A 110,391-nucleotide genomic window follows, 5' to 3' on the forward strand; every position below is an offset into this window, starting at 1 on the left:
ACCAAACCTCAAAAAACAAAACACGCAAAACGCCCGACGAGACAAACACTCGACAGGCCACGCTGCCGTCGCGACACAGCTCCAGTCGCACGGTCGGTCCGACGCGCCTCGCGCTTCAGGCCGACGAGGCGCAGCTCGCACCGTCACGAAGCCGTCATCCCTTGGTCTAATCCGAGGAACCGAAGATCTCCATCGGCGGTTTAGAGATCAACCGAAACGCCGGGCGCGACGTTTCGAAGTATCGGTGAGCAAGTCCTGCATCGCTCGCCTCGCCCGGCCAAGTCGCATGGGAGACGTGACATGCACCCCCTTTCCGGAACCCCTTTCGCTTTCTGGATCACCTCGATGGCCTATTGGGGCATGATGCTGGAGACGGCGTCTCCGCGCCGCACGCGGCGGCGCTGATCGGCTAGGACAAACCGAACTGAAGGCCCGCGCCACGAGCGGGCCTTTTTCATGTCGGGCCCGAGCCCGAGCCCAACGGCCCTACGGTCTCCACAGCCATGCGGCCCCTCGGACCCCCGACGAGTCGCCGTGCGCGGCCTTCAGGACCGGGGTGTCGAAACCGTCGGAAAAGACATGCGGCGCCATCAGCTGCTGCAGGTCTACATAGATCTCGTCGACGTTCGACATGCCGCCGCCCAGCACGATGACGTCCGGATCGAGCAGATTGACCACGGCGGCCAACGCGCGCGCCAGACGATCGCGATAGCGATCGAGAGACCTGCGCGCCGTCTCCTCGCCCTGACGGGCCGCCGCAACGATCTCAGGCGCGGAAAGCCGCCTCGCCTCGGCTTCGGCATGGCGCGCGGAAAAGCCCGAGCCGGAGAGATAGGTCTCGACGCAGCCATCCTTGCCGCACCAGCAGCGCGGGCCGGGCATCTCGTCGGGGCCATGCGGCCAGGGCAGGGCGTTGTGGCCGAACTCGCCGGCGACGCCGTTGCGGCCGGCGAAAGCGCGGCCGTCGATCGCGATCCCCGCGCCGCATCCGGTGCCGAGGATCACGGCGAACGCCACCTGCGCCCCGGCGGCGGCTCCGTCGGTCGCCTCGGAGACGGCGAGGCAGTTGGCGTCGTTCTCGATGCGGACGGGCCTCCGGAGAACGAACTCGAGATCGCCCTGAAGCCGCCGTCCGTTGAACCAGGTGGAGTTGGCGTTTCGCACGAGACCGGTTCTGGGTGACAGCGAGCCTGGCGTCCCTATCCCGACGCCGGCGGCCTGCCCAAACCTCGCCTCCATATCCGCCACGATATCCCGGATGACGCCCAAAGCGCCGTCGTAATCGCCTCTCGGGGTCGAGACGCGCTTCCGCCCCAGCGTCGCGCCGTCGTCGTCGAGCGCCGCGGCTTCGATTTTCGTGCCGCCGATGTCGACGCCGATCAGCATGCCGAAGGTCTCCGCGCGCGGAACGAAGCGGGCCTCCGCGGGTTCGGCCGGTAGGCGCGTCGTTCCGATCGCGGCGGCGCGCAGTTCGCATGAAAGGCTGCCGTCATGTCGACCGTCCGCATCCTGCTCACATCGGCTCTCCTGTCCGCCTCGCTCGCTGTCGCCGGCGCCCCCGCGCTGGCGCAGAGCGGAGGCTCCTCCTCGGGAGGTTTGGGAAGCTCAAGCGGCGCATCGAGCGCCGGCGGCTCGTCGGGGGCCTCCGGCGGCTCACTGTCCTCGCCGTCTTACTCCGCCACGACCCCGCAGGGAACGCAGGCCTCGGGCGGCGCGGCCGGCGCGGCGGGCGGCCGCGCGGCTGGAAGCGCGATCAGCGCCGAGCGCAAATACCCGGAGGACGGCGGCCGCACCATCCGCTGCCCGGACGGATCGATCGGCAAGACCGACGCCGGCGGATGCCTCGGTGGTCCGCAGGTTCGCTAGTCTTCGTTCGCGATCGGCGTCGATGCGCTGACGCAAAGCCGCTCCGCAGTCGGAACAGGGCTTCGTTGCGGCGCACAAAAAGAGCAGAGAGATCAGGTCGATAGCGGCGCGCGCCAGAGGACGGCCGGGCAGGGCTCCGCCGTCGCCGGCGTCTTGGAACTCCAACGGCTTGACCTTCAGGGCGCAGGGGGCGATGGACGTGCGCCATATATTTTGCGTCCGCGAGGGAGCCCCCAATGTCATTCACGCTCGCCAAGACCGAACGCCTCGCCGCGATCCTGTCCCAGACCCCGGTGATCCCGGTCCTCACCTTCTCCGACGCCAAGTCGGGGCTTGAGACCGCCAAGGCCCTGCGCGACGGCGGCCTCACCGTTCTTGAGGTCACCATGCGCACGCCGAAGGCGCTCGAGGCGCTGAAGGCCATCGTCGACGAGGTGGAGGGCGTCACGGTCGGCGCCGGCACGATCCTCGAGCCCGAGCACGTGCAGCAGGCGATCGAGTCCGGCGCGTCCTTCCTCGTCAGCCCGGGTTCGAGCTCTCGGCTTCTCGGCGCGGCCAGCGAAGCGCCGGTGCCGTGGCTGCCCGGCGTGTCGACGGTGTCGGAGGCGATGCAGCTCTCCGAGCGCGGGGCCACCTTCGCGAAGTTCTTCCCGGCCGGCCCCGCGGGCGGTCCGGCGTTCCTGAAGTCGCTCGTCGCCCCGCTGCCGGAGCTTCACTTCGTGCCGACCGGCGGCATCGACATGTCGAACGTCCAGGACTACCTGAAGCTGCGCAACGTCGCCTGCTGCGGCGGCTCCTGGGTCGCGCCGCAGGACGCGATCGACGCCGGCGACTGGGGGAAGATCCAGTCGCTCGCCAAGGAGGCGGCCGCGCTCAAGGCGCGCTGAGGGCGCGCCGCACGTTCGAGCCGGCGGCGCTCTTGTCCCGCAGGGTTGGGAAGCTTACGTCCGTCGCGACCTGATCTGCGACTTCAACGGAGGCTCCCGCCCATGCTCGACGCCAAGAAGCTCCTCGACCAATTCCTCGGTTCGGGGGCAGGCTCCGCATCGGGAAAGCCCGGCGGCGGTCTTAGCGAGGCGATCGGCGGCGCGCTGTCGCGCATGGGCGGGCCGGGTTCGACGCCCGCTCCTGTCGATCAGCAGGGGCGGCCTCCGGCCCCGCAACAAAGCTCCGGCGGCGGAGACCTGCGCAGCCAGATCGAAGGTTTCGCGAAGGGGCCGCTCGGCGGCGTCGCGGGCGGCGCGATCGCGGGGACGCTGGCCTCCGTTCTGCTCGGCGGCGGCAAGAAGAAGATCCCGATGAGCGGGTCGGCCGTGAAGCTCGGCGGTCTCGCGATCCTCGGGGGCCTCGCCTACAAGGCCTGGCAGAACTACCAGGACAAGAACCAGCAGCCGCCGGCGCAGGCGCCGTCCGCGCCGCCGCCCGCTGCTCCGGTCCAGATCGCGCCTCCGCCGCAAGAGACGGCTTTCGTTCCGAACGGCTCGGACGAGGAGCAGAAGCTCGGCCTGCTGCTGGTGCGGGCGATGATCGCCGCGGCGCGCTCCGACGGGCGCATCGACGGCGACGAGATCGCCAAGATCCGCGACGCCCTCAAGGCCGCGGGCGCCGACGGCGACGAGCAGACCTTCCTGATCGATCATCTCGGTCGGCCTGACGATCTCGACGAGATCGCCGCCGAAGCTCGTGGTCCGGAACTCGCCTCCGAGGTGTGGCTCGCCGCCCGCCTCACGATCGATCCCGACACCGACGGCGAGAAGCGTTTCCTCGAGACCCTCGCCCAGAAGCTCGGCCTCGGCGCGCCGCTCGTCGCCCATCTCGAGCAGATGGCCGCGCAGGCCAAGGCCTCCGGCGTCGAGGCCGGCTGACGCCCTTTCGGCTCATGCACCTAAAGCGAATGGCGCGCTCCGCGCCGCTCGCGGACCTTCGCCGGACGTCGTTTCTGTCCGGCGAAGGTCGCTATGTCCCGCATCGCCACCATCCTCGTAGCCTGCGCAGCCGTGACGGCCGCGCCGACGACGCTTCGCGCCTTCGAGTTCGACGGCCGCAAGAACGTCACGCTGGAGACGAGCGACGGCGACACCGTCGCCGTCGGTTCGATCACGTTCTCGAAGGCGGCCGAGGGCGCGACCTTTGCGGTCGCGATGGACCAAGGCCGCTTCAAGGACTTCTTCCTCTCCATGCGCGAGTTCAAATGCCTGGAGGGCAAGGAGATCCTGTGTCACGTGCCCTATCCTTACGCGAACCCGCGCACCGTCGCGGCCGACAAGCTCGGCTGGCTCGAGGCGAGCCTCATCTTCATGTTCAAGACGCCGGCGCAGTTCGGCGCGACGCTCGCCAACGGCCTCGTTTATGAGCTGAAGGACGAGAGCGAGGCGCTCGTCGGGACGCCGCGGCTGGTCGACCTCAACGAAATCGCCGCGCCGCCGGACGATGCGTCGCGGCCGCCCTTTCCGCCCGACGACCGGCTCGACGTCGAGCCCGGCTCGCGCTGGGGCGCGCGGCTCGTGATCCGCTAGGCCGTCCTCGGCGGAAACAGCGGATCCGGAACGGTTCCGGGTCGCCGCGGGTTTTCATTACGAAACCCCACGTTCCAAGCGAGTTCCCATGTCCGAGACCCCCGTCACCCCCGCTCTCAAGGCCCGCGCGAAGAAGCTCTGGGAAGACGCCGGATCCCCGGAGGGCCGGATGGACGATTACATCGAGAAGGCCCGCGAGCTCGCGGCTTTCGAGTCCAATCCGAAGGCCGGGCTCGAGCCGGTCGAAGACGCCGTCGCGGAAGAGGCCGAAAAGCGGTTCGGCCGCTCGGTCGAAGAAGCGAAGCTTCAGGAGAATCTCGGCGAGTTTCCGGGCCTCCAGCGCGACCAGGGCGACCGCGAGACAAAGCCCGAACGTTGACGTTCTGAATTCGTTACTTGCGTTTGCGGGACGGCGGGCGGGCGCACCCGCCGGTTGATCCTCCCTTGGCTGGAAGCATTTTAGATCGCGCGTGGCTCGTCGCCGCGATCTCGAATGACGCGCACAGCGAGGGAGTTTCCCGCCCATGTCCCCAACGCCCGATCCCAAGAAGCCGGCGTCGCTCCTCGGCCCGGTGGTCCTCATCGGGGCGATCGTCGCCGGCGCGGGCGGCGCCTTCGCCTATACGGCCGGCTGGCTCTCGCCCGATCGGCTGACGCCTGACAGGTTCCTAACGGCGCTCGCGCCGCCGTCCGGTCCCGCGGCGGGCCATCGCCGCAACCACGCCAAGGGCGTGTGCTTCACGGGCGAGTTCGTCTCCAACGGCGCTGGAGCCCGGCTGTCGAAGGCGCAAGCGCTCGCCGCAGGACGCTACCCAGTGGTCGGGCGTCTCAACCTCGCGACGCCCAATCCGATGGCGATGGACGCAAGCGCGAGGGTGCGGGGGCTCAGCCTCCAGATCTCGACGCCGGACGGGCAGCAATGGCGGATGGCCAACATCACCGCTCCGGTGTTCGCGGCCTCGACGCCGGCGTCGTTCTACGAGCTGCTGAAGGCGTCGGGGTCCAAGGATCCGGAGGCGCTGAAGGCCTATGCGGGCGCCCATCCGGAGTTTGCGGGCTTCGGGGCCTGGGCCGGAAGCGCGCCCTGGACCGAGAGCTACGCGCAGGATCGCTACAACGGGCTGAACGCCTTCCTGTTCTCGGACGCGTCCGGCGCCTCGCGCGCGGTGCGCTGGTCGTTCCTGCCGACCGTCGAGCCGGTCGCCTCCAAGCCGGACGAACTCGGCAAGCGCGGTCCGAACTTTCTCGAAAGCGAGCTCACGGACCGGGTGAAGGCCGGTCCCGTGCGCTGGAAGATGGTGGTGACGCTGGCGGGCCCTGGAGACCCGACGGCCGACCCGACCAAGGCCTGGCCCGAGGACCGCGAGAAAGTCGAGGTTGGCGAGGTCGTGGCCTCCGCCGTCCAGAACGAGCCTGACGGCCCCTGCCGCGACCTCAATTTCGACCCGACGGTTCTGCCGTCCGGGATCTCGACCTCGGACGATCCGTTCCCGGCTGCGCGCTCGGCGGTCTATCAGGCCTCCTTCGACAAGCGCACGGCGGAGGCGAAGGCCTATCCCGCGACGAATCCGGAGATGTCGAAATGAGCGGCGCTGTGGCGAAGTTCTCCCCGTTGCAGCGCGCGCTGCACTGGTCGATGGCGCTCGCGATCCTCGCCATGCTGTTCGTCGGCGTCGGCATGACGGCGACCGTCGATCAGGTCCGCGAGACGCTGATCGCGGTTCACCGGCCGCTCGGGATCGCGATCCTGATCCTGGCGCTGCTGCGGATCGCCGTGCGCCTCGTCCAGGGCGCGCCCGAGCTTCCCGCCGGCATGCCCGAGCCGATGAAGCTCGCGGCGAAGCTCTCGCATCTCGCATTCTACGGGCTGATGATCGCGATGCCGATCATCGGCTGGGCTATGATGTCGGCGGCCGACTATCCGATCGTGCTGTTCGGGGCCGTCCATCTGCCGCCCATCGTATCGCCGAGCCGCGAGCTGCACGCCGCGCTCTGGACCGCCCATGCGGGGCTCGCGCTCTGCTTCTTCGCGCTGATCCTGCTCCACCTCGCCGCGGCGCTGTTCCACGCGCTGGTGCGCCGCGACGGGGTGTTCCAGCAGATGGCGGGCGGCCGCGCGCCGGCGGAGTAGCCGCCGCTCTTGTCCCGGACTTGGTCTGGGATCCAGAATCGATGCCGGTCCCGAACTCATCGCAACCGGCGGCGCCTTCATCGGAAGCGCCGCCGTCTCTGGGTCCCGGGTCACGTCCGGGACAAGGGGCGGTTCACGCCGCCGCACGCTTCTCCAGAAACGTCTTCATGCGCTCGAGCGCCTTCGAGATGTTCTCGGCCGAATTGGCGTAGCTGAGGCGGATGTAGCCTTCGCCCAGCACGCCGAAATCCGGCCCGCCGATCACCGCCACGCCGGCGTCGTCGAGCAGCGCGGAGGCGAGCGGCTTCGCCTTCCAGCCGGTCTCCTTGACGTTGGGATAGGCGTAGAACGCGCCCTTGGGCGCGATCGCGGAGACGCCTGGCAGCGCGTTGAGGCCTTCGGTCACGAGCTTGCGGCGCTTGTCGAACTCGGCGCGCATGTGGGCGACCGCGTCCTGCGGGCCTTCGAGCGCCGCGATCCCGGCCCACTGGGTGGGGCCGTTGACGCAGGACCAGGCGTTGACCCCGAGCTTGCGGACGTCGTCATAGAGCTTCTTCGGCCAGACCGACCAGCCGAGCCGCCAGCCGGTCATGGCGTAGGTCTTGGACCAGCCGTTCAGCACGATCAGCCGGTCGCGGATCTCCGGATAGGCCAGGAGCGTCTGGTGCTCGAGCCCGTCGAAGGTCAGCTGGTCGTAGATCTCGTCCGACATGATCGCGACGTCCGGAAAGGCCTCGAGACCCTTCACCAGCTTGTCGATCTCGTCCTTCGGGGTCACGCCGCCGGTGGGATTGGCGGGCGAGTTGATGATCAGCAGCCGAGTCTTCGGGGTGATGAGCGCGAGCGTCTCCTCGGCCGAGAAGGCGAAGCCGTTCTCCTCGCGGATCGGCACCGGGATCGGATTGGCGCCCGTGAACTCGATCATCGAGCGATAGATCGGGAAACCGGGGTCCGGATAGAGGATGTCGACGCCCGGCTCTCCGAAGAGGAGGATGGCGGCGTACATCGTGACCTTGCCGCCCGGCACGATCATCACGAGGTCCGGATCGACCTCGACGCCGAAGCGGCGGTTCAGGTCTTTGGACACCGCCTCGCGCAGCGGAAGGATGCCGGTCGCGGGCGTGTAGCCGTGATGGCCGTCCTTCAGCGCCTTGACCGCGGCCTCGACGATGTGGGGCGGGGTCGGAAAGTCGGGCTGGCCGATGCCGAGATTGACGATGTCCTTGCCTTCCGAGGCGAGCTTGGTCGCGCGGGCGAGCACCGCGAAGGCGTTTTCCTCGCCGATCCGGTCGAAGGCGGCGACGGTCTTCAGCATTTTCGGCCTCCCGGCTGACAGTCGTGGCGCGGTCGGACCGCGCGGGACGCTTCACCTATCATTTGCGCGGCGAATGTCATGCGCGTCCGATTCATGGCCGTCCTGCAAGCCGGCGGGCCAGACGCGCGCGCCAAAATTCCGGCGCGGGCTCACGCCCGCCGCTTTTTGGTGATCTGACGCAAGCCATGATCCTTCTCCGCGCCGCCGCGATCCTCGCCGTTTTCGCCGCCGTCGCGCCCGTGGCGGCCGCGCCCCTGAAGCAGACGATCGTCGCCTCGAAGGTCGGGCGTTCGAACGTCCAGATCCGCATCGTGGTGCATCCGCAGGCGGACTTCTGCACCAAGGCGCTGGCCGAAAAGATCAAGGCGCGCGCCCGCGAGCTCGGCGAGGCGCATGTGCGCGAGAACCTCAAGGCCCTGATCAAGAAGGCCGGCACAGACGCCAGCGGCCCGACGCAGTTCTTCGGGGTCGCGTTTCTCGCCGGCTGCCCGAAGGACGGCTCCGCCTGGGTGGCGTTCCCGGCGGAGGGCAAGGACAAGCTGGTCTCCCGCTTTGCGCCGGAGCTCGGCTGGTCGCCGATGATGAAACTCTGATGGCTTGCCTCACGAAAAGGCGTTGGACGAGCCGCGCCGGACGCGGCAGGACCGACGCGGCTCCAGTTTCAGGCTTTTGATGATGACGACGTCTCCCACCGATCCCGATCTCGTTCCGCCGCGCGGCCTCAAGGTCGAGGGCCCGGCGCCGACGCGGCCGACGCCGGTGAGGCTGGAAGGCCGGCACGTCGTTCTGGGCCCGCTCGATCCGGAGAAGGACGCGGCCGATCTCTACGCGCCGACCCATGGCGAGGGTCGCGAGGCGCGCTTCGCCTATCTGTTCGACGGGCCGTTCGAAAGCGAGGCCGCGATGGCGGCGGCGCTCAAGACCGCCGCCGCGGCGACCGACGTCGCCACGCTCGCGATCCGCGACAAGGCGAGCGGCAAGACGCTCGGGCGCGCGGGCTTCATGCGGGTCGATCTCGGGCACCGCACGGTCGAGGTCGGCTCGATCCTGTTCTCGCCGGCGCTGTCGCGCACGCCGGCCGCGACCGAGGCCATGTATCTGATGGCGGCTCACGCCTTCTCGCTCGGCTTCCGCCGTTACGAGTGGAAGTGCGACGCGCTCAACGCGCCCTCGCGGGCCGCTGCGCTGCGCTACGGCTTCCGTTTCGAAGGGATCTTCCGCAAGCATATGGTGATCAAGGGCCGCAGCCGCGACACCTCGTGGTTCGCGATGACCGAGGACGACTGGCCGGCCGTCAGGGCCGCGTTCGAGGCGTGGCTGAAGCCCGAGAACTTCGACGCCGACGGAAGGCAGCTCCGCAAGCTGGCGGAGCTGAGGGGCGATGGCTGACGAGCGCTCGGGCGAAGGCGCCTCGGCCAAGGCCGATCCACGCAGGCCCGCGACGACCCCCGACGTCTGCCCGGTGCTGACGCCCGAGCAGGCTCGCTGGAGCCAGGAGCTCAGGCGGATCGAGCGCGACATGCTCGACGCCGTCGAGTCGGCGATGCGACGGGCGGCGGAGGACGCGAAGGCCCGTCTCGGCGGGGCGGGACCCGACCTTCGGCCTCCGCCGCCTGACTACTTCGTCGCCGTCGTTCAGCAGGCCGCCTTCACCCGCATGTGCGGCGCCGATCCGCAGACCTTCGCGGGCGGCGACGTGCGGATCGCCGGCGCCGTGATCCGAAACAACCAGAACATCGCGATGCATTACTGGGGCGCGGATCCGGCCGACCTCGCGCCGCCTGAGCGCGACAGTTGAGCCGGCTGTTGCGCGCGTAAGGCCGCGTCAGTCCTCGTCGTCCGGCTCGTCCTCGCCGGGCGCCGCGCCGAGCTGGGCTCCGAGATTGGAGCCGACCTTGCGCAGAAGCTTGCGGATCCTCTTGCGGTCCTTGCCGTCGACGCCGTCACAGGCTTCCTTTTCGAGCGCGCCCCAGACGCCCTCGACGGCCTCTGCGCGGCGACGGCCCTCTTCGGTCAGTTCGACCCGCACGACCCGCCCGTCGCCGTCCACGGCGCGGCGCTCTACGAGGCCTTGCGCCGCGAGACGCGCCACCGTCTTGGAGGCGGTCGGCGGACGCACCCGAAGCTCGGCCGCGAGATCGCCCATGGTCCGGCCGCTCTCCTGCGCGGCGAGCAGGGTCAACACTTGCTCCTGGCCCGGAAACAATCCGAGCTCCTGAAGGAGTTGAGCGCTGCGGGCGCGGTGCAGCCGCGCGGCGTGGAGCAGCTCGTAGCCCACGGTCTTGGCGTAGGGGCTCTTCATGGTCGGCCCTTCTCGAAGGCTTGGCCCGGCTCGGCGGCGTAACAATATGGCCGACGAAGCATATGCTGGTCTCGTGACAGGAAGTCGAGCGCGTCAAAGATCTGCGGCGGCGCATGCTTTCTGAGGCGTCCCTCGAATGTCCGCAAGGGCGGAGCGCGTCGTGAATCGTCTTCTGCTGACAGCCTTCGGCCGTTTCGACGGCGGACCGAACTGCTCGGAGGCGCTGCTCCGGCTTCTCGCGAGCGATCGGGCGAGGTTGGAAGCCGCCTTCGGAGGGCCCGTCGCCTTCAGGCTTCTCGAGGTCGACACGGAGGCGGCGGAGCGCCAGCTCGCCGCGGCGATCGCCGAGACGCGCCCGAGCCATGTGCTCCTCACCGGCCAGGCGGCCGGACGCGAGGCGTTGTCCTTCGAGCGGGTCGCCCGCAACCGGCGCGACCTTCGGGTCGCCGACGCGCGCGGACAGTTTGGCGCGCTCGGCCCGGTGCGCGACGGCGGACGGGAGACGCGCGCCGCCTCGTGGCCGGATCTCGAAGGCGCGGCGGCGGCGCTTCGAGCTCTCGGCTTCCCGGCGGAGGTCTCGGACGACGCCGGCGCGCATCTCTGCAACCAGACCCTCTACCTCGCGCTCGAGGCCGCCGAGCGCGCTTCGCCGGCTTTCGTCGCGACCTTTCTCCATCTGCCTCTGACGCCCGAACAGGTGGCGGCGGGCGTTCCCGCGGCGGCGCGGCTCGCTAGCTGCTTCGCGCTTCCCCTCGACGACATGGCGCGTGCGGTCGCGGCGTTTCTGGTCCATACCCGGCGCGACCGAAACCGACCGCCGGACGCCTGACGATGAGCCTGCCCCGCCGCCGCTGGACGGAGATGACGACCAGCGACTTTTGCGATCCTTCGGTCGGCGAGTGGATCGCGGTGCTCCCCGTCGCGGCGGTGGAGCAGCACGGGCCGCATCTTCCGCTCGGTGTCGACTCCATGATCGGCGAGGGCTATCTCGAGCGCGCGCTGGAGCTCGTCCCGGACGACCTGCCGATCACGGTGCTGCCGATGCAGCGCGTCGGAACCTCGGCCGAGCACGCCGCCTTTCCCGGCACGCTGTCGATCGCTCCTGAGACCATCATCCGCGCCTGGACCGACATCGGCGAGTCGGTGGCGCGCGCGGGCGTCCGCAAGCTGATCCTCATGAACAGCCACGGCGGCAACACCGCGGTGCTCGACGTCGTGGCGCGGAGCTTGCGCGTGCGGCGGGGGATGCTGGCGGTGCACTGCCACTGGCAGCGCTTCGGCTATCCGGCCGGGCTGTTCGAGCCCGAGGAGATCCGCCACGGCATCCATGCGGGCGGCATCGAGACGGCGCTGATGCTCAAGCTCAGGTCCGACCTTGTCCGCATGGACGAGGCGCGCGACTTCCGCCCCTATACGATCGACATGGAGCGCGAGTTCGCGCATCTGCGGGCGACCTCGCCCGCGGGCTTCGGCTGGATGGCGCAGGACATCAACGCCGCCGGCGCGATCGGGAACGCGGCTTCCGGCACGGCGGAGGCCGGCGCCGACGCGATCGAGCACGGCGCGCGCGCCTTCGTGGAGCTGCTCAAGGACGTGGCGCGCTTTCCGATGGAGCGCCTCGACGTCGGGCCCATCGCCTGACGGGTCGACAAATCGCGGGCCGGCGTCTCAAATGCGCCGGCGACAACGATAACAAGGGGACAGCGCGCATGGGGGACGTTCGGCAAGACGAGCGGCTGATCGAAGGGCTCAAGGTCATCGAGACCACCGAGACCGACAACGTGCTGCGCTGGGACGGCTCCGTCCTCTATGTCGAGCACGACGTCTACCACAACGGCCAGCTCGTCCACCGCAAGTACCGGCGCAAGGTGACGGCCGAAGTGGCCAAGGTCCTGCTGAGCGTGATCGCCGGGAAGGCGTGATCCTAGCCTCTTAGGAACGCCATGACCTTGGCGTAGGCCGGCTCGGCGTTCGGGTCGGGCAGCGAGGTGAAGACATGGGCGGAGCCGGGCCAGACCTGGAGCTCCGCCTGATTGCCCGCCGCGACCCAGCGCGCCGCCATGAACAGCGTGTCGTCGAGCAGCGGGTCGCGAACGCCGACGGTGAAGATCGCGGGCGGCAGGCCCGCAAGGTCTGCGTAGAGCGGCGAGACGTCGGGATCGCGCAGGTCTTCGCCGTTCTGCAGGAAATTCGCGGCGAACATGCGGATGTCGCGCGTGCCGAGCACGAGCTTCTGGTTGCCGAAGGCCCGCGCGCTCGGCGTCAGCGACATGTCGAAGCTGCCGGCCGTCAGGTTGGCGCGGGCGAACGGCGTCAGACCGTGGCGATCGCGCAGACGCACGAGCGTCACGGCCGTGAGATGCGCCCCGGCGGACTCGCCGCCGATCAGCAGCGTCTCGACGCCGAATTTTTGTTTCGCCTCGCGCGCGACCCAGAGCGCGGCCGCCTCGCAATCGTCGGGACCCGCGGGGTAGGGGTGTTCGGGCGCGAGCCGGTAGTCGACCGAAAGGCACGCGAAGCCGAGTTCGGTCGCGAGGCGCTCGAGCCGCGGATCGTCCTGGTCGCAGGTTCCGAGCGTCCAGCCGCCGCTGTGGAAGTGCAGGTAGAGAGCGGTCGGGTCTTCGGGCGCGATCACGCGCACCGGAACCTCGCCGGCGGGACCGGGAACGAGGATCGTCTCGGCCCGCGCGCTCTTCGGCTCCACGATGAACGGCGTCAGCCCCTTGGCGCGGCGGGCGCGCACCTCGGCGGGGCCGAGCGCCCAGGTGTCGGGCGCAAGGCTCGCCTGCGCGATCAGCTTCCTGGCCAGCGCCTCCGTTCCTTCGGGCGCGGCGCCTTCGGCGAAGACGGCGGGGTCGATCGTGAGCGGCTTCATCGTCCGGGCTCCGGCTTGGTTTCGGGCGGGCGCGGCGAGAAAACACGCGAGCGGGGGCTCGCCGCAAGGCCTTCGCGCCCGAGATGGGCCCGCATGGCCAACCCTCTGTTGCGCGACGCCGACCTCAGCCTCGTCTCCGCGGGTCCAGCGGACCACCAGGCGATCGCGCGCTTTTCCGTCGGCACGCGGGGGCCGGGCCTCGTCGACGTCACCGGAGCGGTCGCGCAGGCGCTGCGCGAGGGCAAGGCCGGAGACGGCCTCGCGACGCTCTTCGTGCGGCACACCTCCGCCTCGTTGACCATTCAGGAGAACGCCAGCCCCGAAGTGCTCGACGACCTCGTGGACGCGCTCGACCGCCTGGCGCCGCGCGACGCCGGGTGGCGCCATGGCATCGAGGGGCCGGACGACATGCCCGCCCATGTGAAGACGATGCTGACCGGCGTCTCGCTCTCGATTCCGGTGATCGGCGGCCGGCTTGCGCTCGGCACCTGGCAGGCGGTCTATCTCCTGGAGCACCGCGACCGCCCGCACGCCCGCGAGATCGTGGTGCATTTCTCCGGGCGGAAGGCTGTTTAAGGCTTCGGAACGGCCCGAACCGCGCCAATTCCGCAACGCCCTCAGAACTATTCTGAACGAGGCGTCATATCGCAGTGATTTCGCAACCGCGAATCGCTAAGAGACGCTCATGAGCACCTCGTCGACTTCGGCCTATCGCGTTCTCATTGCGGATGACCATCCGCTGTTTCGCGCCGCCTTGCGTGAAGCGATGGCCGGCGAGGCCGCCGACATCTCGGAGGCCGGCTCCTTCGACGCCGCCTCCAAGGCGCTCGAGGCCGACAGCGGCTTCGACCTCGTCCTGCTCGACCTCAACATGCCGGGCGTCAGCGGTTTCTCGGGCCTGATGTATCTTCGGGCGCAGTATCCTGCGCTGCCGGTCGTCGTGGTCTCGGCCAACGAAGACCCGACCACGATCCGCCGCTGCATGGACTTCGGCGCCTCGGGCTTCATCCCGAAGACGCTCGGCGTCGACGAGATGCGCGACGCGGTGCGTGAAGTTCTGGCCGGCGGCGCCTGGTCGCCCCCCGACGTCGACCTGACCGGCCCGGACGACGGCTCGGCCAAGCTCGCCGCCCGCCTCGGCACGCTGACGCCGCAGCAGGTCCGCGTGCTGATGATGCTGAGCCAGGGCCTGCTCAACAAGCAAATCGCCTACGAGCTCGGCGTCTCGGAAGCCACGGTGAAGGCCCACGTCTCGGCGATCCTCGCCAAGCTCGGCGTCGAGAGCCGCACCCAGGCGGTCATCGCCGCCTCGAAGATCGAGGCCGGCCAGTGGCCGGAGCGCGCCGCCGGCGCGTGAGCGCCGCGGCTGACCTGTCCGGTTAGCTCCCCGGCCGTCACTCCGCAGCGTCCCTGCGCACCAGCATCTGGGAGAGCAGGGCCCGCAGCGCCGCCGGCTTCAGCGGCTTCGGCAGCATCGTCACCTGCTTCTCTTCGGTTTCGGCGCGCAGCTCCGGCGAACGGTCGGCGGTGATGAGCACGGCCGGCACCGGCTTTCCGAATTTCCAGCGCAGCGCCACGATCGCCTCCATGCCGTCGGCGTCGTCGAGATGGTAGTCGGCGAGCAGCACGTCGGGGATGGTCTTGGCCGCCCGCACCACGGCCTCGGCCTCCTTCAGGCTCGACGCCGTCATGATCGTGCAGCCCCAGCCGGTGAGCAGCGTCGTCATGCCCTCGAGGATCGCGGGTTCGTTGTCGATGGCGAGCACGTTGAGCCCGGCGAGCGCCTGGCTCGTCCGGGCGCCGGCGCCCGAGGCGACCTTCAGGGCCGGCATCGGCGCGGTGACGGGCACGTCGAGCGCGAAGATCGAGCCCTTGCCGGGGTCGGAGCGCAGGGTGATCGGGTGGTCGAGGATGCGCGCGATGCGCTCGACGATCGAAAGTCCGAGGCCAAGGCCCGACGCCACCCGCATGCCCTGGTCGAGCCGCTTGAATTCGCGGAACACGACCTTCTGCTGCTGCGGCTCGATGCCGAGGCCGGTGTCCCACACCTCGACGCGAACCCGCCCCTTGGCGCGCCGGCAGCCGACCAGCACGCGTCCCTCGGGCGTATACTTGATGGCGTTCGAGACGAGATTCTGGAGCACGCGGCGAAGCAGCCGGCGGTCGGAGCGCACTGTGAGGTTCGTCGGCATCACGACGAGCTTCAGGCCCTTCTCCTCGGCGACCGGCGCGAATTCGCGCGCGAGCTGGCCCGTGATGTCGTCGAGCCGGAAGCTCGAGAGCTCGGGGCGCATCGCGCCGGTGTCGAGCCGCGAGATGTCGAGCAACGTGGAGAGGATCTCCTCGACCGCGTCGAGCGATGAATCGACGTTGCGCGCCAGCCGGCCGAGATCGGCGCCTTCCTCTGCGCGCTCCACGATGCTGGTGGCGAAAAGGCGCGCGGCGTTGAGCGGCTGAAGGATGTCGTGGCTCGCCGCCGCCAGAAACCGCGTCTTCGAGATGTTGGCCTCGTCGGCCTCGGTCTTGGCGCGGGCGAGCTCCTGGTTGAGGCGGGTGAGCTCGCGGGTGCGCTCGCGCACGCGCCGCTCCAGCGTTTCGTTCGCGCGCTCGAGCGCCTCCTGCGCCGCCACCGTGTCGGAGATGTCCGTGTAGGTCGTGACGACGCCGCCTTCCGGGATGCGGGCCGAGCGGATCTCGATGACGCGGCCGGACGGGTGGAGGCGCGTGCGCAGCGTCTCGAGCTTCACGACGAAGCGCTCGATGCGGTCGGCGATGAAGGGTTCCGGGTCGATCGGCCCGTAGGCGCCGCGGGCCGCGTTGAAGCGAAAGATGTCGTCGAGCCCGACGCCGAAGTGGATCATCTCTTCCGGCAGGTCGAACAGTTCGCGGAACTGCCGGTTCCAGCACACGAGCTTCATGTCGGCGTCGATCGCGGTGACGCCCTGGCGGGCGTGGTCGAGCGCGTTCTGGAGCACGTCGCGGCTCGTCAGCATCGCGGCGGAGGCGTCGTCGAGCAGCTTCAGCGCGTCCGTCGTCGTGACGTTGCGCTTGGTCAGCAGCATCGAGAGCACGAGGCGGGAGGAGGCGGCGCCGATCGCCGAGGCGAGCAGGTGCTCGGCGAAGCGCAGCGTCTGGAGGTCGACTTCGGCCTTCGGCTCGAGCGCCGCGCCGCGCGCAATGCCGAAGCCGCGAAACGCGGTTTCGGTGCGTTCGGCCCCGAGATAGCGCGCGACGGTCTGGACGAGCTCGCCCGCAGTCGCGCGCGAGCGCCAGGGCCGGAAGTTCGCCGCCGTCGGCTGCGGTCCCGCGCCGGCGGGTTCGCGCCCGCAGAAGGCGAGCGCCTGCTGCCGCTCGATCGGCGTCAAGCCGCGGGTGCCCGACACAACGACATAGGCGAGCGCATTGAGCAGCAGGCTCGTGACGACGCCATGGGTGAGGGGGTCGGAAAAATCGGCGCCGAACATCGCCTGCGGACGCAGCCACGCGACGCCCCATGGGCCGTTCGCCACCAGCCCCGCGAGCCAGCCCTCGCTGCCCGAAAGCGCAGGCAGCACCAGCGTCCAGCCCCAGAGCGCCAGCCCGACCAAGAGCCCGGCGATCGCGCCCCGGGCGTTGCCGCCCGTCCAGGCGAGGCCGCCGAAGAAGACCGGCGCGAGCTGGGCGATCGCCGCCATCGCGATCAGGCCGAGGCTGGAGAGATCGGTCGCGCCCGCGATCCGGCTCACCCCGTAGGCGGCCCCCATGACGAGCACGATCGAGATGCGGCGGATGAGGAGCAGCCGCTCGGCCATGTGCCCGCGGCGCGCCGAGCGGCGGCGCAGCATCACGGGCATCGCGAGATCGTTCGACATCATCACGGCGAGCGCCACGCATTCGACGATGACCATGGCGCTGGCCGCTGAGAGGCCGCCGAGAAAGGCCGCGACCGCGATCCACCGCGCGCCGGCCTCGAGCGGCAAAGCGAGCACGTAAGAGTCGGGCGAGATCCCCTGTTCGCCCCCGAAGGTCACGAGGCCGGCGAGCGCGACGGCCGGCACGAACAGGTTGAAGGCGACGAGATAGGCGGGAAACAGATAGGCGGCGCGTCCGACGTCGGCCTCGTCGCGATTCTCGACAACGGCGACGTGGAACTGGCGCGGAAGCAGCAGGAAGGCCGCGAAGGACAGCGCCGTCAGCGCGACCCAGTGCGCAGGAGACGGCGCGGTGGCGAAAGGCGAGACGACCGCGGTCGCCGCGGCCCGGCCGATCAGCCCGGAATAGCCGTCGAACAGCCAGAAGGTGACGAAGCCGCCGACGATCAGGAAGGCCGCGAGCTTGACCACGGACTCGACCGCGACCGCCAGCATCAGCCCTTCCTGCCGTTCGGTGGCGGCGACCTGACGCGCGCCGAACAGCATGGCGAACAGCGCGAGCCCGGCGGCCGCGACCAGCGCGGGATCGATCGCGAACTCGCTGCTGGGGCCCGCCATGATGGCGACCGACGTCGCGATCGCCTTGAGCTGCAGCGCCACGTAAGGGGTCGCGCCCACGATCGCGACGACGGCGACCAGTCCCGCCACACGCTCGCTCTTGCCGTAACGCGCGCCGATGAAGTCGGCGATCGAGGTGATGTTGCGCTCTTTCGCGAGGCGGACGATCCGCTTCAGCGCCGGGGTGAAGAGCGCAAGCGCAAGCGCCGGGCCGATCGAAAGCGCGAGGAAGCTCCAGCCGGCCGAGGCCGCGAAGCCGACCGCGCCGAAGAACGACCAGGCGGTGCAGTAGACCGAAAGCCCGAGCGCATAGAGGTGCGGCCGGAGTCGCCCTTCCGTCCAGCGCGGGCGCGAATGGTCGACCCAGGCGGCGAGCGCGAACAGCGCCGCCAGATAGACCGCCGCGACGGTCAACACGATCCAACCCTGCAACTTGAGCCGTCTCCTCGCACAGCCTGACGCGCGGGCGATTGACTGAGACGAATCCTGTCGCGCGCCAAGTCATTGCGCGCCGTCGTCTTGCCAATCGCTCGCCGGGCTCGATAACCTCTAACGGCATAGCCGGCGTTTTGTCATCTGCCGGCCGTTACAGGGGGTTCCGCCATGTCGATGGTGCAAGAGTTCAAAGAATTCGCAATGAAGGGCAACGTCGTCGACCTCGCGGTCGGCGTCATCATCGGCGCGGCCTTCGGCAAGATCGTCGAAAGCCTCGTGGCCGACATCTTCATGCCGATCGTCGGCGCGGTCATCGGCGGCCTGGATTTCTCGAACTACTTCGTCGGCCTGTCGTCCGCCGTGACGTCGCCCGCGCTCGTCGACGCCAAGAAGCAGGGCGCGGTGCTCGCCTATGGCAGCTTCCTGACCATCACCATCAACTTCATCATCATCGCCTTCATCCTATTCATGGTGATCAAGGCGATGAACCGGATGAAGAAAAGGGAAGAGGCCAAGCCCGCGCCGGCCGCGGAAGTGCCGGCCGACGTCAAGCTGCTGGCCGAGATCCGCGATCTCCTCGCCTCCGGGGCGTCCGCGCCCAAGGTCTGAGGCCAAAGGACGCCTGCGGAACACGCGTCGGACGCGCCGCCGTTCTGGGCCGTGTTCCCGGATCCCGGCTCTTCGGCAGGGATGACGCCCCGGTTCCGGCGGTCGCCCGACCGCTGGCCGTCTTTGGCGAGGAGAGCCCAATGGCCGCCGCCCGGTTCGTGCTGCACCATCATCCGCAGTCGCGCGCCCAGCGCATCAAGTGGCTGCTGGAGGAGACGGGCGCGCCCTACGAGCTCGTCTCCCACGACCTCGAAGCCCGGACGCACAAGTCGCCCGAGTTCCTGGCGCTCAACCCGCACGGCAAGATCCCGACGCTCGTCGACCGCGGTCCGGAGGGGACCGCGGAGGTCGTGGTCACGGAATCCGCCGCGATCGTCATCCACGTGGCGGACGCGGTTCCCGAGGCCGGCCTTGCGCCGGCGCCGGGCTCGCTCGAGCGCGGGCCCTATCTCGGCTGGATCGTCTATTCGGCGAGCGTGCTCGAACCGGCGCTGATGGACGCGTTCTTTCCGCGCAAGGACGCGCCGTCGCCGGTGATGACGGGCTGGCCGAGCTTTGACGAGGCGCTGGAGCGCGTCGAGGCCGCGCTGAAGCCCGGCCCCTGGCTCCAGGGCGAGAGCTTCACCGCCGCGGATCTCACGATCGGCTCGTTCCTCGGCTGGCTCGCCGGCTGGGGCAAGCTGCCGGGACCCGAGCGCTTCGCCGGCTATCTCAGCCGCATCGCCGAGCGGCCCGCGCACAGGCGGGCGTTCGGGAGAGGCTAGCTCCCCCCGCTCGTCTTCCGGTCGTAGGCCGCCTGCGCTTGGAGGATCTCGTCCATGTTGCGCTCCGCCCAGTGGGCGAGCGCTGAGGCCGTCTCGTTCAGAGTGCGGCCGAGCGGCGTCAGCGAATATTCGACCGTGACCGGAACGGTGGCGAAGGCTTCGCGAAAGACGAGCCCATCCCGCTCCAAGCGCTTCAGCGTCTGCGACAGCACCTTCTGCGACAGGCCCTCGATGTCCCGTCTTAGGCGGTTGAAGCGCATCGGCTCCTCTGCGAGGCGGTCGAGCAGCAGCAGCGCCCATTTGTCCGCGATCCGGTCCAGCACCATCCGCGTCGGACAGCGCATGGCGTAGACGTCGTATTGCTGGCGCATCGCCTGTTCTCCAAGACGCTGAAAGGTTTCCGACCGGAAACCAGCGCACTCCCGCGTGCCTTCTTACGGCCCGCGCGAGAGGCGTCTATGTATCGCTTCGTAACATGGTTTCCATTAGATACCAAGAGACGAAGATGGCGAGCAAGGTTCTGGTTCTCGGCGCGAGCGGCACTGTCGGACGTCCTCTCGTGCGGGCGCTCGTGGCGAAGGGCGTGTCCGTGAAGGCGGCGTCGCGCTCGGGAGCGCCGATCGAGGGCGCGGAGGGCGTGCGGTTCGATTTCGGCGACCCGGCGACCTACGGGCCCGCCTTGGAAGTGGTCGACGGCGCGTATCTGCTGGCGCCCACCGGCACGACCGACGTGCCCGGCCGGCTTCTGCCCGTCGTCGAGGCGGCGGCGGCGCGCGGCGTCAAGATCGTGCTGCAGACCGTGATGGGCGCGGACGCCGACGAGGCCAATCCCTATCGGCGCGTCGAGCGCGCCGTCGAGGCGAGCGGGCGGCCTTTCGTGATCCTTCGGCCCAACTGGTTCGCGGACAATTTCCACACGTTCTGGAAGCCGGGCGTCGCGGTCGGTGAGATCGCGCTTCCGGCAGGCGACGGCGCGAGCAGCTTCGTCGACGCCCGCGACATCGCCGACAGCGCAGTCGGCGCGCTGACGAGCGATCGCTTCGATGGCCACGCCTTCACGCTCACCGGCCCGCAGGCGCTCGGCTACGCCGCGGCGGCCGAAGTCCTCTCAAGCGCGCTCGGCCGTCCTGTCGCCTACCGCGCGATCGACGACGAGACCTTCGTGGCCGCGCTGGTCTCGGGCGGCGTCCCGGAGGACTATGCGCGCTTTCTGGCGACGATCTTCGAGCCGGTCCGCGCGGGCCACACCGCGCCGACCACCGGCGACGTCGAGACGCTGTCGGGCCATGCGCCCCGCACGCTCGCCGACTACGCGCGCGACAACGCCGCCGCTCTCTCGTCCTGAGCGCGTCCCGCGGGGGCCGCGTCTGCGCCGCCCCCGCGGATCTTTCGTTCGTCAGGGTTACTTGGTCGCGCCGTCCACGATGCCGGCGAGGCCTTTCACATAGATCCCGTCGATCACGGTCTTGGCCTCGGCCTCGCTCGCGCCCTTGGCCTGGAAGTCGCCCGTCCAGGTGATGGTCGAGCCTCCGGACGCGCCGGCGGACTTCACCTGGATGGTCGAGATGTAGTTTGAGACCGGGAGCGGGCTTTCGAGGATCGCGTAGGTGTAGGTCATCGCCGCCTCGTCGCGCCCGACGAGCTCCTCGACGATCTCGCCGCCGCCCTTCAGCTGCAGGCGGCGGACCGGCTTCGCCCCGCCCTCGACCAGCGTGCAGCCCTCCACCGCCGGATGCCATTGGGCGATGCCGCAGAAGTCGCCGATCGTCGCCCACACCTTGTCGGGCGGGGCGGTGACGGGGGTCGTTTCCGTGACGGTCACCGCGAAGGCGGGCGTCGCGGCGAGCGCCGCCACGGCGGCCACAGCCGAAATGCGCTTGATCATTGTTCCGCTCCCTCTGGATTCTTGCGTCTTGGGCTTTCCGCCCCTTGGCTCAGAGGGTCTAGCGCCGGATTTCGTGAAGGGTAGCGGGCTTCCACTTTCGGGCGAGGCCGAGGCGCGCCTATTGACCTTTGTTCCGGTATCGCGCGGCCGCGCGATGGCCGATCGTCCGCGCGTCGTCGAACCAGGAACGCGAGGGAGCGCCGCGCTGAAGGGCAGGGCCGTCATCGAAGGCTTCGCGAACCGTCTCGTCGCCGTCGCGCTCATCTGCGCGGCCGCGATCGGCGGCGCGCCCGCCCGCGAGGCGGAGGACGCGCGGCCCGCCACCGCGCTGGTTCTCTCGATCGACGTCTCCGGCTCGGTGGACGAAGCCCGCTACAACCTCCAGCTCGAAGGGATCGCGGAGGCGCTGGAGGATCCGGTGACGCTGTCGGCGATTTCGGCGACCGGCGGCGCGGGCGTCTGGCTCTCGGTCGTCACCTGGGCCGACGGCGCGCGCGTCTCGGTCGGCTGGCGCCGTGTCGCCTCTCTTTCAGACGCGAGGGCGTTCGCCGACGAAGTCCGGCGCATCCCGCGCGAGCCCGGTCAGTTCACCTGCATCGGCGGCATGCTGCGCGTCGTCTCGCAGACGCTCATTCCGGCGCTGCCAAACCCGGTCGAGACGCTCGTGGTCGACGTCTCGGGCGACGGCATCGACAATTGCGGCGACGTCCGCGAGATCCACGAGGAGCGCGACGCGGTGCTGGCGCTTGGAGCCACCATCAACGGCCTCCCGATCCTGGTGCCGGGAGAAAACGACGTGGTCGGGGTGGGGGCCTTCAGGAAGCCGGGCTTCGGCCTGCGCGAGCTTCCCTCGCGGCCCGACCAGGAGGCGACGACGCTCGACCGATGGTACCGCGACCACGTGATCGGCGGTCCCGGCGCGTTCCTGCTGGTCGCGCAGGGCTATGAGGACTTTTCGCGCGCCCTGCGCCGCAAGCTCGTGACCGAGATCAGCCTTCTGGCGCGCCGGAGCCGCGAGCCGTCGGGTCCGGCGGTCGGCGCCGCGTCCGGCGTCGTCGCGTCGGGGACGGACTGAAGGAAGGCCGGCCCGTGGCCCGACAGGTCCACCTTGGCGGTCAGCGGCAGGTGGTCCGAGGCCTTGCGCGCGAGCGGCGTGTCGTGGACGGCGTGGTCGTGCACCAGCCCGCGCGGCCAGCCGAAGATGCGGTCGAGCGGGAACATCGGCCGCCGCGAGGGAAAACTCGCCAGCGGCTTCGGCTCGCCGAACAGGGGCTCGAACACGTTGAGCGAGGAGCCACGGCGCGCGCGCCATTCGTTGAGGTCGCCGAGCAGGACCGTCGGCATCGGCGGCAGGCGGCCGAAGGCGGAGACGATCGCGCCCGCCTGGCTCACCCGCGAGCGGCGCAGCAGGCCGAAATGCGCTGCGATGATGCGGAACGGACCGTCGCCGAGGTCGAGATCGACCAGGATCGCGCCGCGCGGCTCGACGCCTGGAAGCCGGATGCGGGTGCGCCGGTAGGACACCGGCTCGCGCGCGACGAGGAGCGCGTTCCCGTGCCAGCCATGGCCGTCAGGCGCGTCCGACTGGGCGAGGAGCCGCAGGCCCGTCTCCTGCCGCAGCGCCTCGAGGTCGAGCAGGCCGATGCGCTGGCCGAAGCGCCGGTCCGCCTCCTGCAGCGCCACCACCTCGGCGCCGATCTCCTTCAGCACCGCGATGATGCGGTCCGGCCGCGAGCGGCCGTCCGTCCCGACGCATTTGTGGATGTTGTAGGTCGCGACCTTCACGGGGCGGATGTTGCCTTGGTCGGTTACAGGTAGGGCGACGCGAGCCGGACGGTCGCGTCGCGCAGCTTGATCGCGAGCGGCTTGGCGTCGAGCTCCTCGAGCGAGGCGGCCGCGGCGCATTTCGAATCGATGAGCCCGGACAGCCGCGCCGCGAGCGCGGCGTCATAGAGCTCCACGGTCAGTTCGAAATTGAGGCGCAGGCTGCGCGCGTCCCAGTTCGCGCTGCCGATCAGGCACCAGACGTCGTCGATCGTCATGAGCTTCGAGTGGTCGAAAGGCGGCTCGGAGCGAAAGAGCCGGCAGCCGGCCTCGAGCAGCGGCCGGACATGCCCGTCGGAGGCCCAGGCGACGAGTCGGTGATTGTTGACCGCGGGCGTGACGATCCTGACCTCCACCCCGCGCAGCGCGGCGACCTGAAGGGCGGTGATCAGCCGCTCGTCGGGCAGGAAATAGGGCGTCGCGATCCGGATCGTCCGGCGCGCGGAGGCGATCGCGGCGAGCAGCGTCAGGACGAGGCGGTCGACCGTCTGGTCCGGCCCGGACACCACCGCGCGGGCGGGCGGCCCGTCCGCGGACGGCCTCGCGGGCGTCTCCGGCACGTCGTCTCCGGTGACGAAGGCCCAGTCCTCGTCGAAACTGTCGGCGATCTGGTCGACGACCGCGCCGCTGACTCGGAAATGGGTGTCGCGGACCGGCTCGTCGGTCGGGCGCGCCAGCACGTTCTCGCCGGCGATGTTGAGCCCGCCCACGAAGGCGAGCCGCCGGTCGAGGATCAGCGCCTTCTTGTGGAGCCGGAGGTCGAGCAGCGGCATGCGCCACGGCCAGGCCGAATGCAGGAACCGCGCGGCCGGAACGCCGCGCCGCCGCAGCGCCCGCCAGGCGGGCGAACGAAAATAGCCGCCGCCCATGCCGTCGATCAGCACGCGCACCGCGACGCCGCGCTCATGCGCTGCGGCGAGCGCCTCCACGAACGGCGTTCCTGCGGAGTCGGTGCGGAAGATGAAGGTCGAGAGCTCGACGCTGGTCCTGGCCTGCGAGATCGCCGCGAGCATCGCCGGATAGGCCTCGTCGCCCGACTGGAGGACAGCCTCCACCACGCCGTCGACGCGTTCGAGCCCGGTGATGGCTCCGACCGCCGTGGCGAGACGGTCCTGCGCCGAAATCTCGCGCGCGTCGGGATCCGAGCGCGTCTGCGAATGGCTGACGCCGCGCAGCCGCCGCGCCTTGCGGTGGACGCGGTTGATGCCGAAGAAGAAGTAGAGCGCGGCGCCGAACACCGGCGAGAGCCACGCGACCCCGATCCAGCCGATCGCCGCCCGCACGTCGCGCTTTCGCAGCAGCACGTGGACAGAGGTCGCGGTCGCGATGGCGACATGCAGCGCCGTGACCCACAGGCCTTCGTACTGGAGCTCGCTGAGCGTCACGAATCTCGTCGCCGCGTGGGAGCGGGCTTTCCGCGCCGGGAGCGCGTCCATGCCCTGAACGAACGGGCTCGATCCTATCCGATCCGCCGCGCCCGCGCAGCCGCCCGCCCTTCAACACCGCGTCGGAGCAAAGCGGGCCACGCTCGTCGCGGCTCGCTCGGCCGTCCGGCCAAGCGGCTTCATGGCGGTCGCCGGCGTAGAGGCGGCGTGCCGAAGAACCCGCGGCCGCCTCGCGCGAAGATTGAGGCCTTGGGGACGGGCGCCGCGCGTTCGACGGAACTTTCGAGCGCGCGCGAGAAGGCGGCGCCGGGCTCTCAAAGCCCTCGATTATGTCCCGCATAACGTTGGGGCCACAGGTTTACTTTTGGCGGCGCGTCACCAGAACCTGTGACGGCGGGTTTCTCTTCCCATCCTTGGCGACAGCCGGGGGCATCAGTCAGTCGTCGTCTTTCCGAGAGCGTCGTCCACGTTCGCAGTCTCGATACAGCCGGGGGTGCTCATGGTGCTGCCAGGGAGCGGAGGTCGATCACGGCGTCGCGGCGTCGCTGGGAAACTTCTTGTCGCGGCCGGCCTCGCGTCCCTGTCGGGCTGCGGCGAGGCTCCGCCGCCGCCGCCCAAGCACGTGACGGAGGTCGAGGTCACGCCCGTCGCCCTCACGCAGTTCGCGCCTGAGGTCGCGCTCACGGGACAGATCGCGGCGCGGATCCAGAGCCAGCTCGCCTTCCGCATCGAGGGGCGCATCGCCGCGCGCAATGTCGAGGTGGGAGACCATGTGACGAAGGGGCAGATCCTCGCCCGCCTCGAGACCACCCAGCAGGAGGCCGACGTGAGCGCGGCGAAGGCCGGGGTCGCCTCGGCGGAGGCGACGCTAAAGGAGGCCGAGTCGAGCTTCTCGCGCCAGAAGGATCTGATCGGTCAGGGCTTCACCACCCGGCCGAACTTCGACAGCGCCAAGCAGGCGCTCGACGGCGCGAAGGCGGGGCTGGACGGCGCGAGAGCGGCGCTCGGTTCGGCCGAGGACGCGCTCGCCAACACCGAGCTTCGCGCCGACGCCGACGGCGTGGTGACGGCGCGCACCGCGGAGGTCGGGCAGGTCGTGGCGGTCGCGCAGGCGGTCTACACGGTCGCGCAGGACGGCGCGCGCGACGCGGTGTTCGACGTGTTCGAGGCGCTGCCCGCAAAGCCGCCGCCCGACAAGCGGGTCGAGATCACGCTGCTCTCCAACCCGGCGATCAAGACGATCGGCGTGGTGCGCGAGGTCTCGCCCACCGTCGACGCCGCGCGCGGGACCGTGCGGGTCAAGATCGCGCTCGACAGGCCGCCGCCGGAGATGAGCCTCGGCGCGCCGGTGCAGGGGGCGGGGCGCTTCAAGCCCGCCGACACCATCGTGCTGCCCTGGACGGCTTTCTTCGCCGAGAACGGCAAGCCCGCCGTCTGGATCGTCGATCCGAACGCCAAGACCGCGTCGCTGCGCAAGGTCGACGTTCTCGGCTACCGCACCGGCCAGCTGGTGCTGAACGATGGGCTCAAGGCCGGCGAACTGGTCGTGACCCGCGGCGGCCAGCTTCTGAGGCCTGGCCAGACGGTCGATTTCGAGACCGGCGGCGCGGCGCCGAAGCCGGAGGGACAGCCGTGACGCTTCGCTCCTGCCTTTTCGCCGCCGTCTGCGCGGCTCCGCTTGCGGGCTGCGGCGAAGATCCGCCGCCCCCGCCGGTCGTCCGCCCCGTGCTGTCGGTGGTCGCCGAGCCCGCCGACGCCAAGAGGATCGGTTTCGCGGGCGTCGTCGAGCCCCGCTACCAGACCGACCGGGCGTTCCAGGTGCTGGGGCGGATCATCAGCCGCAACGTCGACGTCGGCGATCTGGTCAAAGTCGGGCAGACGATCGCGACCAACGATCCGCTGACCTACCAGCTCGCAGTCCGGTCGGCGCAGTCGGAGGTCGTGACCGCGAAGTCGCAGCTCGAGAAGACCAGCGCGCAGAAGGATCGCACGCAGACGCTCGTCAAGCAGGGCGTCTACACCCAGGCCGATCTCGACGCCGCGCAGCAGGCTCTCGACGCCGCCGCCGCCTCGGTGCAGCAGGCCGAGGCCCGCTTCGCAAAGGCCAAGGAGCAACTCGGCTACACCACTCTTGCGGCCGATCTCGACGGCGTCGTCACCGCGGTCTACGCCGAGGTCGGCCAGATGGCGTCGCCCGGCATGCGCGTGATGACGCTCGCGCGCACCGACATTCGCGAGGCAGTGGTCGACGTGCCCGACGACGTCGCCCAGGCGCTAGCCCCGGGCGCGCCGTTCCGCGTCGCGCTGCAGGCCGACCCCACCGTCGTCGCGGACGGCAAGGTGCGCGAGATCGCGCCCGAGGCCGACGCCGCCACGCGGCTGAGGCGGATCAAGATCACGCTCGAGCGGCCGCAGGAGGCCTTCAGACTTGGCGCGACGATCTTCGCCGCGCCCCAGCGTCCGACCGGCGATCCTTCGATCGAACTTCCGACGACCTCCGTGTTCGAGCGCGACGGAGCGCCTCGCGTCTGGATCGTGGACAAGAACGGCAAGACGGTTCGCAGCGTCGGAGTCGAGATCGCGCATCGGGACGCCCGCATCGTCCGGTTGTCCGGCGGCGTGCCCGCCGGCGAGCGGGTGGTGATCGCAGGCGCCAACAGCCTGTCCGAGGGTCAGGCCGTCAAGCTGGGGGCGGGCGAGTGAGCGCCGAAGGAGCCAGTCCGCCCGACGGCGGCGAAGCGACGGGCCGCGAGCCGTTCAATCTCTCGGTCTGGGCGCTCAAGCACCGCTCGCTGATCTGGTACTTCATGATGGTCTTCGCGGTCGCGGGACTGATGTCGTATCTCAGCCTCGGCCGCGCCGAAGACCCGGACTTCACGATCAAGACCATGGTGATCCAGGCGACATGGCCCGGCGCCACGGTCGAGGACACCATGACCCAGGTGTCCGAGCGCATCGAGAAGAAGCTCGAGGAGATCGACGCGCTCGACTACGTCAAGAGCATCAACGCCCCGGGCCGCACGACGCTTTACGTCTATCTGAAGGACACCACGCCCGGGAAATCCGTCCAAGGCTACTGGCTGCGCATCCGCAACATCATCTCGGACATCAGGTCCGAGCTGCCCTCGGGCGTGCAGGGGCCGTTCTTCGACGACGATTTCGGCGACGTCTTCGGCAACATCTACGCCTTCACCTCGGACGGCCTCTCCCAGCGCCAGCTCCGCGACTACGTCGAAAGCGTGCGCTCGAAGATCCTGACGCTGCGCGACGCCGGCAAGGTCGAGCTCGTCGGCGCGCAGGACGAGGTGATCTATCTCGAGTTCTCGACGCGCCAGGTCGCGGCGCTCGGCATCACGCAACAGATGGTGGTGAGCGCGCTGCAGGGCCAGAACGCGATCACGCCCTCGGGCGTGATCGAGGCCAGGGGCGAGCGGGTGAGCGTGCGCGTCAGCGGCTCCTTCCAGTCGGAGGAGAGCCTCAGGGCCATCAACCTGCGGATCAACGACCGCTTCTTCCGACTGGGCGACGTCGCCACCATCACGCGCGGCTATCAGGATCCGCCGCAGGCCTTGTTCCGCTACCAGGGCAAGCCCGCGATCGGCCTCGCCATCGGCATGAAGCCGGGCGCGAACCTCACCATCTTCGGCGATCAGCTCACCGAGAAGATGCGCCAGATCGAGGGCGACCTGCCGATCGGCGTCGGGGTGCACAAGGTGTCGGACCAGCCGGAGCTCGTCGCAGACGCCGTCTGGGGCTTCGTCGAGGCGCTGATCGAGGCGGTGGTGATCGTCCTCATCGTCAGCTTCATCAGCCTCGGCGTGCGCGCGGGCCTCGTGGTGGCGGTGACGATCCCGCTGGTGCTCGCCATCACGTTCCTGGCGATGAAGCTCTACGGCGTCTCGCTGCAGCGCATCTCGCTCGGCGCGCTCATCATCGCGCTCGGCCTGCTGGTCGACGACGCGATGATCGCGGTCGAGATGATGATCGCCAGACTCGAACTCGGCGACAAGCTCGAGAAGGCCGCGACCTACGTCTACAGCCACACCGCCTTCCCGATGCTGACCGGGACGGTGGTCACGATCGTCAGCTTCTTTCCGGTCGCCTTCAACAATGGCGGCGCCGGCGAGTTCACCTTCACGCTGTTCGTGGTGATCGCGGTCGCGCTCATCGTGTCCTGGGTGGTGGCGGTGCTGTTCGTGCCGCTGCTCGGCGTCACCATGCTGCCCAAGACGCTCAAGAAGCACGCCGAGAAGAAAGGCTTCTTCACGCGTGGGTTCCAGAGGCTGCTGATCCTGTCGGTGCGGTGGAAATGGGTCACGATCGCGGCCACCGTCGCGATGTTCGCGACCGCGGTGTTCGGCATGCGCTTCGTGCAGCAGCAGTTCTTCCCGTCGTCGGAACGCGTTGAGGTCATCGTCGACTGGACCGCGCCGCAGAACGCCTCGATCACCGAGACGCGCGCGCAGATGGACCGCTTCGAGAAGCATCTCGAGGGCGATCCGGACGTCGAGCATTGGTCGTCCTATGTCGGGCAGGGCGCGCTGCGCTTCCTGCTGTCCTTCGACGTCCAGCCGTCGAGCCCCAATTACGGCCAGATCGTCATCGTGACCAAGAGCATCGAGGCGCGCGAACGGCTGCGCGCCAAGCTCGACAAGATCGGGCGGGACGAATTCGTGGGCACGGACGTGTTCGTCCACCTGCTCGACATCGGGCCGCCGGTCGGCCGCGCGGTGCAGTACCGGATCGGGGGCCCCGACCTCGAAAGCACCCGCGTCGCGGCGCAGAAGATCGCCGCCGTGATGGGCGACCATCCGAACCTCGGCCAGGTGGTGTACGACTGGAACGAGCCCGGCCGCGTGGTGAAGGTCGACGTGCTGCAGGATAAGGCCGCGCAGCTCGGCGTGACGTCGGAATCCGTTTCGACGGCGCTCAACGGCATCGTGGGCGGCTCCGCCATCACGCAGGTGCGCGACTCGATCTATCTCATCGACGTCGTGGCGCGCGCGCGCGACGTCGACCGCTCGTCGATCGAATCGATGCAGAACCTCCAGATCCGCACGGGAAGCGGCCAGACCGTGCCGCTCGCGGCGATCGCGAACCTCTCCTACCAGTCCGAACAGCCGATCGTCTGGCGGCGCCACCGCATCCCGACCATCACGCTCAAGGCGAGCGTGATCGGGGACATCCAGCCCGCCACGGTGGTCAAGCAACTCGCGCCGAAGCTCGAGCCGGTGACGTCGAAACTCTCGTCCGACTACCGCTTCGAAACCGGCGGCGCGGTCGAGGAGAGCGGCAAGGGGCAGGGGCCGATCATCGCGGTCGTGCCGGTGATGCTGCTCACCATGACCACGATCCTGATGTTCCAGCTGCAAAGCTTCGCGCGCCTGTTCCTCGTCGTCGTCGTGGCGCCGCTCGGATTGATCGGCGTGGTGGCGGCGCTCGTGCCGAGCGGCGCGCCGCTCGGATTCGTGGCGATCCTCGGCGTGCTCGCGCTCATCGGCATCCTGATCCGCAATTCGGTGATCCTCGTGATGCAGATCGAGGAATTGCGCGGGGAGGGCCTCGACGGCTGGACCGCTGTGGTCGAGGCCTCGGAGCACCGGATGCGGCCGATCCTGCTCACCGCCTCGGCCGCGAGCCTCGCGCTGATCCCGATCGCGCGCGAGATCTTCTGGGGGCCGATGGCCTTCGCGATGATGGGCGGCATCATCGCCGGCACGGTGCTGACGCTGCTGTTCCTGCCGGCGCTCTATGTCGCTTGGTTCCGCCTCAAGGAGCCGAGGCGCGACGAGGCGCCTGCGCCGGCTTGATCGGCGGCCGGCGCAGGCGGCTCATGGCTGCCCTGCGCGCGGAACGCCCAGGGCGAGCCGCCTGTTTGGTCTGGATCGCGGCGGGATCGGCCCGTCGCGTTCCAAAAACTGCACTCTCCGGAGCGACCCATGGCTCAGACGATCGCCGATCTCCTCGTCAAGACGCTGGCCAACGCCGGCGTCGAACGCATCTGGGGCGTCACGGGCGACAGCCTCAACGCGATGAACGACAGCCTCCGGCGGCAGAAGTCGATCTCCTGGATGCATGTCCGCCACGAGGAGGTGGCGGCGTTTTCGGCCGGCGCGGAAGCAGCGCTGACCGGCGAGCTTGCGGTCTGCGCCGGAAGCTGCGGGCCGGGCAACCTGCACCTCATCAACGGGCTCTACGATTGCCACCGCAACCATGTGCCCGTGCTCGCGATCGCGGCCCACATTCCGTCCAGCGAAATCGGCCTCGAATATTTTCAGGAGACCCGCCCGACGGAGCTCTTCCGCGAATGCAGCCATTTCTGCGAGATGGTGCAGGACCCGCGGCAGATGCCCGAGATTCTGCACCGGGCCATGCGCACCGCGATCGGCCGCAAGGGTGTCGCGGTGCTGGTCATCCCCGGCGACGTCGCGCTGAAGGCGGCCCCGGAGGGCGCGCGGTCCGACTGGCCGAAGCTGTCCGAGCCGCGGCTGCTGCCGAACGCCGCCGACGTCGAGGCGCTCGCCGAACTGCTGAACGGCTCCGACGCCGTGACGATGCTCTGCGGCGCGGGTTGCGCCGGCGCGCATGACGAGGTGGTGGCGCTCGCCGACGCCCTGGGCGCGCCGATCGTCCACGCCTTCCGCGGCAAGGAGTTCGTCGAATACGACAACCCCTTCGACGTCGGCATGACGGGGCTGATCGGCTTTTCGTCCGGCTATCAGGCGATGATGTCCTGCGACACGCTGCTGATGCTCGGCACCGACTTTCCCTACCGCAACTTCTATCCGCCGAAGGCCAGGATCGTGCAGGTCGACAGGGAGCCGGGCGCCCTCGGCCGCCGCGCGCAGCTCGCGCTTGGGATCGTGGGCGACGTCAAGGCGACGATTGCGGAGCTCATGCCGAAGATCCGGCCGGGCCGCGATCGCGGCTTCGTCGAGACCGCGCGCAAGCACTATACGGACGCGCGCAAGGGCCTCGACGATCTCGCCAAGCCCGCCGCCGACGGCAAGCCGCTTCACCCGCAATATGTGGCGCGCCGGATCGACGCGCTGGCGGCCAGGGACGCGGTGTTCGCGGTCGACGTCGGCACGCCCTCGGTCTGGGCCGCGCGCTATCTGACGATGAACGGAGAGCGTCGTATCCTCGGCTCGTTCCGCCATGGCTCGATGGCCAACGCCATGCCGCAGGCGCTCGGCGCGCAGGCGGCCTATCCGGGCCGGCAGGTGATATCGATGTCGGGCGACGGCGGCTTCGCCATGCTGATGGGCGACCTGCTCACCGCCAAGCAGCTCAAGCTGCCGATCAAGATCGTCGTCTTCAACAACGGCTCGCTCGGCTTCGTCGAGATGGAGATGAAGGCCGCGGGCTATCTCGACACCAATGTCGCCCTGGAGAACCCGGACTTCGCGGCGCTCGCGACAAGCGCCGGCATTCGCGGTCTGAAGGTCACGAGCTCCGGGCAACTCGACGACGCGCTTGCGCAGGCTTTCGCGCATGACGGGCCGGCGCTCGTCGACGTCCATGTGGCGCGGCAGGAGCTGTCGATCCCGCCGAAGATCGAGCTCGAACAGGCCAAGGGCTTCAGCCTCTATATGCTGAAGGCCATCATCAACGGCCGCGGCGACGAGGTGATGGACCTCGCCTCGACGAACCTCTTCCGGTGACGGCGGAAGTCTAGCCGAGCCCGAGCCGCTCCACGCCCCGGCCGATGGCGAGAACGGACTCGTCCGCAAAGCGTCGGCCGACGATCTGGAGGCCGACCGGAAGCCCGTCGGCCGCGACGCCGACGGGAACCGACAGCGCCGGGCATTGCGGCGTGAAGTTGAACGGGCAGGTCATGTCGAGGCCGATCAGACGCCCGCTCGCGTCCTCGCCGAAATAGTCGCCGTCGACCTTCTCGACCGGCGGCGCGGTGACCGCGCAGGTCGGGCAGAGCAGCGCGTCGTAGCTCTCGAACAGCCTCGCCATGTCGCGCCACATCGCGGTGCGCAGCAGCTCGACGCGCTTGTAGCTCGTCGCGTCCTTGGCGAAGCCGCGCTCCATGATGGCGACCATCGAGGGGTCCATGCGGTCGCGGAAGCCCGCGAGGCGGTCGCCGAAATAGGCCGACATGAACACGCACCAGACCTCGTACCACTCGTCGACGACGGCGCGCGTCCAGGGCAGCGCGACCTCCTCGACGATCGCCCCTGCGGCGCGCATGGCCTCGGCCGCGCGTCGGATCGCGGCCTCGACCTGCGGCTCGACGGCGTAGAAGCCGAGATCGACCGACAGTGCGAAGCGCTTACCGGCCAAGCTCGAATCCTGCGTCCGGCCGGGCTCGAAGGTCAGCGGCAGAGAGCCGATGTCCTCGTCGCTCGGCCCTGAGGTCGCCTCGAGGAATGCGACGGCGTCGTCGATCGTGCGGGCGAGCGGCCCGAAATGCGAGATGTCGTCGAACACGCTCGGCAGGATCGTCATCGGGATCCGGCCGAGACTCGGTTTCAGCCCGACGACCCCGCAGAACGAAGCCGGGATGCGCACCGAGCCGCCCATGTCCGACCCTTCCGCGAATGGCACGACGCCGGTCGCGACCGCGACCGCGGAGCCGCCCGAGGAGCCGCCGGGCGTGCGGCTCGGATCGCGCGGGTTGCGCGTCGCGCCGAAGCGCGGGCTCCAGGTGAGGCTCGAATGCGCGAATTCCGGCGTGGTGGTCTTCGCCATCAGGATCGCGCCCGTCGCCTGCAGGCGGCGGACGTAGAGCGCGCTCTCGGTGGGGACGACGTCGCCCGAGCTCCAGGAGCCGAGCGTGGTGAGGTCGCCTGCGGTCGGCGTCAGGTCCTTGGCGGCGAAGGGCACGCCATGGAGGAAGCCGGTCGCGCGGCCCTCCTCGACGGCCGCGTCGGCCTCGCGGGCGGCCGCCATCGCGGCCTCGTCCCGGATCAGCACGAAGGCGTTGAACGATCCTTGCGTCGCCCGCGCGCGGCGCAGCGACTCCCGCATGACCTCGACGGCGGAGAAGCGCCGGCTCCGCACGCCCGCCGCGATCTCCCGCGCCGTCAGATCGAGCGGATGCGCGGGAGGCGCGTCGCCGCTTGCTCCGCCGTCGCTCACTCGGCCGCCATCGCGAAGGCCGTGACCGTGTCGTAGCGCCGGCCGACATAGATCAGCCCCTCGCGGCCTTCCCCGCCCCCGACGCCCAGCACCTCGCAGAACAGCACCGCGTGCGTCCCGACGTCCACGATGCTGCTGATCTTGCAGTCGAAAGAGGCGAGAGCGCCCTTGAGGACCGGCGCGCCGCTCGGACCGATGATCCAGTCGGCGGCCGCGAACCGCTCTTCGACGGGCGTGCGCCCGCCGAAGAGGTTGGAGAGGGTCTCGTGCTCCGGCGCCAGCGTGTTGACGCAGAGGACGCCGTTCGCATGGAACGCCTCGCCGACCGAGCTGTCGCGCTTGACGCAGACGAGCAGCGTCGGCGGCGCGTCGGTCACGCTGCAGACAGCCGTCGCGGTGAAGCCCGCGCGGCCGGCCGGACCATCGGTCGTGACGACGTTCACCGCGGCCGCGACCGCCGCCATAGCGTCGCGATAGCGCTCCTTGGAGATCGGTCCGGCGTCTGCTGCCTTGTCCATCGCGTGCCGCCTTTCGCCCGTCAGAACTCGAGGAGGTTGTCGCGAAGTTTTTCGTGAGCGTAGGCGGTGCGCGCAAGACCGCGTTTTTGCAGGGCAGGCACGAGCCCATCGGCGATCTCGACGATGAAGCGGCGGCTGACGCGCAGCACCGGCGTCGTGATCAGGAAGCCGTCGCCGCCCACCTCCTCCATGATCTCGCCCATGCGGTCGGCGACCGTGTCGGGCGTGCCGACGAGCTCCACGGATGAAACCAGCCCGCCGCCGCCGTCGACCACCAGTTCTTTCAGCGTCTTGCCGCTGCCCCACTGCTGGAACTTGTCGAGCGTGCCGGACTCGCCGTTGGTGACGAGTTTTTCGGGCAGCGGCTTGTCGAGGTCGTACTGCGCGAAGTCGATCTCGGTGATGGCCGAGAGCGAGGCCAGCGTGTCGGTGATGAAGTGCGGCGAGTTCAGCATGCGCTGGTACTTTTCGCGCGCCTCGGCGTCGGTCTCGCCGAGCGTCGGCGTCACGCAGAACAGCACCTTGATCTCGTCCGGGTCGCGGCCGAATTGTTCGGCGCGGGCGCGGATGTCCTCGCGGAACGCCTTCATCGAGGCGACGCCGCTCGCCACCGAGATGATGCTGTCGGCGTGCGTCGCCGCGAAGTCGCGGCCCTTGGGCGAGGCGCCGGCCTGCACGTAGAGCGGCCGCTGCTGGGGCGAGGGAACGGTGTTGAGCGGGCCGCGGACCTTGTAGTACTTGCCGACGTGATCGATCGTGTGGACCTTCGTGTCGTCGGCATAGACGCCGGCGTCCCGGTCGAGGACCACCGCGTCGCTGTCCCAGCTCGCGAACAGCTTGTTCATGACCTCCATATACTCGTCGGCCATCTCGTAGCGCTGGTCGCGCGGCGGCAGCTTGTCCATGCCGAAGTTCTGCGCCGCGAGATCTTCCGCGCTCGTCACGATGTTCCAGCCGAAACGGCCTCTCGTCAGGCTGTCGATGGTGGAGGAAAGGCGCGCCATCATGAAGGGCGGGTAGGCCATGGTGGACATGGTCGCCACCACGCCGAGCCGCGAGGTCGCCATGCCCATGGCGACCGCGAGCGGGGCCGGATCGTGCTTGGGCACCATCATGCCGTGGTTGAGGGAGGCCTTGGTGGAGCCGCCGAAGGTCTGCGGCACCATCAGCTTGTCCTCGATCATTATGTAGTCGAAGCAGGCGCGCTCGAGCGTCTGGGCCATCTCGACATAGAACCGCCCGTCCCACGGCAGGCCGCCCTGGCCGAAGGGCTCGCGCCACTCGTCCGGCGTGAAGTTCATGAACCAGGCGAGGTGGAAGCGCTTGTCGGCCATGGGGCGGTCCCTTCACTTGAACCCGTGATCGGCGAAGCCTCGGTCAAAAGCTCGACGCCGTTATTAAACGCGTGTTTAATATGGCTCGGCATGGCGGAATTGCGCAGCGCAAAGTTGAGGCGCCGGGACGTGGACGAAGACGCTCAGTTTCGAGGAGGGCGCCCGTGAGAAAGGCGCGAGGCGCCCGCAAGGCGGACAGCGAAGCGGCGGGGGCGGCGCCCCGCGAGCCCGCGCGCGCCAGGCGGCGTCTCGCGCCCGCCGAGCGCACCGGGGAAATCCTCGAGGAGGCGCTGAGGCTCTTCGCCGAGCGGCATTATTCCAACGTCACGATGCGCGACATCGCGGCCGCCTGCGGCGTCAACCAGGCGCTGATCTACCATTACTTCGAGAGCAAGGAGGATCTATTCCGCCGCGCGCTGGGCTTCGCGATCGAGCAGCTCCACGACGGCTATGCGGCCGTGCGCGCCGCCGCCGCGGATCCGCGCGCCGAGATCATGTCGTGGCTCGACATGCATCTCTCGATCGCCCAGACGGTCACGCGGATGACGCAGCTGATGTCCGACCATTCCGCGTCCAGGGACGACAGGACGGGCGCCGGCGCGCTGATCGCCGAGTTCTACGCGTTCGAGCAGGGGCTGCTCGAGGACTGCATCGCCCGCGGCGTCGCGGCCGGACAGTTCAGGGCGGTCGACGTCGCCCGCGCGGCGCGGACCATCAGCCTCCAGCTCGACGGCATCTTCTACGCCTCGTCGAGCCGCGGCGACGGACGCATCGCAGGCGACGTCGCCGATCTGCGCGAGCTCGTCGCGACGCTGCTCGATCCGCCGAAGGCCGGCTGAGCCGCCCGGATCGCGGGCCGCTCGCCTCCCCGCAAGGGCGCCGCGGCGCCTTTACGGCGCGAGCAGGCGCTCGATGTAGTCGAGCTCGTCGCGCGGGCGGTCGGCCTCGCCGAGACGCTTCCGGAGCTCCTCCAGAACGCGCCGCGCCCGCTGGGCGTCGATCTCGCCGGGCACCTTGGTGGTGTCGCCGTCGCTCTCGCGCCGCCGCACGGGGCGGCCGAGCGGATCGTCGTCACGGCCTTCCTCGCCGTTCTGCGCGCCCTGCTGGCCCTCCTGGCCCTGCTGCCCGGGCTGGCCCTGGCCCTGCTGCATCGCCTCGGCCATGGCCTGCGCGCCCTTGCGCATCTGCTCGAGCGCCTTCTGCTGCTGGTCGAGCGCCTCGCCGGTCTGGCCCTGGCCGAGCGACCCTTGAGCCTCGCCCATGCTCTTGCCCGCCTGTCCGAGCGCGTTCTGCCCCGGCTGGTCGGACTCGCCCTGTTGCTCCTCCTGGCCCGCGCCCTGTTCGCCGCCGGGGCGGCGCTGGCGGCCGTCCTGCTCGCCCTCCTGCCGCTCGGCCTGCTGGCCTTCCTGTCCCTGCTCCTGCTCGCCGCTCTGGCCCTGCTCCTTGCGCAGCTGGTCGAGCTTTTCGCGCAGACGCTGCTGTTGCTGGGCGAGGTCCTTCATGGCCTGCTCGCCCTCGGGGTTCTGCTGCTGGCGGCGGTTCTGCTGGCTGCGCTGGTTGCGCTGCTGGCGGTCGTTCTGGCGATACTGCTGGAACGTCTGGTCACGCAGCTTCTGCTGCTCGCGGATCATCTCCTGAAGCTTGTTGAGCTGCTGCTGCTGGGCCTGCTGCTCGGGGCTCGGCTGGCTGCGCTGGGCGTTCTTTAGGTTGTCGAGCATGTTCTTGAGGTCGGCGAGCGCCTGCTTGGCGGCGTCCTTCGCGCCGTCCTTGGCGAGCTTCTCCATCTTGTCGATCATGTCGCGCAGGTCCTGCGGACGGATCTCCTTGCCGCGCTGGCCCTGCTGGGCCTGTTGCTGCTGCTGGGCGTTCGGATCGCGGCGCTGCTGCTCGGCCATCTCCTTCATGAACTTCTCGAGCGCGGCCCGGAGATCCTGCGTGAGCTTCTTGATCTCCTCCTCGGAGGCGCCCCTCTCCAGCGCCTCGCGCAGCTTCTGTTCGGCGGCGCGCAGCTCGCGTTCGGCGTCCGGCAGGTCGCCGTCCTCGATGCGGAGCGCGATCTCCCAGAGATAGTCGGCCGCCGCGCGCAGCTCGTCGTCGGACTTTGCGATCTCGAGCCGGCGATAGGCGGTGGTGACGCCGAGATAGACCGCGGCGTCGGTGGTGAACTGCTCGGGATAGAGGTTGAGCGCCCGAAGCGCCGAGAGCACGCGCGGCTTGGCGTTGGCGTCGAGCGCGAGAGTGCGGCGCTGCTCCACGAGCGCGCGCGCGAGCGGCTTGGTGAAGTCGCGCGCCGGAAGCTTGATCTCGTGTGGCTTCGAAAGCCCCTCCTGCCCGGCCTCGTCGCGGGCCGCGAGCGTCATCACGGCGTCCGCGCCGGCGAAGGGATGCTCCATGACGTCGAGCGGCGTCTCGGCCTTGCCTTCCTTGGCGCGGGCGCGCGGCAGGCCGAGCGCGACCTTGGGGGCCTCGTAGAGCGGCCGGCGCGCGCCGGCCGCGTCCTCGCCCGGCGTGTAGCCGCGGGCGTAGCGGGGCGTCTTCGGCAAGATCTGCGGCTTCAGCTCGAAGCGCGCCTCGGCGCCGGCGACGCCATAGTCGTCCTTGACCTCATAGGCGAGGGTGGCGGTGCCGCGCGCGTTCATCTGCGGCGGCCGCGTCAGCTCGATGGAGGGCGTCCGGTCGGGGATCACCGTGAAGCGCCAGACGCGGTCGGGCGCGCCGGCCGCCATCACGCGCGCCTCGGCGTCGGCCGTCAGCTTGAAGCGGCGCTCGACCACGCCTTCGGGCGGGCGGCCCGGCGTCTCGACCGGCTCGGCCCCGCCCTTGGCCTCCACCGCGACCGCGCCGCCGGAACCGCGGATCACGAGCGTGGCGTTCGCCGGCACGGACACGACGTCGGAGCCGGGCTCGGCGGGAAGCGCCGCGGCGCGCTCCTCGGGGCGCGGCTCGCCGGCGCCGGCCGCGCGGGCGGTGAGGAACACGGGCGGGCGGCCCGTATAACCGGGCGGCGCCACCCAGGCGTCGAGCCGCGCGGGCGGAACGTCGGCGGCGGGCGAGGTCCAATCGAAGGCCGCAGCCACGCGCGCGCCGCGGTCGGAGCCGGCGACCGCGAAGGCCGCGACCAGCACGAGGCCGACGAGGAAGCGCAGCGCGTAAGGATCGCGCGCGGCGAGCCGGGGCGCGGGCGCGCCGACCTTGAGGCGGCCGGCCTCGCGCCGCATGCGGTCGCGATGCGCGGCCCACAGCGCGCGGGTCATCGGGTCTTCGCCCGCGACCGAGGCGAGCTCGTCGTCAAGGCTCGTCGCGGGCCGGTGCGCGACGCCGGTCGCGCGGTCGACGCGGCCGAGCGCGGCGCGCCGGTCGGGAACGACCGAGCGGATGAGGGGGGCGAGCGCCGTCAGCAACGCGAACAGGAAGAGCGCCACGCCGACGATGCGGCCCCACGGCGGCAGCGCGTCCCACAGGCCGAACCAGGAGACCGCGAGGAAAAGGGCGACGACGATCGAACCCGCGGCGAGCCAGGGCCAGGCGCCTTCCCACATCAGCGCGAGCCGCGCCCGAGCGATCGCCCGCTCGACCAGCGGGCGGGCTCCGGCGTCGTCCCGGCGATGTTCGGTGTCGCGGCTCTCGGTCAAAGCCCGGCCTCCTTCGGGCGGTCCGCCCGACGCTTTACGCAGCAGAGGCTAGCATGGACGACGCGCATGGCCACCTTTGGGCGGAGGCGCGCCGTCACCGGCTCGTGATCGCGACCGCTCCGGCGCTCAGCGCGCCTCGCCCTGGCGCATGGGCATCGTGTCGACGAGGTCGGTGAGGCGCGCGGCCTCGACGGGCTCCGCCGAACGCAGCTTCTCGCCGCCGTCCTTGCCGACGAGCACGACGGCGAAGGCGTCGTCGGCGACGCCGTAAGTCTTGCGGAGGTCCTGCGCGTTGAGCGTCGCAGGCGCGCGGCCGCCGGACAGCGGCGAGACCTGGCGCCTGGTCACGACGAAGACCGGCATGTCGCGGTCTTCGAGCGTCGCGCGCGCGGCCGCGAGCCGTTTCAGCTGGTCGGCGGCTTCGGGCTGGTCGCGCTCCGGCGCGAACACGATCACGGGTCGCGACTTCCAGAGATAGGCGTCGAGCCCCGCGGCGAAGGCGGGGGCGGCGAAGGCGGCGACGAGGGCCGCGGCGGCGAGGAGCGGTCTCATGAGAGACGAACTGGCGCCCGGCGGCAGGCCGTCAAGCGGGCTCGCGCCGCGGTGATCGGAGAGGGCGCCGCCCGCTCCGATCTCGTGGTCCTCCTCCGCCCGGGCGGAGGAGGGGGCCACCCGCAAGGTGGCGCAGGACACGAGCGGCGCCGTCGGACGCCGCTCCTCAGCCTCAGGCGCCGAGCAGCGCCTCGAACTTCTTGGCGACCGCCGAGCCCATCTCGGTCGTGCCGACCTTGGTCATGCCCTCCGACCAGATGTCGCCGGTGCGCAGGCCTTCGCCGAGCGTCTCGGAGATCGCCTTGTCGAGGAGGTCGGCGACGTCGGGTTTGCCGAGCGAATATTTCAGCGCCATCGCGAGGCTCGCGATCATGGCGAGCGGGTTCGCGATCCCCTTGCCCGCGATGTCGGGCGCCGAGCCGTGCACCGGCTCGTAGAGCGACTTGCGGCGGCCGTTCTCGTCCTCGGCGCCGAGCGAGGCCGAGGGCAGCATGCCGAGCGAGCCGGTCAGCATCGAGGCGACGTCGGAAAGGATGTCGCCGAACAGATTGTCGGTGACGATGACGTCAAACTCCTTGGGCGCGCGAACGAGCTGCATGCCGAGCGCGTCGGCGAGCATGTGGTCGAGCTTGACGTCCTCGTAGCCGCCCGACTTGTGGATCGCGGTGACCACCTGGTTCCAGAGAAGGCCCGACTTCATGACGTTGCGTTTCTCGGCCGAGGTGACGCGGCCGCCGCGCACGCGCGCGAGCTCGAACGCGACCTTGGCGATGCGCTCGATCTCGTAGGTCTCGTAGACCTGGGTGTCGACGGCGCGCTTCTGGCCGTTCGGAAGGTCGGTGATCTCCTTCGGCTCGCCGAAATAGACGCCCCCGGTGAGCTCGCGCACGATCATCAGGTCGAGGCCGTCGACGAGCTCGCGCTTGAGCGCGGAGGAATCCGCGAGCGCCGGGTAGCAGATCGCCGGGCGAAGATTGGCGAAGAGCTCGAGATCCTTGCGCAGGCGCAGCAGGCCGGCTTCCGGGCGGTGCTCATAGGGCACGCCGTCCCACTTCGGACCGCCGACCGCGCCGAGCAGCACGGCGTCGGCGGCCTTGGCCTTCTCGACGTCGCCGTCCGAAACCGCCACGCCGTGCGCGTCATAGGCCGCGCCGCCGACCAGGCCCTCGTCGATCGAGAGCGAAAGCACGCCGCGGGCCTCGATGACGGCGAGAACCCGACGGACCTCCGCCATCACCTCCGGGCCGATGCCGTCGCCGGGGAGCAGCAGGATGTTCTGGGTGGCCATTGGGGTCCTCGCGCGTCTTCTTGAATGTCGCGGGCGCGTCTTAGGCGGGGCGGGCATGGATTGGCAAGCGGCGCCCGGCGCGGCCATAGTGACAGTCCGATCACCAGCGCCGAGGGGCGGTATGGAGACCTTGCAGCCTTCTCCGATCGCCGCGGCGCGACGACCGGAGGCGCCGGCGCGGATCGGGCGGATCGCGGGGGCTGCGGCCTTCGTCGTCGCCGGGGTTCCGTTCGGCGTCGCGCTGGCGCTTTGGCGTTCGGGGCAGCCCTGGGGCCAACCATGGATCGGAGCAGGCTTTCGCCTCGTTCTCGAGCACGCCGCGTTCTTCGCGGTCTGCGCGGCCGTCGCCATGGCTATGGAGCTTGCGTCTGATTTCTCCGCCTTCCGCCGACGTCTCCGGCGGCGGGCGATCGTCGCGTTGAAGCGGAGGCCATGGCTGCTCCACCTGCTGATCTGGGGCCCGCTCGCGACGCTGGCGCTGGTCGGAGGCGAGATCGAGTTCTGGCGCGCCGTGCTGGCGGTCGCCATCGCCGCCGCGGTCCTGATCCACGCCGCCATCCTGCGGAGCTTCGCGGACGGGTTCGGCCTTGGAGGCAAGCTGTTCGCCCTGGCCTTCGGCGCCGGCTTCGCCTGGTTCCTGCATGGCTGATGTCGCCGCCGCCAGCGGCCGCGGCCCCGCGCTCAAGGCGCGCCGGAGCCGCGAGGTCGTCGCGATGGCGGCCGTGGCCGCGCTCGCGCCGGTCCTCGCCGCCTTCGTCGGCGTGGCTGTCGAGGGGACGCCATGGGCGGAGCTCGGGGGAGCGGCCTATGTCCGGCTGAGCGGCGCCGGCGTTCCGCTCGCCATCTTCGTCATGGCGATGATCGCGACGCATGAGGTGGTCGGCGATCCCACGCGGCTCGCCGTCGCGCGCCGCCGCCGGGCGGCGGCCCGATGGGCGAAACGCAAAAGGCGGCTCGCCTATTTCGTCACGGCGCCGCTCGTCATCGCGCTGTTCGTCTTCGGCGCCTTTGCGGCCCTGCCTTTCGCGGCGCTGGTCGCGCTCTTCCTGCTCGCGACCGCGGCCCTCGCCGCCGCGCTCGTCGCTCTCGCCGCCCGACCCCGCGCGGCGTCCCTCCCGGCGGCGGCCGTCGCCGGGATCGTCTGTTGCAGGCTGTGGACCGACGCCTTCGACGCGGCCGTGCGGCTCGTCGGCTGACGGCCGCCCTCAGATGAACCGGCCGCCGCGCTGCAGCACCTCGATCTTATAGCCGTCCGGGTCGGAGATGAAGAAGAAGCGGGCGAAGGGCTTGCCGTCGCGCTCCATGGTTTTGAGCCGGTTGGGGTTCAGCCCGGCGTCAGTGACGCGCTGGTGCTCGGCCTCGAGGTCGTCGACCGACAGCGCCAGATGGCCGTAGCCGTTTCCGAGATCGTAGGGCTCGGAGCGGTCGGCGTTGACGGTCAGCTCGAGCTCGAAGCCGGTTTCGGCGTTGCGGAGATAGATCAGCGTGAAACCCTCGAACGGGTAGCGGTCGGCGACCTTCAGGCCGAACGCCGTCTCGTAGAAGGCGAGCGAGCGCGCCTCGTCGGTCACGCGGATCATCGAATGGATCATCTTGGCCATGGCGGCGCTCCCTGAAACTCGGCGGGGCTAAATGGAGCGCGGCGCAGCGTGTTCGAGGCGCGACGCGCAAAGTTCCCTCCTCCGCAGCGGGGGAAGGGGCGGCCGACGTCGGGCGTTCCGCCAAAACAAAAGGCCCCGGCGTTTCCGCCGGGGCCTCGGTTCAGGCGTCTCCAACCCGAGGGCCGGAGCGGTCCCTGATCACTCGCGGTTGCCGAACAGCGACAGCAGCGCGGTGAACAGGTTGATGAAGTTGAGGTAGAGCGACAGCGCGCCGAGGATGGCCTTGCGGCTCATCGTGCCGTCGTCGTCCATCTCGTAGTACATTTCCTTAATGCGCTGCGTGTCATAGGCGGTCAGGCCCGAGAAGATGACCACGCCGAGCACCGACACGACGAACTGGACCATCGAGGACTGGAAGAACAGGTTCACCAGGCTCGCGATGACGATGCCGAACAGGCCCATCACCAGGAACGAGCCCATGCCCGTCAGGTCTTTCTTGGTCGTGTAGCCCCAGAGGCTGAGCGCGCCGAACGCCGCCGCGGTGATGAAGAACACTCGCCCGATCGACGCCCCGGTGTAGACCAGGAAGATCGACGACAGCGACAGGCCCATCAGGCCGGCGAAGACGTAGAAGGCGATCTGGCCGCCCGCCGCGCTCATCTTGTGGAGGCGCGCGGAGAGGAAGAACACCATGGCGAGCGGGGCGAGCAGCACCACCCACTTCAGCGGGCTCGTGTAGAGCATCACGCCGAACGGCGTGAGGTTCATACCGCGCGCCACCGCGCCGGTCGGCTCGGACGACACGGCGAGCATGAACGCGCCGATCGCCGCGAGGCCGGTGATGGCCAGGCCGATCGACATGTAATTGTAGACGCTCAGCATGTACGACCGGAGGCCCTGGTCGATCTCCATGCTCGGCGCCGACGTCTGGCCGTAGGTTCGGCCGAGAGCGTTGCGATTGTAGTCCGACATTGATCGTCGTCCCTTCGGAACAGGTTACCGTCAGGTCCGCCGGATCACGGCGTTCCATTGGTTGAGAACGATATGGGATGGGGCCCGTAGCGCACAAGTTCGCGAGCGGTCGCAGGTTCTGACATCTTCGTCAGATGGAGCGTGACGACGCCCGAGGGTTAACGTCCCCTCTTCGACTTGCGCGGACGCGGCTCCACGTCGAGCCAGGCGCCCCTGGCGAGGCGGGCGACGAGGCGGCGGAGGAAGCGCGGCTCCACCGCCACGCAGCCTGCGGTCGGCGAGAAGCCGGGGCGGGCGGCGTGGAGGAAGATGGCAGAGCCTCGGCCGGGCGTGGCGGGGCGGTCGTTCCAGCCGAGCTCGACCACGAGGTCGTAGAGCCCGTCGTCGCGCCACAGGGTCTCGTGCGATGCGGAAAACGGCAATGTAATCAATCGATTGTACCGGCGGTGACCGGGCGCGTCGCACCAGCCGTCGGTGGTCCGGATGGTTCGCGTGTCGAGGCCCGAGGGCGGCCGCGGGCCGCGGTCTGCGCGGCGGAAGAGGCGGCGCAAGGCGAGGCGGCCGCGCGGCGTTCCGCCATCCCCCTCGCGCTTCGTCGTGACCGTTCCGGCGGGCCCGAGCGCGCAAGGGAACGCCATGCCGCCGGCCTCCAGGCGACCGCGCGCGCGGTCGCCGGCGCGGGGCCGGACGATGACCCTTTCGATGCGCTTTTTGCGGACGAAAGTTCGCCTGAAGGGCGTTTTGGGCATGAAACGCGTCCCGAAACGCGCCTTGCCGAACGGGCGGCGCCTGTCTAGTTCACGACTGCCGGCTGCACTGGGCCGGCTTCCAAGAGACGTTGAATGGCCACCAAGCGCAAGATCCTTGTCGTCGAAGACGACGCCGACCTCCGTACCGAACTCGTCGAGCAGCTCGACCTCCACGAAGAATTCGAGCCCGCCCAGGCGGGGTCGGCCCAGCCCGCCATCGCTCACGTCCGCGGCGAGCATGTCGACCTGATCATCATGGACGTCGGACTTCCCGACATGGACGGCCGCGAGGCCGTGAAGGTGATGCGCCGCGACGGCTATCGCGGACCGGTCATCATGCTCACGGGGCAGGATTCGGACGCCGACACGATTCTCGGCCTCGAGGCCGGCGCGAACGACTACGTGGCCAAGCCCGTGCGATTCGCGGTCCTTCTCGCACGCATCCGCGCCCAGCTTCGCAGCCACGAGGCGAGCGAGGACGCGATCTTCACGATCGGGCCGTACACGTTCAAGCCGGGCGGCAAGGTGCTCGTCACCGACAAGAACGCCAAGATCCGCCTGACCGAGAAGGAGACCGCGATCCTGCGCTTCCTCTATCGGGCCGGATCGTCGGTGGTGGGGAGAGAAACTCTTCTTCAGGAAGTCTGGGGTTACAATTCGGGCGTGACCACGCATACGCTCGAGACCCACGTCTATCGTCTTCGCCAGAAGATCGAGGCGGATCCGTCCAACGCGCGGCTGCTGGTCACGGAGGCCGGAGGATATAAGCTCGTTCCATAGGGGACGACTTATCCAGTTGCGTAGCGGGGGCGCGTGGCGCTCGAGGACGACATCAGGACGTTGAGCGAGACGCCGCTGCTCGACCAGCTCGGCCGGGACGCGCAGCGGCTCATCGCGTTTTCGGCGGACCGGGTGCGGCTCGCCGAGGGCGACGAGCTGTTTCGCGAGGGCGAGCGGGCCGACTGCGGCTATGTGGTCGCGTCAGGCTCGCTGAGGCTCGTGCGTCCGGGCGGCGAGATCACGGTCGGCCGCTCGACGCTCGTGGGCGAGCTTGCGCTCATCGCCGACGTCTCCCGTCCGGCGACTGCCGTCGCCGTCGAGCCGACCGAGGTGCTGCGAATCGCCCGCGGCCTGTTCGCGCGGCTGTTCGACGAATATCCCGACCTCGCCCGCAACCTTCACGCCCGGCTCGCGCAGCGGCTGAAGGCGAACGTCGCGGAGCTCAAGTCGATCGAGGCGCTGCTGCGCCGCTGAGGAACGCGGCGGCGTCATGCCCGCGTCGTCGCGGGTATCCACGACGTTGGCGTAGAGTTCGACGTCCCCTAGAAAGTCGTGGACGCCCGGCCGCCGCCGGGCATGACGGCTGCGCTGACCGGATGTCCCCAGCCCTAATTGTCCTCGTCGGAATCGTCGCCCGACGAGGAGTCGTCCTCGTCGCCGCTCGCCGCCGCCGGCTTGCCTTCGGCGCGCTGGAACATGCGGTACTCGTGCTCGCGGTCGTCGAGCGTGACCTTCAGCGTAAAACCCTCGATGCCGGTGACGAGCCAGCCGTCGACCTGGTCGCCGAGCCGCAGCCGCTCGATCTCGCCGCCGTTCTCCACGATCGCGACCGCGCCCTCGGGACCCTCGACGACGCCCGCAAGCTTCAGCTCCGGCGCCGCCGCGGGCGCGCGCTCGGGCGGGGGCGGAGGAGGCGGCGGGGGAGGGGCTTCGGCGACCGCGGGCGGCGGCGCGGGACGGCGCCGCGAGGGCGTGAACAGCGGCGCGTCCCGAAAGCCCGCGAGAGAGCCCTTGTCGAGGCCGGCGAGCGGATTGAGCGCGGCGATGTCGGGCGACGGCGCGGAAGCCGGCGCTTCCGTCCCGGCCTCGTCCCGCGCGGCGGCGGGTTCGTCGGCCTCTTCGGCGCGCTCCCGCGAGGGCGCCTCGGCCGCGCGCGGCTCCCGGCCGTCGGCCGCGGCGGGCGGCTCCTGCGGCTCGACGCCCTCCGGCCCGTCGGAATTCTGCGCGGCGGCGGCGACGGCGAGCATCGCGCCGGCGCCCGCAAGGACGAGAAGGAGAGGGGCGCGCCTCATGAGGGAAGCTTCCTGTGGCCGCGCGCGACCAGACTGACCCGAAGCGTCGGGTCCTCGTCGGCGGCGTCAGCCTCGGCGTCGAGCCGCCGGGCCTCCAGCCGCTCGATGGTGAGCAGCGGCAGGCGGGTCTCGAGGCCGTAGAGCATCTCGAGCAGGCCGTCATTGGTCACGTCGAAGGTCACGCGCAGCTCCACCCGCCCGTCGTCGGGCGCGTCGGCGTCGCGCACGGAGCCGGGCTCCTGCGTCTCGATCAGGCGGCCCGAGGCCTCGCCGACGGCGTCGGTCAGGAGCTTCTGCAGCTCGGCGCGCGCGATCTCGACGCCGTCGCCCGGCAGATAGATCGAGGAGGCGTCGAGCCCCGATCCGGCGCTCTCGCGGATGCGGGCGGCGCGCAGCTCGAGCGCCGCGACGGTCGCCTCCTGCTGGTCGGCGAGCGCCTCGGTCTCGCTCGCCTGCAGGAAGGTCACGGCCGCGAAGATCAGCGCGCCGAGCGGCAGCGCGACCGCGAGCGCGCCGGTGACGACCCGGCGGATCGGACGCGGTTCGGCGCTCACGGGCGGGGATCCTGGAACGGAGATGAGGAGGGCGCGGGCGCGCGCCCGGCGGCGGAGGCGTCGGCGGTGCGCGCGCCGTCGGGCCGCACCCGCGCGGCGAGGATCTCGAACAGGTCGCGCCCGTCCGGCGCGCGCGTCACCGGGGCGGCGAAGCGGGTCTCGCGGGTGAGGCCGCTCGCCTCGAGCTTGGCGATCAGCCCCGGCGAGGCCGAGGAGGAGCCGGCGATGCGGATCCGGCCCTCGTCGATCTCGAGGTCGCGCAGCGCGGTGTCGGCCGGCACGGCGCGGGCGAGCCGGTCGATCAGCGTCGTCATCGCGTCGTCGGGGCGCTTGGCCTTGATGAGCGCGGCCTCGTGGGAGCCGGCGCCGGCGCCGGCCGCCGCCGCGAGCGTCGCCCGGGCCCTGTTCTGGCGATGCTCGATGTCGGCGAGGCGCGTTTCGGCGGCGTAGGAGGCGTAGAGCGAGAGCCCGAGCGCCGGGACGACGACCGCGGCCACGATCGCGGCGGCGAACGCCACCGTGCGCCGGGCGCGGATCTGCGCGGTGTCGCGCGCGCCGCGCCAGAGGTCGATCTCGAGCGGCTGGTCGAGAGGCTCGGACGCGGAGCCGATCGAGGTCGGCTCGAGGCCGCGCGCCGACGCCTTGGCGAGCCAGCGGTCGGCGATGTCGCGCGATGTCGCGGCGAGGTCGACCGACAGCTCGCCCGATTCGGTTTCGCCCGAGACCCGGTAGCCGTAGAGCGCGCGGTCGGGCGACCAGGGGATCAGCCGTTCGAGCCGGTGCTCGACGATCGGGTCCAGATAGTCGCGGCCGGCCGCCGGCAGCGCGAGCGTGCGCATCAGGACGGTTTCGGCGGGAAGGCGAAGCTCGGTCGGCTGGCCGCCGCGCTTGCGCGCGCCTGCCGGCAGCCGCTTGGGCGCGCCGTTCGCCGGAACCTCATAGAGCGTGAGCTCGTCGCCCTCGGCCAGGGCCACAAGGCGGTCGCGCGCGCCGGCCCGCGCCGCGAGCGGCTGGGCGAGCGCCACGAGGTCGTCCACCGCCGTCCTGAATACGCCCTGGAGCGACATGCGACCCGAACCTTCGCCTCAACCGGCTGTCACGCGATTTCGGCCGCGAGCCTTATCCGCCGCCGACCCGCGGTCAATCCGCGGCGGGGCAGTCTAACCCGTCGTCCGCAACACTTCAGAGATGGTGGTCATTCCGCGGCCGGCTTTCGCCACGCCGTCCTCCAGCATGGTGGTGAGGCCGCCCTTGCGGGCCGCGGCCAGCATCGCGGTCGGATCCGGGTTCTCGCGGATCATGCTGCGGACGTGGTCGTCCACCCGCATCACCTCGAACACGCCGACGCGGCCGCGATAGCCGGTCTGGCCGCAGGCCGCGCAGCCCTGCGCGGCGAAGAAGCGCGCCATCGGGTCGATGCGGAAGCCGCGCTCCTCGGCGAGCGCGCGCGCCGTCTCGGCCTCGCGCGCGTCCTCGCGCTTGCAGCGCTCGCAGAGCCGGCGCACGAGGCGCTGGCCGAGCACGCCGCGCAGCGCCGAGGCGATGAGATAGCTCTCGACCCCCATGTCCGCGAGGCGCACCACCGAATCGGTCGCCGAATTGGTGTGGAGCGTCGTCAGCACGAGATGGCCGGTGAGCGCGGCCTGCGCGCCGACCGCGGCGGTCTCGGCGTCGCGCATTTCGCCCACCATGATGACGTCGGGGTCGTGGCGCAGGAACGAGCGCAGCGCGGTCGCGAAGGTGAGCCCGATCGACGGCTTGATCTGGGTCTGGTGGACGCCCGGGATCTGGTACTCGATCGGGTCCTCGACGGTCACGATCTTGCGCGTCGGGTCGTTCAGCACCTGCATCGCGGTCGCAAGCGTCGTGGTCTTGCCCGAGCCCGTCGGCCCGGTGACGATGACGATGCCATGGGGCTCGGCGAGCAGCGACTTGAAGGCCGCGAGATCGCGCCCGCCGAGGCCGATGCGCTCGAATTCGAGCAGGCGCGAATCCTTCAAGAGGATGCGCAGCACGGCCGTCTCGCCATACATGGTCGGCATGGTGGCGACGCGCAGATCCGCCTCGTTGCGGCCGATGAACACGTTGGCGCGCCCGTCCTGCGGCAGGCGGCGCTCGGCGATGTCGAGATTGGCGAGGATTTTTACGCGCGAGATGACCGCGGCGGCGAGGTGCCGGGGGGCGGTCTGCTCGGTGCGCAGATGGCCGTCGACGCGAAGCCGCACGCGCAGCTCGTCGCGGCCGGTCTCGATGTGGATGTCGGTGGCGCCGAGGTCGATCGCCCGCTCCATGAGCTGGTCGACGAGCCGCACCACCGGCGCGCCGCGCGCAAGATCCTTCAGCGCCTCGACGGTGTCGGCCGCGGCGGCGGCGTCCGCGCCCTGCGCCGCATGGCCCGCGGCGTCTGGCGTCGCCCGCTCGAACAGCAGGTCGATCTCCTCGAAGGAGACGATCACGAGCCGCGGCGCGCCTCCGAGCGCGAGCCGGACGGCCGGCAGATGCTCGCCGGTCGGGTCCGCGACCGCGATCGCGACGGCGCCGTCGAGCTCGAACGGATAGGCGAAGGCCTCGCGCAGGAAGTTGCGCGACAGCCCCTCGATGCGCGGGCGGGCGGCGGCGACCTCCGCGAAGCTCATGCGCTGCACGCGGTGGAGCCCGGCGAGCGCTTCGGCGAGGTCGGGCGCCGGGACAGCGCCCGCGCGCCACAGCGCCTCGGCTTCGCCGCTCGCGCGCGCGGCCGAGGCCGGCCGGTCGGCGGGCGCCGGCATGTCGACCAGGAGGCCGAGCCGGTTCAGATGTCCGGCGAGTTCTGTCGGTGGCGGCGTCGGTGCGTTCATGTCCGGCGTCTGTGGGACCGGGACGGAGCGGGTCCGGGCCGGGACAGCATATCGCGAAGAGCTTAATCGACAAAAACGAACGCGCGCCGGGCTGGCCGGCGCGCGTCGAAGGATGTGATCGGAGGCCGGTCAGGCGTTGGGTTTGTTGACGCCTTGCGTGTCGGCGTCGTTCGGGCAGTGGGGGTGGCCGGCGAGGTCGTCGAAGGTGAGCTTGTCGGTCGGGTTCGAGGGCGCGAGCTTCAGGAGCTTGCGGGTGCGCCAGGCGGTCGAGTGGTCGGCGCAGGCGGTGTCGCCCGACAGGCCGAGCCCGCCGATCGCCTTGTCGCCGTCATAGAGGCCGACGCCGCCGCCGAACGTGATCGTGCCGCCGACGCGCTTGCCGATCAGCGGATCCTGCGCGGTGCCGAACTTGTCGTAATTGCCGTCATAGACCGTCGCGCCGTCGAGCGGATTGCCGGCCGCAAGGCCGAACAGCGGATTGCCGCCGCTCGGGCTGCCCTGAACCCACGGATAGAGCTGAGCGGTGGAGAGCGGCGCGCCGTCCTGGCTGAGGCCGTTGGCGGTGAACGCCTTGGCGGCCGCGATCTGGCGCGAGAGCAGCCACTGGCTCGCGGTGGTCTCGCCCGAATAGGCGACGGCGCAGACCGCGCCGGTGCGGTCGACCGCCACCGCCCAGTAATGATTGTTGAGGCCGGTCGAGTCCTTCTCGTCGGCCTTGACGAGCGCGGACTTCAGCGCCTCGGGGGTGACCGGGCAGGCGGCTTCGGCGCGGCCCGCGGCGACCGTCGCGGCGAGGCCGACGAGCGCGGCGCAGAACATCTTCTTGTCGAACGTCTTCATGCCAGTGCTCCCTTGGAGATCGGATTTTCGAGATCGGATCCGGAACGCGCGCGTCCGGCCGGTCGGACCCAGGCGTCCGAAGCCGTCGAGCGTTCTTTGCCGGCTCGATCTGCGCGAGCCGGGGACCGAAAAATGCGGTTTGAAATCGGGAACGCGACGCGGATGCGCCGGCATGCGCGTCAAGGACGATCGCCTGCCTGCCAGATACCACCTGAGCGCGACGGGGGCGTCCAAGTCAACGGCGAATTCTGTCCGACCTCAAGATTCCGTTGTCGCGACAGCCAGATGACGACGGTCGACAACTTGGCTGGGCCTGATTTCGTTGGGCGTCTACCGATCCAGATCGTGCTCGAAACTTTGGTCTTAGTTGGTTCCGACCAAGATGCGGCGGGTGTGGCCCTGCGACATCATCATGACGCAGATGACCCCAGCTTGGAATGAGGCGGCGCGCGGGCGGAAAGTTGTCGTGCGGCCGCAATGGCGAACCCCGCCGGGCGCGGCTGCGCCGCAGACGTCTCGTCAGGCCGCTTCCGAGTCGAAACGGCGCCTCGGCGCTGCTCTCGCCGACTTTCGTCGCATCGTTTCTTTCTTTGTTATTAAACGTGTGTCGGAATGTTGTTAATCGCGTTTTCGTCAAGCATTGAAATTATTTCCTGCGCCCGATTATCTCGATTTTACGACGCTGTTTTAACCAAATTCTCGCGCTTCGCCTTGGTTTGACTTTTGCCGTTCCAGCGCTTTCAATGAAATCTTCGCAGCTCGGGGCTGCGTGGTTCGGGGTGTTGGTGATGAATGCGGTGCGTTTCGCGGGCGTCGTTGCGGGCGGACTGGCGTGCCTCGGCATGCTCGTCGGCTGCTCGGCGACCACCGAGGAGGCGGCTCCGCGCTCCTCGCTGATGAACACCGGCCTGTTCACCGATCTCAAGGCGCGCCAGCCGCGATCGGAGCGCTCGGGCCCGCTCGCGATGACCGTCGCGAACTCCGCGACCACCAACATCGTCGCGACCGACGGCCCTGCGGGCTCGGAGGCGACGCTGAAGCCGATGGCCTTCGTGGGCGACGCCGACGAGGGCGGCGCCGTAGGCCAGAGCGAGGCCGGGAACGGCGCGCGCGGCGGCGCCTATCGCCTCAATTTCGAGAATGCGGACGTGCGCGAGGTCGTCCAGGCGGTGCTCGGCGAGACGCTGCGCATCAACTACACCATGACCGAGGACGTCTCGGGCAAGGTCACGATCTCCTCGCCGCGCGCCATGAACAGCCAGGAGCTGCTTTCGGCGCTCGAGGCCTCGCTCAACGCCAACGGCTTCTCGATGACGAAGTCGGCCGGCGGCTACCGCATCGCGCCGACCTCGGTCGGCGGCGGCGTGGTCGACACGCCTTTCGCCACGCAGCCGAGCTATGGCGTCTCGGTCGTGCCGCTGCGCCACGTCTCTGCCGCCACCATGGGCAAGCTCGTCGCGGGCTTCATCACCGAGAACGACGGCCTGCGGGTCGACCAGGCGCGCAACGCCATGGTGGTGCGCGGCCCCGGCTCGAAGCGCCAGGAGGCCATCGAGGCCATCATGTCGTTCGACGCCGACTGGATGCAGAACCAGGCGGTCGGCATCTACGAGGTCCGCCGCGCCGCGCCGGACGCGGTCGTGGCCGAGCTCAACCGCGTGTTCGACGCCGAGAAGGGGGCTTCCGGCGGCGTCATTCAGTTCAAGCCGATCGGGCGCCTGCGCGCCGTGATGGTGGTGAGCAAGAACCCGGCGCTGCTGAAGCGCGCCGAGACCTGGGTGCGCCGTCTCGACCGCGACACCCAGAGCGGCTCCGAGAACGTCTTCGTCTACAAGGCGCGGTACCGCGACTCCAAGGAGCTCGCCCGCATCGTCTCGACCCTGTTCCGGGCCGGCGGCGACGGCGGCCGCGGCGCCTCGGCGAGCACCGGCCAGCGCAGCGCGGGCGCGAGCTCCTCGGCGTTCGACCGCAACGGATCGGAAAGCGGCTCCTCCTCATCGTCGGGCTTCGGCTCCGGCTCCTCGAGCTTCGGCTCGGGCTCGTCGAGCTCTGGCTCCGACGCCGCCCGCGCCTCGCTGCAGGGGCGCGCGGGCGCCGGGCAGCAGTCGGCCTTCAACAACCCGAATTTCGGCGAGCAGACCGAGGGCTCTCAGTCCGGCCAGGAGAGCGGCGGCGACTCGATCGACCTCACCAGCCAGTCGCAGGGCGATCGCGCGAACGTGCTGATCAGCGCCGACCCCGCCAACAACGCCGTGGTGGTCTACGCCGACGGCTACACCTACCAGAAGATCCTCGCCGCGCTCCGCCAGCTCGACAGCGCGCCGCTTCAGGTCGCGATCCAGGCCACCATCGCCGAGGTGACGCTGAACGACGAGATGAAGCAGGGCGTCGAATATTTCGTGAAGTCTCAGAATGTCGGGCTCGGCAACAACAACGGCTCGGTCAGCCTGTTCGGCAGCGCCGCCAACGCGCTCGGCAAGCTCGCGCCGGGCTTCAACATCCTGCTCGGCACCAATTCGAGCCCGGACGTGCTGATCTCCGCGCTCGACCAGGTCACCGACGTCGAGGTGCTGTCCTCGCCCTCGCTCGTCGTCGCCGAGAACCAGCCGGCGAACTTCCAGGTCGGCGACGAGGTGCCGGTCCAGACCCAGTCGCTCGCCACCGCCAACCAGGTGAACCCCAACAACCCCTCGCTGCTGAGCTCGGTCGAGTACAAGGACACGGGCGTGATCCTGAACGTCACGCCGCGCATCGGCTCCAACGACGCCGTCACCATGCAGATCGAGCAGGAAATCTCCTCGGTGCGCGGCGGCAGCGGCGCCAACACGCTGACGCCGACGCTGTCGAAGCGCCGCGTGGCCAGCAACATCTCGGTCACCAGCGGCCAGACGGTGCTGCTCGCCGGCCTCATCTCCAAGCGCGACGAGCGCGGCAAGAACCAGGTGCCGCTGCTCGGCGACCTGCCGGGCGTCGGCGGCCTGTTCGGCCAGCGCTCGCGCCTCAACCAGCGCACCGAGCTCGTCGTCTTCATCCGGCCGACCGTCATCCGCACCGGCGAGGACGCGCAGTCGGTCGCCGAGGAGTTCCGGTCGCGGCTCCTGGTCGCGCGCCCGCCGCAGGGCGCGACGCGGGCCAATTATTCGAAGTGACGCGCCGGCCATGGCGCGCGACGTCATGCTCGAAACCGGGGTCGCGGCCGCCGCGCTCGCTCTGGCGGCGCTGATCGCGTTCGAACCGCGCACCGCCGCGCCGACCGGCGCGCTCGCGCTCTGCCTCGCCGTCATCTGGATCTCCTGGAGCGACGTGCGCGACTTCACGATCCCGGACGGCGCCAATTTCGCGCTGGGCGCGTTAGCGCTCGGCGTCCGCTTCGCCTCCGACGGGTTCTCGTCCGAAACCGCGTTGCTCGCGCTCGGCTCCGGCGCGCTCTGTGGGGCGGCGCTGTGGGGCGTGCGGGAGATCTACTACCGGCTGCGCGGCCATGACGGGCTGGGCTTCGGCGACGTGAAGCTCGCGGCGGCCGCCGGCGTTCTGGTGGGCCCGGCGGGCTTCGCGCTCGCGCTGTTCGCAGCCTCGCTCGCGGGCCTTGCGGTCGCGCTCGCGCTGCGCAGCTCCGCCGAGGCGCGTCTTCCGCTCGGCGCGCTGCTTGCGCCGGCGGTCCTTGCGGTGTGGGGCTCGGGCCTCGAACAGGCCGCGGACCTGCTCGCATGACCGCGGCCGGCTGACCCGCCATGGCGCTGTTCGAATACAAGGCCATCAACCCTGCGGGCCGGATGGTGGCTGGCTCCATGGAGGGGGCCTCGCGCGCGGAAGTGCTGGCCGAACTCGACCGCGCGGGCTTCACGCCCGTCTCGGCCTTCGAGACCGACGGCAAGCCGAAGCGGAGCTGGCGCGAGCAGCTGACGCCCGAGCCCTCGCCCGAGCACATCACCGGCTTCACGCTCGACCTCGCGATGCTGCTGAAGGGCGGCGTGCCGCTCAACCAGGCGCTGATGATCCTGACCCAGATGGAGCGGCGGCGCTGGCTCGTGCGGCTCATCGAGGAGCTTCATCTCGAGATCGCGGGCGGCAAGAGCTTCAGCCAGGCGCTCAGCCTTCACCCGCGCTCCTTCCCGCCGGTCTATGTCCAGACCGTGCAGGTGGCCGAAAGCGCCGGCCGGCTCGAGGAAGCGCTCTCCGACATCGCGACCGAGCGGCAGCGCAACGAGAAGCTGAAGCGCTCCTTCACCTCGGCGATCGCCTATCCGGCCTTCCTGTTCGTCGCGGCGCTCGGCGTGATGTCGTTCGTGCTGCTGTTCGTCATCCCGCAGTTCGAGGGCGCGCTGCAGGGGTTTCGCTCGCGGCTGTCGCCCTCGACCACCTTCGTGTTCGACCTGTCGCGCTGGTTCCGCGACAATGTCGACCTGCTGGTGATCGGCGTCGCGGGCGCGCTCGTGCTCCTGCTGCTCGCAAGCCGCCTGAGCCGCGGCGGCAACCTGTTCGTGCGCCTGTTCTCCCGGCTGCCGTTGACCGGCACGATGCTCAACCACGAGCTCACCGTCACCTTCTGCCGCACGCTCGCGATCCTGCTGGCGAACGGCGTGCCGATCACCAACGCGCTGCGGCTCATCCGCGACATCGTGCGCGTGCCCTCGGCCGCGCTCGCCATCGACGCCGCGATCGCGGACGTGCGGCAAGGCCACCGGCTGTCGGAGGCCTTGTCGCGGCACGCCTTCCTTCCGGCGCATGTGACGCAGATGCTGCGCGTGGGAGAGGAGTCCGGGCGGCTTCCGGACAGCGCGTCGCGGATCTCGAGCTTCTACGAGACGAAGCTCGAGACGAGCCTGCGCCGTCTCGTCGCCGTCATCGGTCCCGTGATGATGATGCTTGTGGCGGCGCTCGTCGGCTGGCTTATCGTGTCGGTGATGACGGCGCTGACGAGCATCAACGATCTTCTGGTGTAGGGTTTTCCGCGCATGACGATTTTCAGGACCCGCCCCGACAGGGCTTCGCGCCGCGACCGCACGGGCGGCTTCACGCTGGTGGAGCTGCTCGTCGTGCTGGTCATCCTCGGGCTCGTGATGAGCCTCGTGGGCCCCCGCGTCCTCGGCTATCTGTCGAGCTCGCGCGAGCGCGCCGCGCGGCTGCAGCTCCAGTCCTTCTCGGCGGCGCTCGACCTCTACTACCTCGACATGGGCCGCTACCCGACGACCTCGGAGGGGCTCCAGTCGCTGGTGAAGGCCCCGGCCGGCCAGGACAAGTGGGCCGGTCCCTACGTCCAGCAGGGATCCATTCCGATGGACCCGTGGGGCAACGCGTACGAATACCGCACGCCCGGCCGCACCAAGGCATACGGGATCTCGTCGCTCGGCTCGGACGGCCGCCGCGGAGGCGAAGGTGACGCGGCCGACATCGTCAACGACTGACGGATTACGGTCGGGGCGCGGCGCCCGCGGGGGCTTCGCGCTCATCGAACTGATGCTCGCGCTCGCGCTGATCGCGCTGGTGGCGACGCTGGCGCTGCCGCGGGCGCGCCCGTTCGACGGCGGCGCCGCGCTCCGCACCAAGGCCTACGAGGCCGCGGCTCTCCTGCGCAAGGACCGCGACGCCGCGCGCCGGCTCGACAAGGAGGTGGCGAGCGTCGTCGATTTCGGCCGCCGCCGCGTCGCCTCCGGGGCGGGCGCCGAGACGGTGTGGATGCCGACCGCGATCGGCATGCGGCTCTCCGCCGACCGCTTCTCCGGATTCCGCTTCTTTCCCGACGGCCGCTCGAGCGGCGGCGAGCTGACGCTCGACGCCGGCGGCGGGCGGCGGCTGAAGCTCACCGTCGACCGCCTCACCTCCGCGGTCGAGATCCGCGCCGACGACAGGCGCGCGCAATGACGCGCGGCGGCGCCCGGGCGGGCTTCACGCTGATCGAGACGCTGGTGGCGCTCGTCGTGCTCGCGGTCGTGATGGTCGTGACGGTGCGCGGCTTCGTGACCGCGCGGCTCGGGCTCGACCGCGCCCAGTCGACGCTTGCGGCCGAGGCGGTGGCGCGCTCGCTCGTCGAGACCGAGCTCGACCGGCTCGCCGCCGCGCCCGGCGTGCGGACCGGCGAGACCGACGGCTTGGCCTGGACGGTTTCGACCGAGCCGATCGTCCTGCCGCTGCAGGCCGCGCCGCCGCCGAAGGCCGGGGCCGCCGCGGGCGGGGAAGGGGCCGGCGGCGATGATCCGCAGGCCGCGCGCAAGCAGGCCGAGGAGGCCGCGCGCTGGAAGCCGATGCGCGTCGTCGTGTCGGTCGCGAACGGGCGCGGGCGCCCGCTCACGATCGAGACGCTTCACCTGACGAAGGTGGAGTAGATGGGCGCGCGGGCGGACGGCCGGGGGCCGCGACGTTCCGGCGGGGGCTGTCCAGGCTCGGGCCGCGACGGGTTCCTGCTGGTCGAGGCGCTGTCGGCGCTCGCGATCTCGGCGCTGCTGATCGCGGCGCTGCTCGCCTTCACGGGCATGCTGCGCCGCTCCGCCGACCGCACCGCCTTCCGGGTCGAGACCATGGAGGTCGCCGGCCGCACCGTCTGGACCGTCGCGAGCGAGCTTCGGCAGACGAGCCGCCAGCGCTGGGCCCCGGAGGAGCGGACGGCTGGCGGCGCGACGCCGACCCGGGCCGCTGCACAGCCGGGCGGAGCGAGCCCGAACGCGCGCCCTCGCCCGGGCTCGAACGAGGAGGACGACGGCGGCCCGCAGACGGGCGGCCGATCGAACGCCGATCCCCGCCAGTCGCCGGACGGCGAGCAGCAGGCGGCCGAAAAGGAGCCCGACCGCAACTTCGTGTTCTCGGGCACCCCGGAGCGGGTGCTGTTCGCGCTGACGCCGGAGCTCGCGACCGGGCTTCGGGCCCCGGTCCTCGTGGTCTACCAGGTCGACGCCTCGGGCGCGGTGCTGCGCGCGGAGGGCGCGATCGGCCCGGAGGCCAAGGGGCCGGACGCCGTTCGCCTCGGCCCCGTGGCGCGCGTGGCCCCGGGGCCGGAGCGGATCCGCTTCGCCTATGTGGACAAGGACCAGAACGGCGAAGAGGTGATCCTCGACGCCTGGACCGACCGGCGCCGCATGCCGGCCGCGGTGCGGATCGACCGCTCCGACATCGCGACCGGCCGGCCGCTCGGCTCGCTGCGCGTGCCGATCCTGCTGTCGGGCGAGCCGGGCTGCGCCGATCCCGAAAAGCGCTTCTGCAGCCGCGTCGACCGCGACCAGTCCGGCGGGGCGGGAGGCGCGACGCAGCCGGGCCGCCCTGCGGCCGGGCGGCAAGGCTCCGACGGAGAGCCGATGTGAGGCGCGGCGGCCGCGACGGCTTCATTCTCGTTTCCGTGCTCGTCTCGCTGATCGTGCTCGGCGGGCTGGCGGCCGCGGTCGCCTATCTGACGCGCACCGCCGTGGTGGGCGCGGCCTCGGCGCGCGAAGCGCTTGTGATCGACGCGCTGATGCAGTCGGGCCTCGAGCTCGCAGGCTACGAGCTGTTCTCGCTGCGCCGACCGGCCGAGCTCGTGAACGGCCAGCGCATCCGCCTCAACGACGGGGTGGTGACGCTGTTCGCCGCCTCGGAAGCCGGCAAAATTGATCTCAACGGCGCGCCGCCGGAGCTGCTCGCGGCGCTCTGGACCGCGATCGGCGCGCCCGGTATGCGGCCCGAGACCTTCGCGGCCCGGGTGATCGACTATCGCGACCTCGACGACGAACCCTCCGACAATGGCGGGGCGGAGATCCCGCAATATTCCGCCGCCGGGCCCAACCGGCTGCCCGCCAACGCGCCGTTCGAGCGGATCGACGAGCTTCAGAACGTGCTCGACGTCACCCCGGCGCAGGTGCGGCAGCTGCGGCCTTACCTCACCGTGCACAATCCCGACGGCAAGATCGCGGTGCTCGAGGCGAGCGTCGCGACGCTTCGGCTCATTCCCGGCGGGGCCCGGCTCGCCGACCAGATCCCCGCCCTCAAGGCCGCGGCCCAGACCGAGCGCCAGAACGAGGGCCAGAGCGACGCCGTCGAGCGCCTTCTCGGCGACGCCGCCAAATTCGTGACGGTGGAGAGCGAGCCCAAGGCGTTCACGGTCCGCGTCGAGGCCGAGCGCGGCGGGTCGCGCCGCGCGGTGGACTTCGTGCTGACGGCCTCGCGGGCGCCCGACGCGCTCTATTTCGTCACCGACCGCATCGAGCGCCGGCCCGGGCGCTGAACGTTATGCGGGCGTCACGCCGCGCGCCGCGCCTAGATGGTGCAGTGCAAAAGTTTCTTTTAAAGAATATTTCTTTCCTGTTCGATTGACGTGGTCCGCGACCCCGTCTAGCGTTCGCATCAACCGCGGCGCAGGCCGCGACGGTTGATCGGAGCGACGCCTCATGTGCGGGATCGTGGGCCTTTTCCTGAAAGACAAGTCGCTCGAGCCGAAGCTCGGCGAGATGCTGAGCGAGATGCTCGACGTGATGTGCGGCCGCGGGCCGGACTCGGCGGGCTTCGCCGTCTACGGCGCGGGCGAGAAGGGCAAGGTGAAGCTCACCCTTCGCGCCGTCGAAGGCTATGACTTCAAGGCGCTCGAAAAGGTCGTCGGAAACGGCGCCTCGATCGTCGAGCGCTCGACCCATGCGGTGCTCACCGTCGACGCCGCCAAGGAGGCCGAGGCCCGCGCCGCGCTTGCAACCGTCGAGGGCGTCTCGGTCGTCGGCGCCGGCGAGCGCATGGAGCTCTACAAGGAGGTCGGCCTGCCGATCGACGTCGCCCGGCGCTTCAAGCTCGAGCAGATGTCGGGCACCCACGGCATCGGCCACACCCGCATGGCGACCGAGAGCGCGGTGACCACCAACGGCGCGCATCCGTTCTCGACCGGAACCGACCAGTGCCTCGTGCACAACGGCTCGCTTTCGAACCACCGGGGCCTCCGCCGCGTGCTCGAGCGCCAGGGCTTCAAGGCCGAGACCGACAATGACAGCGAGATCGCAGCCGCCTACATCAGCCAGCGCATGAAGGACGGCCGCTCGCTCGGCGAGGCGCTCGAGGACTCGCTCGACGACCTCGACGGCTTCTACACCTTCGTGGTCGGCACCGAGACCGGCTTCGGCGTGCTGCGCGACCCGATCGCCTGCAAGCCGGCCGTCATGGCCGAGACCGACCAGTATGTCGCGTTCGGTTCGGAATACCGCGCGCTCGCCGGCCTTCCGGGCATCGAGACCGCCAAGGTCTGGGAGCCGGAGCCGGCCAAGGTCTACTTCTGGGACCGCAAGGCGGCCTGAGACACGACATTCGAGCATCCAGGGGACACCGCCCGATGAACGCCAGCACCCAGAGCCACGCCTTCGACCTGTCGTCGTCGACGGTCCGTGAGCTCAACTCCGCGCTCCACGCGCTCAAGGAAGGCTCCAACGCCTCCCTGTGGCGCGTGACCAACCCGCGCGGCCTCCACGCCATCGCCGCCGGCGTCGACGCGCCGGTGACCGTCGAGGTCGACGGCCCGGTCGGCTACTATTGCGGCGGCATGAACAAGCACGCCACGATCCACATCCGCGGCTCCGCGGGCGTCGGCGTCGCGCAGAACATGATGTCGGGCTTCGTCCACATCGAGGGCGACGCCAGCCAGGCCGCCGGCGCGACCGCGCATGGCGGCACGCTCCTGATCGAGGGCAACGCGGCGGCGCGCTGCGGCATCTCGATGAAGGGCGTCGACATCATCGTGAAGGGCTCGATCGGCCACATGTCGGCCTTCATGGCGCAGGCCGGCACGCTCACCGTGTTCGGTGACGCGGGCGAAGCGCTCGGCGACTCGATCTACGAGGCGCGGCTCTACGTGCGCGGTTCGGTGAAGAGCCTCGGCTCGGACTGCGTCGAGAAGGAAATGCGCGACGAGCACAAGGCTCAGCTCTTCGAGCGCTTCAAGACCGCGGGCGTCGACGGCCAGATCGATCCGGGCGAGTTCAAGCGCTACGGCTCGGCCCGCAATCTCTACCACTTCCACGTCGACAACGCCGGCGCGTACTGAGGTGGCGCCTTGGCCAGGCCGACTGCGTGCTTCGAGACGCGGCCAGACGGCCGCTGCTCGGCATGAGGTCGGTCCCGGCCTGCCATTCTCCACGTCCCTCATGCTGAGGAGCGCCGCCCCGGCGGCGCGTCTCGAAGCACGCACTCCCGCTCCGCAGCGAGACCCGTCATGAACGAGCACGTCAAGAACCCCAACGCCGCGCCCCGCACGCTCCCGCGCGAGTCGGCGACCTTCGACCAGCACACGCTGGCCGAAATCCGCCGCGCCGCGGCGACCGGCATCTACGACATCCGCGGCGCCGGCGCGAAGCGCAAGCTGCCCCACTTCGACGACCTGCTGATGCTCGGCGCCTCGATCTCGCGCTATCCGCTCGAAGGCTATCGCGAAAAGTGCGGCACCGACGTCGTGCTCGGCACCCGCTTCGCCAAGAAGCCGATCGAGCTCAAGATCCCGATCACCATCGCGGGCATGAGCTTCGGCTCGCTCTCGGGCCCCGCCAAGGAAGCGCTCGGCCGCGGCGCGAGCCAGATGGGCACCTCCACCACCACCGGCGACGGCGGCATGACGCAGGAGGAGCGCGGGCATTCCAAGACGCTCGTCTACCAGTACCTGCCCTCGCGCTACGGCATGAACCCGGACGACATCCGCAAGGCGGACGCGATCGAAGTGGTCGTCGGCCAGGGCGCCAAGCCCGGCGGCGGCGGCATGCTCTTGGGTCAGAAGATCTCCCCGCGCGTCGCCAAGATGCGCACGCTTCCCGAGGGCATCGACCAGCGCTCGGCCTGCCGCCACCCCGACTGGACCGGCCCGGACGACCTCGAGATCAAGATCGAGGAGCTGCGCGAGATCACCGACTGGGAGAAGCCGATCTACGTCAAGGTCGGCGCCTCGCGGCCCTATTACGACACCGCGCTCGCGGTGAAGGCCGGCGCCGACGTCGTGGTGGTCGACGGCATGCAGGGCGGCACCGCCGCCACGCAGGAGGTGTTCATCGAGCATGTCGGCATCCCGACGCTCGCCTGCATCCGCAACGCCGTGAAGGCGCTCCAGGACCTCGGCATGCACCGCAAGGTGCAGCTGATCGTCTCGGGCGGCATCCGCAACGGCGCCGACGTCGCGAAGGCGCTCGCGCTCGGCGCCGACGCCGTCGCGATCGGCACGGCGGCGCTCGTCGCGCTCGGCGACAACGACCCGCAGTGGGAGGACGAGTACCAGAAGCTCGGCACCCACGCCGGCGCCTATGACGACTGGCACGAGGGCCTCGACCCGGCCGGCATCACCACGCAGAACGCCGAGCTGATGAAGCGCGTCGACCCCGTGAAGGCCGGCCGGCGCCTCGCCAACTACCTCTCGGTCATGACGCTCGAGGCCCAGACCATCGCGCGCGCCTGCGGCAAGAGCCACGTCCACAACCTCGAGCCCGAGGATCTCGTGGCGCTGACCATCGAGGCCGCGGCCATGGCCCAGGTTCCGCTCGCGGGCACCAACTGGATCCCCGGGCAGACCGGAAGCTTCTAAGGCCGGCCGGCCGGCGGCGTCATCCTGGACGGCCGTCGGGCCGATCCGGGATCGTGCTCCGGAATGGCGCTTTTTTCTGAGGACGATCCCGGCGCTCGCTTCGCTCGGCCGGGATGACGAGCACGGGGACTGACACGAATGGCGTCCGATCTGGCCAAAGTCGCGAAAGATCGCGGCATCAAGTACTTCCTGATCTCCTACACCGACCTGTTCGGCGCCCAGCGCGCCAAGCTGGTGCCGGCCGACGCGATCGGCGGCATGCAGAAGGCGGGCGCGGGCTTCGCCGGCTTCGCCACCTGGCTCGACATGAGCCCGTCGGACAGCGACCTCTTCGCCAAGCCCGATCCCGAGAGCCTGATCCAGCTGCCCTGGAAGCCGGAAGTCGGCTGGCTGGCCGCCGACCTCTGGATGGACGGCAAGGAGGTCGAGCAGGCGCCGCGCAACCTGCTCAAGCGCATGATCGCCAAGTCGGGCTACCAGATGAAGTCGGGCATCGAGCCCGAGATGTTCCTGGTGAACGCCGACGGCACCGCGATCTCCGACCCCTCCGACACCGCAGAGAAGCCCTGCTACGACCAGCAGGCCCTGATGCGTCGCTACGACGTCATCACCGAGATCTGCGACGCGATGATCCAGCTCGGCTGGGGCCCCTACCAGAACGACCACGAGGACGCCAACGGCCAGTTCGAGATGAACTGGAACTACGGCCCCGCGCTCCAGACCGCCGACCAGCACGCCTTCTACAAATTCATGGCGAAGTCGATCGCCGAGAAGCACGGCCTGCGCGCGACGTTCATGCCCAAGCCCTTCGTGAACCTCACCGGCTCCGGCTGCCACGCCCATGTGTCGCTGTGGGACGGCAAGAAGAACCTGTTCGAGGACCCGAAGGGGGAGCTCGGCGTCAGCGAGCTCGGCTACCACTTCATCGGCGGCCTGATGCACAACACCGACGCGATCTGCGCGCTCACCAACCCGACGGTGAACTCCTACAAGCGCATCAATGCGCCCCGGACCACGTCCGGCGCGACCTGGGCCCCGAACTCGATCACCTATACGGGCAACAACCGCACCCACATGATCCGCATTCCGGATGCGGGCCGGTTCGAGTTCCGCCTCGGCGACGGCGCGGCCAACCCCTACCTGCTGCAGGCCGCGATCCTGGCCGCCGGCCTCGACGGCATGGACAACAAGCGCGATCCCGGCAAGCGCCTCGACATCAACATGTACACCGACGGGCACAAGGTCCGCGGCGTGAAGAAGCTGCCGCTCAACCTGCTTGACGCGCTGCGCCTGTTCGAGAGCTCGAAGGCCACGCGGACCATGTTCGGCGACGAGTTCGTCACCGCCTATTCCAAGCTCAAGATGCAGGAATGGAACAACTATTGCCGCACGCTCAGCCAGTGGGAGCGCGACAACACGCTCGACTGCTGAGCAGTCGGGACTTCGCCTGAAACTCACGCGGCGCGGCGTTCCGGAAGGAGCGCCGCGTTTTTTCTTCTGCGGCGGAGGGGGCGAAGCTCCCGAACCTCCTCGCCGTCATCCCGGCCGCAGAGCCGGGATCCAGAGCCGAGGCGTCCGATCCAGAACCGAGGCGGCCGATCCAGATGCCGCAGCGGCGTCGGTTCTGGATCCCGGGACAGGCCCGGGATGACGGGCTGCGGTTCCCCGCGTCAGTTCTCAAGGGCGACGGTTTCACGCGCGATCCTCGCCGTCATCCCGGCCGCAGAGCCGGGATCCAGAACCGAGGCGTTTGATCCAGATCCCGGGAGGGCGTCGGTTCTGGATCCCGGGTCAAGCCCGGGATGACGGGCTGTGGTTCCCCGCGTCGGTTCTCAAGGGCGGCGGTTTCACGCGCGATCCTCGTCGTCATCCCGGCCGCAGAGCCGGGATCCAGAACCGAGACGTCCGATCCAGACCCCGCTGCGGGGTCGGTTCTGGATCCCGGGTCAGGCCCGGGATGACGGGCTGTGGTTCCCCGCGTCAGTTCTCAAGGCGGCGGTTTGAGGCGCGATCCTCGCCCTCATCCCGGCTCTGCGGCCGGGATGACGGGCTGCGGTTCCGGCGCGTCGGTTCTCAAGGGCGGCGGTTGAACGCGCGATCCTCGCCGTCATCCCGGCCGAAGAGCCGGGATCCAGAACCGAGGCGTCCGATCCAGATCCCGCTGCGGCGTCGGTTCTGGATCCCGGGACAGGCCCGGGATGACGGGCGGTGGTTCCGGCGCGTCGGTTCTCAAGGGCGGCGGTTGAACGCGCGATCCTCGCCGTCATCCCGGCCGCAGAGCCGGGATCCAGAGCCGAGGCGGCCGATCCAGATCTCGCTGCGGCGTCGGTTCTGGATCCCGGGTCAGGCCCGGGATGACGGGCTGGGCTTCCCCGCGTCAGTTCTTAAAGGGGCGGCGGTTCTCTGCATCCGCTCTCAAGGCCCGCGGTTTCCGCGCGTTTTTAGGACGCCGCGGCGAACAGGTCCGGCGTCGTCCTCGAGCGCTCGAGCTCCAGCAGGAACGCCTTGGCGTTCAGGCCGCCCGCAAAACCCGTGAGCTTGCCCGAGGCGCCGATGACGCGGTGGCACGGCGCGACGATCGAGATCGGGTTGCGCCCGTTGGCGGCGCCGACGGCTCGCACCGCGTCGGGCCGCCCGACCGCGCGGGCGATCTCGCCATAGCTGCGCGTCTCGCCATAGGGGATCGCGACGAGCGCGGCCCAGACGTCGCGCTGGAAGTCGGTGCCCTGGAAGTCGAGGGGCAGGTCGAAGCGGGTCCGCCGCCCCGCGAAATACTCGCCAAGCTGCCGGCTCGCCTCGGCGAGCGTCTCGTGCCGGTCGTCCCGCGTCATGTCGCCGAGCGGCACGCGGCCCGGGCGGTCGTTCTCCCAGAGGATCGCCGCGAGCCCGGCGCCGCTCGCCGCCAGCGTGAGTTCCCCGACCGGCGAGGCCGTCGTCGTGAAGGCCAGCATGTCGCTCCTCCAGGCTCGTCGCGGGCCGACACCCGCCGAAGAGAAGAGGATAGGGCGCCAGGCCGGAAGACGCCCGCGCCGAAACCCCGCCGAGAGGGCGCGGTCCACAGGCGCGCGCCCCGGCGGCGACGTCCGGCCGCGCGCGCTGGCGCGGACATGGGCGCCCGACGCCCACAAAACCGCTTTGACGCCGGGCAAGATCATCAGCATACTGATTATCGACCGCGGGCGCATCGGCCGCCGCCGTACAGAAGCGTCGCTATCATCAGTATGCTGATGATCTGCGTCGCGTCCGATCCGGGCGGGGCCGCGTGTCCTTGACCTTGCGAACGGACGCCGCTCTCCGGCCGCCGGCGGGCGCCGCGACCGATGGCGCGACGCGCGCAGACATTTCCTGGGCTCCGCCGAAACCCGGCGCAGCCCGAACAGCAGGGGCTGACGTGACTCCGTTTCCGAACGCCGATCCGCAGAGCCTTCGCGGGTTCCTCAACATGGTCCGGGACCAGCACCCCGACCACTTCCTGCGCGTCTCCGAGCCGATCGAGACGCGCTACCAGTCGACGTCGATCGTGTTCGAGCTGGACCGTGCCGGGCGCAGCCCCGTGGTCATGTTCGACGACATCGGCGGCAAGGGCATGCCCTGCGTCACCAACATCGCGGCGAGCCGCAAGCTGCTCGCGGAGTGCCTGAGCACGACCGAAGCCGACCTGCCGACCGTCTTCCGCGAGGGCAGCCAGCGCTACATTCCCTGCGAGACGGTCGACCGCGGCGCGTGGGACGAGATCGTGTTCGAGGGCGAGGACGTCGACCTCACCCGGCTGCCGATCCCCCACCAGTTCACGGTGGACGCGGCGCCCTACATCACGGCCGGCCAGATCACCGCGCGCGACCCGAAGACCGGGGTCGACACGACCGGCTTCCACCGCCTGATGCTGAAGGGCAAGAACCGGCTCGGCGTGTCGCTGCATTCGCGCCGCCGCATGCACGAGTTCCACCGCCGCGCCGAGGAGATGGGCCAGTCGCTGCCGGCCGCGATCACGCTCGGCGTCCACCCGCTGCATTACATGGGCTCGATGACCTATGCCTATCCGCCCCATGTGCGGAAGTTCGAGATCATCGGCGGGCTGTTCGGCGAGCCCTACCGGCTGGCGCGCTGCGGCGTGCAGGACCTCGAGGTCCCCGCCGGCGCCGAGATCGTCATCGAGGGCGAGATCCTCGCCGGCGTCCACGAGCCGGAAGGCCCGTTCGGCGAGTTCACGGGCTACGCGTCCTACCGCAGCACCCAGAACGTGTTCGTGGCCCATCGGGTCCGGATGCGCCGCGACGCCATATTCCACAGCGTCGTAGCCGGCATGTCCAAGGACCACATCCTGATTTCCTGCATCACGCGCGAGGGCGAGATCCTGAACGCGCTGAAGCGCAACATCCCGAACGTGCAGGCCGTCCACGTGCCGCATTCGACCTGCGGCGCCTTCATGGCGGTGATCTCGCTGAAGAAGATCGCCGAAGGCGAGCCGCAAATGGCCGCGATGGCGGCGCTCTCGACCGAGCTCTACACCAAATACGTCATCGTCGTGGACGACGACGTCGACATCTTCGACATGAACGACGTGTTCTGGGCGATCGCGACCCGCGTGCGCGCCGAGAAGGACATCTTCTTCGTGCCGGGCTGCAAGGGCGCGATCCTCGACCCGAGCTCGGACCCGGAGAACTTCACGCTGACCAAGATGGGGATCGACGCGACGCGCCCGACCGGCCGCGACTTCGCCGAACGCCTGGTGATCTCCGAGGAGGAGCGCGCCAAGGCCCGGGCGATCCTCGAGCGCGCCGGCGTCAAGATCGGATGACGGGCGAGGCTGGACACAGCGCGTCCGACCGCGCCGCCGCGCCGCTGCGGGAGTTCGCGGTCGCGGTCTACGGCGCGGAGGGGGTGAGCGAGGCCTGTCTCGCGCTGCAGGACGAGCATGGCCAGGACGTCAACGTCGTGCTGTTCGCGGCCTGGGCGGGCGCGGAGCTCGGCCGCAGGCTCGGCGCCGAGGACGTCGCCCGCGCGCGCGGCCATGTCGCGGAGTGGCGCGACGCGGTCGTGGCTCCCCTGCGCGCCGTCCGGCGGGCGATGAAGCGCCTGTCCTCGCCGCCGCCCGGCCACGAGGAGCTGCGCTCCGCGGTGAAGGCCGTCGAGCTTCAGTCCGAGCTGCTCCAGCTCGCCATGCTGGACGGGTTCGCGCAAACGCTGGGCGCGCCGGCGCCGCCCGGCCCCGAGCTCGCCGAGGCCAATCTTCGCGCCGTGGTCGCCGGCTCGCCGGAGAGCGCGTCGGCCGCCGTCTCCGTCATCGTCGCGGCGTGCCGCGGACGAGCCGACGCAAGCGGAGCGGGATCATGAAGCGCCTGATCGTCGCCATCACCGGCGCCTCGGGCGTCATCTACGGGGTGCGCGCGCTCGAGCTTCTCCGCGAGACGGCCGACGTCGAGACCCATCTCGTGCTGACGCCGGCCGCCATCCGCACGATCAACGCCGAGCTCGACATGACCGGCGACGCCGTCCGGGCGCTCGCCGACCACGTCCACAGCCACAGGGACATCGGCGCGTCGATCTCGTCGGGCTCGTTCGTCACGGAGGGCATGCTGGTGGCCCCGTGCTCGATCAAGAGCCTCAGCGGGATCGCGCATTCCTACAATGACGAGCTCGTCATCCGGGCTGCCGACGTCTGCCTGAAGGAGCGACGCCGGCTCGTCCTCATGCTGCGGGAGACGCCCTTCCACCTCGGCCATATCGAGCTGATGGCGCAGGCGACCCGCAACGGCGCGATCATCATGCCGCCGGTCCCGGCGTTCTATCACCGGCCCGCGACCGTCGACGACATCGTCGACCAGTCGGTCGCGCGCGCGCTCGATCTGTTCGGGATCGCCGCGCCCAAGATCATGCGCTGGAACGGGCGGACGTCGGAGGTCGAAAGTCCCGAGGACGACGACCCCGGCTTCTGACGTCTGATAATTCCGGCATGACGCGGGGAGCAGGATTGGACCTAGGGCGCTCTAAAAGTCCTTCAGGACCGCGCGGCCGAGGCCGTTGTTGCCCCTGACCAGCGCCTTCATCTGCTGGATGAAGCGGTCGCGGTCCTCTTCCGGCAGCGGCTCCATCAGGCGATGATGGGCGCGCTGCAGCGCGTCCTGCATCTCGACGATCAGCGTTTCGCCGGCTTGCGTGAGAAACCCCTTGCGGATCCGGCGATCCTCGTCGGTCGCTTCGCGCCGGACGAGGCCCCGCGCTTCGAGGCGCGCCAGCACGTTCGACGTCGTCGTCCGGTCGACGCCGATGTCGGCCGCCAGCGAAACCTGATCCGCGCCGGGGCGGACCAGCAGAACCTGCAGGACGCTCGCCTGCACTGGCGTCGTTCCGAACGCCTCGCATTCCTCGTGATAGATCGACACGTAGATCTGGTGCAGGCGGCGCGTCAGGAAGCCCGGGCGGTCGAACAGCCCCCGGGCCTTTGTCTTGGCGTCTTCCGTCACCGATCGCTCCGTCGCCTCACGGCCTCCGCGGCCGTCGGTCCAGATCGGGGACCGGCGCCGCGGATCATACAAGCCGCGGCGCGTCAGGCGAACTTCGGGCTCGCGGATCAGAGCGACGAGGGGCCGCGCGCGCCGAACATGATGCGGCGCTGCATGGGCAGGAACGCCCGGTCCGCCGCCTCGTCCCTCGTCAAGAGCGAGGCCGCCACGGCCGCCGCGAAGGACAGCGGCATGCAGATCAGCGCCGGGTTCTTCATCGGCACGAACCACCAGGCCTGGGAGACCTCGGCGAGGCTCTTGCCCAGCACGTCGACCTGGATGGTCGGCGACAGGCAGATCATCACGAGCGAGGAGACGGTTCCGACCAGGATGCTGGCGACAGCGCCGGCCGTCGTGAAGCGCTTCCAGGCGATCGAGAGCAGCAGCGCCGGGAAGTTGGCGGCCGCCGCGACCGCGAAGGCGAGGCCGGCCATGAAGGCGACGTTCTGGCCCTCGAACACGATGCCGAGGAAGATCGCGAGCGCCGCGATCGCGACTGTGGCGATCCGCGCGACGGTCAGCTGCTCGCGCTCCGGCGCTTCGCCGTTGCGCACCACATTGACCCAGAGGTCGTGGCAGACGGTCGCGACGCCCGACAGCGTCAGCCCGGCGACGACCGCCAGCATGGTGGCGAAGGCGACCGCGCAGATGAAGCCGAAGAACGCGTCGCCGCCGATGGTGAGCGCCAGCAGCGGCGCCGCCATGTTGCCGCCGCCGCCGGCCTTGGCCACGACCTCGGGGCCGACCAGCATCATCGCGCCGAAACCGATGACGAAGACGAGCAGGTGGAACGAGCCGATGATGCCGGTGGCGTAGAGGATCGACATCCGCGCCTCGCGCACGTCCGGCACGGTGAAGACGCGCATCAGGATGTGGGGCAGCGCCGCGGTGCCGAACATCAGACCGACGCCGAGCGAGATCGCGTCCCAGCCGCTGCCAGCGACCTTCGATCCCGGCTGGAGCACGCGCTCGCCGTGCTTTTCGGCGGCCGCCTGGAACAGGGTCAGCGGGTTCATCTCGAAATGCGCCAGCACCAGCAGCGCGAGCACGAGGCCGCCGAGAAGCAGCAGCACGGCCTTGATCACCTGGACCCAGGTGGTGGCGAGCATGCCGCCGAAGATCACGTAGACCAGCATCGCGGCGCCGACCACCACCACCGAGGCGGCGTAGGGCAGGCCGAACAGCAGCTTGATCAGCGCCCCGGTCGCGACCATCTGCGCGAGCAGATAGAGCAGGATGACGACGAGCGTGCCGAACGCCGCCGCGACGCGCACCGGGCGCTGCTTCAGCCGGTACGCCACGACGTCCGCGAAGGTGAACTTGCCGAGATTGCGCAGCGGCTCGACGATCAGGAAGGCGATGATCGGCCAGCCGACCAGGAAGCCGATCGAGTAGATCAGCCCGTCGAAGCCGTTCGACGTGATGATGCCTGCGATCCCGAGCAGGGCCGCGGCGCTGAGGAAGTCGCCCGCGAGCGCCCAGCCGTTCTGCCAGGCGGTGATCTGCCCGCCGGCTGCGAAGAACTGTTCGGTGGTGCGCGTCCTGCGCGCGGCCCAGTAGGTGACGCCGAGCGTCAGCGCCATGAAGACGAAGAAGAAGGCGACGGCGAGCGGATTGTTGGCGGCCTGCATGGCATGATCCTCACGACATGATGCGGCGCACGGCCGGATCGTAGAACCGGTTGGCCCAGACGACGTAGACGAGGCAGAGCGCGAAGGAGCCGACGATCACCCCGGCCCCGAGCAGGATCGACAGCGACAGTCCGGGCGCGAGCATCGTCCCCATGGTCGGCTTGGCGAAGGCGAACATCGCCATGAAGCCGAAATACATCGCGATCATCACGAGGCTGAGCGCGACCGCGACCCGCGTGCGTCTGCGCGCGAGACGCACGAAATCGTCGGGTGCGGCCGGCAGCGCGGCGGCGTCATCGATGGAGACCATGGGTCATCTTCCTCCGGGGCTGCGGGTTCGGCGTTCGAGGGGATCAGCGGGCCGCGCGCCGGCCGGCTTCGACGAGCGAAAGGCCCTGCGGCTCGCTGCGGGCGGGCTCGTCCGCGTCGGCGTCGGTCCAGGCCGGCGCCGCGGCCTCGGCCCCGAAGGAGATCGGCTCGCGCGGCGTGCGGTCGACGCTGAGGCGGAAGATGTCGAAGCGGTTGTAGTAGCCGACGACGTCGTGGAACTGCTTGGGCTCGACGCAGGCCGCCGTGTCGATGTCGGCGTAGAGGATGCGCTCCTCGCCCTCATGGGTCTCGGTCACGAGCGCGCCGGCCGGGTCGAGCACCATCGACACGCCCGCAGGCGTTCGCTCGATGACGTCGGCGAGCGCCGCGTCGCCGTCCGACAGCGTCGCCTTCGCGTCGGCGTCGAGCGTGGCGGAGCAGACGATGTTGAAGACCTTGGCCTCGAAGGAATGCGCGCCGGCGCGGATCTCGATCGCGCGCTTCAGGTCGTAGGCGGCGCTGTCGCCGGGGACGCGCGTCGGCCAGGCGGGCGGATAGGTCGAGATGTGGACCTGCTCGCCTTGCGCCATCAGCGCGTAGCGCGCGAGCGGATTGGTGTTCTCGCCGCAGATCAGCATGCCGACGCGGCCGAGATCGGTCGGCGTGACGCGCAGGCCGCGCGCGTCGCCGCTCGCCCAGATCAGCTTCTCGAAGAAGGTCGGGACCAGCTTGCGATGGTGGTTGAGGGTCCTGCCGTCCCGCCCGATCAGGACGTTCGAGTTCCAGAGGCAGCCGACGCTCGCATCCGTGCCCTCGCTGAACCCCATCGAGACGATGACGCCGTGGCGGCGCGCCGCCGCCCGCACGACCGCGAGCTCCGGCCCGTCTAGACGCACCGACTCCGCCGCGAGGCGCTTGAAGAGGTCGTGGTTGCGGATCGGCGCGCGCAGCGCCGCCCAGAGCGGAAAGCCCGGCATGTAGCCTTCCGGGAAGACCACCAGCGAGGCGCCGGCGCGGGCCGCCTCCTCGATCAGCGCGGCGGCCTTTTCGGCGGTCCCCATGCTGTCGAGGAACACAGGCGCGACATGGCAGGCCGCGGCCTTGAACCTGGGATAAGTTGCGGACATCGAAGCGGCTCCCGGAAATGGCGAGCCGCATTAACCGCCAGGGTTGCGGATCCGGCGAGGCGGAAAATCCGCAACCGTCGCTGCATTCTCGCAGGGCGTGCTCAGAATTCGTTCAGATAGGGCGCCCCCCGCGCGAACAGCTCCGTCAGGAACCGCGTCACGGCGCGGACCCGGGCGAGATGCTCGATGTCCTGATGGACACCGAGATAGAGCTCGCGCCGCACGATCACCTCGTCGGGCAGGACGGGGACGAGCGCCGGATTTGTCTTCGCCGAGAAAAGCGGCAGCAGCGCCAGTCCCGCCCCGGTCGCGACCGCGGTCTGCTGCGCCGCCATGCTGGTCGAGCGGAAGACGACGCTGCCGGGCTTCAGCACCTCCATCAGCCAGTGGACCGGCTCGATGGCGATCAGGTCTTCGACATAATCGACGTAATCGTGGTCCTGCAGCTCCGCGGGCGAGGCCGGCCGTCCGCGCCGGGCGAAATAGGCCTCCGATCCGAACAGCGCGAGGCGGAACTCGCCGACCCGCCGCACCGAGAGCCGCGGGCCGTTCGGCGGCACGAACGAGACCGAGATGTCGGCCTCGCGCTTCGTCAGGTTGATGAGGTGCCGCTCTGTGACGAGTTCGACCACGAGGCCCGGCATGACGGCGGCGAACTCCGCGAACCGCGCCGACAGGTAGAAGGCCGCGATGCCCTCCATGCTGGCGACCCGCACCCGGCCCGAGGGCGAGCTCGTGTCCTCGAGGCCGAGCGCCTCGGGCACCGAGATCATCTTCTGCTCGATCGCCTCGGCGATGACGAACAGCTTGTCGCCCGCCTCCGTGAGCTCGAAGCCGTCCGAGCCGCGCTGGAACAGCTTGGCGTCGAGGCTGCGCTCGAGCTCGGCGATGCGCCGGCTCACCGTCGTGTTGTCGACCTTCAGGCGCCGGGCCGCGGGCGCGAGGCGTCCGTGCCGCGCAAGCTCGACGAAGAAGGCGAGGTCGTTCCAGTCGAACATCGGCGTGTCGGGCTCGCGAGGTCACGGACCGTTGGTCGCCCAGAGTGACACGCCGGAGCGCCCGGACGAAACGCCCGCCGGCGCTCACCCGACGGCCACGCCGAGGCGGGCTGCGACGCGGCGCGCGGTGGCCTCGCGCCTGGCCGTGACGTCGGCGACGGCCCGCCGCGCCTCGGCGAGCACCGCGGCCGGCGCGGTCTTCGGGTCCCCGCTGTCGAAGGGCGGCTCGGGCGCATAGGCCATGTAAAGCTGGATCGCCTGCGCGACGTCCTCGCCGCGCAGCATCGCCGCGAGCCTCAGCGCGCCGTCGATCCCGGCGGTGACGCCCGCGGCGAACACGAAGCCGTCGTCGACCACCACGCGCTCGTCGACGGGCGTCGCGCCGAAGAACGGCAGCAGGTGGATCGAGTTCCAGTGGGTGGTGGCGCGCCGTCCCTTGAGCAGCCCGGCCGCGCCGCAGACGAGCGCGCCGGTGCAGACGGAGAACACGATCTTCGCGCCCGCCGCCTGGCGGCGGATCCAGCCGAGCACGGCCTCGTCCTCCATCAGCGCCTCCTGTCCGAGGCCTCCAGGGATGTGCAGCACGTCGAGCTGCGGGGCGTCGGCGATCGCGGCGTCGGGCGCGATCCGGAGGCCGCGGACGTCGCGGACCTGATCGGCCGTCCGGCCATAGACGCGATAGGTCGCGTCGGGGATCCGGGCCAGAACCTCGTAGGGGCCGGTGAGGTCGATCTGGTCGAGGCCTTCAAACAGCAGCGAACCGATCTGGAGATGGGCGTCGGCGGGGGTCATGTGCGCCTCCTCGGGTGGACTGGACAGATCCACCCTAGCCGGCCACTCTCTGGCGGAGATGCCAAAGACCCCTCGCTTTCCGCCAAACCCGTCGCGCGCTGCAGAACCGCGCGTCGTCGAGGTCGTCGCCTTCCCGGCGGTGCAGTTGCTCGACGTGGCGGGCCCGACGCAGGTCTTCGCCACCGCCAACGACTATGCGGCGAGGGCCGGAGACGCGGCGCCCTATCTCTGCCGGCTGGTCGCCAGCGGCGGCGCGAGCGTCGTGTCGACCGCGGGCGTCACGCTCGCGACGGAGGCGCTTCCCGATCCCGGCTCGGCGATCGACACGCTGGTGATCGCGGGCGGCGGCGGCGTCCACGCCGCGGCCGAGGACGCAGGGCTCGTGGCCTGGGTCGCCGCCCGCTCGGGCCGCGCGCGGCGCACCGCCTCGGTCTGCACCGGGGCGTTCCTTCTGGCGGCGGCGGGCGCGCTCGACGGACGGCGCGCCGTCACGCACTGGTCGTTCTGCGAGGCGCTCGCCAAGCGCCACCCCGCCGTCGAGGTCGAGCCCGACCCGATCTTCATCCGCGACGGCGACGTCTGGACCTCGGCCGGCGTCAGCGCGGGGATCGACCTCGCGCTCGCGCTCGTCGAGGAGGATCTGGGGCGCGACATGGCGCTCGCGGTCGCGCGCCATCTCGTGGTGTTCCTGAAGCGGCCGGGCGGCCAGGCCCAATTCAGCGCCGCGCTGTCGCTGCAGACGTCGCAGGACAGGTTCGGCGCGCTGCATCGCTGGATCCGGACGCGCCTCTCCGGGGACCTGTCGCTCGCAACGCTCGCCGCCGAAGCCGGCATGAGCGAGCGCAGCTTCAGCCGGCGCTATGTCGAGGAGACCGGCGTGACGCCCGCCCGCGCCGTCGAGCGGCTCCGGGTCGAGGCCGCCCGCCAGTTGCTGGCCGAGACCAGGCTGCCGGGCAAGCGGATCGCCGAACGCTGCGGCTTCGGCTCCGAGGAGACGATGCGCCGAAGCTTCCTGCGCCTGCTCGCCGCCACGCCCCAGGACTACCGCGCGCGGTTCGGCGCTTAGGGGCCTGCGCATGCGAGCGAGGTCCCCGGGGTGGCTGCGGCGCCCCGGATTTCTCTCGACTCACTCGCGGGCCTCTGGCCTTTTGCAGTGAGAACGTACCGTTCATTGAAGCGAATCCGTCACTCGATCGGGCGCGTAAGGAAGTCGATCCGGGGGGATCTGCGGCGTGGAAGGCCAGTTCGTTTTCTCTCGCTCCGGCGCCTCGATCGCGGACGCCGCCGGCGAGATCCGGCCAATCGCCGCCTGACCTGCCGATGGCGCGCTCATGACCGACATCACGCGAAGCATCGAGCACCCCTCCGGGTCGAAGCGCCTGAAGCAGGCGCGCAAGCTGCGCCGGGAAGGTCGTTTCGAAGACGCGCTCGCCTGTCTTGAAACAAGCCTCCGCGCCGATCCGGAAGCCCTCGATCTCGTCGCCGAGCAGGCCGCCCTCCTGCTCGGGCTGGGGCGGATCGACGACGCCGGCGCGGCGGTCGAACGGCTGGCGGCGCTCGACCCGGCGCAGGAGCGGCTCGCCGAATTGCGCGGCGCGCTCGCCGACGCGCGCAACGACCCGGTCGCCGCCGAGGCGTTCTTCCGCGCCGAGGCCGGGCGTCGCCCCGACGACCTCAACTGGCTGAAGCGCTGGGTCCGCACGCTCGCCAAGGCGTCGCGGACCGAAGAGGCGGCGGCGATCGTCGACGAGGCGCTGGCGCGCGCGCCCTCCGAGCCGAAGCTGCTGTTCGAGCGCGTCGCGCTGCTGCGGCGTCTCGGCCGGATCGACGAGGCGCGGACGGCGACGGAGGCCTTCGCGGCCGTCGTCCGTGACGACGATCCGAGGCTTCCCGAACTGCGAGGCGCCCTCGCCGAGGCCGACGGCGACCACGCCGCCGCCGAGACGATCTACGCCGCCGACTGCGCCGCGCGTCCAGACGACGCCGGGGGGCTCCGTCGCTGGGCGCGGGCGTTGATGCGCCTGTCGCGGGAAGAGGAGGCGCTCGAAGCGCTTGGCCGCGCCCAGCGCGCGGCGCCGACGAAGCTGTTTCCCGACCACGTCCGGCTGCTGTGCCGTCTCGGCCGGGCCTCGGACGCGCAGGCCGAGCTCGACCGCTTCGCGGCGCTGAGCGGGCGCGACCGGCGCCTGCCGGCCCTGCGGGCCGAGGTTCTGGAGGCCGCCGGCGATCCGGCGGCGGCCGAAGCGATCCTGCGCGCCGACGCAGCCGACGAGCCGCGGGACGCCGAGCGGCGGCGGCGCTGGGCGCGCGCGCTCGTGCGCCTGTCGCGCCCGCTCGAGGCGCTCGCCGCCGTCGACGAGGGCCTGCGCCGTGATCCGGACCAGATCCAGCTCTCGGCGACGCGCGTCTCGCTGCTCGTGACGCTTGGCCGGCTCGACGAGGCGCGGGCCGAGCTCGACCGCCTGGAGGGCTCCGGCGTCGAGCTGCCAGAGCTTGCGAGGATGCGCGCCGACCTCGCCGGCGCCTCCGGGGATCTCGTTCAGATCGAGGCTGCGACGCGCGCCGCCGTCACGGCCGATCCCGCGGACGCGTCGAAGCGCGTGCGCTGGGCGAGGGCGCTCGCTCGTCTGTTGCGGACCGTCGAGGCGCTCGCGGCCGTCGAGGACGGGCTTGCGGCCACGCCGGACGCCGCGGAGCTCGTCGGCGAACGCGCGCTGCTGCTTGCGGGCGCAGGCCGCGTCGACGAGGCCGCCGCCGAACTCCAGCGCCTCGCCGCGTCGCGCCCGTCCTATGAGGGCCTCGCCGAGGTCCGGGCCGGCGTCGCCTCGGCGGCCGGCGATCTCGAGGGCGCGGCCTCCATCCTGGCCGCCGAGGTCGCGGCCGCGCCGCAGAGCGAGAAGCGGCGGCTTCGATATGTGCGCGCGCTGACGCGTCTCGGCCGCTACGAGCAGGCGCTCTCCACGCTCGCGGCCGCGCCCGATCCCGACACGCCGAGACTGAAGGTGACGCAGGCCAATCTGCTGCTCACGCTCGGGCGGTGGGAGGAGGCGCGCGGCCGGATGGACGGCTTCGCCGAGGACGACGCCCGCGAGCGGCTCGGCCGCGACCTGTTCGAGCTCAACCTCGCGCTGATGACGATGGATTACGCCGGCGCGCAGGAGCAGGCCGAATCCATCCTGACCGCCGCGCCCGCCAACCGGACGGCCGCCGAGGGGCTGGCTTGGGCGAACATCGGCGCGATGCGCCCGGCCGCCGCCTGGGCCGCGCTGAGGAAGACGCCGCGCGAGGCGGTGGACGGCGGGGCGGCGACGAGCGGCGGCGGGCGCCTCAGGAGCCTGACCGGGCAGGTGGTGAACGAGCTGCGCCTTTCGGGCGAGGCGCTCGGCGAGCTCGACGCGCGGGCCGGCGAGGGCGACGAGGCGCTGGCGGCGGCCGCCGCCGAGCAGGTGCGCCGCGATCCGAACGCCTTCGGCCCCGCGCTCGGACTGATCGTCGCCTGCGCGCGCTCCGGCCGGCTCGGCTTCCGCGCCGAGGCGAGCGACCGCGGCGGTCCGCCGAAGCTGCTGCACCAGTTCTGGGACGGAGCCGAGGCGCCGGCCGACGTCGAGCGCTGCATGGCCGAGGCGCGCGCCGCCAACGCCGACCGGATCAGCCGGCGGTGGAACGACGCGGCCGCGCGGCGCTTTCTCGGCTCGCTGTCGGACTGGCGCGTGATCCGGGCCTATGAGGCGGCCCCGCATGTCGCGATGCGCGCGGACCTGTTCCGCTACGCCGCGCTCCACGAGTTCGGCGGCGCCTATCTCGACGCCGACGACGCCTGCGAGCGGCCGCTGACGAGCCTTGTCCCCGACGGCGCGGAGCTCGTGCTCTACCAGGAGCGCCTCGGCTCGCTCGGCAACAACTTCATCGCCGCCGCCGCCGGCCATCCGCTGGTCGCCAGGCTGCTGGAGGAGGCGACCGAGAACGTGCTCTTGGGGGCGGGCGAGTCGATCTGGCTCGCCACCGGCCCCGGCCTCGTAACGCGCGTGATCGCGCGCGCGATCGTCGCCGAGCCCGACCTGCGGCTGCCGGCGAACGTCCACGTCGCGCCGCTCGACGCCTTCCGCCGCACGGTGCGGGCGGGGGCGGCGAAGTCCTACAAGAGCGACGCGCGGAACTGGCAGAAGGCCTGAGCCGCGGCCCGTCTCAGGCCGCCAGCGGCTCGACCTCGTAGCCGAGACGCTCGATCAGCGGCGCGAGGATCTTCTGGGCCGGCGCGAGGTGGCGCAGGTAGTTCTGGTGCCGGTGGCGCGAGCGCCGATAGAGCGGCTCCTTCACCTGCGCGTAGCTCGCCGTGCGCGCATAGCGCTCGTTGGCCTCGAATTCGAGCGCCTTCGGATCGAACGGAACGCCCACGAAGTCGAACAGGCGGCGCACCGTCGCCTCCTGGTCGTCGACGATGTCCTCGTAGCGCAGCTCGAGATAGTTGAGGTCGGCGACGCCGCGGTAGTGCTCGACGAGATCCGCCGTCATCAGCAGGTGCTTGGCGGCGCTCTCGAGGTCCCTGCCGCAGCCGAAGCCGTGGGTGAAGAAGTTCGACATGGCCGACACCATCACGTCGAGCGGATGGCGCACGACATGGACCAGAGGCGCGCGCGGGAACATCAGCGCGATGAGGCCGAGATGGGTCTCGTTCAGCGGCATCTTGTCGGTGAAGAACGGCGTGTCGTCGCGCGCGACGCCCATGCGCCGCGCGCTCGCGAGATAGAAGTTCCGGAGGTCGTCGAGGCCCTCCCGGCGGTCGCCGAGTAGCAGGTCCGACAGCGAGCCGGGGTATTCCCAGGGGCTGCTGAGCAGACGCGGGCTGATCGCGGCGATCTGGCCGACGAATGGCAGTTCGTCGCCGGCCGAGATCGCGTCGCTCGACGAGAGCGTCTGCTCGACGAGCGTCGTTCCCGAGCGCGGGAAGCCGAGGATGAAGATGGGTTGCGGCCCGTCCCGCCGGTCTTCGGCGCGCGGCAGGACCGCGAGGCGCTCGCGCGTGAAATAGGTCTTCAGGTTGCTGGTCAGCCTGTTTGCGGCCGCCTCGTCATAGGCTCCGGCGCCGAGCTCCAGCGCGCGCGCCTTCCCGGCTGAAAAATCCGCCCAGGCCTCGTCGTGCAGGCCGAGCCGGTCCTTCAGGCGGCCGCGCTCCAAGAGCTCCTGCGGTCCGAGCTGGCGCGCCCCGGCGCTCGCGCGCTCGTCCAGCAGCTTCACGGCCTCGTCCACGCGCCCGCGGCGGCCGAGCACCGTCGCGCGGCGCAGCGTCGCCTGCGGATTGTTCCGCGCGATCTGGTCCACGCGGTCGAGCAGCGTTTCGGCGTCGTCGAACTTGCGGTCGATCTCCTCGAGCCGCGCCCAGGCGAGCAGCGTGCGCCGATCGTTCGGCTGGGCCGCGTCGGCCTCCCGGAACAGCTCCCTTGCGGTCTCGATCTCGCCGGTCTCGAGCAGGTTGGTGGCGAGGTTGGTCAGGATCAGCGGCTCGCGCCGGGGCGACAGCTCGAGCGCCCGGCGATTGTGGTGCGCGGCGAGCGCATGGCGGCCGAGCTGGGTCATCGTCATGCCCATCAGGTAATGGGCCTGCGGGTTCGTGGGCGAGAGCCGCACCGCCTGCCGCGCATGCGGCTCGGCGGCCTCGGCCCCGCCCCTCGCGATCGCCATCTGGACGAGCTTGACGGTCGTCGCATAGTCGCTGGTGTCGAAATGGGCGGCGCGGCGGAGCAGGGTGATTGCGGCTCCGGCGCGCCCTTCAAGCTCGCGGACGCCGGCGAGCGCCTTGAGCGCCACGGGATCGAACGGGGACCGTTCGAGCGCCTCGACCGCGAGCCTGGCGGCCACGGGATAGTCGCCTTGCTTGAACGCCTTGACGCCCTGCGCCGCAGGACCGTCGGCAGACCGGGCCGCGGCGGAGGGCGGACCCGCGGTCCACACGTTCAATTCGCAGCATTTGGCGGGCTTCAGACCGCTGCCGCACGGGCAAAGGGACGTCGCGAAATCTTCTGATTGCATGGACTGCCAAGCCAACTGGGCGTACGGAGCGCGCGGAAGGTATCCCATTGGCCTCTTGAGGCCTAGCGCCCGCCCAGGGCCTCTCGGGTCACGGTTTACGGGCCGCTCGACGGCGGCGAAGACCGCCGCCCGACGCCTGTGAAGGCCATCCCGCCAGACCTGCCGCGCCGCCGAACCTGCTAGGCTGGCCGTGACGGCCGATCGACCGGGGCCAGGCGCGCCGTGACCAGCCACTCGTCCGGGCTTTCGGCCGGCCTGAGCCATTCATGCGCGAAGGTCGCGGTGAACGGGCCGGTTGTGGTCGGGAACGAGGCGGTGACCTCGGACAGTCCGACATGGGTGATGAATCCCCGGCTTTCGCTCGGCGCTCCGCTTTCCGCGCTCTCCAGGACGAAAACGACGTTCTGGTTGACCAGAGGGCCGTTCGCATGGGTTCGATCGCTCATCCTGTCCTCCCGTTCGGCTTCCGGCGACCGTCGCCGCAGCCCCCGATGGAGGTGGATCGATCGCGCGCGCCGGCCATTCGTCTTCCGACGCGAAAGCGGCTGCGCTTTCGAGCGCCGCACGAAGTTTCGCCGGGATGTGGAGACGTGGCGCACCCGAGAGGATTCGAACCTCTGACCTCTGCCTTCGGAGGGCAGCGCTCTATCCAGCTGAGCTACGGGTGCTGGCGACGCGGCGGAACCTAGCCGATGCGCGATGGCGGGGCAATCGCGAGATCAGCGCGTTCGCGATCGCAGCGGGCTTGCGTCGCGCCGTCGGCGCGCGTCAGCCACGGGGCTCGAACGTCCTCGGCCGGCTCAGCCGGTCGCGAGGATGTGCTCGAGGTCCTTGAGCGCGGCGGCGGCCGTCGCCGCCGGCTCCGAGGCGCAGCTGCTGACCACCAGTTCGCCCACCGCGTCGGTCGCGATGCGGATCGCCTTGGTCTTGCCCCGCGCCAGCGCGAACAGGTCGCTCGCCGGATAGGTGCGGAGCTCGACGCCGGCGGCGAGACCGTCGCTTGCCCGCCTCGCATGGGCGACGAGCCTCGGCGACAGCCCGGCGTCCCGCCAGCGGCGAACGTCGTCCAGCTCGACATGCCCGACGCCGCCGACGGAGAGATCGGTCATCGTGAGCGATGCGCCCAGTCCGAAGTTGAGCAGGATCAGAAGCTTCGAGGCGGCGTCCCAGCCGTCGACGTCGAGGCTCGGATCGGCCTCGGCGAAACCGGCCCCCTGCGCCGCGGCGAGCGCCTCCCCAAGCGTGACGTCGCGCTCCATCATCTCGGTCAGCAGATGGTTGCTGGTGGCGTTGAGGATTCCCTCGATCGAGACGATCTCGCAGCCCGCGAGATCGTGCTCGATGAGGTCGATGGTCGGAAGGGCCGCCGCGGCGGCGCCGCTGATCTTGAGCCGGACGCCGTGGCGGGCCGCGAGCTCCCTCAGGCCCGGGCCGTCATGGACGAGCGCGCCTTTCGACACCGCGATCACATGCCTGCCGGACGACAGCGCGGCCCTCATATAGCCGAGCCCCGGCCCGCCGGTGCGGAAGTCCGACGGGCCGGCCTCGATCAGCACGTGGGCCTGCGCGGCGTCGAGAAAGTCCTCGGGCGGCGGCGCGCTCCTGTCCCAGTCGCCTCGCCCGAGGCCGTCAGGATCGACCGCCGCCGATTTCGACCGGCGAAGGCCCGTCAGCCGCACGTCCGCGCCGTAACGTGCGGCGTAGCGGGCGCGGCGGTTGGCGAGCTGCTCCGCGACCGCCCGGCCGACCCCGCCGAAGCCTGTGACGGCGATGTTCCAGCGTCTCATGCGGCCCCCATGCCGATCGACGGTCAACGCAGCGACCGGGCGTCCGGCTCGCCTGCGGCCTGCGCGATGCGGGCGTCCACGGGACGCACCCGGCCGACGGAGTCGAGGACGTAGACGCCCGGCCCGACCCCTGCGGCGAGTCGATCGTCGCCCGTCTTCTGCAAACGGCCGTAGATCGCCGCATAGGCCGCGAACCCGTCATGCCCGGCACCGGACCGCGTGCCGAGCACGGAGATGTCGATCGCGCGAACGTTGGCGTTGCGCGCCTCGGCGAGCACGCGGGGGTCGTCGACGTCGGCCGCGCCGGCCCGGAACTGGCCGCCCGCGAGAAGCCTCGAGAGCGACAGCGCCTGATCGTCCTTGGAGACGAGCACTGTGATGGGCGCGCGCAGGCGTCCGACGACGCGCAGCTGCTGGAGAAACACCTCCGAGTCGATGTCGGGGGCCGCGAGAGCGACGTCGAGCTTGGCGATCGCGCCCGCATTCCGCGCGATCCGGATCTGGCGGACGGACTCCATGGCGAGCCATGATCCCATGCTGTGCGCGACGAGCCGCACGTCGCGGATCCTGCGCTCGGCGGCGAGCCGCGCGAGGACATGGGCGAGGGCGTCGCGCGAGAAGGTCACGGCCTCCTTGTCCGCGAGATAGCCGGTCACCGCCGCTTTCGACGGCCAGGAGAACAGGACGGCCGCGCGCCCGACGTCGGCGTCGGCGACAAGCTGCGCCATGCGGAACAGCGATTCCTGAAAACTGTTGTTGAAGCCGTGGACGAAGACGTGGACCTCCCTGTCCATGACGTCGCCGCGCGCCGCCGCCGCGCCGAGCTCGGCGACCATCTGGTCCTCCTCAAGACGCTCGGAGGAGACGACCGCGAAGTCCTTCGTCGGGTCCGGCGCCCCGGACGGCCATTCGATCTGCGCCGGCCTGTGGGTCGGCGGGATCGAGACCACGTAGCGGAGATAGCTTGGAGCGACGGCGATCGCGTTCGTCGGACGCGGAGCGTCGTCGCCGTCGACGGACCTGGTGGTGGCGACATAGATGGAGACGAGCTTCGCCCCGGGGGTCGCCGTCACCGGATCCAGAACCGTGAGGCCCGGGCGCTGCGCGCAGCCGCAAAGCGCAAGCGCAAGCAGCAGGACGACGCCGAGGCCAGGGCGTTGCGGCGCGGCGCGCGTCGTCGTCATGAGCCGTCGTTCCTCCGTCACGCGATGATGGAAAGCGCCGCCCCGAGGCTCACGACATGGCCGGCGCGGGCGGGGCCGGCTGGTCCGGCAGCGGAATGAACTCCGCGTCGTCGGCGTCCGGCAGCTTCATGCGGCCCGCCTTCCAGTCGGAGGCGGCCTGCGCGAGCCGGTCCTTCGAGGAGGAGACGAAGTTCCAGTAGATGAAGCGCTCGCCCAAGGGTTCGCCGCCCAGCACCATCACGGCGGAGCGCTCCAGGGCCTTCACGCGCGAGGCCGCGGCGCCGAGCACCAGCATCTTGCCGGCCTCGTAGCGGGCGCCGTCGAACTCCACCGCGCCGGTCGCGACATAGAGCGCGCGCTCCGTGTGGCCGAACGGGATCTCGGCGGTCGCGCCCGGCTCCATGTCGAGATGGGCGTAGAACAGCGGCGAATGGGTCGCGGCGCCGGCGACAAGGCCATAGGCGCTTCCGGCGATGAGCTGGCCGTGCACGCCGGCGTCGCTCCATTGCGGCAGGTCTTTTCCCGCGTGATGCGAGAACGACGGCGCGATCTCCTCCATTTCCGTCGGGAGCGCGACCCAGGCCTGGATCCCGTGCAGACGGTCGCCGTGGGCTCGGGCGTGTTCGAGCCGCTCGCTGTGGGTGATGCCGCGCCCGGCCGTCATCCAGTTGACCTCCTGCGGCCGGATCGCCTGCTCGGTGCCCAGGCTGTCGCGGTGCATGACCTCGCCGGAGAACAGGTAGGTGACGGTCGAGAGCCCGATATGCGGGTGCGGGCGGACGTCGACGTCGCGGCCGATCCCGGGCGCGAGGTCCATCGGTCCCATATGGTCGAAGAAGATGAAGGGGCCGACCATGCGGCGCTTGGCGAAGGGCAGCACCCGCCCGACCTCCATGCCGCCGCCGAGGCTGCGGCGCCGCTGCTCGATGATCATCTCGATCATGCCGTCGTCTCCTTGGCTGTCGCCTGAACCTGGGCCGTCCGGACGATCGGCGCGACTTCGGTCCCCAAAAGTTCGATCGAGCGCTTCATCGCCGCCGTTTCGAGAGACGCTGTGCTCATCTGGAAGGTGATGCGCGAGAGGCCGCCGAGCGTTTCGCTGGCGCGCAGCATCTTGACCGCGACCGTCTCGGGCGACCCGATGAGGAACGCGCCCTCAGGGCTCGCCATGGCGTCGAACTGTTGGCGCGACGGCGGCGGCCAGCCGCGCTCGCGGCCGATGGTCCCGGTGAGATGCGCCCAGCCGGGGAAAAACGCGTCCCTCGCCGCCTTGTCGGTCTCGCCGACGAAGCCCATCGCGTGGACGCCGACCTTCAGCGTCTGCGGATCGTGCCCGGCCTGGAGCCCGGTGTCGCGGTAGAGGTCGACGAGCAGCCGAAAGCGGTCGAACGCGCCGCCGATGATGGCGACCATCAGCGGAAGGCCGAGCGCGCCGGCGCGGGCGAAGGATTGCGGCGAGCCGCCGACGCCGATCCAGACCGGCAGCCGCTCCTGGTGGGGGCGGGGATAGACGCCCTGGCCGGCGAGCGCCGGGCGGTGGCGGCCTTCCCAGCGAAGATTGGCGGTCTCGCCGAGCTTCAGGAACAGGTCGAGCTTTTCGGCGAACAGATCGTCATAGGCGCGCGTGTCGAGGCCGAACAGCGGGAAGGCCTCGCCGAACGAGCCGCGGCCGACGACGAGCTCGGCGCGCCCCTTGGAGATGAGGTCGAGCGTCGCGAACTCCTGGAACACCCGCACGGGATCTGCGGCGCTCAGCACCGTGACGGCGCTCGCCAGGCGGATCCGTTCGGTGCGGGCCGCGGCGGCGGCGAGGATGACGGCGGGCGCGGAGTCCAGGAATTCGGCGCGATGGTGTTCCCCGACGCCGAACACGTCGAGCCCGACCCTGTCGGCGACCTCGATCTCCTCGAGAAGATCGGCCATCCGGTCGGTGGCCGACGGCAGCCGCCCGGTGGCGGGGTCGGGGAGGATGGCCGCGAAACTGTCGACGCCGATGTCCATGCGAAGGTCCCTCAACTCTCGTAACGCCCGGCGACGGGGGGTCAGAACCGGAAATTCGCCATGGCGCTGGTCATCTTTATGGTCCGCGCCGGCCCTGTGTCTTGGACGAAAGACCCGGGGACGAAGACGCCGACCGAGGCCGACAAGGTGAGCTCGGCGCTCGCCCGCCACGCCACGGCGAACTCCGCCTGCTTGCCGATGAAGCGCGCGTCGCTGTCGCGGCCGCTGCGCACCAGCGTTCCGGGTATCGCATAGACCCCGTCATTGACGTTCTGGCGCCAGTAGGCCGCGCCCCGCAGCGACGCCGCGACTTGCGTGTGGGGATGGACCGTGACGGAGGGCTGCAGGTGGATCAGGTTCCGGGGTCCGACCGGCGACTGCGAGGCGAAGTACTTGCCGCGGGGAAACAACGGATTGAGCGTGCCGAGCCTGGAGTCGTCCGGGTCGTCGTCGCCCGAGACGACGTCGACCGTGAGCGCGAGTTCAGGCTCGAGCAGCGTCTCGCGAAACCGGCGGCCGACCTCGCCGCCGACGCCCCACGCCGCCACCCGTCCGCCCGCGAAGGAGCCGCGCTGAACCGCGCCTTCGAAATTCCAGTAATAGGCGCCCGCGTCGCCAAAGAGCCTGCCGCCGAAAGTGTGGATCAGCTGCCGGCCGGCCCCCTGGTCGAAGACCGCCTCGCGGTCGCGGAAGCCGAGATAGTAGACGTCGAAACCCGTTGCCCGGTCCGGCGTCAGCCACCGCGTGACGTAGAGGCCCCAGACCTTCTTCTGGCGCGACCTGCGGTCGTCGAAATCGCCCCGCAATGTGTCGACCGGCTGAAGATGGAGCGCCGTCACTTGGGCTGTCTCGCCCGTCAGCGTCGCGTCGCCGCCCTCGAAGGACTGAAGGACGTTCGGACCGTAGCGCGTGTCGATGAAGCGCCCCGCGCCGAGCGACACCAGCTTGCGCCCCGCGGACAGCCGAAGCGAGGCGCGGTCCGCCACCGCGATCTCGCCTCCGACGAAGGCCTGCAGCATGTCGGCTCCGGTCGTGTCGACCGGGGTCCACTGGTGATCGGAGCCGGAAATCGACGAGAGGATCGGCTGGGCGAAGACCCGGACCGGGCCGGCGTGGAGGTCGGCGTAGGGCATCAGCCGACTCCAGACGTAAGCATCGTCCGGCGCCGAGCCCCAGAAGGAGCCCTCGTAGCCCTCGAGACGCATGCGGGTCTCGACGCCTGTCGTCAGATAGAGCGAGTCGTCGGCGTTCAGGGGAATGTATTTGAATGGCTCGGTCCAGTGGCCCGTCCGCCGGTCCGGATCGGCGAGGTAGGACCAGTCCTCGCCGTGCCGCTCGATGGTAAGCGTCGGCGCGCGTTCGATGTCGGTGGAGATCTCTGCGTGCGAGGCGACGGGGGCCGCGCCGAAGAGCGCCGCCGACAAGGCGACGCTCCATTTGCGGCTGAAAGACCCCGCCATCCCCGCCCGGATCAGCGCGTCGCGTGCGACGGAACCGGCGTGTTGAGAAGCTGCGTCTCCCAGAGGTAGGCGATGCCGCTCGCCCCGGCGTGGGCCTTCATCACCTCGATCAGCGCAGGGAGCTTCTCTGTCCGCGCCCAGTCGCGCTGCCATTCCGCGGAGACGGCGAGCCACGTCATCATGTTGACGCCCGCCGCGATCATGCGCTGGACGGCGACCTGGTGCGCCTCGACCGACACGCCGCCGGAAGCGTCGGTGACGACGGTGGTGTCCCAGCCTTCGCCGGCCGCCTGGATCGCGGGCATCGCGACGCAGATCTCCGTCCAGAGGCCTGCGATGATCAGCTGCTTGCGGCCCGTCGCCTTGACGGCGTCGACCACGACCTGGTCCTCCCAGGTGTTGATGAAGGTGCGGTCGATCACCTCCTGGCCCGGGAACACGTCGGTGACCTGCGGAAAGATCTTGCCGCCCTGGGCCGCGATGACGCTCGTCAGGATGACGGGCACGTCGAACGCCTTCGCGGCCTTCGCCAGCGCCGCCGTGTTGTTGATCACCATCTGCGGATCGTGGCTGTTCAGGTTCGCGAGCTGATAAGGCTGGTGATCGATCAGGACGACGACAGAATCTTCCGGACGAAGAAGCGAAGAAAGTCCGTTGCGAAATGTCACGAGTGCGCCCTTTTCCTGATTTGACTGGGATCGATGGCCGAGACGACTGCGCCGGGTGCGGCATCGCCTTGACCGTCACCCTGTCAGTTCCAGTTTCGATGCGGTAGCGCTGTCTCGCGACGAACTGTGTTGCGCAACGGGGAACGCCAAAGTGGACATCGAAGAGCTGAGGACGTTCGTCGAAGTCGCGGACGCCGGGGGCGTGACGACCGCGGCGCGGCGGCTCGGCGTCTCGAAATCGATCGTCAGCCGACGCCTCGCCCGGCTCGAGGAGGACCTCGGCGTTCAACTGCTCGCGAGGACTACCCGCGGAGCGGCGTTGACCGAGGCGGGGGCGATGTTCCGCGATCACGCCGCCAGGGTCTGCGCGGAGATCGATCTCGCGAAGGAGACGATCCTGCCGGAAGGCGAGCTGCGCGGCCGGCTAAGGATCTCGGCGCCGCTCTCCTTTGGCCCGACGCATTTCGCCCCGGCGCTCGCGGCCATGGCGCTGCGGCATCCGCAGCTCCACGTCGCCACGTCCTACACCGACCGCTTCGTCGACCTGATCGGGGAAGGCTTCGATTGCGCCATCCGCGTCGGCTACCTGCAGGACTCCAACCTCGTGGCGCGGCGCGTCGGGCCGATGTTCGGAAAGTTCGTCGCGAGCCCGGCCTATATCGCGGCCCACGGATCGCCCGAGACGCCGGAGGAGCTCGTCGCCCATGAGGCGCTGATGCAGGGGACCGAGCCCTGGAACGTGACGGACGGCGACGCCGTCGTCGCGGTCCAGCCGCGGGGGCGTTTCAAGGCGGACAATGGCCTCGCCCTCCTCGAGGCGGCGGTGGCGGGGCTCGGGGTCGCCGCGCTTCCCGACTGCCTCACCGACGAACATGTGACGTCGGGCGCGCTCGTGCCGGTCATGACGCGCCACCCGCCGCCGGCAGCGGGCGTCTATGTCGTCCGCCCGCCCGGCCTGCATCCGGCGCGGAAGGTGCGGGTGTTGACCGAGCTGCTGATCGAGATGTTCGGGGAGCCGCCATATCTCGCCGCGCCCGTCCGATGACTCTGGCGAACAAGACGCTCCGGTGAGCGTCTCGTTCGGGATCATCGAGGGGCGCGCCCAGGTCCGCGACGCTTGCGAGCCGCCCCGAGGCCGGCGTCACGCCGGCGCGACTGTGTCTTGGACGTCAAAACTGTGAGGCTCTGAAGGAACAAATCTCCGGTTTCAACCGCCGCGTTGAGCATCCGGAAGTCGAAACCAAGACGTCCCGCCGCGGCGAGGCGCCGGGCGATGCAACGGAGATCCAAATGACCTGCTTCACGACCATCGGCGCCGCCGCCGTCATCTCGCTCGCCGCCGCCACCGGCGCCATGGCGCAGTCCGCGACCACGCTCGGCTACGGCGCAAGCGTGGATTCAGCCAGCAACGTCCGCGCCGGCTCGTCCTCGGCCCAGTCGATCAAGAGCGACGGCGAGGTCATGCCGGTGGAGTTGCGGCGCGATCTCGACGTCGGCATCGGCGGCGATTTCGAGAACCGCTCCCTCGACTCCAACGCCCGCCAGAGCTGGACCGGCAACAACAACGACGGCTGACGGGTCGCGTCGCCTTCGCTGCCCTCGACGCGCCTTCGACAGGGCGGCGGACCGATCGTCGGATCCGCCGCCTATCGTCCGAGACGTCGGGGTTCGAGCGAGCGTCTTGCGCCCTCCGCTTCAGGGCGCGGACGAAGGGGGCCGTCCGATCCCGATCGCTCAATATCCGCGGCGACGGTCGAGCCCTTCGGGCGCGACGCCGGTCATCCGGTATGTCGCGACAGCGACTGCGACCACCGCGGACGCCGACGACATGTCGGTCGGCGCTGCGACGTGCGGAAGGATCGTCACGCCGGGATGGCTCCAGAACGGATGCCCGGCCGGCGGAGGCTCTGTTCGGAACACGTCGAGCACGGCGTGGCGCAAGCGGCCCGAGTTGAGCGCGTCGACGAGATCGCTCTCCGCGACGTGCCCGCCGCGACCGAAATTCACGACGCAGGCGCCCCCGGCCAGCGCCTCGAACGTCTTCGCGCAGAGCACGCCCTCGGTCTCGGGCGTCAGGGGCAGGAGATTGACGAGGATCTCCGCGCCCCGGACGGCCTGCAGGAAACCGTCGGCCCCGGCGAATGTCCGCACGCCCTCGATCGTCGCGCCCGAGCGGCTCCAGCCCCGAACGTCGAAGCCGACAGCCTTGAGCAGGGCGGCGGAGGCGCGCCCCATCTCGCCGAGCCCGAGGATCGTGACGGCGCGGTCGCGCGCGAACCGGAACGGGCGCGCGGACCAGAGTCCGGCGCGTTGCTGCGCGCCATAGACGTCGAACTCGCGATGCAGGCCCAGCACGGCCGCGGCGACCGTTTCGGCCATGGCCTGCGCCATCGTGGGGTCGACGAGGCGCAGGACGGGCACATCCGGAACGGTTGGATCCTTCAGCAGCCCGTCGACGCCGGCCCAGAGGCTGTGGACCCATTTCAGCGCCGGGAGGCCGCGCAGGCCGCCGGGCGGCGGGTTGGCCACGATCGCGATCTCGACGGCCGGCCGATCCGGGTCCGTCTCGACGACCTCGTCGGGCATCGCCGACCGGAGGGCGTGGAGCCACGCGGCCTCATCGTCGGCCGACAGCGACGTGAGCAGAAGGACCGGCGACGACGCCATCCCGGGCGCTAGGCCGGCGTCCGGTCGGACGCGATCACGACCAGCACTTCGGCCTGCTCGTCGCCGAGGCTGCGCACCTCGTGGCGCTCTTCGCCGGAAAAATAGAGGCAGTCGCCCTTGTCCAGCTCGAGTTCCTCGCCGCCGAGCTTCACGGCGATCCGTCCGGAGACCACGAACAGCATCTCTTCGCCGCCATGCGCCCAGCGCGGGCCCCCGATCGCGCCCGGCGACGACGTGGGGCGCATGATGAAAGGCTCCATCATCTTGGCGGCGCGGCCCGGCGCGAGCGGCGTCAGCCCGAAGGCGCGCTTGGGCGCGCGCTGATCGCGCGCCCGCTGCAGCGTGTATCGGACGTTCGGCACCGCGTTGAGGTCGAACAGCTGGGCGATGTTGACCTCGAGCGCGCCCGCGACGCGGATCAGCGCGGTGATCGAGGGCGTCTTCAGGCCCCGCTCGACGAGCGAGAGATAGCCGCGGGTGAGATCGCTGAGGCTTGCGAGCCGGTCGAGGGTGAGCCCCCGCTCCTGACGCAGCGCGCGCAGATTGGGGCCAAGGCGATCGCCCTTCGCCGTATCGAGCACTGCGTCCTCCGTTCGCCCAGATCAGCCGACGCGGCGCGACAGGCGGTTCCGACCGTCATGGCCGATGAGCGTCGGTTTGGCGACTCGCGGCTGACGGGGCGCGAAAACATTCCGATGGCCGTTCGGCGTGAGTTTAATGTTGGAAATCATAAAGCCGGCAGCCGCGAGGTGCAAATATTTCAGGCGCCGAAATCGGGCGTTTCGCCAAGAATGAAGCCAAACACAGCACGCCTGGCGCTTTCGCCGCATGTGGCGCCTAACGGGTGAGCGGTCGCGAGCCCTGCCACAAAAATCGGCTTTTGATTTCTGTGAGTAAACATGTTTCGATCCTTGGGCGGCCGGCGATGGCGGGTCGCGGATCCAAGGAAAAGCAGCATGGCGCGCTTGTTCTCTTCCTGCGGCGGCCCCGTTCCGGTCCCGGCCGCCATGACCGCAACGGCTCCATCAAGCAGGCTTCATGCCGCGCGAGCCTTCCCCGCTGGCCGGAGGTCTCTCCCGTGATCCGGCGCATCGGGAGCGGACCGCGCCTGTCCGCCGCGACGGTCCATGGCGGTCTCGTCTACGTTTCCGGTCAGGCGCCTGACGATCTCGGCGTCGGCGTCGTCGAGCAGGCGGCCCAGGTGCTCGCCAAGATCGACGCGATCCTCGCCGAGGCCGGAACCGACAAAAGCCGCATCCTGAGCGCGATGGTCTGGCTTCCCGCGATCGGCGACTTCGCAGCCTTCAACACGGTCTGGGACGCTTGGGCGCCCGCGGGCGCAGCGCCCGCCCGCGCCTGCGTCGAAAGCCGTCTCGCCGATCCCGCGATCCGGGTCGAGATCGGCTGCGTCGCGGCGCTGCCGGACGCCTGATCCCTCAATCCGCGCCGCATGCGCGACTTCGACCTCCCGGCCGCATGGCCGGGCGGCGCCGGCCCCGTGCGGCCTCGCGCGGACCGGAGCCTGAAGCAGTCCGAACGACGTCTCCACACCCACAGCGGGGGTTCACGATGACAATTGCGGTGGAAGTCTCCGATGCGGCCGCGGTCCCTGCGGGCGAAAAAATGCCGGACGCGGAACGGCGCAAGATCGTCTGGTCGAGCGTCATCGGCACGACCGTCGAATGGTACGACTTCCTGATCTACGGGACGGCGGCCGCGCTCGTCTTCAACAAGCTGTTCTTCCCGAGCTTCGACCCGATGGTCGGCACGATCGCGGCCTTCGGCTCCTACGCCGTGGGCTTCGCCGCGCGCCCGCTCGGCGGCGTCATCTTCGGCCATTTCGGCGACAAGCTCGGCCGCAAGGCCATGCTGTCTCTGACGCTTCTGATCATGGGCGTCGGCACCTTCCTGATCGGCTGTCTGCCGACCTACGACCAGATCGGCGTCTGGGCTCCGATCCTGCTCGTCGTGCTGCGCCTCGTGCAGGGGCTGGGCATCGGCGGCGAATGGGGCGGCGCGGTGCTGATGGTGGTGGAGAGCGTGCCGGACAGGAAGCGCGGCTTCTACGGCGCGCTGGTCCAGCTCGGCTACCCGCTCGGCGTCATCGCCTCGATCGGCGCGTTCCGGATGACGGGGCTCATGTCGGAGGCCGACTTCCTCGCCTGGGGCTGGCGCATCCCGTTCCTCGCCAGCGCCCTGCTGGTGGTCGTCGGCCTCTTCATCCGCCTGCGCCTGCACGAGACGCCCGCGTTCAAGAAGGTGAAGGAGCAGAACGTCGTGGCCAAGATGCCGGTCGTCGAGATCCTGACCCAGCACACGCGGACCTTCGCAACGGCGGTCGGCCTCAAGGTCTCGGAGATCGCCTATGTCAGCATCGTCACGGTGTTCTCGATCTCCTACGTGACCGCCAAGCTCGGCCTGCCGCGCAGCGTGATCCTGAACGGCATCCTGATCGCCGCGATCATCGAGCTCTTCACGCTGCCGCTGTTCGGCATGCTCGCCGACCGCTACGGGCGGCGCGCGATGTTTATCCTCGCCTGCCTGTTCTCGATCGGCTTCGCGTTCCCGATGTTCAGCCTGCTGAACACGGGCGATCCGACGACGATCACCATCACGGTCGCGGTCGCGCTGAGCCTCGGTCAGGGCGTCATGTTCGCGATCGGCGCCGCCTGGATGTCGGAACTCTTCGACGCCCGGCTGCGCTACACCGGGGCCTCGCTCGGCTTCCAGGTGGGCGCGGCGCTGAGCGGGGGCTTCACCCCGATGATCGCGGCCGCGCTGCTGGCCTGGAGCGGAGCCACCTGGCCGATCTCGGTCTACCTGATCGTCCTCGCGCTGATCACGCTGACCGCGACGCTGGCCGCGCCCGAGACCGCCGGCAAGAAGATCGACTGAGGCGCGGAACGCGCCGGACGAACGCGGCGTCCGGAGCTTGCTCCGGGCGCCGCATGGCCTTTCGGTTCGAAGCGGCGACGTGACGGCCGCCAGGGAGACGACCCATGAGAGACGACGAACGACGTCAGGACGGCCTCGGCGAAGCAATGGCCGAGAAGCCGGGCCCGAAGATGGTCGAGGCCTTCGAGCATGCGCAGGGCTCGGCCGCCCGCAACGTTCCGGGCGGCGCGACCGGCTTCCGGGGCGTGCTGCTCAACATTCATGTCGCGCCCGCCGCAAGCTACGAGATGGAGGAGCTCGAGGAGGCGCAGTGCGTCGCGGGCCGCGGCATCGTGGGCGACCGCTATTATCTTGGGACCGGCACCTATTCGCCCAAGCCCGACGCGCGCGAGGTCACGCTGATCGAGCAGGAGGCTCTCGACGCGCTCTCGCGCAACGATCCGCCGCTGCAGGGCGGCTCCATCGCGCTCGCGCCCGGCGATCACCGGCGCAACCTGACCGTCCGCGGCGTGCCGCTCAACCATCTGGTCGGCCGTCGGTTCCGGGTCGGCGAGGTGATCATGAGGGGAGGGCGTCTCAACTTCCCCTGCAAGTATCTCGAGGAGCTGCTGGGACTTCCGGTCTATCTGCCGCTCTACAACCGCTCCGGCCTCAACGCCGGGATCGAGCGCGGCGGCGTGATCCGGCCTGGCGACGAGATCGAACTGCTGGACGACGCCTGACGCCATGACCGCCCGCATCATCATGAAGCTCCGGGTCGCTGCCGCACGGCTTGCGACCGCGGACGTCCTGCATCTGACGCTCGTCCACCCGAGCCGCCCCCAATTGCCGGCCTGGGAGCCGGGCGCGCATGTCGACCTGAGGTTGCCCGACGGAAAGATCCGGCAATATTCGCTCTGCGGCGACCCGCAGGATCTTCGAACCTACGAGATCGCGATCAAGCGCGAGGACGCGGGCCGCGGCGCCTCGCGCTGGGCGCATGAGGCGCTGGTCGAGGGCGCGATCGCCCATGTCTCCGCGCCGCGCAACAACTTCCCGATCCGCGACGCCTCCCGCCACCTCTTCGTGCTCGGCGGCATCGGCGTGACGCCCGGTCTCGCCATGGCGCGGCGGCTCAGGGCCGATGGAGCCGAAATCGCGGTCCATTTCTGCGCTCGGACGGCCGCCGAGGCCCCGCTGCTCACCGAACTGTCCGAGGCCTGCGGCGACCGGCTGTCGACATGGTTCTCGGGCGAGGGCGCCCGCTTCGATGCGGCGTCGGTCGGGCCCTATTCGCAAGGGGCTGCCCTCTATGTCTGCGGCCCGCATCGGCTTTACGAGGCCGTGCGCGACGCGGCGCTGGCGCTTGGCTGGCCCGAGACCGCGATCCACGCCGAGGCGTTCCAGGCGCCGGTCGACGAGAACTTCAAGCCGGAGCCGTTCGACGCGACGCTCGCCTCCTCGGGCGCGACGCTGCACGTGCCGGCCGACCGTTCCCTGCTCGACGTGCTGCGCGAGCACGGCAAGATCATGCCGTCCTCCTGCGAGCTCGGCGTCTGCGGCTCCTGCGTCTGCGGCTATACGGAGGGCGTGGTGATCCACCGCGACGCCGTCATCTCGACAGCCGACCGGCAGGACAGGATCGCGCCCTGCGTGTCGCGCGCGCGGGTCTCCGTCACGCTCGACCTTTGAGGATTGAACGCGACGCCCGGCGCGCGCTCATCGCGCCGGGCGCCCGTCTCGTCTGGTCCGCCGTCAGACCCCGTTGCGCCGCAGGAAGTCGCGGATCTTCGCCGCGATCTCGCCCGCATGGGTCTCGAGCGCGAAGTGGCCGGCGTCGAGCAGGTGGACTTCCGCCTTCGGGAGGTCGCGCCTGTAGGCTTCGGCGCCGGGCGGGATGAAGAAGGCGTCGTTCTTGCCCCACACCGCCAGAAGCGGCGGCTGATGCTTGCGGAAGTAAGCCTGGAACGCGGGATAGAGCTCGACATTGCTCCGGTAGCTCAGGATCAGGTCGAGCTGGATCTCCTGCGCCTCCGGGCGGCGCATGTAGTGCATGTCGAGCGTCATGCCGTCGGGCGAGACGCGGCCCTCCGGCGCGCCGTGGCTCCACTGGAAGCGGATCGCCTCGTCGGTCAGCGCCGCGCGGCAGGCCTCGCGGTTCTCTGGCGTCGGGTCGCGCCAGTAACGCTGCCAGGGCTCCCATTCCTTGCTGAGGCCTTCCGTATAGGCGTTGCCGTTCTGGCTGATGATCGCGGTCACGCGCTCGGGATGGGCCATCGCCAGCCGGAAGCCGGTCGGCGCGCCGTAGTCGAACACGTAGAGCGCGTAGCGGGTGAGCCCCATGGCCTCGACGAAGCCCTCCGTCACCTCGGCGAGCTTGTCGAAGCTGTAGGCGAAGGACGCGCGCGGCGGCGCGACCGTGTTGCCGAAGCCGGCGAGGTCCGGGGCGATGACGCGGTATTTGTCGGCGAGCAACGGCATCAGGTCGCGGAACATGTGGCCGGCCGTCGGAAAGCCGTGCAGCAGCAGGAGAACGGGCGCGTCGGCGCGGCCGGCCTCGCGATAGAACACCGTCACGTCTCCGACCTGTTTGGTCCCGAAGCGCAACGCTGCGTCGTCACCTCCGGGCGCCGAAGCCGCGTCGGCGCTCGCCGTCTTCTGCGCGGCCGCGGCTCCGGAGAGCGCGATGCCTGCAAGACCCAGTCCGGCGATCACGGACCGCCGCTCGAAACCTTTTCTGCTCGTCGTCATGGCGTCGCCTCTCGCTTTGCCTGTGTGTGTCGACGAGAAGCTATGCGTTTCGGAAAATCGTATAAGACGCCATCATCGCACTCTGTCATTTCAGGATCTGCAATCATGGACAGGCTCGACGCGATGGCGATGTTCGTCTCGACCGTGGACGAGGGATCGCTCGCGGCGGCCGCCCGCAAGCTCGCGCTGTCGCCCGCCAAGGTCACGCGCGCCCTGCAGATGCTGGAAGAGCGGCTCGGCGAGAGGCTCATCCACCGCAACGCCCGCCGCCTGCGCCTGACGGAGGCCGGCGAGCGTCGGCTCCCCGTCTACCGGAGCGTGCTGGCGGAGCTCGAAGCCGCCGACGCCGGGGCCGGCGAGACGGTCGACGGACGGATCGGCGTGACGGCCCCCGAGCTGTTCGGCCGCCTGCACGTCATGCCCGTGATCGAAAGCTTTCTGGCCGCCCACCCGGCCGCCCGCGCCCGCGCTTTGCTGCTCAACCGGATGGTCGATCTGGTGGAGGAGGGGCTGGACGTGGCGGTGCGGCTCGCGCCGTTGCCGGACTCGGGGATCGTCGCGACGCGGCTCGGCGAGGTCCGCAAGCTCGTCTGCGCCTCGCCGGATTATGTCGCGCAGGCGGGCGCGCCGGCGACGCCGCATGATCTTACGTGCCACGCCTGCATCGGCGAGCAGGAGGGCGACGCCGGCGCGCTCTGGCGCTTCGTCGACCCGGCTGCGCGCCGGGCCAAGCGCTTCTCCGTGCCGATCACGCCGCGCCTCGCGCTGAACTCCGCCGGGGCGGCGATCGACGCCGCGGTGCGCGGGCGCGGCGTCTGCAGCGCATTGTCCTATCAGGTGGCCGGACATGTCGCGGCCGGCCGGCTCATGACCCTGCTCGACGCGTTCGAGCCCGAGCCGACGCCTGTAAGCCTGGTGTTCCACCCCGTGCCGCGCCGCAACGTGACGCTGCGGGCCTTCATCGATCACGCGACGCCGAGGCTGCGCGAGGATCTGGCGAACGTTTCGCGACGGATCGGCGGCCGGCCGGCCGAAGCAGACGTCGGCCTCGCTCCGGGGTGAGGCGTCGAGACCGGCGACGCGGCGCGCCTAAAGCCTCGAGCCGCCGCTGGCCTCGATCGCACGCGCCGTATCGGCGTTCTCTCGGACCGTGGCGTTCATGTCCGTGCGCGACGGCGTCGGCGGTCATCCCGCGACGTCCGAGTTCGCTCGCGGGCGCATGGATATTTTCTGAATCGATGATTTCGTTGGTAGCGGAGGAGGGCCTCGAACCCCCGACACGCGGATTATGATTCCGCTTGTCGGCCGGATTGAAACCCTCTCGAGGCCTCGATGAGGATCGCCAAAACTGCCATTTCCTTAGCAATTCGAAGCTATAAATCCTCTTCCGTCGCCAGGCTCCGAGCGCCCGCTCAGCCGGCCGCCGCGCGTTCGAAACTGCCCCAAACTGCCCAATCGGGTCAACGGCCCTTCAATGGCGAAGAACCTCACTCAATCCCTCATCGACAAGGCGCTGCGCGACGCCAGGCGTGACGGCAAACGCATCGAGCTGTCGGACGGAGCCGTGCGCGGCCTGGTCCTTCGCGTGGGGGCCGGAGGAGCGAACTGGAGCTGGCGCTACACGCTCGACGGCAAGTTCGACCGCATCGGTTTCGGCGACCTCGACGAGTGGCCGCTCGAGGACGCGCGCGATGTCGTGCGGGCCGCCAAGCGCTTTGCGAAAGCCAACCGCGCGGCTCCAACGCAAGCCTGGTGGGACGAGCAGCGGCGCGCCATGGGGAAGGTCGCGGCCGCCCATCCGCAAGCCGAGCAGCCCGGCCGCATGACGTTTGCTGAAGGTCGCGAAGCCTATCTGGCCGAGGTCGCCCGAACCCGCCGGCCCGACACCCTGCGCGCCACCCGCTCGCTCCTGAACCACCCCTTGTTGGCGTCCCTGGAACAGCGGGCGGTCGCCGACATCGGCCGGCGTGATCTCGCAGTCATCGTGGCCGAGGCCCATTCGGCCGGCACCGAAGGCCGCGCCGAGCATCTCGCGGGCGCGCTCCGGACACTGTGGAGTTTCCTGCAGTCTGACGCCAACGCCGAACGTTCGCAGGTGGAAGCGGGCGTGATGAGCAGATTGAAGGCTCCCGAGAGATCGAGGCCAAACGAAGATCGACCCACGCGCCAGCCGCATGTTCCCGCCATGACGGAACTCGGCCGGATTCTCGCTATCGCCCGGTCTGGCGCAATGCGTGAAGAGCATGGGCTGGCCCTCGAATTGCTGGTGATGACCGCGCAACGTCGTCGACCGATCGCGACAGCGCGGCTCACCGAGTTCTCGGCGTTGCCAGGCCACGGGGGCCTCTGGCGAATTCCCGCGTCGCATCGGAAAACCGCGGAACGCCGGAAGGACTACACGGATCACGTCATTCCGATCCCAGCCAAAACCTGGCGCCGCGTCGCCGAGCAGATTGAGCGGTCAAGCGCTGCTGGGTCGATCTATCTCCTCCCGGCGGCACGGGTCCGCAGAAGACAGTCTCGAGATGAAAGCGAGGTCGTCGGCCACATGGCGGCTGACACCCTGACGCACAAGCTGATGCATCTTCCCGGCGTCAAAGCTACTCCTCATGCGCTCAGACGCGGCTTCGCCACCCACGGGGAGAGGATGCTCGGGAACAGTCGTGAGGCTACCCGCATAATCCTTGATCATAACGAAGGCGAGGAAACGCACGATGTAACCCGCGCGAGTTATGCCCTGCACGACGGGACGCATCTGAAATGGTCCGTCGTGAAGAAGTGGTGCAGCGCAATCGAGCGCGCCTGCGCTGAAGCATTGTCTTCGCAGCAGGACCTCAAGGACCCGACCGCATTGGCCAACGCCATTGCTGAAGCGGAGCAGGCCTACCGACAGGCGGAGAAGGGCTCACGGGCCAAGCCGGCGAGAGGCCAACCGACTACGTGAGGCGCGTGGGTCTCGAAGTGACTTCCCTTCGACACGCGAGTGCAGAGGTCAGGGTGCAGAGTTAAATTTTAGTTATAATTACAATGATTTCGTAGTCGAAATACATGGCTGCATTTCGATTGATATCTGTCTAATCGGAGGTACGCGTACATCATAACTTCTATGGCGGTATAGAAGCCATTCATTGGCGATCCGGTATGTTGATTGAGATTCAACATATATCACAACACTACCGAAATAATCTCTAATCGCGAGAGCGAGAACCAATTCGTTAACGAGCTTGCGCCTTGTTACTTCATCGCGCGAGTAGTCACTAAACACACGTATAAAAATTTTATTTTTCGTTTGGTCGTCGTATAGGCAATAATCTGCTGACGGCGCGTCTTCTGAAGGCACAATACGAATATATCGATCATCAGGATACTTCTGATTGATATCTTCAACTAAAAGCTCTGTGGTGACACTCGGTGCCAATCGGTCTGGAAGATCGATTGATTGCGGGTCTCTAGCTTTTTGTTCGAGTGAACGGACCGCCCTGACTGACAATTTATCGGTGACTACACGCTCGGCGACCGCCTTTGCTCCCGCTACATCATAGCTCGCCCATTTTTTTATATCTTCAACGGTGTTAAGCGCCATTTTTGTCAGGTCGACCTGATGACGATCCTGAAACTCACGAGCGAAATTCAACGCTAGGATCGCTCGCGTCAAAGTCTGTGAGGAGATATTATGAACTCGCGCCTCTTCTTTAATAGCGCGCTCACGCATGCCTCGTGCCGCGTCTTTTACTTTCGGCTCTGCCTTTGATGCCGCCTCGAACCAGCGCTGACCCATAACCGTCGCTTAAGCCCAAAAATCGCCAATGTAAGTATTAGATAGATTTAATTGCCAAAAGTCAAATGATGCTCAGTGGCGCGTCGCCACGCCCTGTAGCCCCGCATCGCGATCGGCAGCTACGTCGATTGGCCTAGAGTTTGGCGACGTCCAGATTGTTTCATCTTAAATTTTGCCTGATATATCTAAGAGTTATGTGGGATGTCACTTGCGACTGGGTTTTCCAGTAAACAGCGCGCTCTTTACCAGGTTTCGCAGTCGCAAGCGACACAGTCTGGCGCTAGAACCATTCGGAAATCGCTAAGCATTTCGATTATAACGATGGCTAAATGATCTGATGTGCCATTGAGTTTTGTCTTCGAATCGATCTTTTGACGGCCTATCCTATGTTAATCATTAGTTCTGAGTTGGCGGTCTGCCGATCTATACTATTGTGACAAGAGGCGCGCCCCTCGCGTTGTCGCATTTGCGTTCTAATAATTAACACGCGGGCCGATAGATGTGATTAAACAAATATCTATAGCAATCAAATATTAGCTCTCAAAATCTGCTATTGAATGTTGCCTAGCATCGCGATCACTTGTATACAGTCGCTGTCGATGTCGCTCCGCGAACTCGCCTCGAGCACTTAGTGTGCTGCCGCATTGCCGGCCGAGGGTCGCATGACCGATGAAGCCACCTCTGCAACGCCTATGCCTTCATCTTCAGTCGACGCTGACAAGGAACGCGTGCTTCCGACTCCCCAGCCAAGCGACAGTCCTTCTTTTTCGCCGAACGCTCGCGATCTCGTCGAGGCGCTATCGCGCTGGATAGTGCTGGGCCGCACCCGAACCGCCCAGGTTGACGACACCACGGGTGTCTAATATGTTTAGACAGATGGCGCGGCCTTGCTTGCCGCTTGAGAGCCCACATCGAGACGGACAAATGTTCATCGAATCAGCGAGCCTGGAGCGAGATGAGCAGAGGATCATGCCCCCTCTCGTGCTCCCTGTTACGCTCAGGACACTCCCGGGTTTCGTTGAGCGCACAAAGCGATCAGTGCTAATCGCAGAGCACTACGGTCGGACCTCTACTGACGAGCAAGATAGCGGGCCTACTCAGGAGGCAGCATGTCGCGCCGCTGCTGCCGAACATCGTTGGCAGTCTGGAGATTTTCACTACGATCACGGGCTGTCTGGGGTTCTTCCGATGGAAGAGCGACCCAAGTTGGAGCGCTTATACAACCGCGCACTTGCTGGCGAATTTGACGTACTTACTATTGCGACTCCTTGCCGTTTTGCTAGGTCACTTACCTCCTGGATAAATGCCTGGGCAGCCTTTCGACTGCGTGGTGTAAAGCTATACGATTGCTCCTCAAGAAAATTTATTGACGATCCCATCTCTGCAGCGCTTGCCGCAGGTGTTGCTGCGCAGGATTACGAGTCTACGGCTAACAAACTCTATCTTGGAATGCTTAAAGCTGCGAACGATGGATACAATCTTGGGGGCATTCCGTACGGTTTTACTATCGGAAGAGAGCGTGGTACGATAAGGGAAGATCCCATAAATGGGCCACGAGTAGTAACAATACTTGGCTGGTTGGCTGCCGGAGTTTCGCCTCAGATTATAAAATACTTGGTTGAGGCCAAAGGCTGGGAGTCTCCGCGCGGTTTCGACGGCTGGTGGGAGTCCACTATTGTTTATATAGCAACCAACCCAGCATATATCGGCATGATACGCTGGAGGGCGACAACAACAGTAGATAAGGTCCGGCTTCGAAATCCAGATGATCAAATAATATACGTGCGAGGGCTTCACGAAGCTCTCGTCACAGATGACATATTTTACGCTGCTGCGGCGCGAGTGGCCGGAACATCAAAATCGATTGATCGATCAGCCTACTTCCTTGAGAAGAAGGTGAAATGCCCAACCTGCGACGGATTCATGGGTAAAGCGAAGCATAATTTCGATTGCAATCATAAAGGAGATAATCGCATACGAAGCACTCTTCCGCGCTATGTACTGATTGAAGCAGTATTATCCATCATAAAAGACCTTATCCCGAAACTACAGCCCGATGGCGCGTTTATTGAAAGTACGCAAGCAAATCAGCGCGCCCGCCAAGCTGAAATTGACGCTAGAAAATCTGACATACGGACGCGCATAAAACGTATTGATGATGAAATATCTGAAATAATTGATCTCAAAATTACAAAGCGAATCTCTAATGAGCATTTCAATGATAAACACGAGCCCCGCGTTACTAGGAAAAACGAATTATATGCAATACTGACAGGGATCAAGGATGTCGAGATAACTCCGGTAGAGACGCAATACACGTCTGTAGGTGCGTTTGCGAAAGCGTTAGAGGAGTTCGGGAGGCGAGATCCAAATGCCAAGGACAACGAAGAAAGTGCACTTCTCGTTGCGAAAATGAACAGTATTATTCATGAGGTGCGATACAGGAGAAGAAATGAACGAGATTCGATTGACGTCCAAGTAGACATTAATATTTCCCGTTACTAGGAATGCCGGATGATCGGCCAGCTCAGTTTGAAAGGACGGTATTCTATGGAACGAACCCGCGCGCAACACAAATGTTTAGAGATGAAATAGTGCGGAGACTTGATGCCGGGGAAATTGGTCTAACAGATGACCAGCATCTCCACGTCCTCACTGCCTTGAGCGACATTCCATCAGCATCCGGCCGTCATTGGTTCGAAAATAAACGGACAGTTGAAGCGATAGTAGCTATTCATGCAAATTGGTTTTTTGGTAATAATGTGATGGAATACGCGCCAATTTATGCTACAACGTTTGCAGTGCTTAGGCAGAAAGGCTATGTGAATCGTGTTATTCGCTCTCTCGAGAGTGTTGGATTCGATTTTGTCGCAGTTAAAAAATTGGCAGGTGAGCTTCCAGGAAAGAGCGGATACCGTCGAGTTGGTATTGCCCATACGACAGATATTGAACCGGATTTGTGTAATCCGTCGTCTAAGCGAGAGATCAATCGTTTGAAGCGAAGGGAAGGAATTCGACGTGCTCGAAACCGCAAACTGGGGCCGATAGTGCTCGAAATTATCAAGCGTGAGTCACAGGATGTTGTTGATATTAGTAAACTTGAACCATATCTTGAGGATTCGTCTTTGAAGAAGAGCTTATAGTGGAAAGCGACATGTCGAGGGCGCGCTGGTCGCTCGCTCTTCGCTCCTTCAGAGGCGCTAAGTGGCGTTTCCGACCCCGGGACTGAAGCCATTGCACGAGTGCTCGAAGTTTTCGTCTCGAGATGACAAGCGCTTCTGACCCATGGCTGCCCTCCGGAGGGTCCGCTTTCTGACGCTCCATAATCGTGGAAGTTGCTACGTTTTGGCTGCGTTACTTCGAGGATCTAGGGCCGCCTCGATCGCTTGATCGACATGCTCGAGCCAAACGAACTCGAGCCGATCTCGGGCCTCCTTCGGGATGTCGTCATAGTCACGACGGTTCCTCGCCGGCAGCATGACGCGCGTCAGGCCAGCCGCCGCAGCAGCCACGACCTTCTCCTTGATGCCGCCGACAGGAAGCACAAGCCCACGCAACGAGATCTCACCAGTCATCGCAGTGTCGCTACGCACGGTGCGGTTCGTCATCAGTGACGCGAGAGACGTATACATGGCTACACCCGCACTCGGCCCATCCTTGGGCGTGGCGCCGGCTGGCACGTGGACGTGGATGTCGCTCTTGTCGAAGGCGGATGCATCAACGCCAAGCGAAGCCGCCTTGCTCTTCACGAGGCTGAGCGCCGCCTGGGCGCTTTCCCGCATCACGTCGCCAAGATGGCCGGTTAGGATGAAGCCGCCCCGGCCCGGATTGCGCGCCGCCTCGATGAAGAGGATGTCGCCGCCGACCGGCGTCCAGGCAAGTCCCGTTGCGACACCTGGCACGCTGGTGCGCATGGCGATCTCGTTCTCGAAGCGTGACGGCCCAAGGATGGCTTCGAGATCATCGACGCCGATCCGGACGTGGGTCTCGCTGCCGTCTGCGATTCTGACCGCGCCGTTGCGCAGCACACGACCGATCTCGCGCTCGAGGCTGCGCACGCCTGCCTCACGCGTGTAGTCGCGGATGATCGCCCGAAGCGCTTCTGTGTCGATCGCAGCCTGGTCAGCCGTCAGGCCGTTCGCCTCCAGCTGGCGGCGAGCCAGATAGCGCTCGGCGATCTGTAGCTTCTCGCCCTCGGTGTAGCCTGCGAGGCTGATGATCTCCATGCGGTCGCGCAGCGGGCCCGGGATCGTATCGAGCATGTTGGCGGTTGCGATGAAGACGACGCGCGACAGGTCGAACGGCACGCCGAGATAGTTGTCCCGGAACGTCCCGTTCTGCTCGGGGTCGAGCACTTCCAGCATCGCGGCCGAAGGGTCGCCCTGGATGCCGCGACCCATCTTGTCGATCTCGTCGAGCATCATCACCGCCCCGCGCGAGCCGGCCTTGCGGATGCCCTGGATGATGTTGCCAGGCAGCGCGCCGACATAGGTCCGCCGATGGCCGCGGATCTCTGCCTCGTCATGGACGCCGCCGAGGCTGACGCGCACAAAGGGGCGGCCCATGGCGCGCGCGATCGACTGGCCGAGCGAGGTCTTGCCGACGCCCGGAGGGCCGGCGAAGCACAGGATCGGGGCCTTCCCGTTCGGCGCGAGCTTGCGGACCGCCAGATATTCGACGATGCGGCTCTTGATCTTCTCGAGGCCGAAATGGTCCTCGTCGAGGATGCGGCGCGCCTCGGCGATGTCGATGTCGCCTGCGTCCGGCTCCTTCCACGACAGCTCGATCAGCCAATCGAGATAGGTGCGGATCATGCCGGCCTCGCCGGCGGCCTCAGGCATGCGCTCGTAACGGCGCAGTTCCTTGCGGGCTTGGTCCTCGACTTCCCTAGGCATGCCGGCGGCGGTGATCGCCTCGCTGAGCTCCGCGACTTCCTGGGCCTTGCCTTCGCCTTCGCCGAGCTCGCGCTGGATCGCGGCCATCTGCTCGCGTAGCACCGCCTCGCGCTGCCGCTCGTCGAAGGTCGCTTTGGTCTGCCGGCCAATCTCCTGGCTGATCTTAAGCACCTCGGCGCGCTCGGCGAGAAGGCGTGACACCCTCTCCATCCGTTCGACGAGGTCGACGGTCTCAAGGATCTCCTGCTTCTGTTCGGGCGAGACGTCCATATAGGCGGCGGTCATGTCGGCGAGCACGGCCGCCGACGGGGCCGACTGGATCGCCTGGACGAGCTCCTGCGGAACTTGCGGCAGCAAATTCAGCGCCTCGACAGCCTGCTGGCGCAGGTTGAGGAAGCGCGCCTCGATCTCGGGCGAGCGAGCGCTTGGCTCCGGGATCTGCAGCACCCGCGCGAAAGGGAACGGCGTGCCAGGGAAGAAGTCGAGCAACCGCATCCGTTGCGCGCCCTGCAAGACGACGTGGTGAGAGCCGTCCTGAGCGGTGACGTAGCGGACGATATTGGCGACCGTGCCGACGCCGTAGAGGTCGGCGGCGCCAGGTTCCACGACCTCTGGGTCCTTCTGCAGGACCACCGCGATCTGGCGTTCCTCGCGGACCGCTTGCTGGATCGCCGCGATGCTCCGAGGACGCGCGATCGAGAACGGCGCGATAAGGTTAGGGAACAGCACCGAGCCACGCACCGGCAGGATGATCATGCCGTCAGAAGGCAGCGCCGGCGCGGAGCGATCCTCAGCTGCGGCTTCGATAGGGTCCGAATTTCCGAAAATGTCGCTCATGCTCTCAGCCTCAGATCGCCTTCGTCAGGCTGAACAGCAGGCAGCCGTCGGCCGCCGCTTGCCGCACGCCGGAATACCGTCCGGCAGGCAGCGGGATACGGCGCTCGAAACGACCCTGTGGAAGTTCGAGACGATGGATGACCGCGTTGCGCAGGGCGGCTGGCAGCGTCCGGCGGCCGGCCACCACGAGAGCCCCGTCCTCGATCGCCGCCTCGACGCGCTCGGGATTGACGCCAGGCAAGGCGACAAGCACCAGAACCTCGTCGTCGGTCTCGATGACGTCGACGGGTGGCTCCCAAGCGGGTTCACGCGGCGTCGCAGTCGCCTGGAGAACGAACACCTGGCGATGCAGGCGTTCGGCCCGGGCAAGCGTGTCGAGCGCTTCACCCAGCATCCAGTTCAAAGGGTCTCGATTGGCCAAGGAAGCGCCTCTTGGACTGGTCCACGAGCCGGCTCCGCGGACGACGCAGAAGGTGGGAACTGGTCCGGCTTGCCACAAGCCGGAATTGGGTCGGACCGTCCGCCAGAGCGACGTTCCGATCCGACCCTAGAGCGTTCAAACCGGCATAGGGTTCGCGACAATGCTCATGTTGAAGGCGTTCACGAGAGCATGTTCCTGCGGGCCGGGATTAGCCCGCACTCGCTGGACCGCTTCAACCACCACTTCTTCGACCTCAGTCGCCAAGCCAGCCATCGTCTGCTCAATGAAGGCGTCGAGCGGCATTGCGCGAGGGTCGTCACTCTTCTTGACCAGGTCCGTGTTGACCCACGGCGGCGTGATCTCCTGAACGCGCACCGACGTCTCACGCAGCATGAAGCGCTGCGAGAGCGTGTAGGAGTGCAGAGCGGCCTTGCTGGCTGAATAGATCGCGGCAACCGCCAAGGGCATGAATGCCAGGATCGAGGTGTTGTTGACGATGGTTGCGCGCGGTTGGCTCTTAAGGTGTTCGATCAGCGCCGACGTCATGCGGATCGTGCCGAGCAGATTGGTCGTGAGCACGCGCTGAGCGTCTGCGTCGTCCACCACGCCACCGGCGTCGTCGAAGGGCATGATCCCCGCATTGTTGATCAAGACATTAAGGGTCGGATGCTCACGAATAAGCTCGTCCGCCACCCGCTTGATGCTCTCAGGATCAGCGATGTCGAGTTCGATCCCGACCATGCCGGGGTTGGCTTTGGTGACCTCCGAAAGCAGCTCCTTGCGGCGGCCGGCGACGATGACCTTGTTGCCCAGCTTGTGGAACGCTTCGGCAAGGCCTCGGCCAATTCCCGAAGTCGACCCGGTGATGAAGACGGTATTGTCGGTGAGTTGCACGACTTCGATCCTTCAGAGGGTTTCAGCGATCAGGCTTTGCGAGCCGCCGCGGACCCAATCCACGATGAGCCCGGCGTAGATTTCTGGTTCGTCTTCCCAGACGAAGTGACCTGCATCGACGATCTCGCCTCTCGCATGCGGAAGGCCTTCGACCAGCAGATCTCCATTCCCCGGAGGGACGAGCGGGTCGGTTTTTCCGGAGATGACGAGCGTCGGCGTCTTGATCGAAGGCAGCAGGTCGTGAAGACGCGGCAAGTCGGACGGATACGCCCGGACATAAGCGGCTGCGGCTTTGTAACGACCCTCGGCGGATGAGAGCCGATAGTCCTCCAGAGCGTCGGCAGGCGGTTGGTTTCTCGACAGCCGCTTGATGCGATCAGCGACGATCTGGCCGTCGGAGCCGCCGTCGATCTCCGACAATGGCCCTTCAATCACGCTTCGAAGGCCTGCTCCCACGAGATCCATGCTCGTGCCGCCGCTGCCTACGATCACGCTTTCAAACATCGAAGGCTTCTGCGAAGCGGCGAACAGCGCCGCCGAGGTGCCGATGTCCGGGCTGACCGCGTGGACGCGCTTCAGGCCGAACGCTTCGGCAATCTTCACGATGAAGCCGCCCATCGTCGCCGGGGTCATGAGGTCCGCTCGAAACTGCGAGCGCCCGAAGCCGGGCAGATCGACGGCGACCAGCGGCCCCACGTCCTGAAGCAGCGGCCAGATCGCGTGAAACGCCTGGACGCTTTGCGGCCAGGGGCTCGTCAGCAGAAGGGGCGGCCCTTTGGACGTGCCACCCTTGGCATAGCGGATCGAGAGGCCATCGACGGTTATGACATCGGTCTCGAGAAGAAAGTTCTTCATGTTGGGGCTCCGCATTGGCCGGGCCTGCTCGGATCGCTCGACGAAGTGTCGCGCTCCGTTCAGGCGGCGACGCTGGTCTGCACGAGGTACCGGGGAGCCGGCAGCGATCCGCCGAGGTGACCTGCGAGAGCTTTGCGGGCGTCGTCGTAGGCGTCCCACTCTCCGGCGTCCTGGAGCAGCGGGATCGTGACGACCTCTCCTGCGTCGAAGCCCATCAGCGCGGCGTCGACCAATGCGTCGGCCCGCATGACAATCTCAGCCGGGAGGTTTTGGTGACCGCCGACGCCCGCAACTTTCCAGAAATCCGTCGCGGTGGCGCCGGGAAGCACCGCTTGGACCCGAAGCCCCTTCGATGCGAGCTCGTGATCGAGCGACTGGGTCAGCGCGAGGACATAGGCCTTGCTGGCGCCGTACACGCCATTCAACACCTCAAGGCCGATCGCGACGGTCGACGAGATGTTGATGATGGAGCCGCCGCCACGAGCGACAAAGGCCGGCGCTGCTGCGTAGGTCAGGCGGGTGAGCGCGGTGATGTTGACCCCGATCATCCGCTCCATGTCGTCGACGTTGGACTGGAGCAGCGGAGACGCGGATCCAAAGCCGGCATTGTTGACCAGCACCGAAACGCTCGCATCGTCGCGCAGGCGGGCCTCAAGCATTCGAAGGTCGGTCGCGGAGTTGAGATCTGCAGCAATGGTCTCGACGACATTGCCGCCAACGTTGCGGGCGCGCGTCGCGACCTCTTCGAGGCGTTCCTCGTTCCGCGCAACGAGGATCAGATCGTAGCCGCGCCGCGCCAAACGGTCAGCGTACATGGCGCCAATGCCACCAGAAGCGCCAGTGATGAGCGCCACACCCAAAGTACTAACTGCCATTTCCTTCTCCCAACCGTGGTCCTGATAGCTGAGCTTTAACGCTTTGCTCCGCGCCGTTCTGCTATACAGTTGATCTGGTAGAACTATACGTTGGTATGGCAGCCTGACATATTGTGCATTTTAAATCACGAACACCTCTAAAAATATTATCTTGACGCGATCGCGCGATTTTTATTTTGCATTGCTACAATGACGACCGACTAATCCGTTCTGGGCGATGTAAAGTGCGCAATGTTTCTTTTGAGCCAATCATCGACGGATTTTGGTTCCTTTCCTGTGATGTCATAATAAGTATTTGTTGTTTCGCTCATTGCTGAGTCGTGAAAAATCCTATCAAGTCCGACTGAAATCTCAGCAGCCATTTCGGTAAGTCCCGCGTCTAAAAGCGTCTGCTTTTGATCGTCTGGCGCGCGATGCTCATAGACTACCTTTCTGCCAAGTAGTCGCGAAATCGCTTCTGCAATCTCAGGCATGCTCACAGCTTTCGGGCCGGTGAGATGGTATGCACGGCGAGACGTTAGAGGCCGCTCCTCCATAAGGGCGACGCGCGCGACGTCGGCGACGTCGCTCGTGTTGATAAAGTTCACTCGGCCATCGCCGGCCGCGCCGCCCCATAAATCTTGCAGGACGAAGGCTCCCGCTCGGGACAATACATCAGTGAACGTGCTCGGCCTTAGGATGGTATATCCCAGATCCGTATCAGCCAGACGAGCTTCGATTTCAGTGTGCCAATCGAACGGATGGTATTTGCTTGGCGGCCCCATGGCAGACAGCTTTACAATGTAAGATACACCGCTCTCAATGGCCGCATCAATCAACGCGATCTCGTTCTTGACTTGCTGATCCGACGTTCCGTGAGCAAGAAAAAGGCGTTCAACTCCGCGCAGCGCGTCGACAAGAGATGAGTGTCTGTCGAAGTCTATCGTACGCATAGGTACGTTGATCGGCAGCACATCGTTCTTGGCTCTACGGCTGAGAGCTACCAACTGTACTGGGTCGCCTAAAAGTTTGCCCACTAGCGCGGCGCCAACTCGGCCGGTGGCGCCAGCGATCGCGATCTGAGGCCCGCAAGATTGAACGTCCGTCGGCATGGCAACCCCCGAAAGATAAAATTCAATTCCACTAAATATTGGCGAGCTTCTGCGCTTGCCGATTTAGATAATAGCGTGGCACTCTAAAATATATGATTAGAATTATTTGGGATATCATATATCTTTATGTGCAAATTGCCTGTACGTTCGTATACAAGCTATCCTGCTCACCTAAAAAATCTTCCCAACAAATTCTCGGATATCGCTCAACATAAGCCTTGGCTCTTCAAGAGAAGCGAAATGTCCACCGCTTGGCATGTCGGTCCAGTGCACGACGTTGTAGGTCTTCTCGAGGAATGAGCGTGGCGGCGGGGCGAAAACGGGATCAGGAAACGCAGCCACGCCCAACGGGACTTCGATCCGGGTCCCCGCGCTGAACGAACCGGCGCGCTCAAGGCGCTTGCCGTGATAGATCCAGGTCGCCGTCACAACCGCCGACGGCCCAATGTAGAGCATGATATTCGATAGTAGAAACTCTTCAGAAAATTTGCTCCAGACGTCCGGATCGCCATTGGATAGCTTGGGCAAGTCCGCCCACACTCCGAACTTCTCCAGTATCCAGGCTGCAACACCAACAGGGCTGTCAGCAAGCACGGCCCCCAAAGTCTGGGGTCTCGTTTCCTGCTCGAGATTATAGCCAAGCTCCCATTCGAATATCTCCGAACAGCGGGTGGCGAATGCGATCTCATCTGGCGTAGTCGGCGCAGCATCTGAGGCATGGACATAGGCCATGTTGATGTGAGCGCCGAGCAACCGGTCTGGTTGCCCGAACGTCATCCAACTCGCGATGTGCGCTCCCCAATCCCCTCCGTGGACGATGAACCGCTGCGGACCGAAGAGAGCGTGCATCAACAAGGCGAACAGTTGTCCGGCCCAGCGCGGGCCGACGGCGACGTTCGCGCACGAGAAAGCGAAACCCGGCAGCGAAGGAACGACGACGTCGTGCCCATCGGAGGTCAATGGTTCGATGAAGGCTTCAAACTCGAGGAATGATCCAGGCCAGCCGTGCAGAAGAAGTATCGGCGGCTTCGAGCCGTCGCCCCGCGCGTGAATGAAATGAATGCAGGTTCCGTCGATCTCGGTGATGAAGTGTGGAAGCCGATTCAAGCGCTGCTCAACCGCCCGCCAGTCGAAGCGAGTAAGCCAATAATCGGACAACCGTCGAAGGTCTTTCTTGCCTACGCCTGATCGCCATCCGCCAAGGTCAGGGAGGTTGCTCCAGTCATATCGCGCCACGCGATCGCGGATGTCAGCCAGCCGTTCGTCCGAGATCTCGATCTTGAAAGGCTCAATCATCGTCGCCCTTTAGTCCGCGCAGTCGTCGGCCCGAGGCGGACGCTCCGAGATCGATTGGTCTGCATCAATACGAGATGTTGGGCAGATGGTCGCCGTATGCCTCCGGCGGGGCGATATGAACGACCGTACAGGTGTTAGGTCGCACCAGACCGCGCTACGTTGGCCCCGAGTTTATGGGTCGGGAGCGCTGATCGACCCTAGTGGATTGTCAGGTCCCCCAGGGCGGTCTCAAGGCTGGCCTGCAGATCGCTGCCGTCAAAAGGCTTCCTGAGGAACGACACGGCTCCGGCGGACAGAACACGCTCTTTGACCGCCTCCGTGGGGAAGGCCGTCATGAAGATGATAGGGAACCGTCGCCCTGCGGCGATCAGCTTGTCTTGCAGGTCAGGGCCGCTGATGAGCGGCATCTGAACGTCGGAAATCATGCAAGCCGGCTCTTCGTCGCCGCCTTCTTTCAAGAACGCCATCGCCGACTCGAACGTACGCGTCCTGTAACCCAGCGATCGGACGAAGCTGGCCGTCGAAATCCTGACGGCCTCGTCGTCGTCCACAATCGCAATCATTGGCACCTGGCTCATAATCGCCTTAACGCTCTTTACGCTGGATAGGCCGCATGCGGCCTGCGCGAATTCCATTGAGCGCAATATGAGAGATCAGGCCCCGTGCTTGGAATCATACAGAGGTTTGTCGACGGCAAATTCTTCGTGTGAATCTACCGGAGGTTACGGCTGGTTCGCCCCGCACGCAGACCA

107 protein-coding genes, 1 tRNA gene and 1 pseudogene (1 of these 109 only partly in view) are annotated in these 110,391 nt (G+C 68.6%); 56 read left to right on the forward strand and 53 right to left on the reverse strand.

Annotated features, from left to right (window positions below; genetic code table 11):
• Positions 1-486 precede the first annotated feature (486 nt).
• Positions 487-1,386, reverse strand: a complete 900-nt coding sequence (locus ACFOWB_RS09280; protein WP_261405197.1) for an ROK family protein — start codon at positions 1,384-1,386, stop codon at positions 487-489.
• A gap of 105 nt (positions 1,387-1,491) precedes the next feature.
• Between ACFOWB_RS09280 and ACFOWB_RS09285 the strand changes: the two genes are divergently transcribed.
• The 7 genes from ACFOWB_RS09285 to ACFOWB_RS09315 all read left to right on the forward strand — a co-directional run bounded on the left by ACFOWB_RS09285 (position 1,492) and on the right by ACFOWB_RS09315 (position 6,513).
• Entirely contained in the window at positions 1,492-1,866 is a 375-nt protein-coding gene (locus ACFOWB_RS09285; RefSeq protein ID WP_261405196.1) for a hypothetical protein, read from the forward strand.
• Positions 1,867-2,102: 236 nt separating this feature from the next.
• On the forward strand, positions 2,103-2,753 hold the full coding sequence (locus ACFOWB_RS09290) for a bifunctional 4-hydroxy-2-oxoglutarate aldolase/2-dehydro-3-deoxy-phosphogluconate aldolase (protein ID WP_261405195.1): 651 nt from the start codon (positions 2,103-2,105) through the stop codon (positions 2,751-2,753).
• Between the two features lie 102 nt (positions 2,754-2,855).
• Positions 2,856-3,731: a tellurite resistance TerB family protein gene (locus ACFOWB_RS09295; RefSeq protein ID WP_261405194.1), complete on the forward strand. Its 876-nt coding sequence runs from the start codon at positions 2,856-2,858 to the stop codon at positions 3,729-3,731.
• Positions 3,732-3,824: 93 nt separating this feature from the next.
• Complete coding sequence (locus ACFOWB_RS09300; RefSeq protein ID WP_261405193.1) at positions 3,825-4,382, forward strand: hypothetical protein; 558 nt, start codon at positions 3,825-3,827, stop codon at positions 4,380-4,382.
• An 88-nt stretch (positions 4,383-4,470) separates the two neighbouring features.
• Complete coding sequence (locus ACFOWB_RS09305; RefSeq protein WP_261405192.1) at positions 4,471-4,761, forward strand: hypothetical protein; 291 nt, start codon at positions 4,471-4,473, stop codon at positions 4,759-4,761.
• 145 nt (positions 4,762-4,906) lie between these two features.
• Positions 4,907-5,968 carry a catalase family peroxidase gene (locus tag ACFOWB_RS09310; protein WP_261405191.1) on the forward strand — a complete coding sequence of 354 codons (1,062 nt, stop codon included), beginning with the start codon at positions 4,907-4,909 and terminating at the stop codon, positions 5,966-5,968.
• A complete protein-coding gene (locus ACFOWB_RS09315) occupies positions 5,965-6,513 on the forward strand; it encodes a cytochrome b (protein ID WP_378146929.1) in 549 nt (182 codons plus the stop codon). The genes ACFOWB_RS09310 and ACFOWB_RS09315 overlap by 4 nt, the downstream gene beginning before the upstream one ends.
• A 133-nt stretch (positions 6,514-6,646) precedes the next feature.
• Here ACFOWB_RS09315 and ACFOWB_RS09320 read toward each other — a convergent pair whose 3' ends face one another.
• Entirely contained in the window at positions 6,647-7,828 is a 1,182-nt protein-coding gene (locus tag ACFOWB_RS09320) for a pyridoxal phosphate-dependent aminotransferase (protein WP_378146931.1), read from the reverse strand.
• A gap of 185 nt (positions 7,829-8,013) precedes the next feature.
• Between ACFOWB_RS09320 and ACFOWB_RS09325 the strand changes: the two genes are divergently transcribed.
• From ACFOWB_RS09325 to ACFOWB_RS09335, 3 genes are all read left to right on the forward strand, one after another.
• On the forward strand, positions 8,014-8,421 hold the full coding sequence (locus tag ACFOWB_RS09325; RefSeq protein ID WP_378146933.1) for a hypothetical protein: 408 nt from the start codon (positions 8,014-8,016) through the stop codon (positions 8,419-8,421).
• 82 nt (positions 8,422-8,503) lie between these two features.
• The gene (locus ACFOWB_RS09330) at positions 8,504-9,217 is read left to right on the forward strand and encodes a GNAT family N-acetyltransferase (protein ID WP_261405188.1); all 714 of its coding nucleotides are present in this window, start codon (positions 8,504-8,506) and stop codon (positions 9,215-9,217) included.
• Entirely contained in the window at positions 9,210-9,626 is a 417-nt protein-coding gene (locus ACFOWB_RS09335) for a hypothetical protein (RefSeq protein WP_261405187.1), read from the forward strand. Before ACFOWB_RS09330 ends, ACFOWB_RS09335 begins: the two co-directional genes overlap by 8 nt.
• 27 nt (positions 9,627-9,653) lie before the next feature.
• On the opposite strand, the gene ACFOWB_RS09340 is transcribed toward ACFOWB_RS09335, so the two are convergent.
• A complete protein-coding gene (locus ACFOWB_RS09340) occupies positions 9,654-10,130 on the reverse strand; it encodes a MarR family winged helix-turn-helix transcriptional regulator (protein WP_261405186.1) in 477 nt (158 codons plus the stop codon).
• Between the two features lie 160 nt (positions 10,131-10,290).
• On the opposite strand from ACFOWB_RS09340, the gene ACFOWB_RS09345 reads away from it, so the two are divergent.
• From ACFOWB_RS09345 to ACFOWB_RS09355, 3 genes are all read left to right on the forward strand, one after another.
• Positions 10,291-10,959, forward strand: coding sequence for a pyroglutamyl-peptidase I family protein (locus ACFOWB_RS09345; RefSeq protein WP_261405185.1), 669 nt, complete (start codon positions 10,291-10,293; stop codon positions 10,957-10,959).
• Positions 10,960-10,961: 2 nt separating this feature from the next.
• Positions 10,962-11,771 (forward strand): creatininase family protein, encoded by an 810-nt coding sequence (locus ACFOWB_RS09350; protein ID WP_261405184.1) that lies wholly within the window; start codon positions 10,962-10,964, stop codon positions 11,769-11,771.
• Between the two features lie 68 nt (positions 11,772-11,839).
• On the forward strand, positions 11,840-12,052 hold the full coding sequence (locus ACFOWB_RS09355; RefSeq protein ID WP_261405183.1) for a hypothetical protein: 213 nt from the start codon (positions 11,840-11,842) through the stop codon (positions 12,050-12,052).
• Between the two features lie 2 nt (positions 12,053-12,054).
• Here the strand turns inward: ACFOWB_RS09355 and ACFOWB_RS09360 are convergent, their stop codons facing one another.
• Positions 12,055-13,005, reverse strand: a complete 951-nt coding sequence (locus ACFOWB_RS09360; protein WP_378146938.1) for an alpha/beta hydrolase — start codon at positions 13,003-13,005, stop codon at positions 12,055-12,057.
• Between the two features lie 93 nt (positions 13,006-13,098).
• Here ACFOWB_RS09360 and ACFOWB_RS09365 point away from each other — a divergent pair, with 93 nt between their 5' ends.
• Together ACFOWB_RS09365 and ACFOWB_RS09370 are read left to right on the forward strand one after the other, a co-directional pair.
• Entirely contained in the window at positions 13,099-13,581 is a 483-nt protein-coding gene (locus ACFOWB_RS09365) for a secondary thiamine-phosphate synthase enzyme YjbQ (RefSeq protein ID WP_261405182.1), read from the forward strand.
• A gap of 109 nt (positions 13,582-13,690) precedes the next feature.
• On the forward strand, positions 13,691-14,362 hold the full coding sequence (locus tag ACFOWB_RS09370) for a response regulator transcription factor (RefSeq protein ID WP_378146940.1): 672 nt from the start codon (positions 13,691-13,693) through the stop codon (positions 14,360-14,362).
• A 37-nt stretch (positions 14,363-14,399) separates the two neighbouring features.
• Here ACFOWB_RS09370 and ACFOWB_RS09375 read toward each other — a convergent pair whose 3' ends face one another.
• On the reverse strand, positions 14,400-17,906 hold the full coding sequence (locus tag ACFOWB_RS09375; protein ID WP_378146943.1) for a hybrid sensor histidine kinase/response regulator: 3,507 nt from the start codon (positions 17,904-17,906) through the stop codon (positions 14,400-14,402).
• A 177-nt stretch (positions 17,907-18,083) separates the two neighbouring features.
• Here ACFOWB_RS09375 and mscL point away from each other — a divergent pair, with 177 nt between their 5' ends.
• Together mscL and ACFOWB_RS09385 are read left to right on the forward strand one after the other, a co-directional pair.
• Positions 18,084-18,518: a large conductance mechanosensitive channel protein MscL gene (gene mscL / locus ACFOWB_RS09380; protein ID WP_261405712.1), complete on the forward strand. Its 435-nt coding sequence runs from the start codon at positions 18,084-18,086 to the stop codon at positions 18,516-18,518.
• Between the two features lie 140 nt (positions 18,519-18,658).
• Entirely contained in the window at positions 18,659-19,282 is a 624-nt protein-coding gene (locus ACFOWB_RS09385) for a glutathione S-transferase family protein (RefSeq protein WP_261405180.1), read from the forward strand.
• On the opposite strand, the gene ACFOWB_RS09390 is transcribed toward ACFOWB_RS09385, so the two are convergent.
• Positions 19,279-19,653 (reverse strand): winged helix-turn-helix transcriptional regulator, encoded by a 375-nt coding sequence (locus tag ACFOWB_RS09390; protein ID WP_261405179.1) that lies wholly within the window; start codon positions 19,651-19,653, stop codon positions 19,279-19,281. The two genes, ACFOWB_RS09385 and ACFOWB_RS09390, sit on opposite strands and share 4 nt — an antisense overlap.
• 134 nt (positions 19,654-19,787) lie before the next feature.
• Between ACFOWB_RS09390 and ACFOWB_RS09395 the strand changes: the two genes are divergently transcribed.
• Entirely contained in the window at positions 19,788-20,627 is an 840-nt protein-coding gene (locus tag ACFOWB_RS09395; RefSeq protein WP_378146945.1) for an SDR family oxidoreductase, read from the forward strand.
• 57 nt (positions 20,628-20,684) lie between these two features.
• Here ACFOWB_RS09395 and ACFOWB_RS09400 read toward each other — a convergent pair whose 3' ends face one another.
• Positions 20,685-21,167 carry an SRPBCC family protein gene (locus ACFOWB_RS09400; protein ID WP_261405178.1) on the reverse strand — a complete coding sequence of 161 codons (483 nt, stop codon included), beginning with the start codon at positions 21,165-21,167 and terminating at the stop codon, positions 20,685-20,687.
• 154 nt (positions 21,168-21,321) lie between these two features.
• On the opposite strand from ACFOWB_RS09400, the gene ACFOWB_RS09405 reads away from it, so the two are divergent.
• Positions 21,322-22,242 carry a DUF1194 domain-containing protein gene (locus tag ACFOWB_RS09405; RefSeq protein WP_261405177.1) on the forward strand — a complete coding sequence of 307 codons (921 nt, stop codon included), beginning with the start codon at positions 21,322-21,324 and terminating at the stop codon, positions 22,240-22,242.
• 62 nt (positions 22,243-22,304) lie between these two features.
• On the opposite strand, the pseudogene ACFOWB_RS09410 reads toward ACFOWB_RS09405, so the two are convergent.
• Together ACFOWB_RS09410 and ACFOWB_RS09415 are read right to left on the reverse strand one after the other, a co-directional pair.
• Positions 22,305-23,072 (reverse strand): annotated as a pseudogene (locus ACFOWB_RS09410) (endonuclease/exonuclease/phosphatase family protein); the annotation flags it as partial.
• Positions 22,976-24,427, reverse strand: a complete 1,452-nt coding sequence (locus ACFOWB_RS09415; RefSeq protein WP_378146948.1) for a phospholipase D-like domain-containing protein — start codon at positions 24,425-24,427, stop codon at positions 22,976-22,978. The pseudogene ACFOWB_RS09410 and the gene ACFOWB_RS09415, both read right to left, overlap by 97 nt.
• A gap of 448 nt (positions 24,428-24,875) precedes the next feature.
• Between ACFOWB_RS09415 and ACFOWB_RS09420 the strand changes: the two genes are divergently transcribed.
• The 4 genes from ACFOWB_RS09420 (at position 24,876) to poxB (ending at position 32,040) form a co-directional block, all read left to right on the forward strand.
• Positions 24,876-26,012 carry an efflux RND transporter periplasmic adaptor subunit gene (locus ACFOWB_RS09420; protein WP_261405175.1) on the forward strand — a complete coding sequence of 379 codons (1,137 nt, stop codon included), beginning with the start codon at positions 24,876-24,878 and terminating at the stop codon, positions 26,010-26,012.
• On the forward strand, positions 26,009-27,079 hold the full coding sequence (locus tag ACFOWB_RS09425; protein WP_261405174.1) for an efflux RND transporter periplasmic adaptor subunit: 1,071 nt from the start codon (positions 26,009-26,011) through the stop codon (positions 27,077-27,079). The genes ACFOWB_RS09420 and ACFOWB_RS09425 overlap by 4 nt, the downstream gene beginning before the upstream one ends.
• Positions 27,076-30,186 (forward strand): efflux RND transporter permease subunit, encoded by a 3,111-nt coding sequence (locus ACFOWB_RS09430; protein ID WP_378146951.1) that lies wholly within the window; start codon positions 27,076-27,078, stop codon positions 30,184-30,186. Before ACFOWB_RS09425 ends, ACFOWB_RS09430 begins: the two co-directional genes overlap by 4 nt.
• 129 nt (positions 30,187-30,315) lie before the next feature.
• A complete protein-coding gene (gene poxB / locus ACFOWB_RS09435; RefSeq protein ID WP_378146953.1) occupies positions 30,316-32,040 on the forward strand; it encodes a ubiquinone-dependent pyruvate dehydrogenase in 1,725 nt (574 codons plus the stop codon).
• Positions 32,041-32,050: 10 nt separating this feature from the next.
• Here the strand turns inward: poxB and ACFOWB_RS09440 are convergent, their stop codons facing one another.
• The 3 genes from ACFOWB_RS09440 to ACFOWB_RS09450 are packed head-to-tail and all read right to left on the reverse strand — an operon-like array spanning position 32,051 to position 35,321.
• A complete protein-coding gene (locus ACFOWB_RS09440) occupies positions 32,051-33,469 on the reverse strand; it encodes an amidase (protein ID WP_261405173.1) in 1,419 nt (472 codons plus the stop codon).
• Complete coding sequence (locus ACFOWB_RS09445) at positions 33,466-33,987, reverse strand: flavin reductase (RefSeq protein WP_261405172.1); 522 nt, start codon at positions 33,985-33,987, stop codon at positions 33,466-33,468. Before ACFOWB_RS09445 ends, ACFOWB_RS09440 begins: the two co-directional genes overlap by 4 nt.
• A 20-nt stretch (positions 33,988-34,007) precedes the next feature.
• A complete protein-coding gene (locus ACFOWB_RS09450; RefSeq protein ID WP_261405171.1) occupies positions 34,008-35,321 on the reverse strand; it encodes an NtaA/DmoA family FMN-dependent monooxygenase in 1,314 nt (437 codons plus the stop codon).
• 164 nt (positions 35,322-35,485) lie between these two features.
• Here ACFOWB_RS09450 and ACFOWB_RS09455 point away from each other — a divergent pair, with 164 nt between their 5' ends.
• Positions 35,486-36,160 (forward strand): TetR/AcrR family transcriptional regulator, encoded by a 675-nt coding sequence (locus ACFOWB_RS09455; RefSeq protein ID WP_261405170.1) that lies wholly within the window; start codon positions 35,486-35,488, stop codon positions 36,158-36,160.
• Positions 36,161-36,211: 51 nt separating this feature from the next.
• Here ACFOWB_RS09455 and ACFOWB_RS09460 read toward each other — a convergent pair whose 3' ends face one another.
• From ACFOWB_RS09460 to leuB, 3 genes are all read right to left on the reverse strand, one after another.
• Positions 36,212-38,953 carry a TIGR02302 family protein gene (locus tag ACFOWB_RS09460; protein WP_378146957.1) on the reverse strand — a complete coding sequence of 914 codons (2,742 nt, stop codon included), beginning with the start codon at positions 38,951-38,953 and terminating at the stop codon, positions 36,212-36,214.
• Positions 38,954-39,079: 126 nt separating this feature from the next.
• Entirely contained in the window at positions 39,080-39,505 is a 426-nt protein-coding gene (locus ACFOWB_RS09465) for a DUF4174 domain-containing protein (protein WP_261405168.1), read from the reverse strand.
• Positions 39,506-39,677: 172 nt separating this feature from the next.
• Positions 39,678-40,793: a 3-isopropylmalate dehydrogenase gene (gene leuB, locus ACFOWB_RS09470; RefSeq protein WP_261405167.1), complete on the reverse strand. Its 1,116-nt coding sequence runs from the start codon at positions 40,791-40,793 to the stop codon at positions 39,678-39,680.
• 130 nt (positions 40,794-40,923) lie between these two features.
• On the opposite strand from leuB, the gene ACFOWB_RS09475 reads away from it, so the two are divergent.
• Together ACFOWB_RS09475 and ACFOWB_RS09480 are read left to right on the forward strand one after the other, a co-directional pair.
• The gene (locus ACFOWB_RS09475) at positions 40,924-41,442 is read left to right on the forward strand and encodes a hypothetical protein (protein ID WP_378146960.1); all 519 of its coding nucleotides are present in this window, start codon (positions 40,924-40,926) and stop codon (positions 41,440-41,442) included.
• Positions 41,435-41,989, forward strand: a complete 555-nt coding sequence (locus ACFOWB_RS09480) for a hypothetical protein (protein ID WP_261405165.1) — start codon at positions 41,435-41,437, stop codon at positions 41,987-41,989. Before ACFOWB_RS09475 ends, ACFOWB_RS09480 begins: the two co-directional genes overlap by 8 nt.
• A 9-nt stretch (positions 41,990-41,998) precedes the next feature.
• Here ACFOWB_RS09480 and ACFOWB_RS09485 read toward each other — a convergent pair whose 3' ends face one another.
• From ACFOWB_RS09485 to ACFOWB_RS09495, 3 genes are all read right to left on the reverse strand, one after another.
• Positions 41,999-42,394, reverse strand: a complete 396-nt coding sequence (locus ACFOWB_RS09485; protein WP_261405164.1) for a VOC family protein — start codon at positions 42,392-42,394, stop codon at positions 41,999-42,001.
• 198 nt (positions 42,395-42,592) lie between these two features.
• Positions 42,593-43,366: a Bax inhibitor-1/YccA family protein gene (locus ACFOWB_RS09490; protein WP_261405163.1), complete on the reverse strand. Its 774-nt coding sequence runs from the start codon at positions 43,364-43,366 to the stop codon at positions 42,593-42,595.
• A 158-nt stretch (positions 43,367-43,524) separates the two neighbouring features.
• Complete coding sequence (locus ACFOWB_RS09495) at positions 43,525-44,004, reverse strand: L,D-transpeptidase family protein (RefSeq protein WP_378146964.1); 480 nt, start codon at positions 44,002-44,004, stop codon at positions 43,525-43,527.
• Between the two features lie 204 nt (positions 44,005-44,208).
• Here ACFOWB_RS09495 and ACFOWB_RS09500 point away from each other — a divergent pair, with 204 nt between their 5' ends.
• Both ACFOWB_RS09500 and ACFOWB_RS09505 read left to right on the forward strand, forming a co-directional pair.
• Positions 44,209-44,895 carry a response regulator transcription factor gene (locus ACFOWB_RS09500; RefSeq protein ID WP_378146966.1) on the forward strand — a complete coding sequence of 229 codons (687 nt, stop codon included), beginning with the start codon at positions 44,209-44,211 and terminating at the stop codon, positions 44,893-44,895.
• A gap of 33 nt (positions 44,896-44,928) precedes the next feature.
• Positions 44,929-45,369 (forward strand): cyclic nucleotide-binding domain-containing protein, encoded by a 441-nt coding sequence (locus ACFOWB_RS09505; RefSeq protein WP_261405162.1) that lies wholly within the window; start codon positions 44,929-44,931, stop codon positions 45,367-45,369.
• A gap of 134 nt (positions 45,370-45,503) precedes the next feature.
• Here ACFOWB_RS09505 and ACFOWB_RS09510 read toward each other — a convergent pair whose 3' ends face one another.
• The 5 genes from ACFOWB_RS09510 to ACFOWB_RS09530 form a co-directional block, all read right to left on the reverse strand.
• Positions 45,504-46,187, reverse strand: a complete 684-nt coding sequence (locus ACFOWB_RS09510; RefSeq protein ID WP_378146969.1) for a hypothetical protein — start codon at positions 46,185-46,187, stop codon at positions 45,504-45,506.
• Complete coding sequence (gene gspM / locus ACFOWB_RS09515; RefSeq protein WP_378146971.1) at positions 46,184-46,741, reverse strand: type II secretion system protein GspM; 558 nt, start codon at positions 46,739-46,741, stop codon at positions 46,184-46,186. The genes ACFOWB_RS09510 and gspM overlap by 4 nt, the downstream gene beginning before the upstream one ends.
• Entirely contained in the window at positions 46,738-47,808 is a 1,071-nt protein-coding gene (locus tag ACFOWB_RS09520; protein ID WP_378146973.1) for a PilN domain-containing protein, read from the reverse strand. Before ACFOWB_RS09520 ends, gspM begins: the two co-directional genes overlap by 4 nt.
• A gap of 93 nt (positions 47,809-47,901) precedes the next feature.
• Positions 47,902-49,578 carry a GspE/PulE family protein gene (locus ACFOWB_RS09525; protein WP_261405156.1) on the reverse strand — a complete coding sequence of 559 codons (1,677 nt, stop codon included), beginning with the start codon at positions 49,576-49,578 and terminating at the stop codon, positions 47,902-47,904.
• Between the two features lie 129 nt (positions 49,579-49,707).
• Positions 49,708-50,418: a heme-binding protein gene (locus ACFOWB_RS09530; protein ID WP_261405155.1), complete on the reverse strand. Its 711-nt coding sequence runs from the start codon at positions 50,416-50,418 to the stop codon at positions 49,708-49,710.
• A gap of 743 nt (positions 50,419-51,161) precedes the next feature.
• On the opposite strand from ACFOWB_RS09530, the gene gspD reads away from it, so the two are divergent.
• From gspD to glnT, 12 genes are all read left to right on the forward strand, one after another.
• On the forward strand, positions 51,162-53,567 hold the full coding sequence (gene gspD / locus ACFOWB_RS09535) for a type II secretion system secretin GspD (RefSeq protein ID WP_261405154.1): 2,406 nt from the start codon (positions 51,162-51,164) through the stop codon (positions 53,565-53,567).
• Positions 53,568-53,577: 10 nt separating this feature from the next.
• Positions 53,578-54,129 (forward strand): prepilin peptidase, encoded by a 552-nt coding sequence (locus ACFOWB_RS09540; protein WP_261405153.1) that lies wholly within the window; start codon positions 53,578-53,580, stop codon positions 54,127-54,129.
• A gap of 20 nt (positions 54,130-54,149) precedes the next feature.
• Positions 54,150-55,361 carry a type II secretion system F family protein gene (locus ACFOWB_RS09545; protein ID WP_261405152.1) on the forward strand — a complete coding sequence of 404 codons (1,212 nt, stop codon included), beginning with the start codon at positions 54,150-54,152 and terminating at the stop codon, positions 55,359-55,361.
• Between the two features lie 12 nt (positions 55,362-55,373).
• Positions 55,374-55,823 (forward strand): type II secretion system major pseudopilin GspG, encoded by a 450-nt coding sequence (gene gspG, locus ACFOWB_RS09550; protein WP_261405151.1) that lies wholly within the window; start codon positions 55,374-55,376, stop codon positions 55,821-55,823.
• Entirely contained in the window at positions 55,795-56,280 is a 486-nt protein-coding gene (locus ACFOWB_RS09555) for a prepilin-type N-terminal cleavage/methylation domain-containing protein (protein WP_378146977.1), read from the forward strand. The genes gspG and ACFOWB_RS09555 overlap by 29 nt, the downstream gene beginning before the upstream one ends.
• A complete protein-coding gene (locus ACFOWB_RS09560) occupies positions 56,277-56,741 on the forward strand; it encodes a prepilin-type N-terminal cleavage/methylation domain-containing protein (protein ID WP_261405149.1) in 465 nt (154 codons plus the stop codon). Before ACFOWB_RS09555 ends, ACFOWB_RS09560 begins: the two co-directional genes overlap by 4 nt.
• Positions 56,742-57,710: a hypothetical protein gene (locus ACFOWB_RS09565; protein WP_261405148.1), complete on the forward strand. Its 969-nt coding sequence runs from the start codon at positions 56,742-56,744 to the stop codon at positions 57,708-57,710. It abuts the gene before it with no gap.
• Entirely contained in the window at positions 57,707-58,606 is a 900-nt protein-coding gene (locus ACFOWB_RS09570; protein WP_378146980.1) for a type II secretion system minor pseudopilin, read from the forward strand. The genes ACFOWB_RS09565 and ACFOWB_RS09570 overlap by 4 nt, the downstream gene beginning before the upstream one ends.
• A 163-nt stretch (positions 58,607-58,769) precedes the next feature.
• Positions 58,770-59,657 (forward strand): class II glutamine amidotransferase, encoded by an 888-nt coding sequence (locus ACFOWB_RS09575; protein WP_261405145.1) that lies wholly within the window; start codon positions 58,770-58,772, stop codon positions 59,655-59,657.
• A gap of 35 nt (positions 59,658-59,692) precedes the next feature.
• A complete protein-coding gene (locus tag ACFOWB_RS09580; RefSeq protein WP_261405144.1) occupies positions 59,693-60,400 on the forward strand; it encodes a GltB/FmdC/FwdC-like GXGXG domain-containing protein in 708 nt (235 codons plus the stop codon).
• 168 nt (positions 60,401-60,568) lie between these two features.
• Positions 60,569-61,918 carry an FMN-binding glutamate synthase family protein gene (locus ACFOWB_RS09585; RefSeq protein WP_261405143.1) on the forward strand — a complete coding sequence of 450 codons (1,350 nt, stop codon included), beginning with the start codon at positions 60,569-60,571 and terminating at the stop codon, positions 61,916-61,918.
• Between the two features lie 138 nt (positions 61,919-62,056).
• Positions 62,057-63,349, forward strand: coding sequence for a type III glutamate--ammonia ligase (gene glnT / locus ACFOWB_RS09590; RefSeq protein WP_261405142.1), 1,293 nt, complete (start codon positions 62,057-62,059; stop codon positions 63,347-63,349).
• A 1,010-nt stretch (positions 63,350-64,359) separates the two neighbouring features.
• Here the strand turns inward: glnT and ACFOWB_RS09595 are convergent.
• Complete coding sequence (locus ACFOWB_RS09595) at positions 64,360-64,869, reverse strand: methylated-DNA--[protein]-cysteine S-methyltransferase (protein ID WP_261405141.1); 510 nt, start codon at positions 64,867-64,869, stop codon at positions 64,360-64,362.
• A gap of 440 nt (positions 64,870-65,309) precedes the next feature.
• On the opposite strand from ACFOWB_RS09595, the gene ACFOWB_RS09600 reads away from it, so the two are divergent.
• From ACFOWB_RS09600 to ACFOWB_RS09610, 3 genes are read left to right on the forward strand one after another with little or no spacing between them, the layout of a single operon-like run.
• Positions 65,310-66,716, forward strand: coding sequence for a UbiD family decarboxylase (locus ACFOWB_RS09600; protein WP_378146983.1), 1,407 nt, complete (start codon positions 65,310-65,312; stop codon positions 66,714-66,716).
• Positions 66,713-67,252 (forward strand): TIGR02444 family protein, encoded by a 540-nt coding sequence (locus tag ACFOWB_RS09605; protein WP_378146985.1) that lies wholly within the window; start codon positions 66,713-66,715, stop codon positions 67,250-67,252. The genes ACFOWB_RS09600 and ACFOWB_RS09605 overlap by 4 nt, the downstream gene beginning before the upstream one ends.
• A complete protein-coding gene (locus tag ACFOWB_RS09610) occupies positions 67,249-67,854 on the forward strand; it encodes a UbiX family flavin prenyltransferase (protein ID WP_261405137.1) in 606 nt (201 codons plus the stop codon). The genes ACFOWB_RS09605 and ACFOWB_RS09610 overlap by 4 nt, the downstream gene beginning before the upstream one ends.
• A 51-nt stretch (positions 67,855-67,905) precedes the next feature.
• Here the strand turns inward: ACFOWB_RS09610 and ACFOWB_RS09615 are convergent, their stop codons facing one another.
• From ACFOWB_RS09615 to ACFOWB_RS09640, 6 genes are all read right to left on the reverse strand, one after another.
• Positions 67,906-68,382 (reverse strand): MarR family winged helix-turn-helix transcriptional regulator, encoded by a 477-nt coding sequence (locus tag ACFOWB_RS09615; protein WP_261405136.1) that lies wholly within the window; start codon positions 68,380-68,382, stop codon positions 67,906-67,908.
• Positions 68,383-68,489: 107 nt separating this feature from the next.
• On the reverse strand, positions 68,490-70,052 hold the full coding sequence (locus tag ACFOWB_RS09620; RefSeq protein WP_378146988.1) for a sodium:solute symporter family transporter: 1,563 nt from the start codon (positions 70,050-70,052) through the stop codon (positions 68,490-68,492).
• A 10-nt stretch (positions 70,053-70,062) separates the two neighbouring features.
• Positions 70,063-70,362 (reverse strand): DUF485 domain-containing protein, encoded by a 300-nt coding sequence (locus tag ACFOWB_RS09625; protein ID WP_315855181.1) that lies wholly within the window; start codon positions 70,360-70,362, stop codon positions 70,063-70,065.
• 43 nt (positions 70,363-70,405) lie between these two features.
• Positions 70,406-71,488, reverse strand: a complete 1,083-nt coding sequence (locus ACFOWB_RS09630) for a carbon-nitrogen hydrolase family protein (protein ID WP_378146991.1) — start codon at positions 71,486-71,488, stop codon at positions 70,406-70,408.
• 101 nt (positions 71,489-71,589) lie between these two features.
• Positions 71,590-72,486: a LysR family transcriptional regulator gene (locus tag ACFOWB_RS09635; RefSeq protein WP_261405133.1), complete on the reverse strand. Its 897-nt coding sequence runs from the start codon at positions 72,484-72,486 to the stop codon at positions 71,590-71,592.
• Positions 72,487-72,570: 84 nt separating this feature from the next.
• The gene (locus tag ACFOWB_RS09640; protein WP_261405132.1) at positions 72,571-73,278 is read right to left on the reverse strand and encodes a DJ-1/PfpI family protein; all 708 of its coding nucleotides are present in this window, start codon (positions 73,276-73,278) and stop codon (positions 72,571-72,573) included.
• A gap of 58 nt (positions 73,279-73,336) precedes the next feature.
• On the opposite strand from ACFOWB_RS09640, the gene ACFOWB_RS09645 reads away from it, so the two are divergent.
• Positions 73,337-74,344 carry a GlxA family transcriptional regulator gene (locus ACFOWB_RS09645; RefSeq protein ID WP_261405131.1) on the forward strand — a complete coding sequence of 336 codons (1,008 nt, stop codon included), beginning with the start codon at positions 73,337-73,339 and terminating at the stop codon, positions 74,342-74,344.
• A 265-nt stretch (positions 74,345-74,609) separates the two neighbouring features.
• Positions 74,610-77,450: a tetratricopeptide repeat protein gene (locus ACFOWB_RS09650; RefSeq protein ID WP_261405130.1), complete on the forward strand. Its 2,841-nt coding sequence runs from the start codon at positions 74,610-74,612 to the stop codon at positions 77,448-77,450.
• A 13-nt stretch (positions 77,451-77,463) separates the two neighbouring features.
• On the opposite strand, the gene ACFOWB_RS09655 is transcribed toward ACFOWB_RS09650, so the two are convergent.
• From ACFOWB_RS09655 to ACFOWB_RS09695, 9 genes are all read right to left on the reverse strand, one after another.
• A complete protein-coding gene (locus ACFOWB_RS09655) occupies positions 77,464-79,305 on the reverse strand; it encodes a sulfotransferase (RefSeq protein WP_378146994.1) in 1,842 nt (613 codons plus the stop codon).
• Positions 79,306-79,484: 179 nt separating this feature from the next.
• Positions 79,485-79,751 (reverse strand): hypothetical protein, encoded by a 267-nt coding sequence (locus ACFOWB_RS09660; protein ID WP_261405129.1) that lies wholly within the window; start codon positions 79,749-79,751, stop codon positions 79,485-79,487.
• A gap of 145 nt (positions 79,752-79,896) precedes the next feature.
• Positions 79,897-79,973, reverse strand: a tRNA-Arg gene (locus ACFOWB_RS09665).
• Positions 79,974-80,105: 132 nt separating this feature from the next.
• A complete protein-coding gene (locus ACFOWB_RS09670) occupies positions 80,106-81,092 on the reverse strand; it encodes a homoserine dehydrogenase (protein ID WP_378146998.1) in 987 nt (328 codons plus the stop codon).
• Between the two features lie 23 nt (positions 81,093-81,115).
• On the reverse strand, positions 81,116-82,276 hold the full coding sequence (locus ACFOWB_RS09675) for an alpha/beta hydrolase (protein ID WP_261405126.1): 1,161 nt from the start codon (positions 82,274-82,276) through the stop codon (positions 81,116-81,118).
• Between the two features lie 49 nt (positions 82,277-82,325).
• Positions 82,326-83,219 (reverse strand): pirin family protein, encoded by an 894-nt coding sequence (locus ACFOWB_RS09680; protein ID WP_261405125.1) that lies wholly within the window; start codon positions 83,217-83,219, stop codon positions 82,326-82,328.
• Positions 83,216-84,277, reverse strand: coding sequence for an LLM class flavin-dependent oxidoreductase (locus tag ACFOWB_RS09685; RefSeq protein WP_261405124.1), 1,062 nt, complete (start codon positions 84,275-84,277; stop codon positions 83,216-83,218). The genes ACFOWB_RS09680 and ACFOWB_RS09685 overlap by 4 nt, the downstream gene beginning before the upstream one ends.
• Positions 84,278-84,318: 41 nt before the next feature.
• Positions 84,319-85,701: an alginate export family protein gene (locus ACFOWB_RS09690; RefSeq protein ID WP_378147001.1), complete on the reverse strand. Its 1,383-nt coding sequence runs from the start codon at positions 85,699-85,701 to the stop codon at positions 84,319-84,321.
• 47 nt (positions 85,702-85,748) lie between these two features.
• On the reverse strand, positions 85,749-86,405 hold the full coding sequence (locus ACFOWB_RS09695; RefSeq protein WP_261405122.1) for a hydrolase: 657 nt from the start codon (positions 86,403-86,405) through the stop codon (positions 85,749-85,751).
• A 151-nt stretch (positions 86,406-86,556) separates the two neighbouring features.
• On the opposite strand from ACFOWB_RS09695, the gene ACFOWB_RS09700 reads away from it, so the two are divergent.
• Together ACFOWB_RS09700 and ACFOWB_RS09705 are read left to right on the forward strand one after the other, a co-directional pair.
• Positions 86,557-87,450, forward strand: a complete 894-nt coding sequence (locus tag ACFOWB_RS09700; RefSeq protein ID WP_378147004.1) for a LysR family transcriptional regulator — start codon at positions 86,557-86,559, stop codon at positions 87,448-87,450.
• Between the two features lie 245 nt (positions 87,451-87,695).
• A complete protein-coding gene (locus tag ACFOWB_RS09705) occupies positions 87,696-87,980 on the forward strand; it encodes a hypothetical protein (RefSeq protein ID WP_261405121.1) in 285 nt (94 codons plus the stop codon).
• 159 nt (positions 87,981-88,139) lie between these two features.
• Here the strand turns inward: ACFOWB_RS09705 and ACFOWB_RS09710 are convergent, their stop codons facing one another.
• The 3 genes from ACFOWB_RS09710 to ACFOWB_RS09720 form a co-directional block, all read right to left on the reverse strand.
• On the reverse strand, positions 88,140-89,072 hold the full coding sequence (locus tag ACFOWB_RS09710; RefSeq protein WP_378147006.1) for a 2-hydroxyacid dehydrogenase: 933 nt from the start codon (positions 89,070-89,072) through the stop codon (positions 88,140-88,142).
• Between the two features lie 8 nt (positions 89,073-89,080).
• Positions 89,081-89,653, reverse strand: a complete 573-nt coding sequence (locus ACFOWB_RS09715) for a helix-turn-helix domain-containing protein (RefSeq protein ID WP_378147009.1) — start codon at positions 89,651-89,653, stop codon at positions 89,081-89,083.
• 179 nt (positions 89,654-89,832) lie between these two features.
• Positions 89,833-90,081: a hypothetical protein gene (locus ACFOWB_RS09720; RefSeq protein ID WP_378147011.1), complete on the reverse strand. Its 249-nt coding sequence runs from the start codon at positions 90,079-90,081 to the stop codon at positions 89,833-89,835.
• A 69-nt stretch (positions 90,082-90,150) separates the two neighbouring features.
• Here ACFOWB_RS09720 and ACFOWB_RS09725 point away from each other — a divergent pair, with 69 nt between their 5' ends.
• The 4 genes from ACFOWB_RS09725 to ACFOWB_RS09740 all read left to right on the forward strand — a co-directional run bounded on the left by ACFOWB_RS09725 (position 90,151) and on the right by ACFOWB_RS09740 (position 93,638).
• Entirely contained in the window at positions 90,151-90,504 is a 354-nt protein-coding gene (locus tag ACFOWB_RS09725; RefSeq protein ID WP_261405708.1) for a RidA family protein, read from the forward strand.
• Positions 90,505-90,695: 191 nt separating this feature from the next.
• Positions 90,696-91,967: an MFS transporter gene (locus ACFOWB_RS09730; RefSeq protein ID WP_378147315.1), complete on the forward strand. Its 1,272-nt coding sequence runs from the start codon at positions 90,696-90,698 to the stop codon at positions 91,965-91,967.
• A 146-nt stretch (positions 91,968-92,113) separates the two neighbouring features.
• Positions 92,114-92,689, forward strand: a complete 576-nt coding sequence (locus tag ACFOWB_RS09735; protein WP_378147317.1) for an MOSC domain-containing protein — start codon at positions 92,114-92,116, stop codon at positions 92,687-92,689.
• Positions 92,690-92,693: 4 nt separating this feature from the next.
• Positions 92,694-93,638: a PDR/VanB family oxidoreductase gene (locus ACFOWB_RS09740; protein WP_378147013.1), complete on the forward strand. Its 945-nt coding sequence runs from the start codon at positions 92,694-92,696 to the stop codon at positions 93,636-93,638.
• A gap of 63 nt (positions 93,639-93,701) precedes the next feature.
• Here ACFOWB_RS09740 and ACFOWB_RS09745 read toward each other — a convergent pair whose 3' ends face one another.
• Positions 93,702-94,697: an alpha/beta fold hydrolase gene (locus ACFOWB_RS09745; protein WP_261405117.1), complete on the reverse strand. Its 996-nt coding sequence runs from the start codon at positions 94,695-94,697 to the stop codon at positions 93,702-93,704.
• Between the two features lie 105 nt (positions 94,698-94,802).
• Between ACFOWB_RS09745 and ACFOWB_RS09750 the strand changes: the two genes are divergently transcribed.
• Both ACFOWB_RS09750 and ACFOWB_RS09755 read left to right on the forward strand, forming a co-directional pair.
• On the forward strand, positions 94,803-95,759 hold the full coding sequence (locus tag ACFOWB_RS09750; RefSeq protein ID WP_261405116.1) for a LysR family transcriptional regulator: 957 nt from the start codon (positions 94,803-94,805) through the stop codon (positions 95,757-95,759).
• Between the two features lie 412 nt (positions 95,760-96,171).
• The gene (locus ACFOWB_RS09755; RefSeq protein ID WP_261405115.1) at positions 96,172-97,641 is read left to right on the forward strand and encodes a tyrosine-type recombinase/integrase; all 1,470 of its coding nucleotides are present in this window, start codon (positions 96,172-96,174) and stop codon (positions 97,639-97,641) included.
• A 78-nt stretch (positions 97,642-97,719) separates the two neighbouring features.
• Here the strand turns inward: ACFOWB_RS09755 and ACFOWB_RS09760 are convergent, their stop codons facing one another.
• Complete coding sequence (locus ACFOWB_RS09760) at positions 97,720-98,475, reverse strand: hypothetical protein (protein ID WP_261405114.1); 756 nt, start codon at positions 98,473-98,475, stop codon at positions 97,720-97,722.
• A 662-nt stretch (positions 98,476-99,137) separates the two neighbouring features.
• Here ACFOWB_RS09760 and ACFOWB_RS09765 point away from each other — a divergent pair.
• The 3 genes from ACFOWB_RS09765 (at position 99,138) to ACFOWB_RS09775 (ending at position 101,618) form a co-directional block, all read left to right on the forward strand.
• Positions 99,138-99,338, forward strand: coding sequence for a hypothetical protein (locus ACFOWB_RS09765; protein ID WP_378147017.1), 201 nt, complete (start codon positions 99,138-99,140; stop codon positions 99,336-99,338).
• Between the two features lie 106 nt (positions 99,339-99,444).
• Positions 99,445-100,980, forward strand: coding sequence for a recombinase family protein (locus tag ACFOWB_RS09770; RefSeq protein WP_261405707.1), 1,536 nt, complete (start codon positions 99,445-99,447; stop codon positions 100,978-100,980).
• Positions 100,981-100,982: 2 nt separating this feature from the next.
• The gene (locus tag ACFOWB_RS09775; RefSeq protein ID WP_261405113.1) at positions 100,983-101,618 is read left to right on the forward strand and encodes a hypothetical protein; all 636 of its coding nucleotides are present in this window, start codon (positions 100,983-100,985) and stop codon (positions 101,616-101,618) included.
• A 195-nt stretch (positions 101,619-101,813) separates the two neighbouring features.
• On the opposite strand, the gene lon is transcribed toward ACFOWB_RS09775, so the two are convergent.
• The 9 genes from lon to ACFOWB_RS09820 form a co-directional block, all read right to left on the reverse strand.
• Positions 101,814-104,126 (reverse strand): endopeptidase La, encoded by a 2,313-nt coding sequence (lon, locus tag ACFOWB_RS09780; RefSeq protein ID WP_261405706.1) that lies wholly within the window; start codon positions 104,124-104,126, stop codon positions 101,814-101,816.
• 91 nt (positions 104,127-104,217) lie between these two features.
• Positions 104,218-104,628 carry an Hsp20/alpha crystallin family protein gene (locus ACFOWB_RS09785; protein ID WP_261405112.1) on the reverse strand — a complete coding sequence of 137 codons (411 nt, stop codon included), beginning with the start codon at positions 104,626-104,628 and terminating at the stop codon, positions 104,218-104,220.
• 135 nt (positions 104,629-104,763) lie between these two features.
• Positions 104,764-105,522 (reverse strand): SDR family oxidoreductase, encoded by a 759-nt coding sequence (locus tag ACFOWB_RS09790; RefSeq protein ID WP_261405111.1) that lies wholly within the window; start codon positions 105,520-105,522, stop codon positions 104,764-104,766.
• 12 nt (positions 105,523-105,534) lie between these two features.
• Complete coding sequence (locus ACFOWB_RS09795) at positions 105,535-106,377, reverse strand: alpha/beta fold hydrolase (protein ID WP_261405110.1); 843 nt, start codon at positions 106,375-106,377, stop codon at positions 105,535-105,537.
• 59 nt (positions 106,378-106,436) lie between these two features.
• Complete coding sequence (locus ACFOWB_RS09800; RefSeq protein ID WP_261405109.1) at positions 106,437-107,252, reverse strand: SDR family NAD(P)-dependent oxidoreductase; 816 nt, start codon at positions 107,250-107,252, stop codon at positions 106,437-106,439.
• Positions 107,253-107,452: 200 nt separating this feature from the next.
• Positions 107,453-108,343: an NAD(P)H-binding protein gene (locus ACFOWB_RS09805; RefSeq protein WP_378147021.1), complete on the reverse strand. Its 891-nt coding sequence runs from the start codon at positions 108,341-108,343 to the stop codon at positions 107,453-107,455.
• A gap of 171 nt (positions 108,344-108,514) precedes the next feature.
• A complete protein-coding gene (locus ACFOWB_RS09810) occupies positions 108,515-109,639 on the reverse strand; it encodes an epoxide hydrolase family protein (RefSeq protein WP_261405107.1) in 1,125 nt (374 codons plus the stop codon).
• A 197-nt stretch (positions 109,640-109,836) separates the two neighbouring features.
• Entirely contained in the window at positions 109,837-110,217 is a 381-nt protein-coding gene (locus ACFOWB_RS09815) for a response regulator transcription factor (protein ID WP_378147024.1), read from the reverse strand.
• A gap of 144 nt (positions 110,218-110,361) precedes the next feature.
• Positions 110,362-110,391, reverse strand: partial view of a sensor histidine kinase gene (locus ACFOWB_RS09820; RefSeq protein ID WP_261405105.1) — the end only. It continues 726 nt past the right edge of the window; 30 of the gene's 756 nt are visible here — the last part of the coding sequence; the start codon falls outside the window, past its right edge — the gene reads right to left on this strand; the stop codon is at positions 110,362-110,364.

It is taken from the genome of Chenggangzhangella methanolivorans (genome assembly GCF_042648545.1).
Taxonomy (GTDB): domain Bacteria; phylum Pseudomonadota; class Alphaproteobacteria; order Rhizobiales; family Methylopilaceae; genus Methylopila; species Methylopila methanolivorans.

Excerpts from the sequence above, each read along its gene's own strand:
- ACFOWB_RS09280 (WP_261405197.1), bottom strand. The coding sequence starts at position 1,386 with ATGCTGATCGGCGTCGACATCGGCGGCACGAAAATCGAAGCCGCGGCG.
- ACFOWB_RS09285 (WP_261405196.1), top strand. The coding sequence starts at position 1,492 with ATGTCGACCGTCCGCATCCTGCTCACATCGGCTCTCCTGTCCGCCTCG.
- ACFOWB_RS09290 (WP_261405195.1), top strand. The coding sequence starts at position 2,103 with ATGTCATTCACGCTCGCCAAGACCGAACGCCTCGCCGCGATCCTGTCC.
- ACFOWB_RS09295 (WP_261405194.1), top strand. The coding sequence starts at position 2,856 with ATGCTCGACGCCAAGAAGCTCCTCGACCAATTCCTCGGTTCGGGGGCA.
- ACFOWB_RS09300 (WP_261405193.1), top strand. The coding sequence starts at position 3,825 with ATGTCCCGCATCGCCACCATCCTCGTAGCCTGCGCAGCCGTGACGGCC.
- ACFOWB_RS09305 (WP_261405192.1), top strand. The coding sequence starts at position 4,471 with ATGTCCGAGACCCCCGTCACCCCCGCTCTCAAGGCCCGCGCGAAGAAG.
- ACFOWB_RS09310 (WP_261405191.1), top strand. The coding sequence starts at position 4,907 with ATGTCCCCAACGCCCGATCCCAAGAAGCCGGCGTCGCTCCTCGGCCCG.
- ACFOWB_RS09315 (WP_378146929.1), top strand. The coding sequence starts at position 5,965 with ATGAGCGGCGCTGTGGCGAAGTTCTCCCCGTTGCAGCGCGCGCTGCAC.
- ACFOWB_RS09320 (WP_378146931.1), bottom strand. The coding sequence starts at position 7,828 with ATGCTGAAGACCGTCGCCGCCTTCGACCGGATCGGCGAGGAAAACGCC.
- ACFOWB_RS09325 (WP_378146933.1), top strand. The coding sequence starts at position 8,014 with ATGATCCTTCTCCGCGCCGCCGCGATCCTCGCCGTTTTCGCCGCCGTC.
- ACFOWB_RS09330 (WP_261405188.1), top strand. The coding sequence starts at position 8,504 with ATGACGACGTCTCCCACCGATCCCGATCTCGTTCCGCCGCGCGGCCTC.
- ACFOWB_RS09335 (WP_261405187.1), top strand. The coding sequence starts at position 9,210 with ATGGCTGACGAGCGCTCGGGCGAAGGCGCCTCGGCCAAGGCCGATCCA.
- ACFOWB_RS09340 (WP_261405186.1), bottom strand. The coding sequence starts at position 10,130 with ATGAAGAGCCCCTACGCCAAGACCGTGGGCTACGAGCTGCTCCACGCC.
- ACFOWB_RS09350 (WP_261405184.1), top strand. The coding sequence starts at position 10,962 with ATGAGCCTGCCCCGCCGCCGCTGGACGGAGATGACGACCAGCGACTTT.
- ACFOWB_RS09355 (WP_261405183.1), top strand. The coding sequence starts at position 11,840 with ATGGGGGACGTTCGGCAAGACGAGCGGCTGATCGAAGGGCTCAAGGTC.
- ACFOWB_RS09360 (WP_378146938.1), bottom strand. The coding sequence starts at position 13,005 with ATGAAGCCGCTCACGATCGACCCCGCCGTCTTCGCCGAAGGCGCCGCG.
- ACFOWB_RS09365 (WP_261405182.1), top strand. The coding sequence starts at position 13,099 with ATGGCCAACCCTCTGTTGCGCGACGCCGACCTCAGCCTCGTCTCCGCG.
- ACFOWB_RS09370 (WP_378146940.1), top strand. The coding sequence starts at position 13,691 with ATGAGCACCTCGTCGACTTCGGCCTATCGCGTTCTCATTGCGGATGAC.
- mscL (WP_261405712.1), top strand. The coding sequence starts at position 18,084 with ATGGTGCAAGAGTTCAAAGAATTCGCAATGAAGGGCAACGTCGTCGAC.
- ACFOWB_RS09385 (WP_261405180.1), top strand. The coding sequence starts at position 18,659 with ATGGCCGCCGCCCGGTTCGTGCTGCACCATCATCCGCAGTCGCGCGCC.
- ACFOWB_RS09390 (WP_261405179.1), bottom strand. The coding sequence starts at position 19,653 with ATGCGCCAGCAATACGACGTCTACGCCATGCGCTGTCCGACGCGGATG.
- ACFOWB_RS09395 (WP_378146945.1), top strand. The coding sequence starts at position 19,788 with ATGGCGAGCAAGGTTCTGGTTCTCGGCGCGAGCGGCACTGTCGGACGT.
- ACFOWB_RS09400 (WP_261405178.1), bottom strand. The coding sequence starts at position 21,167 with ATGATCAAGCGCATTTCGGCTGTGGCCGCCGTGGCGGCGCTCGCCGCG.
- ACFOWB_RS09405 (WP_261405177.1), top strand. The coding sequence starts at position 21,322 with ATGGCCGATCGTCCGCGCGTCGTCGAACCAGGAACGCGAGGGAGCGCC.
- ACFOWB_RS09415 (WP_378146948.1), bottom strand. The coding sequence starts at position 24,427 with ATGGACGCGCTCCCGGCGCGGAAAGCCCGCTCCCACGCGGCGACGAGA.
- ACFOWB_RS09420 (WP_261405175.1), top strand. The coding sequence starts at position 24,876 with ATGGTGCTGCCAGGGAGCGGAGGTCGATCACGGCGTCGCGGCGTCGCT.
- poxB (WP_378146953.1), top strand. The coding sequence starts at position 30,316 with ATGGCTCAGACGATCGCCGATCTCCTCGTCAAGACGCTGGCCAACGCC.
- ACFOWB_RS09445 (WP_261405172.1), bottom strand. The coding sequence starts at position 33,987 with ATGGACAAGGCAGCAGACGCCGGACCGATCTCCAAGGAGCGCTATCGC.
- ACFOWB_RS09450 (WP_261405171.1), bottom strand. The coding sequence starts at position 35,321 with ATGGCCGACAAGCGCTTCCACCTCGCCTGGTTCATGAACTTCACGCCG.
- ACFOWB_RS09465 (WP_261405168.1), bottom strand. The coding sequence starts at position 39,505 with ATGAGACCGCTCCTCGCCGCCGCGGCCCTCGTCGCCGCCTTCGCCGCC.
- leuB (WP_261405167.1), bottom strand. The coding sequence starts at position 40,793 with ATGGCCACCCAGAACATCCTGCTGCTCCCCGGCGACGGCATCGGCCCG.
- ACFOWB_RS09480 (WP_261405165.1), top strand. The coding sequence starts at position 41,435 with ATGGCTGATGTCGCCGCCGCCAGCGGCCGCGGCCCCGCGCTCAAGGCG.
- ACFOWB_RS09485 (WP_261405164.1), bottom strand. The coding sequence starts at position 42,394 with ATGGCCAAGATGATCCATTCGATGATCCGCGTGACCGACGAGGCGCGC.
- ACFOWB_RS09490 (WP_261405163.1), bottom strand. The coding sequence starts at position 43,366 with ATGTCGGACTACAATCGCAACGCTCTCGGCCGAACCTACGGCCAGACG.
- ACFOWB_RS09495 (WP_378146964.1), bottom strand. The coding sequence starts at position 44,004 with ATGGCGTTCCCTTGCGCGCTCGGGCCCGCCGGAACGGTCACGACGAAG.
- ACFOWB_RS09500 (WP_378146966.1), top strand. The coding sequence starts at position 44,209 with ATGGCCACCAAGCGCAAGATCCTTGTCGTCGAAGACGACGCCGACCTC.
- ACFOWB_RS09510 (WP_378146969.1), bottom strand. The coding sequence starts at position 46,187 with ATGAGGCGCGCCCCTCTCCTTCTCGTCCTTGCGGGCGCCGGCGCGATG.
- ACFOWB_RS09520 (WP_378146973.1), bottom strand. The coding sequence starts at position 47,808 with ATGTCGCTCCAGGGCGTATTCAGGACGGCGGTGGACGACCTCGTGGCG.
- ACFOWB_RS09525 (WP_261405156.1), bottom strand. The coding sequence starts at position 49,578 with ATGAACGCACCGACGCCGCCACCGACAGAACTCGCCGGACATCTGAAC.
- ACFOWB_RS09530 (WP_261405155.1), bottom strand. The coding sequence starts at position 50,418 with ATGAAGACGTTCGACAAGAAGATGTTCTGCGCCGCGCTCGTCGGCCTC.
- gspD (WP_261405154.1), top strand. The coding sequence starts at position 51,162 with ATGAAATCTTCGCAGCTCGGGGCTGCGTGGTTCGGGGTGTTGGTGATG.
- ACFOWB_RS09540 (WP_261405153.1), top strand. The coding sequence starts at position 53,578 with ATGGCGCGCGACGTCATGCTCGAAACCGGGGTCGCGGCCGCCGCGCTC.
- ACFOWB_RS09545 (WP_261405152.1), top strand. The coding sequence starts at position 54,150 with ATGGCGCTGTTCGAATACAAGGCCATCAACCCTGCGGGCCGGATGGTG.
- gspG (WP_261405151.1), top strand. The coding sequence starts at position 55,374 with ATGACGATTTTCAGGACCCGCCCCGACAGGGCTTCGCGCCGCGACCGC.
- ACFOWB_RS09560 (WP_261405149.1), top strand. The coding sequence starts at position 56,277 with ATGACGCGCGGCGGCGCCCGGGCGGGCTTCACGCTGATCGAGACGCTG.
- ACFOWB_RS09565 (WP_261405148.1), top strand. The coding sequence starts at position 56,742 with ATGGGCGCGCGGGCGGACGGCCGGGGGCCGCGACGTTCCGGCGGGGGC.
- ACFOWB_RS09575 (WP_261405145.1), top strand. The coding sequence starts at position 58,770 with ATGTGCGGGATCGTGGGCCTTTTCCTGAAAGACAAGTCGCTCGAGCCG.
- ACFOWB_RS09580 (WP_261405144.1), top strand. The coding sequence starts at position 59,693 with ATGAACGCCAGCACCCAGAGCCACGCCTTCGACCTGTCGTCGTCGACG.
- ACFOWB_RS09585 (WP_261405143.1), top strand. The coding sequence starts at position 60,569 with ATGAACGAGCACGTCAAGAACCCCAACGCCGCGCCCCGCACGCTCCCG.
- glnT (WP_261405142.1), top strand. The coding sequence starts at position 62,057 with ATGGCGTCCGATCTGGCCAAAGTCGCGAAAGATCGCGGCATCAAGTAC.
- ACFOWB_RS09595 (WP_261405141.1), bottom strand. The coding sequence starts at position 64,869 with ATGCTGGCCTTCACGACGACGGCCTCGCCGGTCGGGGAACTCACGCTG.
- ACFOWB_RS09605 (WP_378146985.1), top strand. The coding sequence starts at position 66,713 with ATGACGGGCGAGGCTGGACACAGCGCGTCCGACCGCGCCGCCGCGCCG.
- ACFOWB_RS09610 (WP_261405137.1), top strand. The coding sequence starts at position 67,249 with ATGAAGCGCCTGATCGTCGCCATCACCGGCGCCTCGGGCGTCATCTAC.
- ACFOWB_RS09620 (WP_378146988.1), bottom strand. The coding sequence starts at position 70,052 with ATGCAGGCCGCCAACAATCCGCTCGCCGTCGCCTTCTTCTTCGTCTTC.
- ACFOWB_RS09625 (WP_315855181.1), bottom strand. The coding sequence starts at position 70,362 with ATGGTCTCCATCGATGACGCCGCCGCGCTGCCGGCCGCACCCGACGAT.
- ACFOWB_RS09630 (WP_378146991.1), bottom strand. The coding sequence starts at position 71,488 with ATGTCCGCAACTTATCCCAGGTTCAAGGCCGCGGCCTGCCATGTCGCG.
- ACFOWB_RS09635 (WP_261405133.1), bottom strand. The coding sequence starts at position 72,486 with ATGTTCGACTGGAACGACCTCGCCTTCTTCGTCGAGCTTGCGCGGCAC.
- ACFOWB_RS09640 (WP_261405132.1), bottom strand. The coding sequence starts at position 73,278 with ATGACCCCCGCCGACGCCCATCTCCAGATCGGTTCGCTGCTGTTTGAA.
- ACFOWB_RS09645 (WP_261405131.1), top strand. The coding sequence starts at position 73,337 with ATGCCAAAGACCCCTCGCTTTCCGCCAAACCCGTCGCGCGCTGCAGAA.
- ACFOWB_RS09650 (WP_261405130.1), top strand. The coding sequence starts at position 74,610 with ATGACCGACATCACGCGAAGCATCGAGCACCCCTCCGGGTCGAAGCGC.
- ACFOWB_RS09655 (WP_378146994.1), bottom strand. The coding sequence starts at position 79,305 with ATGCAATCAGAAGATTTCGCGACGTCCCTTTGCCCGTGCGGCAGCGGT.
- ACFOWB_RS09660 (WP_261405129.1), bottom strand. The coding sequence starts at position 79,751 with ATGAGCGATCGAACCCATGCGAACGGCCCTCTGGTCAACCAGAACGTC.
- ACFOWB_RS09670 (WP_378146998.1), bottom strand. The coding sequence starts at position 81,092 with ATGAGACGCTGGAACATCGCCGTCACAGGCTTCGGCGGGGTCGGCCGG.
- ACFOWB_RS09675 (WP_261405126.1), bottom strand. The coding sequence starts at position 82,276 with ATGACGACGACGCGCGCCGCGCCGCAACGCCCTGGCCTCGGCGTCGTC.
- ACFOWB_RS09680 (WP_261405125.1), bottom strand. The coding sequence starts at position 83,219 with ATGATCGAGATGATCATCGAGCAGCGGCGCCGCAGCCTCGGCGGCGGC.
- ACFOWB_RS09685 (WP_261405124.1), bottom strand. The coding sequence starts at position 84,277 with ATGGACATCGGCGTCGACAGTTTCGCGGCCATCCTCCCCGACCCCGCC.
- ACFOWB_RS09705 (WP_261405121.1), top strand. The coding sequence starts at position 87,696 with ATGACCTGCTTCACGACCATCGGCGCCGCCGCCGTCATCTCGCTCGCC.
- ACFOWB_RS09710 (WP_378147006.1), bottom strand. The coding sequence starts at position 89,072 with ATGGCGTCGTCGCCGGTCCTTCTGCTCACGTCGCTGTCGGCCGACGAT.
- ACFOWB_RS09720 (WP_378147011.1), bottom strand. The coding sequence starts at position 90,081 with ATGGCGGCCGGGACCGGAACGGGGCCGCCGCAGGAAGAGAACAAGCGC.
- ACFOWB_RS09730 (WP_378147315.1), top strand. The coding sequence starts at position 90,696 with ATGCCGGACGCGGAACGGCGCAAGATCGTCTGGTCGAGCGTCATCGGC.
- ACFOWB_RS09735 (WP_378147317.1), top strand. The coding sequence starts at position 92,114 with ATGGCCGAGAAGCCGGGCCCGAAGATGGTCGAGGCCTTCGAGCATGCG.
- ACFOWB_RS09740 (WP_378147013.1), top strand. The coding sequence starts at position 92,694 with ATGACCGCCCGCATCATCATGAAGCTCCGGGTCGCTGCCGCACGGCTT.
- ACFOWB_RS09745 (WP_261405117.1), bottom strand. The coding sequence starts at position 94,697 with ATGACGACGAGCAGAAAAGGTTTCGAGCGGCGGTCCGTGATCGCCGGA.
- ACFOWB_RS09750 (WP_261405116.1), top strand. The coding sequence starts at position 94,803 with ATGGACAGGCTCGACGCGATGGCGATGTTCGTCTCGACCGTGGACGAG.
- ACFOWB_RS09755 (WP_261405115.1), top strand. The coding sequence starts at position 96,172 with ATGGCGAAGAACCTCACTCAATCCCTCATCGACAAGGCGCTGCGCGAC.
- ACFOWB_RS09760 (WP_261405114.1), bottom strand. The coding sequence starts at position 98,475 with ATGGGTCAGCGCTGGTTCGAGGCGGCATCAAAGGCAGAGCCGAAAGTA.
- ACFOWB_RS09765 (WP_378147017.1), top strand. The coding sequence starts at position 99,138 with ATGACCGATGAAGCCACCTCTGCAACGCCTATGCCTTCATCTTCAGTC.
- ACFOWB_RS09770 (WP_261405707.1), top strand. The coding sequence starts at position 99,445 with ATGCCCCCTCTCGTGCTCCCTGTTACGCTCAGGACACTCCCGGGTTTC.
- ACFOWB_RS09775 (WP_261405113.1), top strand. The coding sequence starts at position 100,983 with ATGCCGGATGATCGGCCAGCTCAGTTTGAAAGGACGGTATTCTATGGA.
- lon (WP_261405706.1), bottom strand. The coding sequence starts at position 104,126 with ATGATCATCCTGCCGGTGCGTGGCTCGGTGCTGTTCCCTAACCTTATC.
- ACFOWB_RS09795 (WP_261405110.1), bottom strand. The coding sequence starts at position 106,377 with ATGAAGAACTTTCTTCTCGAGACCGATGTCATAACCGTCGATGGCCTC.
- ACFOWB_RS09800 (WP_261405109.1), bottom strand. The coding sequence starts at position 107,252 with ATGGCAGTTAGTACTTTGGGTGTGGCGCTCATCACTGGCGCTTCTGGT.
- ACFOWB_RS09805 (WP_378147021.1), bottom strand. The coding sequence starts at position 108,343 with ATGCCGACGGACGTTCAATCTTGCGGGCCTCAGATCGCGATCGCTGGC.
- ACFOWB_RS09810 (WP_261405107.1), bottom strand. The coding sequence starts at position 109,639 with ATGATTGAGCCTTTCAAGATCGAGATCTCGGACGAACGGCTGGCTGAC.
- ACFOWB_RS09815 (WP_378147024.1), bottom strand. The coding sequence starts at position 110,217 with ATGAGCCAGGTGCCAATGATTGCGATTGTGGACGACGACGAGGCCGTC.